Source organism: Bradyrhizobium amphicarpaeae, assembly GCF_002266435.3.
Classification (GTDB): domain Bacteria; phylum Pseudomonadota; class Alphaproteobacteria; order Rhizobiales; family Xanthobacteraceae; genus Bradyrhizobium; species Bradyrhizobium amphicarpaeae.
The window spans coordinates 6,569,028-6,680,595 of the sequence record NZ_CP029426.2; the positions used below are offsets into that span (position 1 = coordinate 6,569,028).

At 65.2% G+C, this 111,568-nt stretch carries 109 protein-coding genes, 1 tRNA gene and 1 other RNA gene (2 of these 111 only partly in view); 51 read left to right on the forward strand and 60 right to left on the reverse strand.

Features of this window, described 5'->3' with window-relative positions; genetic code table 11:
- Window positions 1-371, reverse strand: the 5' portion of a protein-coding gene (locus tag CIT40_RS30820) for a flavin reductase family protein (RefSeq protein ID WP_094893044.1). It extends 247 nt beyond the left edge of the window; only the first 371 of its 618 coding nucleotides appear in the window; the start codon lies at window positions 369-371; its stop codon lies off the left edge, out of view.
- Window positions 372-374: 3 nt separating this feature from the next.
- Entirely contained in the window at window positions 375-1,340 is a 966-nt protein-coding gene (locus CIT40_RS30825; protein ID WP_094893045.1) for a Bug family tripartite tricarboxylate transporter substrate binding protein, read from the reverse strand.
- A 126-nt stretch (window positions 1,341-1,466) separates the two neighbouring features.
- Between CIT40_RS30825 and CIT40_RS30830 the strand changes: the two genes are divergently transcribed.
- From CIT40_RS30830 to CIT40_RS30845, 4 genes are all read left to right on the forward strand, one after another.
- Window positions 1,467-2,258 (forward strand): IclR family transcriptional regulator, encoded by a 792-nt coding sequence (locus tag CIT40_RS30830; RefSeq protein WP_094893046.1) that lies wholly within the window; start codon window positions 1,467-1,469, stop codon window positions 2,256-2,258.
- 194 nt (window positions 2,259-2,452) lie between these two features.
- Window positions 2,453-3,748 (forward strand): O-acetylhomoserine aminocarboxypropyltransferase, encoded by a 1,296-nt coding sequence (locus CIT40_RS30835; protein WP_094893047.1) that lies wholly within the window; start codon window positions 2,453-2,455, stop codon window positions 3,746-3,748.
- A 4-nt stretch (window positions 3,749-3,752) separates the two neighbouring features.
- Complete coding sequence (locus CIT40_RS30840) at window positions 3,753-4,535, forward strand: alpha/beta fold hydrolase (protein ID WP_094893048.1); 783 nt, start codon at window positions 3,753-3,755, stop codon at window positions 4,533-4,535.
- A 30-nt stretch (window positions 4,536-4,565) separates the two neighbouring features.
- On the forward strand, window positions 4,566-5,300 hold the full coding sequence (locus CIT40_RS30845) for an SDR family NAD(P)-dependent oxidoreductase (protein WP_414645380.1): 735 nt from the start codon (window positions 4,566-4,568) through the stop codon (window positions 5,298-5,300).
- A gap of 191 nt (window positions 5,301-5,491) precedes the next feature.
- On the opposite strand, the gene CIT40_RS30850 is transcribed toward CIT40_RS30845, so the two are convergent.
- The 9 genes from CIT40_RS30850 to phnG are packed head-to-tail and all read right to left on the reverse strand — an operon-like array spanning window position 5,492 to window position 12,476.
- Entirely contained in the window at window positions 5,492-6,103 is a 612-nt protein-coding gene (locus CIT40_RS30850) for a pyridoxamine 5'-phosphate oxidase family protein (protein WP_094893049.1), read from the reverse strand.
- Between the two features lie 22 nt (window positions 6,104-6,125).
- A complete protein-coding gene (gene phnN, locus CIT40_RS30855; RefSeq protein WP_094893050.1) occupies window positions 6,126-6,722 on the reverse strand; it encodes a phosphonate metabolism protein/1,5-bisphosphokinase (PRPP-forming) PhnN in 597 nt (198 codons plus the stop codon).
- Complete coding sequence (locus CIT40_RS30860) at window positions 6,719-7,876, reverse strand: alpha-D-ribose 1-methylphosphonate 5-triphosphate diphosphatase (protein ID WP_094893051.1); 1,158 nt, start codon at window positions 7,874-7,876, stop codon at window positions 6,719-6,721. Before CIT40_RS30860 ends, phnN begins: the two co-directional genes overlap by 4 nt.
- Window positions 7,877-7,887: 11 nt before the next feature.
- Entirely contained in the window at window positions 7,888-8,586 is a 699-nt protein-coding gene (gene phnL / locus CIT40_RS30865; protein ID WP_094893052.1) for a phosphonate C-P lyase system protein PhnL, read from the reverse strand.
- Window positions 8,587-8,608: 22 nt separating this feature from the next.
- Window positions 8,609-9,406 (reverse strand): phosphonate C-P lyase system protein PhnK, encoded by a 798-nt coding sequence (gene phnK, locus CIT40_RS30870; protein ID WP_094893053.1) that lies wholly within the window; start codon window positions 9,404-9,406, stop codon window positions 8,609-8,611.
- Window positions 9,399-10,295, reverse strand: coding sequence for an alpha-D-ribose 1-methylphosphonate 5-phosphate C-P-lyase PhnJ (locus CIT40_RS30875; RefSeq protein WP_094893054.1), 897 nt, complete (start codon window positions 10,293-10,295; stop codon window positions 9,399-9,401). The genes phnK and CIT40_RS30875 overlap by 8 nt, the downstream gene beginning before the upstream one ends.
- Complete coding sequence (locus CIT40_RS30880) at window positions 10,292-11,395, reverse strand: carbon-phosphorus lyase complex subunit (protein WP_094893055.1); 1,104 nt, start codon at window positions 11,393-11,395, stop codon at window positions 10,292-10,294. Before CIT40_RS30880 ends, CIT40_RS30875 begins: the two co-directional genes overlap by 4 nt.
- Window positions 11,396-11,398: 3 nt before the next feature.
- The gene (gene phnH / locus CIT40_RS30885; protein WP_162307754.1) at window positions 11,399-12,007 is read right to left on the reverse strand and encodes a phosphonate C-P lyase system protein PhnH; all 609 of its coding nucleotides are present in this window, start codon (window positions 12,005-12,007) and stop codon (window positions 11,399-11,401) included.
- Between the two features lie 4 nt (window positions 12,008-12,011).
- Window positions 12,012-12,476 (reverse strand): phosphonate C-P lyase system protein PhnG, encoded by a 465-nt coding sequence (gene phnG, locus CIT40_RS30890; protein ID WP_094893057.1) that lies wholly within the window; start codon window positions 12,474-12,476, stop codon window positions 12,012-12,014.
- A gap of 118 nt (window positions 12,477-12,594) precedes the next feature.
- Between phnG and phnF the strand changes: the two genes are divergently transcribed.
- Window positions 12,595-13,323: a phosphonate metabolism transcriptional regulator PhnF gene (phnF, locus tag CIT40_RS30895; protein ID WP_094893058.1), complete on the forward strand. Its 729-nt coding sequence runs from the start codon at window positions 12,595-12,597 to the stop codon at window positions 13,321-13,323.
- A gap of 134 nt (window positions 13,324-13,457) precedes the next feature.
- Here phnF and phnE (CIT40_RS30900) read toward each other — a convergent pair whose 3' ends face one another.
- The 4 genes from phnE (CIT40_RS30900) to phnC form a co-directional block, all read right to left on the reverse strand.
- The gene (gene phnE / locus CIT40_RS30900; protein WP_094893180.1) at window positions 13,458-14,306 is read right to left on the reverse strand and encodes a phosphonate ABC transporter, permease protein PhnE; all 849 of its coding nucleotides are present in this window, start codon (window positions 14,304-14,306) and stop codon (window positions 13,458-13,460) included.
- Window positions 14,303-15,187 (reverse strand): phosphonate ABC transporter, permease protein PhnE, encoded by an 885-nt coding sequence (gene phnE, locus CIT40_RS30905; RefSeq protein ID WP_094893059.1) that lies wholly within the window; start codon window positions 15,185-15,187, stop codon window positions 14,303-14,305. The genes phnE (CIT40_RS30900) and phnE (CIT40_RS30905) overlap by 4 nt, the downstream gene beginning before the upstream one ends.
- Window positions 15,188-15,260: 73 nt before the next feature.
- The gene (gene phnD / locus CIT40_RS30910) at window positions 15,261-16,196 is read right to left on the reverse strand and encodes a phosphonate ABC transporter substrate-binding protein (protein ID WP_094893060.1); all 936 of its coding nucleotides are present in this window, start codon (window positions 16,194-16,196) and stop codon (window positions 15,261-15,263) included.
- 61 nt (window positions 16,197-16,257) lie between these two features.
- Window positions 16,258-17,067 carry a phosphonate ABC transporter ATP-binding protein gene (gene phnC / locus CIT40_RS30915; protein ID WP_094893061.1) on the reverse strand — a complete coding sequence of 270 codons (810 nt, stop codon included), beginning with the start codon at window positions 17,065-17,067 and terminating at the stop codon, window positions 16,258-16,260.
- Between the two features lie 173 nt (window positions 17,068-17,240).
- Between phnC and CIT40_RS30920 the strand changes: the two genes are divergently transcribed.
- From CIT40_RS30920 to CIT40_RS30930, 3 genes are read left to right on the forward strand one after another with little or no spacing between them, the layout of a single operon-like run.
- Complete coding sequence (locus tag CIT40_RS30920; RefSeq protein ID WP_162307755.1) at window positions 17,241-17,900, forward strand: transferase hexapeptide repeat family protein; 660 nt, start codon at window positions 17,241-17,243, stop codon at window positions 17,898-17,900.
- Window positions 17,897-19,090, forward strand: a complete 1,194-nt coding sequence (locus CIT40_RS30925; RefSeq protein WP_094893063.1) for an alpha-D-ribose 1-methylphosphonate 5-triphosphate diphosphatase — start codon at window positions 17,897-17,899, stop codon at window positions 19,088-19,090. Before CIT40_RS30920 ends, CIT40_RS30925 begins: the two co-directional genes overlap by 4 nt.
- 18 nt (window positions 19,091-19,108) lie before the next feature.
- Entirely contained in the window at window positions 19,109-19,807 is a 699-nt protein-coding gene (locus CIT40_RS30930; RefSeq protein ID WP_094893064.1) for a DUF1045 domain-containing protein, read from the forward strand.
- Window positions 19,808-19,917: 110 nt separating this feature from the next.
- Here the strand turns inward: CIT40_RS30930 and CIT40_RS30935 are convergent, their stop codons facing one another.
- The 4 genes from CIT40_RS30935 to CIT40_RS30950 all read right to left on the reverse strand — a co-directional run bounded on the left by CIT40_RS30935 (window position 19,918) and on the right by CIT40_RS30950 (window position 24,470).
- On the reverse strand, window positions 19,918-20,856 hold the full coding sequence (locus tag CIT40_RS30935) for a dihydrodipicolinate synthase family protein (protein ID WP_094893065.1): 939 nt from the start codon (window positions 20,854-20,856) through the stop codon (window positions 19,918-19,920).
- A gap of 131 nt (window positions 20,857-20,987) precedes the next feature.
- Window positions 20,988-23,069, reverse strand: a complete 2,082-nt coding sequence (locus CIT40_RS30940) for a methyl-accepting chemotaxis protein (RefSeq protein WP_094893066.1) — start codon at window positions 23,067-23,069, stop codon at window positions 20,988-20,990.
- 138 nt (window positions 23,070-23,207) lie between these two features.
- Window positions 23,208-23,978 (reverse strand): enoyl-CoA hydratase, encoded by a 771-nt coding sequence (locus CIT40_RS30945; RefSeq protein ID WP_094893067.1) that lies wholly within the window; start codon window positions 23,976-23,978, stop codon window positions 23,208-23,210.
- A 12-nt stretch (window positions 23,979-23,990) separates the two neighbouring features.
- Window positions 23,991-24,470, reverse strand: coding sequence for a MarR family winged helix-turn-helix transcriptional regulator (locus CIT40_RS30950; RefSeq protein WP_094893068.1), 480 nt, complete (start codon window positions 24,468-24,470; stop codon window positions 23,991-23,993).
- A gap of 107 nt (window positions 24,471-24,577) precedes the next feature.
- Here CIT40_RS30950 and CIT40_RS30955 point away from each other — a divergent pair, with 107 nt between their 5' ends.
- Entirely contained in the window at window positions 24,578-25,957 is a 1,380-nt protein-coding gene (locus CIT40_RS30955) for an AAA family ATPase (protein ID WP_244611876.1), read from the forward strand.
- 31 nt (window positions 25,958-25,988) lie between these two features.
- Here CIT40_RS30955 and CIT40_RS30960 read toward each other — a convergent pair whose 3' ends face one another.
- The 6 genes from CIT40_RS30960 to CIT40_RS30985 form a co-directional block, all read right to left on the reverse strand.
- On the reverse strand, window positions 25,989-27,650 hold the full coding sequence (locus CIT40_RS30960; protein ID WP_162307756.1) for a tannase/feruloyl esterase family alpha/beta hydrolase: 1,662 nt from the start codon (window positions 27,648-27,650) through the stop codon (window positions 25,989-25,991).
- Window positions 27,651-27,728: 78 nt separating this feature from the next.
- Window positions 27,729-28,973: a phosphoglycerate dehydrogenase gene (serA, locus tag CIT40_RS30965; protein ID WP_094893070.1), complete on the reverse strand. Its 1,245-nt coding sequence runs from the start codon at window positions 28,971-28,973 to the stop codon at window positions 27,729-27,731.
- A gap of 241 nt (window positions 28,974-29,214) precedes the next feature.
- Window positions 29,215-30,447 carry a rhodanese-like domain-containing protein gene (locus tag CIT40_RS30970; protein WP_094893071.1) on the reverse strand — a complete coding sequence of 411 codons (1,233 nt, stop codon included), beginning with the start codon at window positions 30,445-30,447 and terminating at the stop codon, window positions 29,215-29,217.
- A gap of 71 nt (window positions 30,448-30,518) precedes the next feature.
- Window positions 30,519-31,703: a PepSY-associated TM helix domain-containing protein gene (locus CIT40_RS30975; RefSeq protein ID WP_094893072.1), complete on the reverse strand. Its 1,185-nt coding sequence runs from the start codon at window positions 31,701-31,703 to the stop codon at window positions 30,519-30,521.
- A 2-nt stretch (window positions 31,704-31,705) separates the two neighbouring features.
- Window positions 31,706-34,039: a TonB-dependent siderophore receptor gene (locus CIT40_RS30980; RefSeq protein WP_162307757.1), complete on the reverse strand. Its 2,334-nt coding sequence runs from the start codon at window positions 34,037-34,039 to the stop codon at window positions 31,706-31,708.
- Window positions 34,040-34,240: 201 nt separating this feature from the next.
- On the reverse strand, window positions 34,241-35,125 hold the full coding sequence (locus tag CIT40_RS30985; RefSeq protein WP_094893073.1) for a dihydrodipicolinate synthase family protein: 885 nt from the start codon (window positions 35,123-35,125) through the stop codon (window positions 34,241-34,243).
- A 178-nt stretch (window positions 35,126-35,303) separates the two neighbouring features.
- Here CIT40_RS30985 and CIT40_RS30990 point away from each other — a divergent pair, with 178 nt between their 5' ends.
- Both CIT40_RS30990 and CIT40_RS30995 read left to right on the forward strand, forming a co-directional pair.
- On the forward strand, window positions 35,304-36,716 hold the full coding sequence (locus CIT40_RS30990; protein ID WP_094893074.1) for an FAD-binding oxidoreductase: 1,413 nt from the start codon (window positions 35,304-35,306) through the stop codon (window positions 36,714-36,716).
- Window positions 36,717-36,724: 8 nt separating this feature from the next.
- The gene (locus tag CIT40_RS30995) at window positions 36,725-37,420 is read left to right on the forward strand and encodes a GntR family transcriptional regulator (RefSeq protein ID WP_094893075.1); all 696 of its coding nucleotides are present in this window, start codon (window positions 36,725-36,727) and stop codon (window positions 37,418-37,420) included.
- 6 nt (window positions 37,421-37,426) lie between these two features.
- Here the strand turns inward: CIT40_RS30995 and CIT40_RS31000 are convergent, their stop codons facing one another.
- The 3 genes from CIT40_RS31000 to CIT40_RS31010 form a co-directional block, all read right to left on the reverse strand.
- Entirely contained in the window at window positions 37,427-37,591 is a 165-nt protein-coding gene (locus tag CIT40_RS31000; protein ID WP_167443383.1) for a hypothetical protein, read from the reverse strand.
- Between the two features lie 119 nt (window positions 37,592-37,710).
- Entirely contained in the window at window positions 37,711-38,667 is a 957-nt protein-coding gene (locus tag CIT40_RS31005) for a DMT family transporter (RefSeq protein ID WP_244611877.1), read from the reverse strand.
- On the reverse strand, window positions 38,636-38,935 hold the full coding sequence (locus CIT40_RS31010; protein ID WP_094893184.1) for a hypothetical protein: 300 nt from the start codon (window positions 38,933-38,935) through the stop codon (window positions 38,636-38,638). Before CIT40_RS31010 ends, CIT40_RS31005 begins: the two co-directional genes overlap by 32 nt.
- A 219-nt stretch (window positions 38,936-39,154) precedes the next feature.
- Between CIT40_RS31010 and CIT40_RS31015 the strand changes: the two genes are divergently transcribed.
- Entirely contained in the window at window positions 39,155-41,176 is a 2,022-nt protein-coding gene (locus tag CIT40_RS31015) for a YgiQ family radical SAM protein (RefSeq protein ID WP_094893077.1), read from the forward strand.
- Between the two features lie 90 nt (window positions 41,177-41,266).
- On the opposite strand, the gene CIT40_RS31020 is transcribed toward CIT40_RS31015, so the two are convergent.
- Complete coding sequence (locus CIT40_RS31020) at window positions 41,267-41,506, reverse strand: hypothetical protein (RefSeq protein WP_148667243.1); 240 nt, start codon at window positions 41,504-41,506, stop codon at window positions 41,267-41,269.
- A 10-nt stretch (window positions 41,507-41,516) separates the two neighbouring features.
- On the opposite strand from CIT40_RS31020, the gene CIT40_RS31025 reads away from it, so the two are divergent.
- The 4 genes from CIT40_RS31025 (at window position 41,517) to CIT40_RS31040 (ending at window position 44,894) form a co-directional block, all read left to right on the forward strand.
- Window positions 41,517-41,975 (forward strand): Rrf2 family transcriptional regulator, encoded by a 459-nt coding sequence (locus tag CIT40_RS31025; protein ID WP_094893079.1) that lies wholly within the window; start codon window positions 41,517-41,519, stop codon window positions 41,973-41,975.
- A gap of 26 nt (window positions 41,976-42,001) precedes the next feature.
- Window positions 42,002-42,685, forward strand: a complete 684-nt coding sequence (locus CIT40_RS31030) for a class I SAM-dependent methyltransferase (protein WP_094893185.1) — start codon at window positions 42,002-42,004, stop codon at window positions 42,683-42,685.
- Between the two features lie 430 nt (window positions 42,686-43,115).
- On the forward strand, window positions 43,116-44,369 hold the full coding sequence (locus CIT40_RS31035) for a hypothetical protein (RefSeq protein ID WP_148667244.1): 1,254 nt from the start codon (window positions 43,116-43,118) through the stop codon (window positions 44,367-44,369).
- Between the two features lie 12 nt (window positions 44,370-44,381).
- Entirely contained in the window at window positions 44,382-44,894 is a 513-nt protein-coding gene (locus CIT40_RS31040) for a hypothetical protein (RefSeq protein ID WP_094893081.1), read from the forward strand.
- A 410-nt stretch (window positions 44,895-45,304) separates the two neighbouring features.
- Here CIT40_RS31040 and styB read toward each other — a convergent pair whose 3' ends face one another.
- Window positions 45,305-45,790, reverse strand: a complete 486-nt coding sequence (styB, locus tag CIT40_RS31045) for a styrene monooxygenase NADH-dependent flavin reductase subunit StyB (protein WP_094893186.1) — start codon at window positions 45,788-45,790, stop codon at window positions 45,305-45,307.
- A gap of 24 nt (window positions 45,791-45,814) precedes the next feature.
- Window positions 45,815-47,065 (reverse strand): styrene monooxygenase subunit StyA, encoded by a 1,251-nt coding sequence (styA, locus tag CIT40_RS31050; protein WP_094893082.1) that lies wholly within the window; start codon window positions 47,063-47,065, stop codon window positions 45,815-45,817.
- A gap of 106 nt (window positions 47,066-47,171) precedes the next feature.
- Between styA and CIT40_RS31055 the strand changes: the two genes are divergently transcribed.
- Together CIT40_RS31055 and CIT40_RS31060 are read left to right on the forward strand one after the other, a co-directional pair.
- A complete protein-coding gene (locus CIT40_RS31055; RefSeq protein ID WP_094893083.1) occupies window positions 47,172-48,101 on the forward strand; it encodes a LysR family transcriptional regulator in 930 nt (309 codons plus the stop codon).
- A 30-nt stretch (window positions 48,102-48,131) separates the two neighbouring features.
- A complete protein-coding gene (locus CIT40_RS31060) occupies window positions 48,132-49,154 on the forward strand; it encodes an LLM class flavin-dependent oxidoreductase (protein WP_094893187.1) in 1,023 nt (340 codons plus the stop codon).
- A 43-nt stretch (window positions 49,155-49,197) separates the two neighbouring features.
- Here the strand turns inward: CIT40_RS31060 and CIT40_RS31065 are convergent, their stop codons facing one another.
- The 6 genes from CIT40_RS31065 to CIT40_RS31090 form a co-directional block, all read right to left on the reverse strand.
- Complete coding sequence (locus CIT40_RS31065; protein ID WP_094893084.1) at window positions 49,198-49,653, reverse strand: hypothetical protein; 456 nt, start codon at window positions 49,651-49,653, stop codon at window positions 49,198-49,200.
- A gap of 10 nt (window positions 49,654-49,663) precedes the next feature.
- Window positions 49,664-49,882, reverse strand: coding sequence for a hypothetical protein (locus tag CIT40_RS31070; protein WP_094893085.1), 219 nt, complete (start codon window positions 49,880-49,882; stop codon window positions 49,664-49,666).
- Window positions 49,883-49,977: 95 nt separating this feature from the next.
- Window positions 49,978-51,522, reverse strand: coding sequence for a hypothetical protein (locus tag CIT40_RS31075; protein ID WP_244611878.1), 1,545 nt, complete (start codon window positions 51,520-51,522; stop codon window positions 49,978-49,980).
- Window positions 51,523-51,620: 98 nt separating this feature from the next.
- Window positions 51,621-52,763 (reverse strand): glycoside hydrolase family 5 protein, encoded by a 1,143-nt coding sequence (locus CIT40_RS31080; protein ID WP_094893086.1) that lies wholly within the window; start codon window positions 52,761-52,763, stop codon window positions 51,621-51,623.
- 2 nt (window positions 52,764-52,765) lie between these two features.
- Complete coding sequence (locus CIT40_RS31085; protein WP_094893087.1) at window positions 52,766-54,949, reverse strand: GumC family protein; 2,184 nt, start codon at window positions 54,947-54,949, stop codon at window positions 52,766-52,768.
- Between the two features lie 127 nt (window positions 54,950-55,076).
- Window positions 55,077-55,733 (reverse strand): LysR family transcriptional regulator, encoded by a 657-nt coding sequence (locus CIT40_RS31090; RefSeq protein WP_094893088.1) that lies wholly within the window; start codon window positions 55,731-55,733, stop codon window positions 55,077-55,079.
- Window positions 55,734-55,883: 150 nt separating this feature from the next.
- On the opposite strand from CIT40_RS31090, the gene CIT40_RS31095 reads away from it, so the two are divergent.
- A complete protein-coding gene (locus CIT40_RS31095) occupies window positions 55,884-57,101 on the forward strand; it encodes an MFS transporter (protein WP_162307759.1) in 1,218 nt (405 codons plus the stop codon).
- Here CIT40_RS31095 and CIT40_RS31100 read toward each other — a convergent pair.
- Both CIT40_RS31100 and CIT40_RS31105 read right to left on the reverse strand, forming a co-directional pair.
- Window positions 57,098-58,141, reverse strand: a complete 1,044-nt coding sequence (locus tag CIT40_RS31100; protein ID WP_094893090.1) for a zinc-binding dehydrogenase — start codon at window positions 58,139-58,141, stop codon at window positions 57,098-57,100. The genes CIT40_RS31095 and CIT40_RS31100 overlap by 4 nt on opposite strands.
- A gap of 12 nt (window positions 58,142-58,153) precedes the next feature.
- Window positions 58,154-58,819: a class I SAM-dependent methyltransferase gene (locus CIT40_RS31105; RefSeq protein ID WP_094893091.1), complete on the reverse strand. Its 666-nt coding sequence runs from the start codon at window positions 58,817-58,819 to the stop codon at window positions 58,154-58,156.
- Window positions 58,820-59,103: 284 nt separating this feature from the next.
- On the opposite strand from CIT40_RS31105, the gene CIT40_RS31110 reads away from it, so the two are divergent.
- Window positions 59,104-59,469: a BA14K family protein gene (locus CIT40_RS31110; RefSeq protein WP_094893189.1), complete on the forward strand. Its 366-nt coding sequence runs from the start codon at window positions 59,104-59,106 to the stop codon at window positions 59,467-59,469.
- 228 nt (window positions 59,470-59,697) lie between these two features.
- Window positions 59,698-60,498: a phytanoyl-CoA dioxygenase family protein gene (locus CIT40_RS31115; protein ID WP_094893092.1), complete on the forward strand. Its 801-nt coding sequence runs from the start codon at window positions 59,698-59,700 to the stop codon at window positions 60,496-60,498.
- Between the two features lie 55 nt (window positions 60,499-60,553).
- Here the strand turns inward: CIT40_RS31115 and CIT40_RS31120 are convergent, their stop codons facing one another.
- From CIT40_RS31120 to CIT40_RS31130, 3 genes are read right to left on the reverse strand one after another with little or no spacing between them, the layout of a single operon-like run.
- Window positions 60,554-61,579, reverse strand: coding sequence for a tripartite tricarboxylate transporter substrate binding protein (locus CIT40_RS31120; protein ID WP_094893190.1), 1,026 nt, complete (start codon window positions 61,577-61,579; stop codon window positions 60,554-60,556).
- Between the two features lie 22 nt (window positions 61,580-61,601).
- Window positions 61,602-63,689 carry an acetate--CoA ligase family protein gene (locus CIT40_RS31125; protein WP_094893093.1) on the reverse strand — a complete coding sequence of 696 codons (2,088 nt, stop codon included), beginning with the start codon at window positions 63,687-63,689 and terminating at the stop codon, window positions 61,602-61,604.
- 3 nt (window positions 63,690-63,692) lie between these two features.
- Window positions 63,693-64,484: an enoyl-CoA hydratase/isomerase family protein gene (locus CIT40_RS31130; protein WP_094893191.1), complete on the reverse strand. Its 792-nt coding sequence runs from the start codon at window positions 64,482-64,484 to the stop codon at window positions 63,693-63,695.
- A 205-nt stretch (window positions 64,485-64,689) separates the two neighbouring features.
- On the opposite strand from CIT40_RS31130, the gene CIT40_RS31135 reads away from it, so the two are divergent.
- Window positions 64,690-65,460: an IclR family transcriptional regulator gene (locus tag CIT40_RS31135; protein WP_094893094.1), complete on the forward strand. Its 771-nt coding sequence runs from the start codon at window positions 64,690-64,692 to the stop codon at window positions 65,458-65,460.
- Between the two features lie 15 nt (window positions 65,461-65,475).
- Here the strand turns inward: CIT40_RS31135 and CIT40_RS31140 are convergent, their stop codons facing one another.
- From CIT40_RS31140 to CIT40_RS31155, 4 genes are all read right to left on the reverse strand, one after another.
- Window positions 65,476-66,378: a hypothetical protein gene (locus CIT40_RS31140; protein WP_094893095.1), complete on the reverse strand. Its 903-nt coding sequence runs from the start codon at window positions 66,376-66,378 to the stop codon at window positions 65,476-65,478.
- 48 nt (window positions 66,379-66,426) lie between these two features.
- Entirely contained in the window at window positions 66,427-66,783 is a 357-nt protein-coding gene (gene queD, locus CIT40_RS31145; protein WP_094893096.1) for a 6-carboxytetrahydropterin synthase QueD, read from the reverse strand.
- Between the two features lie 84 nt (window positions 66,784-66,867).
- Window positions 66,868-66,944, reverse strand: a tRNA-Arg gene (locus CIT40_RS31150).
- 244 nt (window positions 66,945-67,188) lie between these two features.
- Window positions 67,189-68,688, reverse strand: coding sequence for an ATP-binding protein (locus tag CIT40_RS31155; RefSeq protein ID WP_094893097.1), 1,500 nt, complete (start codon window positions 68,686-68,688; stop codon window positions 67,189-67,191).
- Window positions 68,689-69,054: 366 nt separating this feature from the next.
- Between CIT40_RS31155 and rpmH the strand changes: the two genes are divergently transcribed.
- From rpmH to dapE, 11 genes are all read left to right on the forward strand, one after another.
- The gene (gene rpmH / locus CIT40_RS31160; protein ID WP_008542748.1) at window positions 69,055-69,189 is read left to right on the forward strand and encodes a 50S ribosomal protein L34; all 135 of its coding nucleotides are present in this window, start codon (window positions 69,055-69,057) and stop codon (window positions 69,187-69,189) included.
- A gap of 28 nt (window positions 69,190-69,217) precedes the next feature.
- A complete protein-coding gene (rnpA, locus tag CIT40_RS31165) occupies window positions 69,218-69,613 on the forward strand; it encodes a ribonuclease P protein component (protein WP_094893098.1) in 396 nt (131 codons plus the stop codon).
- A 16-nt stretch (window positions 69,614-69,629) separates the two neighbouring features.
- A complete protein-coding gene (gene yidC / locus CIT40_RS31170; RefSeq protein WP_162307760.1) occupies window positions 69,630-71,477 on the forward strand; it encodes a membrane protein insertase YidC in 1,848 nt (615 codons plus the stop codon).
- Window positions 71,478-71,591: 114 nt separating this feature from the next.
- Entirely contained in the window at window positions 71,592-72,245 is a 654-nt protein-coding gene (yihA, locus tag CIT40_RS31175; RefSeq protein WP_094893100.1) for a ribosome biogenesis GTP-binding protein YihA/YsxC, read from the forward strand.
- Window positions 72,245-72,610 carry a DUF423 domain-containing protein gene (locus CIT40_RS31180; RefSeq protein WP_162307910.1) on the forward strand — a complete coding sequence of 122 codons (366 nt, stop codon included), beginning with the start codon at window positions 72,245-72,247 and terminating at the stop codon, window positions 72,608-72,610. The genes yihA and CIT40_RS31180 overlap by 1 nt, the downstream gene beginning before the upstream one ends.
- A gap of 122 nt (window positions 72,611-72,732) precedes the next feature.
- Window positions 72,733-73,620: an acetylglutamate kinase gene (argB, locus tag CIT40_RS31185; protein WP_094893102.1), complete on the forward strand. Its 888-nt coding sequence runs from the start codon at window positions 72,733-72,735 to the stop codon at window positions 73,618-73,620.
- Between the two features lie 80 nt (window positions 73,621-73,700).
- Entirely contained in the window at window positions 73,701-74,687 is a 987-nt protein-coding gene (locus CIT40_RS31190) for a DUF1036 domain-containing protein (protein ID WP_094893192.1), read from the forward strand.
- A gap of 14 nt (window positions 74,688-74,701) precedes the next feature.
- Complete coding sequence (locus CIT40_RS31195; protein WP_094893103.1) at window positions 74,702-75,391, forward strand: pyrimidine 5'-nucleotidase; 690 nt, start codon at window positions 74,702-74,704, stop codon at window positions 75,389-75,391.
- A 186-nt stretch (window positions 75,392-75,577) separates the two neighbouring features.
- Window positions 75,578-76,423 (forward strand): 2,3,4,5-tetrahydropyridine-2,6-dicarboxylate N-succinyltransferase, encoded by an 846-nt coding sequence (gene dapD / locus CIT40_RS31200; RefSeq protein ID WP_094893104.1) that lies wholly within the window; start codon window positions 75,578-75,580, stop codon window positions 76,421-76,423.
- 273 nt (window positions 76,424-76,696) lie between these two features.
- Window positions 76,697-77,296, forward strand: coding sequence for a DUF805 domain-containing protein (locus tag CIT40_RS31205; protein WP_334265229.1), 600 nt, complete (start codon window positions 76,697-76,699; stop codon window positions 77,294-77,296).
- Window positions 77,293-78,471 carry a succinyl-diaminopimelate desuccinylase gene (dapE, locus tag CIT40_RS31210; protein ID WP_094893106.1) on the forward strand — a complete coding sequence of 393 codons (1,179 nt, stop codon included), beginning with the start codon at window positions 77,293-77,295 and terminating at the stop codon, window positions 78,469-78,471. The genes CIT40_RS31205 and dapE overlap by 4 nt, the downstream gene beginning before the upstream one ends.
- A gap of 164 nt (window positions 78,472-78,635) precedes the next feature.
- Here the strand turns inward: dapE and truA are convergent, their stop codons facing one another.
- The 3 genes from truA to def form a co-directional block, all read right to left on the reverse strand.
- Window positions 78,636-79,373, reverse strand: coding sequence for a tRNA pseudouridine(38-40) synthase TruA (truA, locus tag CIT40_RS31215; RefSeq protein WP_094893193.1), 738 nt, complete (start codon window positions 79,371-79,373; stop codon window positions 78,636-78,638).
- A 111-nt stretch (window positions 79,374-79,484) separates the two neighbouring features.
- Window positions 79,485-80,420 (reverse strand): methionyl-tRNA formyltransferase, encoded by a 936-nt coding sequence (fmt, locus tag CIT40_RS31220; protein ID WP_094893107.1) that lies wholly within the window; start codon window positions 80,418-80,420, stop codon window positions 79,485-79,487.
- A 206-nt stretch (window positions 80,421-80,626) separates the two neighbouring features.
- Window positions 80,627-81,151: a peptide deformylase gene (def, locus tag CIT40_RS31225; protein ID WP_094893108.1), complete on the reverse strand. Its 525-nt coding sequence runs from the start codon at window positions 81,149-81,151 to the stop codon at window positions 80,627-80,629.
- Window positions 81,152-81,322: 171 nt separating this feature from the next.
- On the opposite strand from def, the gene CIT40_RS31230 reads away from it, so the two are divergent.
- The 3 genes from CIT40_RS31230 (at window position 81,323) to CIT40_RS31240 (ending at window position 84,511) form a co-directional block, all read left to right on the forward strand.
- Window positions 81,323-82,519 carry a DNA recombination protein RmuC gene (locus CIT40_RS31230; RefSeq protein WP_094893109.1) on the forward strand — a complete coding sequence of 399 codons (1,197 nt, stop codon included), beginning with the start codon at window positions 81,323-81,325 and terminating at the stop codon, window positions 82,517-82,519.
- 132 nt (window positions 82,520-82,651) lie between these two features.
- Window positions 82,652-82,954 (forward strand): GIY-YIG nuclease family protein, encoded by a 303-nt coding sequence (locus tag CIT40_RS31235; protein ID WP_162307911.1) that lies wholly within the window; start codon window positions 82,652-82,654, stop codon window positions 82,952-82,954.
- A gap of 198 nt (window positions 82,955-83,152) precedes the next feature.
- A complete protein-coding gene (locus CIT40_RS31240) occupies window positions 83,153-84,511 on the forward strand; it encodes an AmpG family muropeptide MFS transporter (RefSeq protein ID WP_094893111.1) in 1,359 nt (452 codons plus the stop codon).
- A 132-nt stretch (window positions 84,512-84,643) separates the two neighbouring features.
- Here the strand turns inward: CIT40_RS31240 and CIT40_RS31245 are convergent, their stop codons facing one another.
- The 5 genes from CIT40_RS31245 to ffs form a co-directional block, all read right to left on the reverse strand.
- A complete protein-coding gene (locus CIT40_RS31245; RefSeq protein ID WP_094893112.1) occupies window positions 84,644-85,078 on the reverse strand; it encodes a hypothetical protein in 435 nt (144 codons plus the stop codon).
- Between the two features lie 31 nt (window positions 85,079-85,109).
- A complete protein-coding gene (recR, locus tag CIT40_RS31250; RefSeq protein ID WP_018320788.1) occupies window positions 85,110-85,712 on the reverse strand; it encodes a recombination mediator RecR in 603 nt (200 codons plus the stop codon).
- A 1-nt stretch (window position 85,713) separates the two neighbouring features.
- Window positions 85,714-86,034 (reverse strand): YbaB/EbfC family nucleoid-associated protein, encoded by a 321-nt coding sequence (locus tag CIT40_RS31255; protein WP_094893113.1) that lies wholly within the window; start codon window positions 86,032-86,034, stop codon window positions 85,714-85,716.
- 30 nt (window positions 86,035-86,064) lie between these two features.
- Window positions 86,065-87,900 (reverse strand): DNA polymerase III subunit gamma/tau, encoded by a 1,836-nt coding sequence (locus tag CIT40_RS31260; protein ID WP_094893114.1) that lies wholly within the window; start codon window positions 87,898-87,900, stop codon window positions 86,065-86,067.
- A 95-nt stretch (window positions 87,901-87,995) separates the two neighbouring features.
- Window positions 87,996-88,092, reverse strand: an RNA gene (gene ffs, locus CIT40_RS31265) — signal recognition particle sRNA small type.
- A 179-nt stretch (window positions 88,093-88,271) separates the two neighbouring features.
- Between ffs and CIT40_RS31270 the strand changes: the two genes are divergently transcribed.
- From CIT40_RS31270 to CIT40_RS31310, 9 genes are all read left to right on the forward strand, one after another.
- Entirely contained in the window at window positions 88,272-89,117 is an 846-nt protein-coding gene (locus tag CIT40_RS31270; protein WP_094893115.1) for a transporter substrate-binding domain-containing protein, read from the forward strand.
- A gap of 223 nt (window positions 89,118-89,340) precedes the next feature.
- Entirely contained in the window at window positions 89,341-90,003 is a 663-nt protein-coding gene (locus tag CIT40_RS31275; RefSeq protein ID WP_094893116.1) for an amino acid ABC transporter permease, read from the forward strand.
- Window positions 90,000-90,794: an amino acid ABC transporter ATP-binding protein gene (locus tag CIT40_RS31280; RefSeq protein WP_094893117.1), complete on the forward strand. Its 795-nt coding sequence runs from the start codon at window positions 90,000-90,002 to the stop codon at window positions 90,792-90,794. The genes CIT40_RS31275 and CIT40_RS31280 overlap by 4 nt, the downstream gene beginning before the upstream one ends.
- Window positions 90,794-91,549: an SDR family NAD(P)-dependent oxidoreductase gene (locus tag CIT40_RS31285; protein ID WP_094893118.1), complete on the forward strand. Its 756-nt coding sequence runs from the start codon at window positions 90,794-90,796 to the stop codon at window positions 91,547-91,549. The genes CIT40_RS31280 and CIT40_RS31285 overlap by 1 nt, the downstream gene beginning before the upstream one ends.
- Window positions 91,546-92,673 carry a muconate cycloisomerase family protein gene (locus CIT40_RS31290; RefSeq protein ID WP_094893119.1) on the forward strand — a complete coding sequence of 376 codons (1,128 nt, stop codon included), beginning with the start codon at window positions 91,546-91,548 and terminating at the stop codon, window positions 92,671-92,673. Before CIT40_RS31285 ends, CIT40_RS31290 begins: the two co-directional genes overlap by 4 nt.
- A gap of 127 nt (window positions 92,674-92,800) precedes the next feature.
- Window positions 92,801-93,220, forward strand: coding sequence for an HIT domain-containing protein (locus tag CIT40_RS31295; RefSeq protein WP_162307761.1), 420 nt, complete (start codon window positions 92,801-92,803; stop codon window positions 93,218-93,220).
- 9 nt (window positions 93,221-93,229) lie between these two features.
- A complete protein-coding gene (gene nudC, locus CIT40_RS31300) occupies window positions 93,230-94,168 on the forward strand; it encodes an NAD(+) diphosphatase (RefSeq protein ID WP_094893120.1) in 939 nt (312 codons plus the stop codon).
- 6 nt (window positions 94,169-94,174) lie between these two features.
- Window positions 94,175-95,098 carry a sugar kinase gene (locus CIT40_RS31305; RefSeq protein WP_094893121.1) on the forward strand — a complete coding sequence of 308 codons (924 nt, stop codon included), beginning with the start codon at window positions 94,175-94,177 and terminating at the stop codon, window positions 95,096-95,098.
- Between the two features lie 97 nt (window positions 95,099-95,195).
- A complete protein-coding gene (locus tag CIT40_RS31310) occupies window positions 95,196-95,705 on the forward strand; it encodes an Lrp/AsnC family transcriptional regulator (RefSeq protein WP_094893122.1) in 510 nt (169 codons plus the stop codon).
- Between the two features lie 65 nt (window positions 95,706-95,770).
- On the opposite strand, the gene CIT40_RS31315 is transcribed toward CIT40_RS31310, so the two are convergent.
- Together CIT40_RS31315 and CIT40_RS31320 are read right to left on the reverse strand one after the other, a co-directional pair.
- Window positions 95,771-97,120 (reverse strand): sensor histidine kinase, encoded by a 1,350-nt coding sequence (locus tag CIT40_RS31315; RefSeq protein WP_094893123.1) that lies wholly within the window; start codon window positions 97,118-97,120, stop codon window positions 95,771-95,773.
- Window positions 97,120-97,842: a response regulator gene (locus CIT40_RS31320; protein WP_094893124.1), complete on the reverse strand. Its 723-nt coding sequence runs from the start codon at window positions 97,840-97,842 to the stop codon at window positions 97,120-97,122. The genes CIT40_RS31315 and CIT40_RS31320 overlap by 1 nt, the downstream gene beginning before the upstream one ends.
- Before the next feature lie 182 nt (window positions 97,843-98,024).
- Between CIT40_RS31320 and CIT40_RS31325 the strand changes: the two genes are divergently transcribed.
- The 4 genes from CIT40_RS31325 (at window position 98,025) to CIT40_RS31340 (ending at window position 101,407) form a co-directional block, all read left to right on the forward strand.
- Complete coding sequence (locus CIT40_RS31325) at window positions 98,025-98,246, forward strand: hypothetical protein (RefSeq protein ID WP_094893195.1); 222 nt, start codon at window positions 98,025-98,027, stop codon at window positions 98,244-98,246.
- 72 nt (window positions 98,247-98,318) lie between these two features.
- Entirely contained in the window at window positions 98,319-98,630 is a 312-nt protein-coding gene (locus CIT40_RS31330; RefSeq protein ID WP_244611879.1) for a cysteine rich repeat-containing protein, read from the forward strand.
- A 9-nt stretch (window positions 98,631-98,639) separates the two neighbouring features.
- Window positions 98,640-99,524 (forward strand): sterol desaturase family protein, encoded by an 885-nt coding sequence (locus tag CIT40_RS31335; protein WP_094893125.1) that lies wholly within the window; start codon window positions 98,640-98,642, stop codon window positions 99,522-99,524.
- Window positions 99,525-99,937: 413 nt separating this feature from the next.
- A complete protein-coding gene (locus CIT40_RS31340; RefSeq protein ID WP_094893127.1) occupies window positions 99,938-101,407 on the forward strand; it encodes a methyl-accepting chemotaxis protein in 1,470 nt (489 codons plus the stop codon).
- Between the two features lie 152 nt (window positions 101,408-101,559).
- On the opposite strand, the gene CIT40_RS31345 is transcribed toward CIT40_RS31340, so the two are convergent.
- The 4 genes from CIT40_RS31345 to CIT40_RS31360 form a co-directional block, all read right to left on the reverse strand.
- A complete protein-coding gene (locus tag CIT40_RS31345) occupies window positions 101,560-103,059 on the reverse strand; it encodes a phosphomannomutase/phosphoglucomutase (protein ID WP_094893128.1) in 1,500 nt (499 codons plus the stop codon).
- Window positions 103,060-103,247: 188 nt separating this feature from the next.
- On the reverse strand, window positions 103,248-103,760 hold the full coding sequence (locus tag CIT40_RS31350) for a TIGR02281 family clan AA aspartic protease (RefSeq protein ID WP_162307762.1): 513 nt from the start codon (window positions 103,758-103,760) through the stop codon (window positions 103,248-103,250).
- A 119-nt stretch (window positions 103,761-103,879) separates the two neighbouring features.
- Window positions 103,880-106,354, reverse strand: coding sequence for an ATP-dependent helicase HrpB (hrpB, locus tag CIT40_RS31355; protein WP_162307763.1), 2,475 nt, complete (start codon window positions 106,352-106,354; stop codon window positions 103,880-103,882).
- A 129-nt stretch (window positions 106,355-106,483) separates the two neighbouring features.
- Window positions 106,484-107,800 carry a UDP-glucose dehydrogenase family protein gene (locus tag CIT40_RS31360; protein WP_094893130.1) on the reverse strand — a complete coding sequence of 439 codons (1,317 nt, stop codon included), beginning with the start codon at window positions 107,798-107,800 and terminating at the stop codon, window positions 106,484-106,486.
- Between the two features lie 203 nt (window positions 107,801-108,003).
- Between CIT40_RS31360 and CIT40_RS31365 the strand changes: the two genes are divergently transcribed.
- On the forward strand, window positions 108,004-109,071 hold the full coding sequence (locus CIT40_RS31365) for an acyltransferase family protein (protein WP_094893131.1): 1,068 nt from the start codon (window positions 108,004-108,006) through the stop codon (window positions 109,069-109,071).
- A 223-nt stretch (window positions 109,072-109,294) separates the two neighbouring features.
- Window positions 109,295-111,568: the 5' portion of a DNA polymerase I gene (polA, locus tag CIT40_RS31370; protein ID WP_094893132.1), read on the forward strand. Its footprint extends 783 nt past the window's final position; 2,274 of the gene's 3,057 nt are visible here — the first part of the coding sequence; its start codon is at window positions 109,295-109,297; its stop codon lies off the right edge, out of view.

The following is a 111,568-nucleotide window of genomic DNA, read 5'->3' on the forward strand; positions in this document are numbered from 1 at the left end:
CGCGGCACCTTGATGCGCTCGCTCGGAATCGTCTCCAGCCCGAGATGCTCGACTTCGCTGATTTCAGGCGGGTGCTCGACCGATGAGTCGTGCAAGGCCTGCATCAGCGGTGTATCGGCGATGTGGATCACATATTCCTCGGTATCGAGGATGTTGTGCGCAGTGTCCTTGTAGTCGGCGCCCTTGCGGCCGACGCTGATGGCCAGCATCGGCGGCTTCTGCGAGACGAAGGTGAAGGCGCTGAACGGGGCGAGGTTGAGCACGCCGCTTCGCGACAGGCTGGTCACCCAGGCGATCGGACGCGGCACCACGATGCCGGTCATCAGGCGATAGATGCGCTCGGCGCCGAGTTCGGTCGGATCGATCCGCATCGATCAATCCGCCCTGATGTTGGCCTTGCGCACCACCGGAATCCACTTGGCGTCCTCGCGCTCAAGATAGGCCTTGAATTCGTCCGGCGTCATCGCGACGGCCTCGCCGCCGAGCTTTTCGAACTTGTCGACCACGGAGGGGTCCTTCAGGATCGCAGCCAGCGTCTCGTGCAGCTTGTCGATGACGGGCGCCGGCGTGCCGGCCGGGGCGAACAGGCCGGTAAAGGTCTGGCCGTCAAAGTCCTTGTAGCCGAGTTCGGCAAAGGTCGGCACGTCGGGCAGCGACTTCAACCGGTGCGGGCTGGTGACGGCGAGCGCGCGGAACAGGCCGGCCTTGATGTGCTGGAGGCTGACGGTGAGCTGGTCGAACGCGAACTGCACCTGACCGCCGAGCAGATCGTTGATGGCAGGCGCGTTGCCGCGATAATGCGCGGTAACCCATTGCAGGCCGAGTTTCTCCTGCATCAGCTCGCTGAGCAGATGATTGGTCGTGCCGGGGCCGGGCGAGGCCATCGTCAGCTTGCCAGGCTCGCGCTTGGCGAGGTCGATGAATTCCTTGAAAGTATTGGCCTGCACCGACGGATGCACCTCGAGCACCAGCGGCGTCATCGAGATCGTGGAGATCGGCATGAAGTCCTTTTTCCAATTATAGGCTTCGCGCTTGTTGATCTCGGTCGCGAACAGCACCGGGCCGTTGGCGCCGACGAACAGCGTGTAGCCGTCGGGCGCCGACTTCGCGAACGCTTCGCCCGCGATCATGCCGCCGGCGCCGGCCTTGTTCTCGATGATGAAGGGCTGGCCGAGCTTTTCCTGAAGCTTGTCGGCGACGATGCGCGCCGCGCTGTCGACATTGCCGCCGGCCGGATAGGGCACGATCAGCTTGACGCTGCGCGCCGGCCATTGCTGGGCCGATGCGGGGCCCGCCAGAATCGCAGTTACAGCGGCTATGGCAATTGCGATTAATCTCATGTTAACCTCCCGGCAGCGCTTCCTACACACGTCGCGTGCGGCGATGCGCACGGCAACTCGATTGAGCCGCAATCTCCAGATGCGCGCTTGTCCTGTCGAGCGAATTGTGGCGTTCTTGTCCATATTATGGACAAGACGAGATTCGCCGGCAACGCGATGGCACCGCGGCAGGGCGCGCAGGCGATCCGGCGCGCGATCGCCGTGCTGCGCATTCTTGCCGCAGGCCGCGAGGACGGTGTGCCATTGGCCGAGGTGATCCAGGCAACCGGCCTCACGCGACCAACCGTGCATCGCATCGTCCACGTGCTGATCGAGGAAGGCATCGTCGAGCGGCACGAGCGGACCGGCCGCTACGCGATCGGCAACCAGGTGCCGGAGCTGGCGCTGGCACGGCCGCGGCCGTCGCGGCTGCTGATCGCCGCCAATCCGTCACTGCAACGTGCCTCCACCGAAATCGGTGACACGCTGTTCCTGACGGTGCGCACCGGCAACGACACGCTGTGCGTCGATCGCAGGATCGGAATCTATCCGATCCAGGTGCTGTCGATCGAGGTCGGCGCGCGGCGGCCTCTCGGCGTCTCCAGTGCCGGCGTCGCCATCCTCGCCGCGATGCCGGCGCCGGAAGCGCGAAAGATCGTTGCAGCGAACGAGAAGCGCTTCGAGGCCTACAAGACCGACGTGGCAACCGTCCTCGGCGAGGTCACCGCCGCGCGACGGCTGGGATACGGCCTGAGGGAGATCGGCCTCGTGCAGGGGACGAAATCGATCTCGACCTGGATCAAGACCCCGGACGGGCGACCGGCTGCAGCCATCACCGTCTCGGCGGTCAGGACGAGGCTTGGACCAAGGCGCGAGCAGGAGGTCGCGGAGATATTGCTGCGCGAGGCGCGGACCATCGAGCAGGCGATCGGGGGTTAGTTTTCGCCATGGGTATGGCAGCGTCATGGCCGGGCCTGTCCCGGCCATCCACGCCTCGCGCCGCGATGCAAAAGAACGTGGATGCCCGGGACAAGCCCGGGCATGACGACCTCTTGTGAGTGCTCAATGGGCTGACGTCCCCCGCATTTTTATGGCACAACGCCCCCTCCGCCGACCGACCAACGAGGCCATGCATGCCCGCGCCAAAGCCGCCCGCTTTCGAGACCCTGAGCCTGCATGCGGGCCAGCATCCGGATCCCGCGACCGGGGCACGCGCGGTGCCGATCTACCAGACCACGTCCTATGTGTTCCAGGATTCCGATCACGCCGCGGCGCTGTTCAACCTGGAGCGCGCCGGCCACATCTATACGCGCATCTCGAACCCGACCACCGGCGTGCTGGAGGAGCGGCTCGCTGCGCTCGAAGGCGGCGTCGGCGCGATCTGCACTGCGAGCGGCATGGCCGCGCTGCATCTGGCGATCGCGACACTGCTCAATGCCGGCGATCACATCGTGGCGTCGAGCTCGCTCTATGGCGGCACCATCAATTTGCTGGCACACACGCTGCCGCGCTTCGGCATCACCACGACTTTCGTCAAGCCGCGCGATTTCGACGCGTTCCGCTCGGCGATCAAGCCCAACACCAAGCTCGTGATCGGCGAGACCATCGGCAATCCCGGGCTGGAAGTGCTCGACATTCCCAAGGTCGCGGCGATCGCACATGAGGCGAAGATCCCGCTGCTGATCGACAACACCTTTGCCACGCCGTATCTCAGCCGCCCGATCGAGCTCGGCGCGGACATCGTCATGCATTCGGCGACCAAATGGATCGGCGGCCATGGCATCGCGATCGGCGGCGCGATCATCGACGGCGGCCGCTTCGACTGGCGCGCGTCAGGCAAGTTCGCCGTGTTGACCGAGCCCTATGGCGGCTATCACGGCATCGTCTTCGACGAGCAGTTCGGCACCGCGGCCTTCATCATGCGCGCACGCACCGAGGGCCTGCGCGATTTCGGCGCCTGCCTGTCGCCGACCAATGCGTTCCAGCTGCTGCAGGGCGTCGAGACGCTGGGCGTGCGGATGGATCGCCACATGCAGAACACGCACCTGGTGCTGGAAGCACTGCAGTCCAACAAGGCCGTGGACTGGGTGCTGCACCCCTCGCTGGAGACGCACACCGACTATCAGCTCGCCAAGCAGCTCTTGCCGCGCGGCGCCGGCTCGATCATCTCCTTCGGCATCAAGGGTGGGCGGCCGGCGGGCCGCAAGTTCATCGAAAGCCTGCGCATGATCAGCCATCTCGCCAATGTCGGCGACGCCAAGACGCTGGTGATCCACCCGGCATCGACGACGCATCAGCAAATGGATGCCGAACAGCTCAAGGCGGCCGGCATCGGCGAGGAGCTGGTGCGTCTGTCGGTCGGCATCGAGACGGCAAGCGACATCATCGACGATCTCGCGCAGGCGCTGCGCATCTCGCAGAAGGTCTGACACCATGAAGCTTTCCGTCAACGGCGCCGAGGTGTTCGTCGCAACCGGCGGCCGCGATTTCGACAAGTCGCTGCCTGCGGTCGTCTTCCTCCACGGCGCCGGCTTCGACCATTCGACCTGGGCGCTGCATACGCGCTGGTTCGCCCATCATGGGTTCGGCGTGCTGGCGCCGGATCTTCCCGGCCATGGCCACTCCAGCGGGCCTTCGCTCGGCAGCATTGCCGAGATGGCCGACTGGACCGCGGCGCTGCTCGATGCGGCGGGAGCCGCGAAGGCGCATCTGATCGGCCATTCCATGGGATCGCTGATCTCGCTGGAGACCGCCGCGCGACATCCGGACAAGGTTTCCGCACTCAGCCTGATCGGCACGGCCGCGACCATGACGGTCGGCCCCGATCTCTTGAAGGCCGCAGAAGCCAATTCGCAGGATGCCAACGACATGGTCTCGATCTGGGGCCTCGGCTTCAACGCCGAGCTCGGCGGCAGCCTCGCTCCGGGCCTGTGGATGCATGGCGGCGCGCAGGCGGTGCTGAAGGCTTGCGAGCCGAACGTGCTGTTCAGGGACCTGTCGGCCTGCAATGCCTACGCGAATGCGCTGACAGCCGCCGCGGGCGTGAAGGTGCCGACGACCCTCATCCTCGGCGAACGGGACATGATGACGCCGGCGAAGGCAGGCAAGGCGCTCGCCGCGGCGATCCCGCATGCGAAGACCGTCATCGTGCCGGGCGCGGGTCACATGATCATGGCCGAGCGCCCGGACGAGTTGCTGGCGGCGTTGAGAGGCTGAGCGGATCAACCAGGATCGATAGGAGTTCCCATGATCAGCGAGAGTTTGAACGGGCGCACGGCGCTCGTCACCGGCGGCTCGCGCGGGATCGGCGCAGCCGTCTGTCGTGCGCTCGCCGCATCAGGCGCGGCCGTCGCGATCAACTGCCGCGAGCAGCTCGGACAGGCCGAGCAGGTGGCGGGCGAGATCGTCAAGCAGGGCGGCCGTGCCAGCGTTGTCGCCGCCGACGTCTCGCAGCGCGAGGCCGTCGCTGATATGATCGAGCGCGTCACGGCCGGGCTCGGGCCGATCGACATCCTTGTCAACAATGCCGGCATCGCGATCACGCGCGGCGTCGACGATCTCACCGAGGAGGATTTCGACCGCACTATCCTGGTCAATCTGAAATCCGTCTTCCTGTGCACGCAGGCCGTGCTGCCCTCGATGCGCGCCAAAAAGTGGGGCCGCATCGTCAACATCTCCTCCGGTGCCGCGCGCGGCGCCGGGTCGATCGGCCCGCACTACAATGCGTCGAAGGCCGGCATGGAGGGTTTGACGCGAGGCTATGCGGCGCGGCTGGTGAAGGACGGCATCACCGTCAATGCGGTGGCGCCTTCGCTGATCGAAACCGACATGATGAGCGGGCAGCCCCAGCTGGTCAGCCGCATCCCGCTCGGTCGCTTCGGAACAGCGGATGAGGTGGCGAAGGCGGTGATGCTGCTGGTCGACAATGCCTACATGACCGGGCAGACCATCGCGTTGAGCGGGGGCATGGCGTTCAACTAGGCCAGCCTGACACCTACGGCGCACGCCCCTTCCAAACTCGGGACCGCCGTAGGGTGGGCAAAGCGGAGCGTGCCCACGATCTCTCTCGATGTTGGACAGGTGGTGGGCACGGCGCAAGTGCGCCTTTGCCCACCCTACGATTTCGGAGTCGTGGATAGGTTCCCCTCCCACAAGGGGAAGGGCAAGAAAGATCACCACATCGTCGCAGCCGCCCGTTCCGGCCAGATGCGATCGTACTCCGCGCCGCCGACCTTGTTGTCACTCATCTCGGCGAGGATCTGGCCGGGCGTCGGCAGCGTCCGCGGGTCGATGCGCTTGTCGGGATTCCAGAGGTCAGAGCGGACGATGGCGCGGGCGCACTGGAAGTAGATTTCGTCCACATTCATCACCATGACGCTGCGCGGTGCCTTGCCCTCGACCTTGAACGAGGCCAGCAGCTCCGGATCGACCGAGAGATGGGCGCGGCCGTTGGCGCGAACCGCGTTTCCGGAGCCGGGGATCAGGAACATCAAGGACACCCTGGGATCGCGCACGATGTTGCGCAGGGAATCGACCCGGTTGTTGCCGCGGCGGTCCGGCAGCATCAGCGTCCTGGGATCGTGGATCCGGACGAAGCCGGGCAAGTCCCCACGCGGCGAGCAGTCGATGCCTTCGGGCCCGATGGTGGCAAGCGCGGCAAAGGGCGCCTTCTCGATGAAGATGCGATAAAGCGGGGTGACGTGGTCGGCGACTTTCACGGTCGAGGCGTCGTTGGTGGCGCCGTAGATGGCCTCCAGCTGTTCGATCGTTTCAATCACCGACATTCCGTTCTCCCTGCTATCGCGGCTAATCCTGCCAGCCTTCGTTCCTGATCACACGCACCAGCTGGCGCGCGTGATACTCCGCGCTGCCGGCATTGAGGATGGTGACATCCGCCTGCGACGACCTGTCGTCGACGCTGCGGGTGAGGCGTTCGGCGATGTTGCCGTCGCTTTGCCGCGCCCGCGCGGCCAGCCGCGCGGCCAGCACATCCGGCGGCGCCGTGATCGCGACCACCACGACGTCGGCATAGGTCTGGCGCAACGTGCCGATCACCGTGCGCGAAACGTTGGCGACGACCGTGCGGCCGGCGCGGATATCGTCGTTGATATCGAGCGGCAGCGCATAGGAGTGCCCGTGCGCGTCCCAATGCACGGCGAAATCACCATGCTCGCACGCGCGGAGGAATTCGGCGGGACCGAGCGCGACATTGTCTTCGTCGGCGGAGGATTCGCGCGTCACGATCCGCCGCGGAAAAACGATGTCGTGATCGTCGCCGCAGGCCGCCTGCGCCAACCGCAGCAGCGTGTCCTTGCCCGCGCCGCTGGGACCGACCACCAGCACGAGCCGGCCGGGGCCGATCGCGCCGGCCTGCCCGTCCGCCATGGTCGTTGTCTCGCTCATGCGACACGGCTTCCTTCGCGCCAGACGCTGCGGACCACGGGAACGTCGCCTGCGACATGCACGCGAATCAGATCAGCGCGCTTGCCGATCGCGACCTCGCCGCGGTCGGTGAGGCCAACCGCCTCGGCGGGCGCCTTGGTCACGGTGCGGATCGCGGCCGGAAGGCCGATGGCGGGCACATGCTCGGGCAATTGCAGGGCCCCCATCAAGAGGCTCGACGGAATGTAGTCCGACGACAGGATATCGAGCAGGCCTTCACGGGCGAGATCGACCGCGGCGATGTTGCCGGAGTGCGAGCCGCCGCGCACCACGTTCGGCGCGCCCATCAGGATGTCGATGCCGGCCTCGTGCAAGCCGCGCGCGGCCTCCAGCGTGGTCGGGAATTCCGCCACCGAGACGCGATCGCGCACGGCGTCCGCGACGTTCTCCTCGGTGGTGTCGTCGTGGCTCGCCAGCGGAATATGATGCGAATGCGCCAGCGACACGATCTCGCGCATGTTGGCCGCTGCATATTTCTTCTGGTATTCGAACCGCTTCGCGAACAGCTCATCGAGTTCGGCGTCGGTCTTGCCGCCGCCCTTGCCGCGATAATAGTCGCGCAGCTTGACCTCGTCGCGGAACTGGCGCTGCCCCGGCGTGTGGTCCATCAGAGACATCAGCTTGACGTCGGGACGGTCGATCAGTTCCTTGGCCTCCTCGACCACGCTCGGCATCGGGATTTCGCAGCGCAGATGCAGGAAGTGATCGGCGCGCAGCAGGCTGGCGTCGCGGGCGGTCGTGATCGCGGCGGCGAGCACGCCGGCGCGGCCGTCCACTTCCTCGGCGCCGTCCTCGCGCCAGACCCGGAGCGAGTCGAACACGGTGGTGATGCCCGAGGTCGCAAGCTGGCCGTCATAGGAGATCACGGCGGCGACCGGATTCCAGAACACTTTTGGGCGTGGGACGTAATGGGCTTCGAGATGATCGGTGTGCAGCTCGATCAGGCCCGGCATGATGAGGTCGCCGCCGGCATCTTCGGCACCCGCAGGTGCCCTGCCCTCGCCGATCTCGGCGATGCGGCCATCAGCAAGAGCGAGCCAGCCCTGCTCGATCACCCGGTCGGCCAGCACGATCCTGGCGTTGGCGATCACAATGTCCTTCGGCTTGGCATTCATTTTCCTGTTCCTCAGGCCGCGGCGGCGAAGCTGGTGACGTCGACGATGCGGTCGGCAATCAGATGGCGGATTTCGTCGTCATGAACAATGGCGACCATGGCTGTGCCCTGACGCTTCTTCTCGGCGACCAGTTCGACCACGACGGCGCGGTTGGCGGCGTCGAGCGAGGCGGTCGGCTCGTCCAGCAGCAGGATCGGCAGGTCCGAGATGAAGCCGCGCGCGATGTTGACGCGTTGCTGCTCGCCGCCGGAGAAGGTCGCGGGCGGAAGCTGCCACAGGCGCTCAGGGATATTGAGGCGGTGCAGCAACTTGCCGGCACGGGCCTGTGCGTCAGCGCGGGCCATGCCGTTTACGATCAGCGGCTCGGCGACGACGTCGATGGTGGCCACCCGCGGCACGGCGCGCAGGAACTGGCTGACATAGCCGATGGTGGAACGGCGGACGTTGAGCACCTGCCGCGGCTCGGCGCTGGCGAGATCCATCAGCGCGCCGCGGTGGCGGATGCCGATGCGGCCGCTATCACAACGGTAATTGCCGAAGATCATCTTCAGGATCGACGATTTGCCCGCGCCTGACGGGCCCGACAGCACGACGCATTCGCCCGCGTCGACGTGAAAGGTCACGCCGCTGACGACAGGCAATTCGATGCCGCCTTGCAGGTGCATCGTGAAAGTCTTCTTGGCGGCAGTGATCTCGATCATGGCAGTCATTTGAAATCTCGTATTGTAAAGTTCATGGCGGCAGAATCGAGGAGACGAGGAGCTGCGTATAGGGCTCGCGCGGATCGTCGAGGACCTGGTCGGTGAGACCGGTCTCAATGACGCGGCCGCCCTTCATCACCATCACACGGTGCGACAACAAGCGCGCGACCGCGAGATCGTGGGTGACGATGATGACGGCGAGGTTCAGCTCGGCGACGAGGCTGCGCAGGAGGTCGAGCAGGCGCGCCTGCACTGACACATCGAGCCCGCCGGTCGGCTCGTCCATGAACACCAGCCGCGGCTCGGTGACGAGGTTGCGCGCGATCTGGAGCCGCTGGCGCATGCCGCCGGAATAAGTCCGCGGCGCATCATCGATGCGGGCCGTGTCGATCTCGACGCGAGTCAACCAGTCGGAGGCGGTCTCGCGGATCCGGCCATAGTGATTCCAGCCCACCGCCATCAGCCGTTCGCCGACATTGGCGCCGGCCGAGACCGCCATGCGCAGGCCCTGCGCGGGATCCTGATGCACGAAGCCCCAGTCGGTGCGGTACAGGAAGCGCCGCTCGGCTTCGCCGAGCGTGGCGAGATCGCGGGCGACACCGTCGCGCATGCGGTAGGAGACGTGGCCGGCACTGGCTGCGAGCTGGCCCGACAGGAGTTGCAGCAGCGTCGACTTGCCCGAACCGGATTCGCCGACGATCGCCAGCACCTCGCCCGGATAGAGCGCGAAGGAGACGTCGCGGCACGCAGCGATGCGACCGAAGGATTTGCTGAGGGAGGTCGCAACGAGCAGCGGCTGGTCGTTTTCGAGCCCGGCTTGATCAACCATGGGTGCCTCCTTGCGCCTTCTCCTTGTACGGCGCGGCGCTGAGGCTGCCGTGATGGCCGGCGGCCTGGCGGCTCTCGCAATAATCGGTGTCCGAGCACACGAACATCCGCCCGCCCTTGTCGTCGGTGACGATCTCGTCGAGATAGGAATTGTCCGCTCCGCACAGCGCGCAGGGCGCGTTGAAGCGGTATGGCTCGAACGGATGATCCTCGAAATCGAGCGACACCACGTTCGTGTAGGGCGGGATCGCATAGATACGCTTCTCGCGGCCGGCGCCGAACAGCTGCAGCGCCGGGCAATTGTCCATCTTGGGATTGTCGAATTTCGGCGTCGGCGACGGATCCATCACGTAGCGCGCGTTCACCTTCACCGGATAGGCGTAGGCCGTCGCGATGTGGCCGAAGCGGGCGATGTCCTCATAGAGCTTGACGTGCATCAGGCCGTATTCGGCCAGCGCATGCATGCGCCGCGTCTCGGTCTCACGCGGCTCGAGGAAACGCAGCGGCTCCGGGATCGGCACCTGATAGACCAGCACCTGATTCTCGCTCAACGCCGTCTCGGGGATGCGGTGACGGGTCTGGATCACGGTCGCATCTTCAGTCGCCGTGGTCGTGGCGACCCCGGCGGTCTTGGCGAAGAATTTGCGGATCGAGATCGCGTTGGTGGTGTCGTCGGAGCCTTGATCGATCACCTTCAGCACGTCGGCGGGACCGAGGATCGCGGCGGTGACCTGCACGCCGCCGGTGCCCCAGCCATAGGGCATCGGCATCTCGCGGCTGGCGAAGGGCACCTGATAGCCGGGAATCGCGATCGCCTTCAGGATGGCGCGGCGGATCATCCGCTTGGTCTGCTCGTCGAGATAGGCAAAATTATAGGTGGGCGCGTTCATTCCGCGGCCTCCTTCAGGACATCAGGTGCTTGGGCATCGGCGAACTCTTTCCGCAGCTTGCGGAGCAGGCCGAGCTCGGACTGGAAGTCGACATAATGCGGCAGCTTCAGATGCTCGACGAAACCGGTGGCCTGGACGTTGTCCGAATGCGACATCACGAATTCTTCATCCTGCGCCGGAGCCAGTGCCTCTTCGCCGAGTTCGCGGGCGCGCAGCGCGCGGTCGACCAGCGCCATTGACATGGTCTTGCGCTCGCTCTGGCCGAAGGCGAGGCCATAGCCGCGGGTGAAGCACGGCGCTTCGGTCGCCGAGCCCTTGAACTGGTTGACCATCTGGCACTCGGTGAGTTCGATCGAGCCGAGCGGCACGGCGAAGCCGACGTCCTCCGCCAAGAATTCCACCTCGACCTCGCCGAAGCGGATCTCGCCGGCGAAAGGATGGTTGCGGCCATAGCCCCGCTGGGTGGAATAGCCCATCGCCAGCAGGAAGCCCTCGTCGCCGCGCGCGAGGTTTTGCAGCCGCAAATCGCGATCCGCCGGAAAATTCAGCGGCTCGCGGGTGAGATCGCCGACGCTGGCGCCGTCCTCGGCCTGGGGCGAGGATTCGATCAAGCCATCGCGGCCCAGAATGTCGGTCACCCGCGGCGTCGGCGCCGTCGACGCCTCAGCCATTGCCGGCGCCTCCGGCACAGATCCTTGCGCGAGCGCGGGATCGAGCAGGCGATGGGTGTAGTCGAAGGTCGGCCCGAGGATCTGGCCGCCCGGAATGTCCTTGAAGGTCGAGGACACCCGCCGCTGCACCCGCATCGCACCGGTGTCGACTGGCTCGCTCGCACCGAAACGGGGCAAGGTGGCGCGGAAGGCACGAACCAAAAAGATCGCCTCGATCAGGTCGCCGCGCGCCTGCTTGATCGCCAGCGCCGCGAGCTCGCGGTCATAGAGCGATCCCTCGCTCATGACGCGGTCCACCGCGAGCCCGAGCTGCTCCGAAATCTGGTCGAGCGTGACCTCCGGAACGCTTTGGTCGCCGCGCCGCTTGTCTGCGAGCAGGCGATGGGCGTTCTCGATGGCGCGCTCGCCGCCTTTGACTGCGACATACATGCTTCAGCTTCCCTTGCTCACGATGCGCGTGGTGCGAGGGATCGCGACCAATGCGTCATCGGCGACCAGCACCACATCGATGCCGCGCGGAAACAGCGCCTCGTTGACATGCAGGCGCTCGAACAGATCGAACGGCTTGACCGACGCGTTGAGCATCGCGACGCCGTCGATGCCGGGGCCGCGCAGCTCGAAACTGCGGCCCGCGTCGAGGCTGTCGACCTGGAGGATCAATGTGGTGGACCGGTCCGGATATTCGCTGGTGCCGAGCGCGAAGCGTTCGAGCGGCGGCAGCGCACCGCCGTCGCTGATCAGCGCAAAACTCGCAATCGAGGAATCCTGCACCACCGGCGCGCCGGTGTGGAATTTCAGCCATTTCACCACGTCCGGCCTCTCCGCCATCCGCGCGTCGAGCCAGATCGGCGTGTCGTGGTCGAACAGCGTCAGTGCGATCGCGGCGGCGCCGCGCATCATCCTGTCGGGCGTCCCCGCCCCCGGCACGATGCGCTGGACCGAGCCCGGCCGCGCCATCGCATCCATCACCGAGCGAAAGGTCGATTGCGCCGACAGCACCTTGTCGACGAAACCCGGCGGCAGTTCCGCAATCGTGGTCATGATCTCAGCCCTCACCGCGCACCATGGTGTAGAAATCAACCTTCGTCGCGGCGGTCTCCGCCGCCGCCTGCTTGCGGCCAGTCATAAGCTGCTCACGCAACGGGGCGATAACGTCCCGCTCCACCGCCGCGCCAAAATCCCGGGACTGCACCAGGGCGTCGCACAGCGCGATCAGCCGCGCCTTCTCGCCGTCGCGCCCGAGCGTATAGCCGAACCCGACCTCGCCGCTCGCCAGCCGCACCGCGGCGCGCGACACCGTGGCTTCGCCGAGATTGAACGGCGAACCGTCGCCGCCGACCCGGCCGCGCAGCATCACGAGGCCGTTTTCGGGCGCGCGCAGATCCTGATGGGCCGGCAGGACGAAGTCGCGGAGGCGGGCGGCGATCTCGCCCGCCTCCGCGTGCGCCAGCACGGCCATTGCGGCCTGGCGCTGGGCTTGCTGGTTGTTGTGCTGGGTCACCTGATCCACCGAACTTTCCGACCGAACTTGCCGCATCGAAGTTGTCTATGATAATAGACAACTTCATACGGGAGCGCCATGACTGTTTCGTGACAAAGCTGTGATTTCTGGAGTAGGTTGCCGCGACATGAGCATGCAGGACACCGCCTCCTCGGGCGTCGCGCTATGGCGCCTCGTTGCCGACGGCATCGAGCGCGGCATCGCCGACGGCCGTTTCGCGGCCGGCGACAAATTGCCGGGCGAGATGGAGATCGCCGAAACCTACCGCGTCAACCGCCACACCGTGCGGCGCGCGCTGGCAGCCCTTGCCGAGCGCGGCCTGGTGCGCGCCGAGCGCGGCAGCGGAACCTATGTCGAGGCGCAGAAGCTCGCCTACCCCTTGCGCTCGCGCACCCGCTTCTCCGAGATCGTCGGCGCCGGCGGCCGCGAGCCGCGCGGGCAGTTGATCGAGGCAACCGACGATGTCGCGACCCGCGAGCTGGCGCGCGAACTGGGCTTGAAGACCGGCGCGCCGCTGGTGCGGATCGAGGCGATCCGCCTCGCCGATCGTACGCCGATCTGCGTCTCCACCACCTGGCTGTCGGCGGAATTGTTTCCAGGCGCTGGCGCGGTGTTCGCGGCGACGCGCTCGATGACGAAGCTGCTGGAACATTACGGCGTGCGCGACTATCGCCGCGGCGCGACCCGAATCACCGCCGGCATCGTCGACGCCACCGACGCCGCCCGGCTCGATCTGGCGCTGGGGCGGCCGATCCTGGTGGTCGATGCGACCGACCACGATCTCGACGGCAAGCCGCTGATGACCAAGCACTCGCGGTTCGCAGCGGAGCGGGTGGAATTTTTGGTGGAGTCGTAGGTTCTTCCCCTCTCCCCTTCTAGGCGAGACTCGTAGGGTGGGCAAAGCGAAGCGTGCCCACGACTTTGACCGTGTCGGAAAAAATTCGTGGGCACGGCGCTAACGCGCCTTTGCCCACCCTACGGCAGTACCGACTAGGCCACCGCCCTGCGCCCGATAATCGCGAACCGCAGCTTGCCCGAGATGAAGTCAATCGCGGCGACCGCGACCAGGATCATCAGGATCAGGAACGACACTTTCTGCCATTCCAGCACGCGGATCTGCTCGGCGAGCTGGAGGCCAATGCCGCCGGCGCCGACGATGCCGATGATGGTGGCCGAGCGCGTGTTGGATTCGATGAAATAGAGCACCTGGCCCGCGATCACCGGCAACACCTGCGGCATCAGGCCGAAGCGGATCTCGTGCAGCGCGCTGCCGCCTGAAGCACGGATGCCTTCGACCTGCTTCTGGTCGGCCCCCTCGATCGCCTCCGAGAACAGCTTGCCGAAGGCGCCGAAATCCGACACCGCGATGGCGAGCACGCCGGCGAACGGGCCAAGCCCGACGACGTTGATCCACACCAGCGCCCAGATCAGCGTATCGACGCCGCGGATCGAATCGAGGAAGCGCCGGACAGGAAACCGCAGCAGCTTCGACGGCACGATGTTGCGCGCTGCCAGCAGGCTGACCGGCAGCGCGAAGACAGCGGCCAGCGTGGTGCCGAGCAGGGCGATCGACAGCGTCTCGCCGAGCGCCTTCAGATAGACCGGCAGCGAGGAGCCGGGATCGGGCGGGATCATCATCAAGGTGATCCAGCCGAGCTGGTTCAGACCGGCGAAGAAGCGCGACGGCGAGAAGTCGAGATCGACCAGGCCGTAAACGAGGATCGCGAACGCCGCGACGATCATTGCCGGTGTGGCGAGCCGCGCCGAAGCCGGCCGGTCGAACACATCGGGGTAGCGCGCGCGAAGCTCTCGCGTGTCGACCGCTTGCTGCCTCGTCACGTCCGCGCCTCCCTGCCGAACAGGCGGCCGCGCAGCCAACCGGTGCTGATGTCGATGATGAAGACCGTGACGATGATGGTGAGCAGGATCGCGCTGACATCCGAATAGTAGAATTTCCGGATCGCGACGACCAGCTCCTGGCCGATGCCGCCGGCACCGACGAAGCCCATCACGGAAGCTTCGCGGACGTTGATCTCGAAGCGCAGCAGCGCGTAGCTGGCATAGCCCGCGGTCACCTGCGGCACGATCGCGAAGCGCATGCAGGACAGCCAGCTCGCGCCGGTCGAGCGGACACCTTCGACCGGCTTCATGTCGGCGTTCTCGACGATTTCCGAGAACAGCTTGCCGAGCGCGCCGGTGGAGTGGATCGCGATTGCGAGCACGCCCGCCATCGGTCCGAGCCCGAAGGCGATCACGAAGATCAGCGCGAAGACGATGCCCGGAACGGTGCGGGCGAATTCGAGCAGGCGCCGGACGACGAAGCGCAGCCAGGGCGCGGGCGAGGTATTCTCAGCGGCGAAAAAGTTCAGGCAAAATGCCAGGATCGCGCCGATCAGCGTGCCGACATAGGAAATCAGCAGCGTCTCGCCCAGCATCGTCAGCCATTTGCGCCAGCCCCATAGCCATTCGCCGGCATCGGTCCAGACGCGCTGGCCGCTATCCAGCGTGAAGATGCGGTCGAAATAGCTGAGGAAATTGCCGAAATGGGTGAAGAGCGTGCGCAGGTTCACTTCCGCGCCGACCGCGGCGAGAGCCAGCGCGGCGGCGAAGACCGCCATCCCCAGCAGCAGGCGGAGCCGCCTGCGCCCGACCGCCTGGCGATAGGCGGCATTGAGCACGGCGAGCTGCTGCTCGGGAAGGATCGAAACCGCTGTTGTCATCGGCCTGAGATGGGTTCCGTCAAAGAAAGAGCCGGGTCCATCGACCCGGCTCCAGGTGCCTCGTCCCCGAAACTCAGGACGCCTTCTTCTTACGCAACGCGTCGACGAACTTGATCAGCTCGATCGTGCCATCCCAGTCCTTGGTGGTGGCGGGATGAAAGCCCTTCTTCTGGCCGTCGGAGAGGCGGTCGAACGCGGCCTTGTCCTTGGCCGGGGCGTCGAAGAACGCCTTGGCGATCGCAGCCTTGGCCTCTTCCGGCAGGTCGGCATTGTAGGCATAGGGGCCGTTGATGATCGGCGCCGACTTGTGGATGATGCGGAAGTCGTCCTTCTTCATCGCCGAGCCGTCGGTATTCTTCAGCATGCCCTTGGTCAGCATCTGCGCCAGCGTGGAATCGTCCTCGCTGGTCCACTGGTTGGCGGCAACGTCGACCGTTCCCTGCGACAGCGCCAGCATCGCGTTCTCGTGGCTGCCGGTGAAGACGACCTTGCCGAAATAGCCCTCGGCATCGTGGATGCCCATCTTGTCGAGCTCGAAGCGCGGCACGTTGTTGCCGGAGGTCGAATTCGGGTCAACCAGGCCGAGGTTCTTGCCCTTGAGGTCGTCGACCTTCTTGTAGGCGCTGCTCGCCTTAACGAAGAACACCGAGTAATAGCCGGTCGAGCCGTCGGCGTTGATGTCGTTGGCGAAGGCGTCGGTCTTGACGCCGGTCAGGCGGGCGCGTGCGAACGAGGCCGAGCCGTAGCTGGCGATATGGATGTTGCCGGCACGCTGGCCCTCGATGACCGCGGCGTAGTCGTTGGCGATGCGCAGCGTGACCTTCACGCCCAGTTCCTTGGAGAGATAGCTCACGAACGGCGCCCAGCGCTCGGTGACGCCGGAGGCGTTCTCGGCCGGCACGACGGCGAACGTCAGCTCGGGATATTTCGTCTTCCAATCTTCGGCGAAAGCGGACGACGTGAACGCGAGCGCGGCAGCGCCGGCAAGAATTAATCTGCGAGTGATCATGATACCCTCTTCATCGGTTGGGGTCGGTTGACGCAAAACTGCAACTCAACAGGTGGCGGACTCAGGCGGCGGCCGCCGTTCCAAGCGCGGGAATGCCCTCGGGCGCCGGCACCGGCGCACCGCCCATGATTTCGGCGGCTTCGAGGTCGTAGAGCTCGCGCGCGACATGATCGGTCAACTCGGCCGGCGCGCCGTCGAACACCACGCGGCCCTGCGCCATGCCGATCAGGCGGTCGCAATAGCTGCGGGCGAGATCGAGCGAATGCAGGTTGCAAAGCACGGTGATGCCGAAATGCTTGTTGATGCGCAGCAGCGCATCCATCACGATCTTGGTGTTGCGCGGATCGAGCGATGCGATCGGCTCGTCCGCGAGGATGATGTCGGGCTGCTGTACCAGCGCACGCGCGATCGCGACGCGCTGCTGCTGGCCACCGGAGAGCTGATCGGCGCGCTGGGCCGCGAGCGATGCGATATCGAACTGTTCGAGCGCCGACATCGCCAGCGCCTTGTCCTGCTCGGGCCAGGCCTGCGACAGCGAGCGCCAGGCCGGCATCGTCGCAAGGCGCCCCATCAGGACGTTGGTGAGGACATCGAGCCGGCCGACCAGGTTGAACTGCTGGAAGATCATGGCCGAGCGCGCCCGCCACTGCCGCAACTGCTTGCCGCGCAGCGCGGTGACGTCGACGCCGTCGAACAGGATGCGGCCCTGCGTCGGCGTCGCGAGACGATTGATGGTTCGCAGCAGCGTCGACTTGCCGGCGCCGGACCGTCCGATCACACCGACGAAGCCGCCGGGGGAAACTTGAAACGAGGCGTCGTCCACCGCGGCTTTTGCGCCGAAGCGACACGTCAGACCTTCCACCACCAGCATGCAGGACTCCAGATTAGCTGGGGTTCACCGCTAACGCCCACGCTTGACACTTGTGTGACACCGGCGTTGCAGTGCGGCGATCCTACACACCTCATCCCCTGTCATCGTCATGTCATGACATCGTCATCAAGCCGCTCGAAGAGGAACGCCCGCCCTCGCGCCTCGGATGCAACATGGCCGCCAAAATTCTCTCGATCCAGCCGACCATCGACCCCTCCGCCAAGCTGCACGAGACCAGGCTCGGCGCCTATACCGAGGTCGGCGCCCGCACCATTCTGCAAGATGTCGCGATGGGCGATTACTCCTATGTCGTGAACGATTCCCAGATCACCTACACCACCATCGGCAAGTTCTGCTCGATCGCGGCGATGACGCGCATCAATCCCGGCAATCATCCGATGCACCGCGCCACCCAGGCGCATTTCACCTATCGCTCCAGCGCCTATTTCGAAGGCGAGAGCGACGACGCCGCGTTCTTCGACTGGCGGCGCCAGCATCACATCCATATCGGCCACGACGTCTGGATCGGGCACGGTGCGATCGTGCTGCCGGGCCGCAACATCGGCACCGGCGCAGTGATCGCGGCTGGCGCCATCGTCACCAAGGACGTGCCCGCCTACACCATCGTCGCCGGCAATCCGGCTCGCATCGTACGGCGGCGGTTCTCGGAAGAGATCGCCGGGCGGCTCGCGAAGCTCGCCTGGTGGGATTGGGATCACGACAAATTGCGCGAAGCGCTGCCCGATTTCCGTAAGCTCGGGATTGAAGATTTTCTTGCGACATACGAAGCACGGACAAATCCCTCAACCAGCAAACGAAGCGCGGTCGCGTGACAGACATTTTCCTGGAAGGCGGTCGGGCCCTGATCGGCGCCGAACTCGCCGAAACCTCGCTCCTCGTCTCCGGAACGGACATTGCAGAGATTGGTGGCTCTCGTGGCCGGTCGCGCCTCGCGATCGATGCCCGCGACCTGCTGGTGCTGCCCGGCATCGTCGATCTGCACGGCGATGCCTTCGAACGGCAGATGATGCCGCGCGCCGGCGTCGACTTCCCGATCGACGTCGCGCTCGCCGACAGCGACCGCCAGGCGATCAGCAACGGCATCACCACGGTATTTCACGCCACGACCTGTTCGTGGGAGCCGGGCCTGCGCAGCAGCGACAATGCGCGCGGCCTGATGGAAGCGATCGAGCGGCAGCGTCCGCAATTCGCCGCCGACACCCGCTTTCATCTGCGGCACGAGACCTACAATCTCGAGGCAGAAGACGAGATCAGCCTGTGGCTCTCGGAGGGCCGCGTCGACCTGTTCGCCTTCAACGATCATATGGACGGCACCGTCGCCGACATGGCCAAGCCGCGCAAGCGCAACCGCATGGTGGAGCGCACCGGGCTGTCAGCCGAGGCATTCGACCGGCTGGTCGAACGCGTGGTTGCGCGCGCCGACGAGGTGCCGGCTTCGGTTGCGCGGCTGGCCGCCGCGGCCCGCGCGGCCGAGGTGCGGATGCTCTCGCACGACGATGCGACGCCGGCGATGCGCCAGGAGTTTCGCGAGCTCGACGCCGACATCGCGGAGTTTCCGATCAACGAGGAGACGGCGCGGGCGGCAGCACACCACGGCGATGCGATCGTCTACGGCGCGCCGAACGTCGTGCGCGGCGGCAGCCACACCGGCTGGACCAAGGCCTCCGACATGATCGCCAAGGGGCTCTGCTCGGTGCTGGCGTCGGACTATTATTATCCGGCCCAGCTGCTTGCGGCGTTCCGGCTTGCCGCCGATGGCGTGCTGCCACTGACGGAAGCCTGGAATCTGGTCTCTGCCGGGCCTGCGCGCGCGACCGGCCTCGCCGATCGCGGCGTGCTCGCGGAAGGCCGCCGCGCCGACATTCTGCTGGTCGACGACAGCGCGCCGCTGCGGCCACGGCTGATCGCGGTGATATCAGGCGGCAAGCTCGTCCATCTCACCGATGCGACGCGACTGCTCGGTGCTGTGGCAGCGCCGCGCGAGGCTGTCATCGCGGCCTAAATTGGTTATGCTGAGGCGATGACAGGTTTCCCCCGCTACGCGATCTATTTTGCTGCCGGCCGCGACAACCCGCTCTCCCGCTTCGGCGCCGAGCTGCTCGGCTATGATGCTTCCACCGGCAACGAATTGCCGTTCCCGCATGATGCGCTACACGTCGCGCCGGACTGGCGCGACATCAGCGCCGATCCCCGCAAATACGGCTTTCATGCCACGCTGAAGGCGCCGATGGCTCTCGCACCAAGCAGGACCGAAGCGGAGCTGATAGCCGCCTGCGCGGCCTTCGCCGGCAAGGCGCGACCGCTTCCGCTGATCCGGCCGGTCGTCGATTCCATCAGCGGCTTCATCGCCGTCATTCCGGCCGAGCCGGTCGAGACGCTGCAACAGCTCGCTGCGGATTGCGTCCGCGATTTCGATTCGTTTCGCGCCGCACTGTCGGCGGAAGATCGTGTGCGACGCAGGCCCGAGAAGCTGAGCGAGCGGCAGCGCGACTATCTCGACCGCTGGGGCTACCCCTACGTGATGGAAGAATTCCGCTTCCACATGACGCTGACGGGGCGGCTGGATGCGGAGCGGCGCGGGCCGATCCTGGAGATGCTGCGCGGGAAGTTTGCCGCGCTGAAGCTCGCTACGCTCGAAATCAATCGGATCGCGCTGTTCAAGCAGGATGATGCGAAGGCGCGGTTTCGCATTATCGGCGAGTGGGTCTTGGCGGGATAGCCTCAACAAACTCCGTCATTGCGAGCGCAGCGAAGCAATCCAGAAATGGATCGGCAGACACAGCCTGGATTGCTTCGTCGCTTCGCTCCTCGCAATGACGGTGGAGAGAGCTACTTTCCCCACCGCAGCGCCAGCGCGTCGCGCTCTTTCGCCAGCTCCAGCAGGCCCGCGCGCGTTGCCGGATGCAGCGGCTGGAGCGGATGCCTCACCGCGTCCGACTTGATCACGCCGCCGGCCTGCATCATCGCCTTGCACGCGATCAGGCCGCATTGACGGTTCTCGTAGTTGATCAGCGGCAGCCAGCGCTCGTAGGCGGCCTTCGCTTTCTCGCGGTCACCGGCGAAATAGGGATCGACGATCTGGCGGATGCCGTCGGGATAGCCGCCGCCGGTCATCGCGCCGGTAGCGCCGGCATCGAGATCGGCCAGCAGCGTGATCGCCTCCTCGCCGTCCCAGGGGCCCTCGATGTCCTTGCCGCCTGCCTCAATCAGCCTGCGGAGCTTTGAGGCCGCGCCCGGCACCTCGATCTTGAAATAACGGATGTTGGCGAAGTCGCGTGCCAGCCGCGCCAGCAGCTCGACCGACAGCGGCGTGCCCGCGACCGGCGCATCCTGGATCATGATCGGAATGGTGATGGCGCCGGAGAGCACCTTGAAGAACTCGACGATGCCCTTCTCAGGAACCCGGAAGGTCGCGCCGTGATAGGGCGGCATCACCATCACCATGGCGGCGCCCGCGGCTTCGGCCTGCTTACTGCGCGCGGCGCAGACGGCCGAACTGAAATGCGTGGTGGTGACGATCACGGGAACCCGGCCCGCGACATGCTCCAGCACCGCGTGCATCACGGTTTCCCGCTCGGCATCAGTGAGCACGAACTGTTCGGAGAAATTGGCGAGAATGCAGAGGCCGTTCGATCCGGCGTCGATCATGAAATCGATGCAGCGGCGCTGGCCTTCGAGGTCGAGCTCGCCGCGCTCGTCGAAGATGGTGGGCGCGACCGGAAACACGCCGCGATAGGGGCGCTGGGCCTTGTGTGGGGTGACCGGCATCGAACTCTCCATCCCTGATACGGCTTGCGTCTGGCGCCGCGCTCACGGAGCGAGGCGGCACAGATGTAGCCGCCGCGCGGACCGGCGGCAATGCCGAACGCACGACGTCAGGATGGAGGAATGAAGTGAAACTACGCGGTCTTCACCGCGCCCAGGAAGCCCTCGACTGCGACGCGGAGACGATCGGCGTCGGCCGACATCTTCTTGACGGATTCCGACAACACCGTGCCGGCGTTGCCGGTCTCCTGATTGAGCCTGGCGACGCTGCCGATGGTGTCGGTGACTTCGCGGGTGCCCTGCGCGGCTTGCTGGAAATTGCGCGAGATCTCGGTGGTGGCCGCGCGCTGCTGCTCGACGGCGGCCGCAATCGCCGTCATCTTCTCGTCGATGCCACTGATCGAACCGCCGATCGTGCGGATGGCTGCAACCGCCTGGCCGGTCGCGCCCTGGATCTCCTCGACCTGGCGCGAGATTTCCTCCGTGGCGGTCGCCGTCTGCGCCGCAAGGCTCTTGACCTCGCCGGCGACCACGGCAAAGCCGCGACCGGCTTCGCCAGCGCGCGCGGCCTCGATGGTGGCGTTCAATGCGAGAAGATTGGTTTGACCGGCGATGGCATGAATCATCTTCACGACTTCGCTGATGCGGCCTGCGGTCTGGTCGAGGATCTCCACCGTCGCGTTGGTCTTTTCGGCCTGCGACACCGCCTCGCGCGCTTCGCGGGCGCTGGACTGCACCTGCGCGGAGATCTCGCCGACGGAAGCGGAGAGCTCTTCGGTCGCCGCCGCGATGGTCTCGAGATTGTTGGTGGCCTGTTCGGCTGCGGACGAGACCGCAGAGGTCTGGCTGCTCGATTGCGAGACCAGCGAGCGCACGCCGGTTGCGGTGGCATCGAGTTCCCGCGTCGAGGCCACGACACTCTGGATGACCGCCTGCACGGTGTCGTCAAAACGGCGGCAGGCTTCGTCGACGGTACCGGAGCGTGCCAACTGCGCGGCCTGCTGCGATTCGCGCTCCCGCCCCAGGCGCTCGGCGGTCGCCGCGCTCTCGCGCAGGCTTTCGAGCGCCGCGGCCATCGTGCCGAACTCGTCGGGATGCCGGGATTGCGGCACCGGGGTCGCATAGTCGCGCGCACTGATGCGGGCGATGGCGTCGAGAATGGCGCGAACCGGGCGCATCAGGCGGGTGCGCACCACGAACACGCCGGCCAGCGTCACAGCCAGCGCGAGCAGGAACGCGAACGATTGCACGATGAGGTTGGTGAGGGCCTTATGCTGGACGGCTTCGGCACGCGCAATCGACTGGTCGAGCGCCTTGTTGGCGACCGCGACAATGGACGCGAAGGGCGACTGGCACAGCGCGTTCCATTCCGCGGGGGGCATCGCCGGCTTGCCGCTGCCGTCGAAATTCCTCGTGAGTTCGTTGATCTGCTTGAGGACGCCGTCGGTCTTGGCCTTCGCGTCCGTCGCTGCCGTCACCAGTTCCGCCGGCGCGTCGGGCGCAGCCAGCAACTCGGCCATGCCGGCCCAGCCGGAGGTGATGGTGCCATCCCATTGCGCCACCGACCGCTTCTGGGCGTCGTCGAGCGGCTTGCTGCCGTTGACGTTCGAGCGGAGCGACGAGCAATGAATGCCGTAGCGATCGCGCACCTGCCAGGCGAAGCGGCGGACCTGAATCATGCGTGCGATATAGGGATCGTTCATCCAGGCACGGTTCGACACCGCGGTGGAGGCGAGGTTCGCGGTGTCGATGACCTTGGTGACGGCATCGTACCAGGAATTGGTCCGCTCGATCTTGCGCTCGGCGCGCGGACGCTTGGCCTCGTCGTAGAACAGCTGGAATTGCGGCGCAGCCTCGCCCCAGCGCTGCTTCAGCGTGCTGGCGAGCTCGTCGCGGCGGGCGAATTCGACGGTCGGGAGCGCTCCGGCGATGGAATCGTAGCCGGCCTGCTCGGCCTTCTCGGCGGCGCCGAGCTTGGCGCGTGGATCGTCCTCGCCGAGCAGCGCGCTCTGGGCGTCGCCGCGGTTGTTGCGCAGCGCGAGCACGCCGTGGAAGATCGCCTTGTCGGCGGCGGCAAGCCGCTCGGTCTCGAGGCTCTCTCCGTAGCGGCCGAAAGCCCCGGCCATCTGGAACGCCGTCGAGGCCAGCGCGCCGATGGCCAGCAGAGCCATCAGGGTCAGCAGAAGCGAGCTTACCGATTTCTTAAACATCGCCATTCTTGAACATTGCCGCGGGTCGGGAGCCTACTCTTCACGAGCGGCTACCTTGCATCGCGACATGCCAAGGTTTGGTTAAGACTCTAATCAAATACCTGCGTTTGGTGCGCGCCGCGCCTTCTGGCGCGCTGCGTCCCCTCACGCGACCTTGGTGAAATCGGGCGGACGGCGCTCGGCAAAGGCTGTAAACGCCTCACGCGCCTCGGCGGTGCGCAGGCGCTGCGCGAACTGCTCGCCCTCGGCCTGCATCTGGGCCAGCAGCGCCTCGCCGTTGCGCATCAGCTTCTTGGTTGCCGTGAGCGCCCCCGCCGGCTGGCGGGCAAGACGCTGCGCCAGCGCAAGCGCCTCGGCATCGAGCTTTTCGAGCGGCACCACGCGGTTGGCGAGCCCCCATTCCAGCGCGGCCTTCGCCGGCACTGTCTCACCCAGCGCGAACATCTCGTAGGCGCGGGCATGGCCGATGCGCGCCGGCATCAGCAGGCTCGATGCGGCCTCCGGCACCAGCGCCAGGCTGACGAAGGGCGTCGACAATTGCGCATTGTCGGCGAGCACGACGAGGTCGCAATGCAGCAGCATGGTGGTGCCGACGCCGACGGCGCGGCCCTGCACGGCGGCGACCAGCGGCCGGGTGCAGCGCGCCAGCGACTGGATGAAGCGCACGACATTGCGGCTGCCCTCGGACTTGCCGGCTGCGACCGCGGCGAATTCGCCGACGTCGTTGCCGGCGGTGAACATGTCACCCTCGCCGCGGATCAGGATCACGCGGGCCGACGGGTCGAACTCGACGGATTCGATGCTGTCGGCGAGCTTGCCGTACATCGCGTCGGTCAGCGCGTTCTTCTTGTCGGGGCGCGCGAGTGTGAGGGTGAGGATTCCGCCATTGTTCTCGATCCGGACGTGCTCGGTCATCGGTCTCTCCTTTTATTCGTCTGAATGTCTTGCTTCCGAAGGCCTCGTATCTGAAGCTCTTGGAAACTTGTCCTGAATGCTGGTCAGCCAGCGCGCGACGATGTCAATCTCCGCAGCCGTGAATCCGTCGGTCAGCGCGGCGTTGACCTCTGCCGCGCCGGCCTTCGCCCGCGCTAGCACGGTCCGCCCTTTCGGCGTCAGCCAGATGCGCCAGGCGCGTCCGTCCTCGCGATCGGCCCGCCGCTCGATCAGCTTCGCGGCCTCGGTGCGGTCGACGAGACCGGAAATGCCGGCCGGCCCGAGATCGAGCGCCGCGCCCGCCTCACCCATCAGGACGCCGTCCTGCCTGCCGAGGATGAACAACAACCCCGCCTGCGCCGGCATGACCTCGTTCTCCGGCCGCGCCGCCATCCAGCGTTGCAAGCGGCGCTGGGCGACGCTCAGCAGGTAGATCAGCCGGTGGTGGCCCGCGTCGGCCGGTTTATTTCGCATGCGAAGCAAATAGCGCCTGTCGGGTTCCTTGTCAAAGCGCTTGACGCGATCTCGCGCGTATGTTCCTTATCTGTTCCATACTCGTTCCAGTTGTAGAAGGGGGCGTCGTGACGCAGGGGCAGGAGCAAGTGGAGGAGCGGGATTCCGAGAATGCGGCAGATAGTGAGCCCGCCTATGCATTCGAAGTCTTGGATGCGTACTTCGAGGACGTTCCGCTCAGCAAGCTCGTGACGACCACCCGGCAGTTTCCCCTCCACATGCGAGTGGACGTCCAGGCCGCGCTGGACCGGCTGCTGGGAGCGCATGTCGACTTGTTCGGACTTCCCGAGGAACACTACGAAACGCTGTCGTTTGCGCGCCTGCTCCGCGACGATCGGAGCGCCGTGGCGATCGCACCGCTGCAATATTCCGACGTCGATGTCGGCGAGAGCAGTCCGTCGCGGTGCCTCGACAACGGGTTATGGCTCTGCGAGCTGGACGGCTTGCGCCATGCGGTCCTGCTCTGCGTCAGCCGCGAATCCCGTCGCGAGCCCGGCATCCGAATCGAAATCATGGTGTCTGCGGGAAGTGCGGGGGCGGCTGTGGTGCAGCGTTGCTTCGGCGCGCTCGAAGTCGCCGTGCAGGCCGCGCGCACCTATCGCGGCAAGATCCTGTCGCTCGAGGCGTCTTCCGACTACCGCGGCCTGTCCGGCGGCATCAATGTGCACCGACTGCCGACCGTCGGACGCGACGAGGTGATTTTGCCGGAGCGGACTCTGCAGCTGCTCGATCGCAACGTGTTGAATTTCGTCGGCACCCGCGAGCATTTGAGGCGACTCGGTCAATCGACGCGCAAAGGCATCCTGCTTTATGGACCGCCCGGTACGGGCAAGACCCATACGATCCGCTATCTCGCAACGCACCTGCCTGGACACACGACCCTGATCATCACGGCCGAGCAGATCGGCCTGCTCAGCGCCTATATGAGCCTGGCACGGCTGCTGCAGCCCTCGATGGTGGTGATCGAGGACGTCGACCTGATCGCGCGCGACCGCCGCAACATGGGGCCGTGCGAAGAATCCATGCTCAACAGGCTGCTCAACGAGATGGACGGACTGAAGCAGGATGCCGACATACTTTTCGTCCTCACCACCAATCGACCGCAGGACCTGGAAGCCGCCCTGGCCGGTCGCCCTGGCCGCATCGACCAGGCCATCGAAGTGCCGCTCCCGGACGAGAATGGCCGCAGCAAGCTGGTGCGCCTCTATGGCAAGGAATTGCCGCTCGAAGACGCGATCGTCATCGAGGCTGCCCGCCGCAGCGAGGGGACGAGTTGTGCCTTCATCAAGGAACTGATGCGGAGGCTGGCGCAAGCCAGCCTGGCGCGCGACGGCGGCAACTCGATCGTCTCGGCCGATATCGACGAAGCCCTCGACGATATGCTGTTCTCCGGCGGTCGGCTCAATGCGCGTCTGCTCGGGGGAGCCCAGGCGATGGCAGCGCAGTGACCTTCGCTGTCATCCATCCGCCCGCCGCGCCTCACGGCGCGCAGTTGAAGCTGGCCGCCTCCGTCACCGCGCCCGACTTGTAATGCGGCCAGGCCGGCCAGCGGCACAGCGGCAGCGCGCGCAGCGTCGCGAACGAGGGCGCCTCGAGCTTCTGCTCGCTGACTTCGAGATCGCCGGGCGCCTTGCCCTTCTCGACCCAATCGACCAGCACGCTCAGCATGTCGACATTGGCGGGCGCGCCGGAGCCGACATGATCGACGCCGGGCGCGGTGTAGAGCCGCGCGAACTCCGCCGTCTCGGCCTTGCCGAGCTTGCGCTCGACGCTCTCGAAATAGCGGATGCCGGCATAGGGGCTCTGGGCGTAATCGGCCATGTGCTCGAGCATGATCAGACGGCCGCCGCGGGCGCGGAAGCGGCCGAGATCGGGATCGGTCGAATCCATCAGCTTCGACACTTCGAGCAGCCGCGCCTTGTGCTCCTCCACCTTGTAGGTGGTGACATCGAGCTTGGGATCGCGCGCAAAGACATATTGAATGCCGCCGGCGCCGTAGATCCAGGCGATGCCGTTGTTGGGCGCAGGCGGCTGCGCCGGCGGCGCGGTGCCGAGCCACCACGCCGTCCAGCCGCCGGTCGGGCCCATCGCCGGCGTATCCTCACCCGACACGCCCCAGCCTGGATAGTCGTCGAGGCCATTGGCAAGCGCGAACGGGAATTTGTAGGTGGCGTGAAGCGTCTCGATCGCCTTCACTTGCGCCTCGGTCAGACACTGATCGCCGCTCTGGCCAGCCGCGCAGCGCAGCGTCTCGACCTTGAATGCCGCCTTGCAGCCGACGGGATCCTGCACAACCGCGTCGTCGGAGCCATCCGCCTTGTCACAGGCCGCCCGCACGGCCTCGCCGACGAGCTTCACTTGCGCCGGATTGATCCAGCCCGCACCCATGGTGACGAGACCGGAGCGCAAGCCGGCGTGCTGCAGGCCAACCCAGTTGATCACGGGGACCCGCGCGAAGATGCCGTCGAAATCATCGGGGTAGCGCTGCGCCATGGTCAGGCCTTCACGGCCGCCTTCGGACGAACCCATGAAATACATCTTCTCGGGTTTCTTGCCGTAGGCGCGCTCCATCAACCCGACGGCGGCATCGCGCACCTTCTTGTAGGCGCGATGAGCAAAATTCTCGAAGGCTTCGTCATTCAGTGCAAAGACCTGCGGCGGCTCGCCTTGCTTGGTCTCGTGGCCCGAGTCGGTGCCGTAGGTGACAAAACCGCGCGCCAGCGGCGACGGCTTGTCGAAGGGGTAGGCCGGCGGCAGCCCAAGACCCGTGATCAGCACGCCGTTGAAGCCGCCGCCGCCATATTGCAGCGAGCGGCCGTTCCATTCGACGGGAAGGTTGACCTGGAATTTGATCGGCGGCGCCTTGGGATCGACGGGGTCGATGTGGCCGAGCACCTTGCAGAAGCCGGGATTGGCCGGCGTGATACGCCCCGATGGCGTCGGCCCGCGTTCGGCAACGGCGATTGGCGAGGGGGCCTGCAACGTCGCGGCATCGATCTTCACCGCATCTGTCCCACCGACGAGACCGTTGCAGACCGTCTCCGCGTCCTCCGCCAGGGTGAGCGCCAAGGCGGAATTCGCGCTCAGCACGGCCGCAGTCCCCACGAGCCATGCGCACAGCTTCGCTCTCGTCAGAGTCATCGTTTCCACCCGGTTTTGTTCGTTCTATCTGTCGGAAGGTCGCATTGAATGCGACCTGCTGCCGGCCGTCAATGCGCGTTAGTGCTCGAACACCAGCCGCGCGCCGATCGTGCCGTCGAGGCTGCGGATCTGCTGGAGCAGCGCCGCGGAATCCTGCCCGCCGAGATCGGCATCGAGCACGACGTAGCCGAGATCGCCTGACGTCTCCAGATATTGCGCGGCGATGTTGATGTCGCGCTGGAGGAAGACCTCGTTGAGCCGCCGCAGCATGCCCGGCACGTTGCGATGGACGTGGCTGAAGCGCGCGCCGGAGGGGCGCAGATGCAGCTGCACTTCCGGGAAGTTCACCGCGCCCATGGTCGAGCCCGTGATGAAATAATCGACCAGCTTGCGCGCGACCTCGCCGCCGATGCGCTCCTGCGCCTCCTCGGTCGAGCCGCCGATATGCGGGGTGAGGATGACGTTCTCGAGGCCCTGCATGGGGCTCTTGAAGCGATCCGAATTCGACGACGGTTCGACCGGAAACACGTCGACGGCCGCACCAGCGAGATGGCCGTCGCGCAACGCGCGCGCGAGCGCATCGAGATCGACCACGGTGCCGCGGCTGTTGTTGATCAGGAACGAGCCCGGCTTCATCGCCCGGAGTTCCTTCTCGCCGATCATGCCCGCGGTCTCCGGCGTCTCCGGCACGTGCAGGCTGACGACGTCGCTCTGCGCCAGTAGCTCGTCCAGCCGCTCGACCGGCTCGGTGTTGCCGTGGCGGAGCTTGTCGGTGCGGTCGAAATAGATCACGCGCATGCCGATCGCTTCAGCCAGCGTCGAGAGTTGCGAGCCGATGTTGCCATAGCCGACGATGCCGAGCGTGCGGCCGCGCACCTCGCGGCTGCCGGTCGCGGATTTGTCCCAGCCGCCCTCATGGGCCGAGACCGAGCGCGGGAAGATGCGCCGCAACAGCATCACGATCTCGCCGATCACGAGTTCGGCGACGCTGCGCGTGTTGGAGAACGGCGCATTGAAGACGGGAATGCCGCGCTTGCGCGCCGCCGCAAGATCGACCTGGTTGGTGCCGACGCTGAAGCAGCCGACCGCGAGAAGCTGGTCCGCGGCCGCAAGTACATCGTCGGTGACCTGGGTGCGCGAGCGGATGCCGAGCAATGACACGCCCTTGAGCGCGCGGCGCAGATCCTCGCCATCCAGTGCCTTGGTCAGCCGCTCGACATTGGTAAAGCCCGCGCCCTTGAAAAGGTCGACAGCGCTGTCGTTGACGCCTTCGAGCAGCAGCGCCTTGGCGCTCCGCTCAGGGCTCTGGCCTGGGGCTGACATGGAATCTCCTAAACTGACGGCTTTGCCCGAGCACATAGACCGCGAGGCAGCCCCAGCACAATAGGGGGCGGGTACGGGACAAAGATGGCGGTCCCGTCATCCTGAGGTGCGAGTGGCGCGATGCCTAGCATCGCGCCGGGAGCCTCGAAGGATGAGCGGCCCGGATACAGTGGCCGAGAGAGCCGGGCCGTCGCCCTTCGAGGGCCGCTTCGCGGCCACCTCAGGGTGACGGATAACAGAATCAAATCACATAAAATCCGTGCGTGCCGTCGCGGCGAAGCTGCTCGACCAGCCCGTATTCCCAATCGAGATAGGCCTGCATCGCCTTTTCCGCGATGTCGGTACCTTCATACGGCCGGCGGTAGCGGTGAGCCGGATCGGGCTTGGGCAGCGCACGCGGCGGACCGACATCGAGCGCGGCGTCATAACCGCCTTCCAGCACATAGACCTCCCAGCCCATCTGGGCGAGCCACGACGCTGTCATGTCGGCACGCACGCCCTTGTCGTCGGTTAGCACAATGCGCGCGCCGCGCACCGGCGCTGCCATGTCGGTCTCCTGCACGAGCTGGCCGCCGGCATAGTGCCGGAAGCCCGGGAGATGACCGGCCGCAAATTCTTCGGAGTCGCGCACGTCGAAGCGATAGAGCGTGCGATCAGTCTGCGCGACGAGCGCTGCCATCTCGCTTGCGCCGATATGGCGAACACCGGCGCGATAGGCGACGTCGCGCGCATTGGCAGGACCGCCCTCGAACGGCCCAATCGCGCCGCGCCTCTCCGCGCCGTGACCGAGCGTGTGCCGCGCCAGCGTCCAGCCGATCGTGCCGTTGCGCAGCGCGCGGACCTTGTTGGGCACGCCGGCATTGATCAGCGACTGGGTGCCGATGATCGAGCGGGTGCGGCCGGCGCAATTGACGATGATGGTGGTGTCAGGGTCGGGCGCGGCCTGCCCTGCCCGCAGCACCAGCTCCGCGCCGGGCACGCTGACCGAGCCCGGAATGTTCATGGTCGCATATTCATCGAAGCGGCGGACGTCGAGGATGGCGATGTTGGCCTTGTCCGCGATGAGCTTGGCCACCTCGTCGGCGCTGAACGAGGGCGTGTGCCTGCGCGATTCGACCAGCTCGCCGAACGCCTTGGAATAGGAATTGACGTCCTCGAAGACCTCATAGCCCGCCGCGCGCCAGGCCTTCAGGCCGCCGTCGAGCGCGCTTATATCGGTGTAGCCGAGCGCGGCAAGACGCTCCGCGGCGGTCGCGACAAGTCCCTCGCCGTCATCATAGAGAGCGATCGGCACGTTCTTGCGCGGCAGCCTCGTCTCGACCTCGACCGAGATCCGGTCGACGGCCATGTTGGCGGCGAACAGCGGATGCCCCGTCGCGAAGCTGGCCTCGTGTCTGAGATCGAGCAGCGCGATTTCCTCGCGCAGCAGTAGCGCGCGGCGGACATCGGCGGGGGTGATGGTGGCGATCATCATGGTACGGGCCTTGGCGAGGACGAGCCAGGGGCTTTTGACCGATTGGAAGCGAGTTGGCTAGCCTTGTCGGCTCACTCGCCGGGGACGAGCCGGCCGAGCGGCCGCTGCGCCGGACGCCGCAGCCTGCGGCGCGACAGATAGAGCAGGATGCCGGTGACCGAGAACAACGGCATCAGGATCGCGGCGATCATGAAGGCGAGCTTGCCTGGCCAGCCCAAGATCTCGCCGCGATGGATGTCGTAGATGGCCGCGATGATGGTCTCGCCGAACGTCTTGTCAGCATAGCGCTCCGCGGAGACTAACTGGCCGGTGACGGCGTCGATGCGGAATTCGTCGCGCGTGGTCTCCAGCGACGACTCCTTGCCCCACGACCGGATCCGGATCACCGCGCCCCGGCCGCCCGGCAGCGTCAGCAAGGCCCTGGAGAACCGACCGCCCTCCTCGCGCTGGAACGTCGTCCATGCCCGATCGAATCCGATCGGCGAAGCGGGCTCGCCGCGTCCGGCCGCACGCGGCGACTTTGCGGGCATCTTCGCCGCAGCGACGTGAGGCCGCGCCAGCAGCCATGTGACGCTGTCCTTGTACCATGCGAAGGAGAAGAACAGCCCGGTGAGCGTCATCGTCAGATAGACCGGCAGCACCCAGGTGCCGATCACGGTGTGCAGCGACCGGTGTAGTCCACGGCCGCTAAGCCCGAGATTCGGCTTCAACCACAGCTTCACGCTGCCGGCACGGCGCGGCCAGCGCAGCACGAGTCCCGACACCAGCATGACGATCAGGCCGAGCGCGATCGTGCCGGTGATTGGGCGCCCCCAGCCCTTGCCGTCACCGGGAATGAGCAGCCAGCGATGCAGCCGGCGCACGGTCGCGAAGAACGCCTCGGCGCGCGGCGCGCCGAGCACGCGGGCGTCATAGGGATCGACATAAAGCGAAATCGGCCGGCCGCCCTGCTCGTCGCGCGCAAAGCGGACATGAACCGCCGCCGAAGGATCGCTCGACAGCGTGACGGCGGCGACCTTGCCGAGGTCCTGGGCTGTCTTCAGCCGCGCCACCAACTCGTCCGGCATCAGTGCCGGCGCCTGACGCGGCGCGACCTGCATGATGCCGGCGTTGAGGTGATCGACGATCTCGTCCTCGAAGCTCATGGTCGCGCCGGTCAGCGCGATCAGGGACACCAGCAGCGCAAGGACCAGGCCCGCGATGGAATGGACCTGGAACAGGACCGCCTTGATGGTGTGTCCCAGCCGCGCGGCCATGGCTAGAACTTCACCGTGGCTGATAGCGAGACGCGCCGTGCATCGCCGATGGCGACGTTGAGATTGTTGACGGCGGAAGGATAGTAGACGGTGTCAAACAGGTTCTTGACGTTGAACTGGTAGACCACGGGCGTGGACTGGTACTTCGTTTCATAGGTCGCAAAGATATCGGCGACCACATAGGACGGCAGGAAGAAGGAATTGATGGAATCGCCAGGACGGTCGCCGACATAACGGGCCCCGCCGCCGACGCGCAACTGACCCGGCAATGCGGTACCGAAGTCGTAGACCAGATAAAGCGAAGCCGTGTTCAAGGCGACGTTTTGCAACTTCTTGCCCAACAAGGTCAGGTCCTCGGACGCCGTCACGCGCGCATCCGTATAGCCATAGCTGCCAATCAGGGCCCAGCTGTCGGTGAGCCTGCCGGTGACGTCCAGCTCCACGCCGCGCGAATGGGCGCGGCCGACGGTGTGAAGCTCCACGATGCCTGCACTGTTCGTCTTCGTCGTCTGCACGTTCTTCTTGTCGAGGTCGTAGAACGCCAGCGTGCCGGAGATGCGCTTGTTCAGATCGAACTTCACGCCGGTCTCGTATGACACGCCCTCTTCCGGCGCGACGTTGGAATCGATCACGACGCCGATCGGCGCAATGGTCGAGTTCGGCTTCAGCGATTGGGTATAGCTCGCATAGAGCGAAACCTGATCCGTGAGCTTGAAGATGGCGCCGCCGAGCGGAAGCACCTTGTCCTGCGACACGTTGGTGTTGGTGACGAACGGTTTTCCGCGCCCCGCGATCTGGTCGTAGTCCATGTAGCGCACGCCGCCGACCAGCGCGAAACGCTCGGTCAGATGCAGCGTGTCCTGGACGAACAGCGACCACTGGCCGAGCTTGTCGGTCTGGGCGCTGTCGCTGTTGGACACCGCCGTACCGGGCCCGATCAGGCCATAGACCGGATCGTAGATGTTGATGGCGGGCGTCGCCTGCCGGATCAGATTGTCGCGGTAGATGGTGCGATATTGGCCATCACCGCCGAACACCAATTCGTTGCGCATGTTGCCGAGCCAGAAGCCGCCCGAGATGTAGGACGTTCCGTAGCTGACATTGCTGAGCGATCCCTGCGTGCCGTCGTTGCTGCGCGTCTCCCTGCCGGTCGTGAAGTCAATACCGGTGATGCGAAGCTGGTTGGCGCTGAAGGTTTCGGTGTTGTAGCTGTAGCCGGCGTAGAGCTTCCAATCCTGGTTGAAGCGGTGCTCGACCGAGGCCTGAATCAGGTCCGACGTACCCCAGGTGTTGTTGAAGGGCTCATCCAACCGGCGCGTGGTGGGCACCGCGAGCGGCGCCTTGGTCACCGGGTTGAACGCCGTGCCGCGATCGAACGGGTAGATGAACTCGCGGTGTTCGTAGTTGAGCTGCACCGTGGTGTCCTGGCCGTACCAGGCCAGCGACGGCGCCACCAGCATCTCGCGGTGCCGGCCGAAATTGCGCCAATAATCCTCGCTGACGCCGTAGCCAATGAAGCGATAGGCGAGGCCCTGGTCGCCGATCGGGCCGGTGACGTCGAGCAGTCCGTCGGCGCCGGTCTTTGAGGCGCTGAAGGCCGAGCCGAGCAGCGTGACCGAGCCGTGCTGGTAGAGCTCCGGGCGCTTGCTGATGGTGTTGACGATGCCGCCGGGATCCATGATGCCGTAGAGCAACGAGGCCGGTCCTTTCAGCACCTCGACGCTCTCGACCGCGGGATTGAAGCTGCGGCCCTGCACCAGCGGCATGCCGTTGCGCATGATCGAGCCGTCGCGATTGTCGCCGAAGCCGCGGCGGATCACGGCGTCCTGGCTGCCGGCGAGCGTGTTGGTCTGGGTGACACCGGAGACGTTGATGAGCGCATCGTCGATGTTGCGCGGGAGCTGGTCCTTCAGCACCTGCTCCGGCACGACGTTGACGGCCTGCGAGGTGTCGAGCGGGGATGCGCCGCTGCGCAGCGTGGTCGCGCTCGGCATCGCGCGATAGCCGAGCTTGGCGGCCTGCTGTGCGGCGGCGTCTGCGGCGGCACGCTCCGAAAGGGTCGGCGGTGTGGGGGCAGGATTGCGGGCGGATTGGCGACGAGCCGCGGCCTGCGTGCGGCGTGACGATTGCTCCGATGCGCGTGCTGGCCTGGACCGCTGCGCCGGGGCCTCCACCGTCACCGGCGGCAGCGCCGACTGCGCCCGCGCGCAAGTCATGTGGGACGAAAATTCGGTGAGCAGCACGACTGCACCGATGAGGAGACCTGCGCGGCTCTCGCCGGCACGATGACGATGGCTGCCGTTACGCAGACCATCCACGGAAGCACGCACTTTCAATCCACTTCAAGTCACGAACATTGAAGTGTGCGCGTTTAACAGGCGGCGAGATCGGGGAGAACCGTAACGGAGCTTGAATCGCTCTAGTGTTGAATCGTTCTAAGAGCAGACCGGCATTTAACGGCAATCTCTAATTGGCGGCGCGTCGGCCGCGACACGCAACGCGCGAATCGCGGCGGCGTATCGCGATGTCGTACGGTCTCACGCGATGGCAGGAGCCATCAACTCGTCGAGCTTCCGCTTGAACGCGGAGCCGTCCGACAATGCGCGGAGCGGCGGGCGCACGCGCAGCCACGCGGGGTCGCCGGTCTGCGCGGCGATGATGGCCTTCAGGGTCGCGAGGAACGACGGCGTCTTCAGCACGATTTCCGCCGCAGCCTGCATGCGCGGTTCGACATCCTTGCCGTCGATCATCGCCTTGACCAGCTCCGGCGCGATGTTGGCCATGCCGCAGATGGTGCCGGCGCCACCGGCGGCGATCGCGCGGGCGATGTCGGTTTCGTTCCCGACGGTGATGGCCAGATCGGGAGCAGCAGTGCGGAACGCCTGGAACTGCTTGAAGTCGCCGCTGGAATCCTTGAGGCCCGCGACCACCCTGCCGTAACGGTTGCGCAGGTTCGCAGCGACGCCGGTCGGGATCGCAACGCCCGAGATCTGCGGGATGTGATAGAGATAGGCGCGCAGCCGATCGTCGGCGACGCCGTCGATGATCGCGGCAAAGGCATCCTCGATGCCTTCAGGTGTGACGCTGCGATCGAAATAGGGCGGCAGTACCAGCACGTGACGCAGGCCGAGACCGAGCGCGGCGCGCGAGAGCGCGATGCTGTCGGCAATGGCGGGGAAGCCGCCGCCGACGCCGATGCGTTCCGGCGCAACACCAGCCTTGAGCACGGCTTCGATGGTCGCAATGCGCTCGGTGACATTAAACGAGGTGCCCTCGCCGGTGGTGCCGAACAGCACGACGCCGTCGACACCCTTGCCGAAGAGCTGCTTGGCGTGAACCGCAAGCTTTGCGGAATCCACGCTGCCGTCGGCCGCCAGCGGCGTCGCCGAAGCCACCCAGAACCCGCGAATTGCCTCAGTCATCTCACCACCCTCTCAGCTGAGATCTCGGATCAAGCGCTGATCTCCTCATGGAGCCCAGCGGCTTTCCGAGCCCTGTTTTTGCTTTACTTTCTACCTTGTACCTTACATACAAGAAAGAGGCAAATCCTTTCCACCGTCACGGCGCGCATGGGCGCAGCCAGATTTAGGAAGGTCTCGCATGAACATGGTGACCCCGATGAAGCGGCCCGACCAGTTGCTCGGCGCCCTGCGCGACAAGCTTGGCGCAGCCGCCGTCCTGATCGGCACCGACGTGCCCGCCCGCAATTGCAACGACTGGAGCGCGAGCCTGCCGCAGACGCCGCTTGCGGTGATCCGTCCGGTCGATGCGCAAGGCGTGGCCGATGCGATCGCGACCTGCCGGCAGGCGCATCTGCCGTTCGTACCGCAGGGCGGGCTGACCGGGCTGTGCCGTGGCGCATCGCCCGAAGCCGGCTGGGTCGCGATCTCGCTGGAGCGCATGAGCGGCATCGAGGAGATCGACCGCGCCTCGATGACGATGACCGTGAAATCCGGCACGCCGCTGGAGACGATTCAGAAGGCCGCGGACGAGGCCGGCTGCTTCTTTCCGCTCGATCTCGGCTCGCGCGGCTCCTGCGCGATCGGCGGCAATCTCTCGACCAATGCCGGCGGCAACCGCGTGATCCGCTACGGCATGACGCGCGAGCTGGTGCTTGGTCTCGAAGTCGTGCTGCCCGACGGCACCGTCATCACGAGCCTCAACAAGCTGATGAAGAACAATGCCGGCTACGATCTGAAACATCTCTTCATCGGCTCGGAAGGCACGCTCGGCATCATCACCCGCGTGGTGCTGAAGCTGTTTCCGAAGCCGCGCTCGACCATGGCCGCGCTCTGCGCGCTGAACGACTATGCAGCGGTGATCGCGCTGCTCGATGCGGCGCGCAGCGGGCTCGGACCGCTGCTGTCGGCCTTCGAGGTGATGTGGCCGGACTATTGGGATGTGATCACGTCCCGCGCCGGCGTGAAGCCGCCGGTCGCCGCAGGGCACGGCCTCTACGTGCTGGTCGAGGCGCAAGGCACCGACGAAAGCCTGGACGCACCGCGCTTCCAGGCCTGGCTCGAGGAGCTGATGGAGCGCGGGCTGCTGGCCGATGCGGCGGTGGCGCAATCGCTGGCGCAGACGCAAAGCTTCTGGCGGGTGCGCGACATCTGCGCCGAATTCGGCCAGGTACTGGGCCCGCACATTTCCTACGACATCGGCCTTGCGGTGGCGCGGATGGACGAATTCGTCACGCGCTGCAAGGCGGCGCTGGCCTCCGGCATCAAAGGCTGCGAGAGCGTCTATTACGGCCATATCGGCGACGGCAATCTCCACCTGGTCTCCTGGGTCACCGGCCTTTCCGTCGAGCAGCAGCCGAAGGAAGAGATGGACACGATCATCTATGGTCTCGTCCGCGAGCTCGGCGGCAGCATCTCGGCCGAGCACGGCATCGGCACGCTGAAGAAGATGTGGCTGGGCCATGCCAGAAGCGAGGCCGAGATCGCGCTGATGCGGACGCTGAAGGCCGCGCTCGATCCCGACAATCTGCTCAATCCAGGCAAGGTGGTCTGAGAGCACCGATGCGATCGCTCAAGCTCGATACGCCCAAATCCCTGTCGCAGCGGGTGATGCAGCGGCTGCGCCAGGCGATCATCGACGGCGAGTTCGCGCTGGGCGCGGCCATCTCCGAGGAGATGGTGGCGAATTCCTTCGGCGTCAGCCGCACGCCGGTGCGCGAGGCGATGAACCAGTTGCAGGCGCAAGGCCTCGTGGTGATCCGCCCGCAGGTCGGCAGTTTTGTCTTTACGCCAAGCGCGGACGACATCAACGCGCTCTGCACCTTCCGCATCGCGCTGGAGCCCAAAGCGGCGGAGCTTGCCTATCGTCACGATCGCGACGGTGCGGTCGCAGCGATCAGCGAGGCCATCGCGGCGATGGAGCCGGCGGTCACGGCCAAGGACAACATCGCCTATGGCCGCGCCGATGCGGCCTTTCACGAGGCGCTTTTCACCCATTGCGGCAACCGCTATCTCGCCGAATCCTATCAGCTGGTCTCCGGCCGCGTCGCCGCGCTGCGGACCAATCTGACCTCGCCGATCGACGTTCGCACACGCAGCTCGTTCGACGAGCACCGCAGGCTGCGCGATCTGTTCGCGCGCGGCGAGTTCGCCGCCTTCGAGCAATTGATGACCACGCATATCACCAATTCGGGCGTGGTCTATGCCAAAGCCCTGAAGGTGGAGGCCTTGAAAGTCGAGGCGCTGAAGCTGGATTGAGCGCTTCTAGCGCCCTTCCCTCGGTCCCGGCCTGTCCAGAAAATCCAGCGCGGTGTTGATCTGTTCGAGCTGGTGCTCGATCCTGTCGCGGTCCTCGACCGACGGCGCCTTTTCGAGCTGCTCCACGAGCTTCTGCTTCCGCAACAGCAGGTTCTCAATGACTGTACTCACAGCTCCCCCATCGCCAGAGGCGAACATTTGAGAGCGCGCGCGAGTTGGGCTCGCGGCAATCCCTCCATCAGAATGTCTGCGCATGCGGATGGTTCCTGCAGGCGCGCATGCGAATGGAACTAGCGGCGCAGGCTGGCCCAGACGCCACCCAGGATCAGCAAGCCGCCGAGAAGGTGGATCAGCTTCGGCGGTTCGCCGAGGATGGCGAAAGACAGCAGCGCGCTTGCGATCGGCCCGAGATAGAGCACGAGCGAGGTTCGCACCGAGCCGAACTTGCCGCCGAGCCAGGCGAAGCCGGCATAAGCGAGCAGGCCGGGCACGATCCCGGCAAACACGTAGGCCGACAGCGCCTTGGTGCTGAAGACTTGCTCGGGCATCGCCCACATCTCCCTGACCGCGAGCGGCAGCGAGAACAGCGCGCCTGCCGCCGAGAACAGGCTGATGCGTGCCAGCAGCGAGGCCTTCGGTGCGGCGCGCGATTGCAGCAGCGTGTAGCCGGACCAGCCGAGCATCGCGATCACGACGAGGCCGTCGCCCGCCGCGGTCTGCAGTTCGATCAGCGTCCGCGGATGGCCGCCGGAGATGATGAGCAGCGCACCGGCGAGCGCCAGCGCCGTGCCGAGCCATTGCAGCGGACCGACATGCTCCATGCCGCGCATGGCCGAGATCAACAGCACCGTGATCGGCGACAGCGCCATGATCAGCGCGATGTGGATCGCCGTCGTCGAGACGCCGGCAGCGTAGACCGGGCCGCCGCACAGGAACATGCCCATGAAGCCGGCGGCGAGGATCGGCCAGATGTTTCGGCCGAGCGCCACGCGGCCATTGCCGATCTCCCTGAGCGCGATCGGCGCGAGCCCGATGGCGACGATGCTCCAGCGGAAGAAGGCGAGCGCGAACGGCGGGACGGTGCCCGCGAGTCCCCGCGCCAGGACCTGATTGGAAGCCTGCGCGGTCGCCACCAGGACGAAGCCGACCAACGCAATGACGCCGAGCCACGCGGCCGAGGACGGCGATACGCCGGCCAGCGCTGCGTGACCGCCGTCAGAGGTTTCCTTGCCCAGTTCCCTGCCCATGGATCAATCGGATAACCGATGTCGGCCGCGGTGAGAACCCCGAGGAGGGCTCACCGATATGCATATGCGGCACGCGCGCCATTCCGGGGGGCGCGGAGACGCTCGCGAGTAGCACCGGCACGATGGGCGTGCGGGTGATCGAAACCGAGAACACCGCCAGAAGCGCGCACAGCATGCAGATTCTCATTCTCACCGTCCTGCGGTCGGAGATCGGCAGGAACAGAAAAAACAACATCGCCAGGATCAGCAGCGCGTCGATCAGAAACATGGGACTCTCCTTCAAGATGGGAGAGAGCATCACGCGATGGCGCCGGCCGGACTGTGGAAGGCGTCACACACCTGGCGGCACCGAGCCCAGCCACGCCGGAAGATGACGACACGGCACGCGCTCGTGACCGGTTAACGTGCCCGATCGCGGCCCGGGAACCTCGATCTTTCACGCGTCCGTCGGTTGTATTCGGGGACGCGGAGTCCTATGCGTAGGCGCATGGACACCCAGATGATCACCGCCGCGAAGCCCCTGATGGCCCAGGCGCAGCCGCGCAAGCCGGCCCCGTTCCTCCCGATGAGCCGCGCCGAGATGGATGCGCTCGGCTGGGACGCTTGCGACATCGTGCTGGTGACGGGCGATGCCTATGTCGACCATCCGAGCTTCGGCATGGCCATCATCGGCCGGCTGCTGGAGGCGCAGGGTTTTCGGGTCGGCATCATCTCGCAGCCCGACTGGCACTCGGCCGAGCCTTTCAAGGCGCTGGGCAAGCCGAAAGTGTTCTTCGGCGTCACCGGCGGCAACATGGACTCCATGGTGAACCGCTACACCGCGGACCGGCGCATCCGCAGCGACGATGCCTATACGGCCGGCGGCGAAGGCGGCAAGCGGCCGGACCGCTGCACCGTCGTCTACGCCCAGCGCTGCCGCGAGGCGTTCAAGGATGTGCCGATCGTGCTCGGCGGCATCGAGGCCTCGCTGCGCCGGATCGCGCATTACGACTACTGGTCCGACAAGGTGCGCCGCTCGGTGCTGGCCGACGCCAAGGCCGACCTGCTGCTGTACGGCAATGCCGAGCGCGCCGTCGTCGAGGTGGCGAACCGCATCGCGGCCGGCGAGACCGCGCGCGCGCTCGACGACATCAGGGGCGTCGCGCTGTTCCGGAAAGTACCCGAGGACTACACCGAGCTGCACGCCGACGATCTCGATTCCGCCGACGAAGGCGCAACGCGCCAGAAGGGCTTGACCGTGATCCGCCTGCCGGCGCTGGAGCAAGTCGAGCGGGACAAGGAAGCCTATGCGCGCGCTTCACGCGTGCTGCATCGTGAGAGCAATCCCGGAAACGCGCGGCCGCTGGTGCAGCGTCACGGCGACCGCGACCTCTGGCTCAACCCGCCGCCGATCCCGCTGACCAGCGAAGAGATGGACGCGGTCTACGATTTGCCTTACGCGCGCGCGCCGCATCCGTCCTATGGTGAAGCCAAGATCCCGGCGTGGGACATGATCAAGTTCTCGGTGACGATCATGCGCGGCTGCTTCGGCGGCTGCACCTTCTGCTCGATCACCGAGCACGAAGGCCGCATCATCCAGAACCGTTCCGAGGGTTCTATTCTCCGCGAGATCGAAAAGATCCGCGACAGGACGCCGGGCTTCACCGGCGTGATCTCCGACATCGGCGGCCCCACCGCCAACATGTACCGGATGGCGTGCAAGGACCCGAAGGTCGAGGCCGCGTGCCGGCGGCCGTCCTGCGTCTTCCCCGAGATCTGCCCGAACCTCAACACCTCGCATGACGATCTCATCCGGCTCTATCGCAAGGTGCGCGAGACCAAGGGGATCAAGAAAGTGATGGTCGCCTCTGGCGTGCGCTACGACCTCGCGGTCGAGAGCCCGGAATACATCAAGGAGCTCGTCACCCATCACGTCGGCGGCTATCTCAAGATCGCACCTGAACATACCGAGCGCGGCCCGCTCGACAAGATGATGAAGCCGGGCATCGGCGCCTACGACAAGTTCAAGCGCATGTTCGACGCCGCGGCCGAGCAGGCCGGCAAGAAGTATTACCTGATCCCCTATTTCATCGCGGCACATCCCGGCACGACCGACGAGGACATGATGAACCTCGCGCTGTGGCTGAAGAAGAACCGCTATCGCGCCGACCAGGTGCAGACCTTCCTGCCCTCGCCGATGGCGACGGCGACCGCGATGTACCACACCGGCGTCAATCCCCTGCGCGGCGTGCGCCACGGCGGCAGCGACAAGGTCGAGGCGATCAAGGGCCTGCGCCAGCGCCGCCTGCACAAGGCCTTCCTGCGCTATCACGACCCCGACAATTGGCCAGTGCTGCGCGAAGCCTTGATCGAGATGGGCCGTCGCGACCTGATCGGCTCGCAGCCGCACCAGCTCGTGCCCGCGCACCAGCCGCCGGGCACCGGCAAGGCCGCGGGGACGCGGCGGCCGGTTCGGCCGGGCGAGAAGTCGCTGCGGTTCACGACCAAGGGCTTGCGGGTGATGAAGTAGCCGGACACATCCGGCTCGGCCCCGCAGGTCACGTCTCCGAACACAAAATGTCGAAAACAACCCCATGCACAGTAGACGGGGTTAGCGAGATCAATGGCTTAACACCCGTGCAAACGGGCTGGTCAATCGCTCGAGGAAGCGTTGCTCCGTCGGGCAAAACACGAGCAGAATGCCATCATCGGGTGGTGGGATGGATTTCCCGTCCCAACGCTGCTCAGCACCAACGTCCTCGATCTTGTCACCACAAAGCGCCTTTTGGCGCACCCGCTTGTCGCCACGCCTCTGCGCAAGACCGCGAACCTGGTTGACTTCGGCGTCATCATGTAACATATAAAGTTACATGAAACGAGATTCCCGACTTTCCGGCGTGCTCCACGTCCTCTTGCACATGGCGCAGCAGCTTGGACCGCTCACGTCCGAGACGCTGGCCAAGGCCATGGACACCAACCCCGTGGTGATCCGCCGCATCATGGCGGGTCTGCGGGAGATCGGTTACGTGCGCTCCGAGAAGGGGCATGGCGGCGGCTGGACTATCGCCTGCGACCTGTCGAAGGTAACGCTGCGCGACGTCTATGCCGCGCTCGGCAATCCCCCGCTCCTGGCCATGGGCAACCGGACCGAGGCGCCCGGCTGTCTGGTCGAGCAAGCCGTCAATGCGGCCCTCGATCAAGCCTTTGCCGATGCGGAGACGCTGCTGCTGGCGCGGCTCGGCGAGGTGACGCTGGCGATGCTGGGCGAGGATCTTCGCAAACGGCTCGGGTCTCGAAAGATCCACGACATCAGCGCGCATCGCGCGTGAACAGCTCCATTCACGGGGACGACATCATGACCGACATTCAAGCCGCATTCTCCGATCCGCAATTCGTGGCGAGATACACCGAGGGGCCGCGGCGCTTCGTGCCGGGCTATGACGCCATGCAGTCCATGACGGCGATTCTGCTCGCCGAAAGCGTCCCCAGCGACGGGCAGGTGCTCGTCCTCGGCGCGGGCGGCGGCCTGGAGCTAAAAGCGTTTGCGCAAGCGCATCCCGGTTGGCGCTTCGACGGCGTCGATCCGTCCGCGGCGATGCTGGCGCTGGCCGGGCAAACCCTGGGATCGCTTGCACCGCGTGCGCGCCTTCATCAAGGCTATATCGATGATGCGCCGGAAGGGCCATTCGACGGTGCCACCTGCCTGCTGACCCTGCACTTCGTCGATGTCACGGAGCGACGCCGGATCGCCTCGGAGGTGCGCCGCCGGCTCAAGCCGCGCGCACCGTTCGTGGTCGCGCATCTGAGCGCACCCGATGGCGAAGAGGAGCGCCCACGGTGGCTGTCACGCTACTCGGCGTTCCTGGCCGCCTCCGGTGTCGAGCCCGAGCAGGCGGCGGCCGCGCGGAACGCCGTCACCAACCATCTTGAAATTCTCGCGCCCGCGCAGGACGAGGTGATCCTGCGCGAAGCCGGCTTCTCCGACCCCACGCTGTTCTACACCGGCTTCGCCTTCCGCGGCTGGGTGGCCTACGCGTGAGGCGTCGCTTTACCAACATTCACGCCAGAGCCAGAGGCGCAAGGGTGGATACATGTTACTCCGCGAATGAGGCGGGGTCCGTCTTGCCTTTAAAACCGGACATGGCCAGCTGCCCCTTTGCGAGGCAACAAAAGACTATGCCTCTCCGAAAAAGGATCCGGCCACCGCTCCCGGGCGGACCCTCCTTGCGCAGTTTCGGAGGGCGGCGCGCAAGATCAGGATTTCATTGAAATCCGCCAAGCCACAATCTAAAGTTTAGCCGGAGCTTGGATTGGGGGGCAAGACTCATGACAGTCAATTTGGGCGGATATCATCTGATTGAAAACTCGGTTGTGTGGCGGGGCCATTAGTCATCATGGGAGAACCCATACGCCCCGCAGAACCTTCGAAATCCCTCAACTCCCCCTTCAGCATTTTCGTGAGCGGCCTCTTGGTCGCATTCACTCTCCTCGTCGGCATCGCGTGCATCATCGCTCTCGCCTCGACGCTGACGCAATCACGCATCCTCAGCCTGAACTTCGACGGAGTTCAGGCCAGCATATGGAAGCTGGATTCCGTGCGCCGCGACTGGAGTGAGTTGCGTGGCCGAAACCTCAAACAAACAGGGGCCCTCCAGGCGGCAACGACGGAGAAGCTCGAACTGAATGATCAGCAAGCTGCCGCGAGCCAGCGCCTAAATCAGTATAAAGAACAGCTCTTTGTAAGATTGGCTGAAATCGCGGCACGCATCAAAGAGACCGATGGTCCGCTGCATGACGCTATCGGCGGAGACGCCGATCTGAAAACGCGCGCGGCCGCCCTCGCCGCGGCCGAATCGCGTCTGCGGACGAACCTACCAGACCTGGGCCCTATTCTAGACAATTTCGGTAAGGAGCGGCAGCAGTATAGCGAGGCGCTAACGAAAATGAGCGACTTGGACTCGCAATCTTCCAGCTTGGCGCAGAAGCAGAAATATCTAGCCCAGGGCCTCCTCGAGATCGGCAAAAATATAGACGTAGTGTTCTCGCAAATAACGAAGAACGTCGACGCGCCGACGCACGCGAAGATCGAGAACGCGCTGTATGAGTTGGACCCATCTTCTGGTTGGTTCAGCCTGATCATCAATCGGTTCGTTATCTTGCAGCCAGACGTGCTCGCGCTAGTTCTAGTGGTCCTTATGGGACTACTCGGAAGCTCTCTCCAGATCTTGCACTCGTTGTTCAGAGCTCACAGGATTGAAAGCCCCGGCGACTACATCCTTCAACTCAGCGTCGGCGCAATTACCGCGCTAGTGATCTTCATCGTTGCGAAGGCCGGCGTGCCGATCATTGCTGATGCGTCGCGCCTTTCAGGTGATGCACCGATCAATCCCTACTTTGTATCTTTCCTGGCAATCATCTCCGGCTTGTTATCCGAGCAGGCGATCATTACGGTCCAGAATCAAGGTCGGCGGATCTTTGCCACAGGGAAAGCGGAGCCCGACCGTTGGGTTAGGGTCAGCTTGGATCCAACCCTGAATGACCAGAACCTTACGGTTGAACAGCTCGCCTCCTATCTCTCGGTGCCCACTGATGCCGCAAATTCCATCATTAAGGGAGAGAGTAAAGCGGATGCGGAACAGCAGAAAGCGATTGCCATCTTTCTTCGAAAGTCCGTTCGGGATCTTTTCACTGATATGCCGCCAGCGAATGTTTCAGATAGCTAGGCTCGACTTTCAATGATTATGCGCACGGCTTTTCTCACCGCTATGTTTTTGCTATCCGGCCAGGCGGCTTTTACCGCTGACCTCGGAAACCGCTTTGAGTCGTTCGAAGCCATGCACGCGACTCCCTTCGGTTCACTATTTTTCGTCGAAGGCGTGGTTCATGATTGGGACATCCCGTCACAGCCGCGGTTCGTGCTCATTCAAGGCGAGGGCCAGATCAATCTGCCCGTTCAACAGGGAGGGTACTGCTTCGCCTTCAACCATTATCTTTCAACGGGCACTTTGAGTGTCTCTCGCACTTACCGAGCTCGCATACGCAAAACCCCCGCTAAAGGGAGCACGAGGCTTGATCTGTTTTCAGGTGAATACATCCCCACACCTGATATCGCTTCTTCGGCAGTTCCCAGTCTTTGCATCAACGGAATCGCAGATGTCAGACTTATTGAGATTCTGTTCAATTCGGAACGCACCAAAGATTTCAATAGGGCTATTTCATTCCAAATTGGAAGCACCACGCCTCCATAAGAAGAGCCCCTTCAGGCTTGTTGCGCCGAGCTGCACATTGCCTCCTCACCGCTCTCATGAGGCCGCGCCCTACGGAGGCAGAGGGCTAATCTGCGCACGGTGAGAATGGCGGTAACGTAACCATCTGCGGGTCGATGCTCGCACTCTATATGACACGGTCTTCCCGGCAGGGTGACGTGAAAGGGATCGGCGGCTGATTTCAGGTGATTTAGCTCCTCTCTTATTCGGATTATTTGGGAGCAAATTGCTGTTACGACGCTTCGGTCAAAGGCAGCGCCGGTCCATTTGCCAGGCGGAGTCTAGCTTCCCTCAAGCGGCAGAGCTGATGATGGCTCTCCCAGTATTCAATTCTAGACCGCCTGTTGAGTGCAGGAGTGCTGTCGGCAATGGAACTGAGCACGGCGCGCCCCTCACCTCTCCACCGGCGCCCCCGCCCCTCGATGATACCTGCTGGAAAAGAACACCAGCGGCGTGGTGTCGCCGTGGTCGCACGCGGAGACTTCGGCGATGATCAGCGTGTGGTCGCTGACATCGACGTGACGCGTGACCTCGCAGGCGAACCACGCGACGCATCCCGACAGCCGCGGCAGACCGTCCACGATGTCGTAATCCGGGCTGGCGCCTGTGTTCGGCTGGCTGGCGAAATGCCGCGAGAGGTCGCGGCCATGATCAGGCAGGACATTGACGCAATAACGGCCGGTGGCCGTGATCGCGCGGTGCATGCGGCCGGGCATCACGGACACCAGCACGGTCGGCGGCGACAGGCTGACGGTGACGAAGCTGTTCACGGTCATGCCGCAGGCGCGGCCATGCTCGTCCAGCGCGGTCAGCACTGCGACGCCGGTCGCAAAGCGCGACGCGGCCTCGCGGAACGCCGCCGGGTTGGCGCGTGACATCTCGGTTTCCGCTCGCATCTGAAATCACGCAATCGCCCTGACCGGCTCTGGCGGCGCCGCCATGCGCTCGATCCAGGCCTGGATGCGCGAGGGCGTCGAGATGCGGTCCCATTGCCGGTCCGGATAGTTGAAATTCTCGGTGAACTCGTTCGCCAGCGCCGGGTTCTGGCTCATCGCGCCGATCAGCATGCCCAACGCTTCCGTCGGCGGCTGCAGCATCACATTGGTCCAGCGCGAGGCCGCCAGCACGCGGTCCTGCCGCTTCAAGTCGATCTTCTCGCACAGACGCGCATCACACGCCTCGGCATTGACGATCTCCTCGCCGAGCACAAAGGCCGCATAGGAGGCGACATTGGCGCCCTGCCCCATCATGGGATCGACGATCGCATGAACGTCGCCGAGCGCGATCGCGCATTTACCGCCGTCGAATTCGACCATGGTGTTCCGCACCGTCGGGACGACGCCGCCCTGCAAGAGATCCTGCGGCTGCGCCAGGTCGAAGCGCGCGGTGTCGATGCGGTCGTAGGTCGTCGGGTGATGCTTCTCCAGCTTGCCCAGCAGCACCTTCAGGAAGTGCTTCGGGTTGTCGTCGTAGCTGAGCGTCGCCAGTTCCTCCAAGTCGCCGCCCGGCACGTTCTCCATCAGCAGCGCATTGGCGATGCCGCCGAAGGTGACGGTGGGAATCACGATCATCTCACCATGCCCCGGCGAGACCGACAGCGTGACGTTCATGGGATCGGGCTGCCGTACACCGGTGTAAAGCCCCACGCACAGCCGCCGCTGCGGCTGCGAATAGGGCGTATGCTCCGGACGGTAGGTGAAGAGCTGGCCCAGCGGCCCCTTGCCGGTCGACACGACCAGGAGATCGAAGCGGGCGACCAGCGGACGGATGTCGCGCTCTTCGATGCGGCGGTATTCGATCCTGCCGCCGCGGCTCGCGAAGTCGTTCATCAACGCAGGCAGATAGATCCGGTAGTCGACGGCGCGGCTCGGCTTCGAGAAGTCGCCGCGAAAGCTCAGCGGCTGCGGGAAATTGAAGACGTGATCATGGTAATAATAATGGTCCTTCGGATCGGTCCAGTGATTGACGCCGAGATAGTCCTCACGCGCGATTGTCACATGGTGATGTGCGACCGTGTTGATGAGCCTGATGTCGCGGTAATCCTCGGGCGGCCGGTCGGTGATGACAGTGGCGTCCACGCCGTGCTTTTGCAGATAAAGCGCGAGATGCAGCCCGGCGATGCCGGCGCCGACGATTCCGATGTTGTGTGCCAATGTCGTCTCCTCCCCTGATGGCTTGTTTTGAGGAAGCCTAACGGTCGGCCGTGTTGCACACTACGGAATAACCGGGATATGATTTATTCCGGATCGGAATAAGATCATGGACCGGATCGACTGCCTGCGCGCCTTCGTTCGCACCCTCGAGGGCGGCAGCTTCTCGGCGGCGGCCAAGGAGCTCGGAATCGGCCAGCCCGCGATCAGCAAGCGCATCGCGATGCTGGAGAGCGAGTTCGGCACGCAGCTGTTCTTGCGCACGACCCGCACGCTCAAGCCGACGGCCGAGGCGCAGCGGATCTACGAGCTCGCGCGCCAGATCCTCGGCAGCTTCGACATGGCGCGGTCGAGTATCGAAGAAGCCGCGCCCCGTCCCACGGGCACGCTCCGGATCGGCGTGCCGTCGTCGTTCGGACGGCGCTACATGATGCCCATCATCGCAGAATATGTGCGGAATTATCCGGAGGTGAGGGTCGACATCCGCTTCAGCGAGCGGTTCGTGAACCTGGTGGAAGAAGGCATCGAACTGGCCTTGCGGATCGGACATCTGGAGGCGAGCACGCTGGTCGCCCGCCGGCTCGGCACCGTGCAGCGCCATTTGGTTGCGACACCCACCTATCTGCACGGCCGCCCGCTGCCGCGGACGCCTGACGATCTCGCCTCGCATCAATGCATCGTCTATTCCAGGATGTCGCCGGCGCACCAATGGGCGTTCGAATCCGAACACGGCCGTCACGTCGCATCGATCAACGGCCCCATCCATGTCGACGATGCCGATGCGATGCAGGAGGCGACGATGCATCATCTCGGCATCGCCATCCTGCCCGAATGGAATGCCGCGGACGGCCTTCGCAGCGGCGAGCTCGAGCATGTGCTTGCGGACTACAGCATCGCCGCGCTGCCGCTGCACGCGGTCTATCCGGAGACGCACTGGATGTCGCCACGGGCGCGAAGCTTTCTGAACCTGCTGGTCGAGCGCGCCGAGTGTTTTACGGGTGCCTCGTCAGAAGGCACGGGCCTCCGTGCCGGTGGTTGACGCCGCCCCTCCCGGTATTAAATGACGTCCATGAAGAAAATCGGATTTCTATCCTTCGGACACTGGACCCCCTCGCCGCAATCGCAGACCCGCTCGGCGGCCGACACGTTGCTGCAATCGATCGAGCTCGCGGTCGCGGCCGAGCAGCTGGGCGCGGACGGCGCCTATTTCCGCGTGCACCATTTCGCGCGACAGCTGGCCTCGCCGTTCCCGCTGCTCGCGGCCGTCGGCGCCAGGACCAGCAAGATCGAGATCGGCACCGCCGTGATCGACATGCGCTACGAGAACCCGCTCTACATGGCGGAGGACGCCGGCAGCGCCGATCTCATTGCCGGCGGCCGGCTGCAGCTCGGCATCAGCCGCGGCTCGCCCGAGCAGGTGATCGACGGCTGGCGCTATTTCGGCTACCAGCCGGCCGAGGGCGAGAGCGATGCCGACATGGGCCGGCGCCACGCCGAGGTGTTTCTCGACATCCTGCGCGGCGAAGGTTTTGCGAAACCCAATCCGCAGCCGATGTTTCCGAACCCGCCGGGACTGTTGCGCCTCGAGCCGCATGCGCAGGGGCTGCGCGAGCGGATCTGGTGGGGCGCCGGCTCGAACGCCACCGCGGTGTGGGCGGCGAAGCTCGGCATGAATTTGCAGAGCTCGACGCTGAAGAACGACGAGACCGGCGAAGCCTTTCACGTGCAGCAGGCCGCGCAGATCCGCGCCTATCGCGCGGCGTGGAAGGAAGCCGGCCACGGCCGCGAGCCCCGCGTCTCCGTCAGCCGCAGCATCTTCGCGCTGGTCGACGATCGCGACCGCGCCTATTTCGGCCGGGAGCGCGGGGGCGAGGACCAGATCGGCTTCATTGATCCGCAGACCCGGGCGATCTTCGGCCGGAGCTATGCCGCCGAGCCCGATGCGCTGATCGAGCAGTTGCGACAGGATGAGGCGATTGCGGAAGCCGACACGCTGTTGCTGACGATCCCGAACCAGCTCGGGGTCGATTACTGCGCGCATGCGATCGAGGCGATCCTGAAGCACGTCGCGCCGGCGCTGGGATGGCGGTGAGATAAAGCGGCCGTTTCGCGCAGCTCCACCTTCCCGATTCGATTCAGCCGCCGCCCAGGCTGTGGCTGATGCGCGTCACGACGCGGTCCCATTGCCGCTTTTCGGCCGCCGGGTAATTGATCAACACGCAGTGCACATAGCTGCGCGAGAAATTGCAGCGGTCGTACCATATCTTGTCGCGCTTGATGCTGGAGACGACGAAGAACTTCGGGGTCACACGCTTGTAGATGATGCCGGACGGCGGCCCCTTCCTGGCCAGGAACGCGGCCGGCGAGAGACCTTCGCCGTTGGAAACGGCCTGTACGGTGAGATCGGCCCGTCCGTCGGCGGTGCGGAACTGCTGACCGTACCCGTCGGGCTTGCCGGCCGTCTCGGTAAAGAGCGAGGCGGGAATGTCCACCGATGTTCCGGCCTCGGGGATGCGGTAGGTCGTCCAGCTTTCTGCCTGAGCGGCAACCGACGTGGCCAGCATCGTGACAATGGCAGCGAAGGTCCTCATGTCCGCCTCATCACTCGCGCGGCATCAGTTGAAGCTCCAGAAGGGCGATCCGCTTCATGTCGACGATGTTCCGCTCACCCTCACCGGCGGTGCGCAGGATGGATTCGGCGAGCACATTGACGTGCGAGGCATGCACGGGCTCCGGCAGGCTCGCAACCGCAACTTTCAGAGCGCCCGTCATGATCTCAATGACCTCGGGGGAGAATGCCGCGTTGGAAAAATTCTTCATCACGAAAACCCGGCTGCCGTGCGCCCTGCAGCATCAACGCCCGGCAAAACCGGGGGTTCCCGCGACGGTGGGACGGATCGGCGCGACGGGCGCGGTTAGGCTGCGGAGGGGTAGTGCGTGAGCTGCTCGAAATCCGTCTCCTCGCTCGCAACGGCCTGCATTCTCACGTGATTGCCGATGACGAGGCCGGTGAGCGAGAGCATGAGCCCCAACGCGAGCGGCGCGAACAAGGCCTCTTCCTGGAACAATCCGTTGAGCAGCACGACCATGACGCCGAAGCCGGCGAGACCCTGCGTCAGATAGCCTGACGACGCGTAGAGGCGCCAGGCCTTGAGGGCCATCGCGAAATAGAAGGCCAGCGGGACGAAGGCGCCGACGCCCATCTGATACAGGAGAACGCCGATCGCGCTCTCGACCGCGCCGTCGATCGTCCCCGCGGCCTGCGCGGCGCTCCAGTCGATGGAGAAATAGCTATCCGCCAGATTGCCGCCGATGCCGAGACCGCGGCCGAAGGGGTTCTGCACGAATCCGTCCAGACCACCCATCAGCCCGATCACGTGATAATCGCCGATCTGCAGTCCGAGGCGGATCGCCAGAATCGCAAAGGCGATCATGCCGAGGAAGCCGAGCAACAACGTCACCACGGCGCCGATCAGGCGTGTCCCGATCCAGGCTGCGACCACGAAGATGACCGTGATGAGCGCGCCCTTCACACTGCAGAAGACCAGCAGCGGCAACGCCGCGAGAGCCAGCAGCGGCCGCCCGACCGAAAACAGGAACAAGGTGAGAAAGCCGAGCCCGTAGGCGAAGCTGATCGGGTGCATGTTCGGGCCGTTGATGCGCAGCATCTTCGACAGGCCGAATCCTTCGAGCAGCGGCGTGTTCAGGAAGTCGAAGCTGAAGCGGTCCTTGAGGTCGACAGGCACGTTGCCGGTCTTGCGCATCTGCGCTTCCCACGTGCCCGAATGGGTGGCCTTTAGCTCGTCGAATCCCCAGAAGGTATAACTGTTGGTGATGGCCAGCCAGAAATCGCGGAAGACGAGTTCGACATAGCCGCACAGCAGAATGATGACCGCGAGCGTCACCAGGAACGGCGTGATGCGCACCTCGTAGGTTGCGGCAGTCAGAAGCGAGAGCTGGAACAGGAACAGCGGCAGCACGATATTGCGCAGATAGACCGCCGCCGGCTGTCCGTCCTGGACGAAGCCGATCGCGAAATACAGCGACACCACGGCGAGGGTGACGACACCCCAGCGCATGATCCGGTTCACCTCAGCCGATTGTTTTCGCTGGCCCACCACGTAGAGGCCGAACGTCGCCAGCCACATCACCGAGCAAACGAGGAAATTGTAGCCCTTGATGAAGTCGAGATCGGACGGCAGCGGCACCAGCGGCGACAGGATCGAGACGAACAGGTTCTGGAAGAACAGCACGAAGATCGCGATGGCCGGTGCGTAGGTCGGCACCGCCAGCACGATGGCGATGCCGACGAGGACCTCGACGACGATGCCGAGAGCCGGATGGGCCAGATGCAGGACAGGCGCAAAGCCGATCGTTGCCACGGCGATGCAGAACGTCGTGGCCAGCTCGCGCCAGGCCGGCGAAGATGTCCCCGCCTGCACACACTGATCCTGGGTCAAGTCCCCGGCGCTCATCGATCGTCCTTTGGCATCGCGCGGCGATCACGATAGCGGGCCGCTGTGTAAGGATGCGTTAACGATCGCGAACCGGCGCGACGTCAGCGCCGGCCGGACCGGGTCGCGCCGCCGAGCAGCGCCCGCATCACGTCGGGATCTGGTCTGCCGGTGCTGCGGTCGACGAGGCCAAAACCCTGCGCCAGCTCCCAATGCGTCCAGCCCCAGCAATGGTCGCGGGCGTAGGCGGTGACCTCAGCCAGCCACCGCAACCGGCTTTGTCTCGGTGCGCCGGCTTTCAGCACGCCGAATTCGTTGACGATGATCGGGCGCTTGAACTGCTCCTGCCATTGCAGCGCGGGCGCGAGCCAGCGATCGGCGCCCGGCCTGTCCCTGGCGGCGGCAATTGCAGTGTCGAGCATCCCGAGCGCCTTGGTCGCGCCCCTCGCTTGCAAATCCTGACGGATCGCCCGAACCTTGGGATCGCCGGCGTCGATCGGATAAGGCAGGTCCATGATGTCGTGCAGCGGATCTTGCGCGTCCCAATGGGCCTGATGGGTGAACACCATGGGATCGTAGAAGTGGATGGCATAGACGACGTCGGGGTCATCCAGCGGACGAAACCGCGGCAGCGAGTCCGCCCGCTGCCAGTTGACCGGACCGACGATGAGAGCCGTGGCAGGCAGCAATTTGCGCACGAAGCCGGCGAGCGTCTCGACCTGCTTTTGCCATGTGTCGGCGTCGACATCGGGCTCGTTGAGCAGCTCGGCGAAGATGCGATCTGCGGGATAGGCGCGCATGATTGCTGCGAGGCCGCTCCAGGCCTCCTGCATCTCACGCAGCGCCGCGTCCGGATCCTCCTTGTGCAGGCGGTTGAAGCGCTCGCCGGGATGAAGATCGACGGAGATGGCGTAGCCGAGCGCGGTGAGCTGCTTCAGCGCCTTGTCGAGCACGGCCAGCGTCTCGTCGCGCTCGACCTTCGAGGCGAAACGCGGCATCACGCGCTCGGCCGGCACCGGCAGCCGGACGTGACTCATTCCAGCGCGGCGCAGCTGCTGCAGCAATTCGCGGCTCGGCACCTCGCCGTTGATCCAGCCGTCCGCATTGAAGCCGCGGGACAGTGCGGCAAGCCTGGCGGGCGCGACCGTCTGCGGAACGGGTACGCAAGCGTCGGCGAAGGCCGGCGGAGCGAGCGAGATCGACAGGAGCGTCGCAGCAACCAGCAGACGACGCAGCGATGCTGTCATCGTCAAACCGCGAGGCCCAATGCGCCGCCCTCGGGATGCGGCGCCTGCGAACCCGCCGGCGCATGATTGACCACGAGCCCCGTCGGCACGGCCTCATACCGCGATAGCGCCGCGGTCACCCGGCGCATCGCCGCCGAACCATGCTCGCCGGCGCGCACCACCAGCACGATCAGATCCGCATGCGCAGCCAGAGCGATGGCGTCGGGCTGCAAGGCGAGATTGCCAGCATGGACGATGATCAGGTCGAACTCCGAACGAATATCATCCTCGGGCCTCGCATCGGCCTTTCGGCCGGCGCTGAGGAGCTCGTCGATCGACTGAAGTCCCGCCGTGGTCGAGCCGTCGTTCCATTCGGTCACGGGAGGCTCGTGACCTGCGAACTCCCCCTGCAGCCGGATCAATACGCTCATCATGCCCCTGTTCACGGCGGCACGATTCAGCGAGCGCGCAACGGTGTTGCCGCCGGCGCTCTTGCCGACCGACAGCACGAGAGCGACCTTGCAACCGCGCACGGGCACGCGATCGATCCGCTCGAGCAGCGGCCGCAGATAAGGACCGAGATCGAGCTCGGCCGGGGTGGCGATCGGGCGTTGCCAGACGGTGCCGGTCGCGGACGGGGTCGTGGACGCCAGATCGGGAATACGGGCCCAGACAGGAAGCCGCGGCATCGCTTCGGGCCGGGCAGCCGCGGCGACCGCAGGTTGGACTTGAGGCTGGACTTGAGGCTGGACCTGCTGCTGGACTCGCGCCTGGACCTGCCGGTCCTCAGCCGCGTGCACAACCGCCTCGGCAGGCGCAGGCTCGCCGGACATGCTCGCCATCACCGCGACCGCAGCGGTCGATGTCAGCAGCGAGCCGATCACCAGCGCCGCAAGCAGCAGAGCGAGCGGCGGACGGGTCGAGCGCAGCGGCGGAATGGCGGGCGAGGCGATCTTGGTCTGGGAGTTCTGCAGCTGACGCTGCTCGTTGGTCGTCTTGAACCGCGACAGGAACTGCTCGTAGATGTTCTTGTTGGCATCGGCGTCGCGCTGCAGCTCCTGCAGCTTCACCAGCGCCTGACCGTCGACCAGCATCTTGGTCTCGACCTCTTTCAGCTGCTTTTCCAGCGCCTTCTGCTGCTCCAGCTGGGCTTCATATTCGGACTTGGCGGTGTCGATGTTCTTCTTCCGCTCGACCTCGATCTGCCGGTTGATATCGGCCAGCTGGCTGTAGGAGATCGCGAGATCGGGATGGCGGTCGCCGTACACCGCCTTCTTCTGCGCGATCTGGTCGTTCAGGGTCGAGCGCTGCGCGCGCAGCATGCTCAAAAGGTCCTGCTTCACCGGGCCTTCGACATTGGCCTTGAGATCGCGTTGCACCTGCTCGTAGCGCGCCTTGGCTTCCTCGGTGCGCAGGCGTGCGGCGGAGACCTGCTGATTGATGTCGGTCACGCGCAATTGCTGCGTGGTGGAATCCTTGCCGGCGTTGAGGATCTTGTGCTCGAGCCTGAAGGCGGCGACGGCGTCTTCCGATGCGCGCAGCCGCTCGTTCAACGCCTTCAGCCGATCCTTGAGCCAGTCGGCGGCCTCGTCGGTGGCCTCGGTACGGACACGGCCCTGGCTGGCGACGAACGCTGCGGCGATGGCGTTGGCGTAGTAGGCGGCCCGCTCAGGGCGATTCGAGATGAACGAAATCGCGATGACGTAAGTCAGCCCGCGCCGCGTGATCTCGAGGCGGCTGCGGAACTTCTCGAGCAGGCGCGTCATGTCGGTATGACCGCCGGCGATGTCATCGTCATCGGCGATCTTGAGCTGCTCGATCAGGGGGCGGAGAAAGCCGTCCGATTTGGCGATCTCGATCTGGCTCTGAAGCGCCGCCGCGTCCTGGCCGATGCCCGGCAAGACGTCCTGCTCCGTGGTGACCCGCAGCTCCCGGGGATCGAGCACGACCAGGGCCGTTGCGGCGTAGCGGACCGGCAGAACCATCAGGGCGATGATGCCGAGGGCGAACAACGCCAGCGCCAGCGTCAGAATCCGCCGGCCGTTCTCGCGCAGGAAAGCGAGTGCTCCGGAGACGGTCAACGATCCCTTGATCAGCGCCGGCGCGGCGCCGTCGGGCTTGGTCCGCGCAGCCCGCGGCGCTTCCCACGAAGCCGCTGGCTCCGTCGGGGCGATGCTTCGCGGAGATGCGCGGCTACCGAACGCCATTGGCTCGACTCGAAATCAACTGACGGACACAATTCAGAGGCTTGAGACACCGTAAATATCCATGGTTAACCGCCGGTTACGGCCGGCGTGCGAAGCCGTCATGGCAAAGCCCGAAGGACAGGCCCGTTCACGCGGAAAGGAACGGCTTGGACGGTCTGCGTGCCGGGCCTGCCGCCCCGGCGGCCAGCGGCGGGTTCGGCGTGGTCGGGTGCTCACGCTCGACATGATCAAGCAGGCAGGACCGCAAGGTTTCGATCTCCGGGCAATCGGCGGTGCCGAGCGGACCGATCAGGAAGCCGCTCGCCAGGGGCTCGCATCTGTAGCCGGGACAGCGCTGCACCCTGTCGGCGATCACGACGTCGACCTTGCCTTCGCGCAGTTCGTGCAGCCCCGCCGGCTGGCTGATGCGAATGGCGAGTTGGGGATGGGCGCCGCGGATCTTCGCCAGTCGCGCCCGCAATCCATCGACCGCAAAGCTCGCGTGGAGCCCGATATGCAGCAGGCTTGTGACGCCCTCGGGCTTGAGTTCGGCGGTGGCCTCGGCAAGGCGACGAAACGCCTTTCGGACCTGCGCCAGATAGGTTTCGCCGGCAGAGGTCAGGATGATCTGCCGCGTGCGCCGCTCGAACAGCTGCACGCCGAGCCGCTCTTCCAGCAGGCGGACCTGCTGGCTGATCGCACCGGCCGTGACGTGCAGTTCGTGGGCTGCCTGCTTGAAGCTGAGATGACGGGCAGCGGCCTCGAAGGCGCGCAGGGCATTGAGTGGTGGCAGCAGATACGTCATGGCCGGCTCCGGGCGATGCGGGGAGACCGGGAGGATGCATGAGTTTTCCTCGCCCGACAAAAGAGAAATCCTGCTTTGTCGCCGGTGACGGCGAGCGATACCCCAGGGCCGATCTCCATAAGCCCCGGGAAACCCGCCGCAGTGCCTGCCATGCCGTCGATCGAAAATTCCTATTCCTGGATTCGCCTCACCGCCTCCATCGCACTCAGCGCCTTGGGCTGCGTCGGCATGTGGTCGCTGATCGTGGCGCTGCCGGCGGTGCAGGCCGATTTCAACGCGCCGCGCGCCGAGGCGACCCTGCCCTACACGCTCGCCATCATCGGCTTCATGATCGGCGGCATCATTGTCGGGCGCCTCGCGGATCGCTTCGGCATCCTGCCGCCGCTAGCCGGCGGCACGATGCTGATGAGCCTCGGCTATGTCCTCACCGCCTTTGCCCCCAGCCTGTCGGTGTTCGCGATGATCTGCGGCGTGACGATCGGGCTCGGAGGCGCGGCGAGCTTCGCGCCCCTGGTGGCCGACGCCTCGCTGTGGTTCGACAGACACCGAGGCCTTGCCATTTCCCTGGCGACGGCCGGCGGTTCGCTTGCCGGCGTGATCTGGCCACCCATCGTCCAGCATGCCATCGCCGCACATGGCTGGCGACAGACCCATATCGGCATCGGCCTGTTCTGCCTGGTGACGATGCTGCCGCTCTGCCTGGTTCTGCGGCGGCGGCCGCCATTGCACATTGCTGCGCGCGAGGCCGCGCATGGCGGCGGCACGATGCAGACCATCGGCCTGTCACCGGCCAGCACCCAGGGACTGCTCGCTTTGGCCGGCATGTGCTGCTGCGTCGCCATGGCGATGCCGCAGGTCCATCTGGTCGCCTATTGCGGCGATCTCGGCTACGGCTCCGCGCGCGGCGCCGAGATGCTGGCGGTTATGCTCGGCTTTGGGGTGGCGAGCCGTCTGATCTTCGGCTGGGTGTTGAACCGCATCGGCGGCCTGCCGACCTTGCTGCTGGGCTCGGGGATGCAGGCCATGGCACTTGCGCTCTACCTGCCGTTCAACGGGCTGGTCTCACTCTACGTCGTGTCCGCCATCTTCGGGCTGGCGCAGGGCGGCATCGTGCCGAGTTATGCCGTGATCATCCGCGAGCTGTTCCCGGCGCGGGAGGCCGGCTTTCGGGTCAGCCTCGCCATCTCGGTCACGCTTGCCGGCATGGCGCTGGGTGGCTGGATGGCCGGCGCGATCTACGACCGGACCGGCTCCTACGCATCGGCGCTGCTCAACGGCATCGCCTGGAATCTTGTGAACATGGCGATCACAGCCTGGCTGCTGCAGCGCCGGCGCCAATGTGCCGTCGGCGCCCTCGCTCCGCCCTAACTGATGTTCAGCAGGATCCGCCCCGAGGTGCCGCTGCGCATCAGGTCGAGCGCGTCGTTGACGTCGTCGAGCGCGAACTCGTGAGTCACGATTCCGCGGTAGCTCACCTTGCCGGCGTCGCTCAGCCGAACGAGGCGTGGAATGTCGCGCGCCGGCTGGCACTGGCCGCCTTCGGAGCCTTTCAGAACCTTCTCGAAGTGGAGCGGCAGCGTGTAGATCTCGGCCTTCTCGCGGGGAACGCCGACGAGGATGCAGCGGCCCTTCTTCGCCGTGATCTCGTAGGCGAGCTCGATCAGATTCTTGACGCCGGTGGTCTCGACGACCTTGTCGGGTCCGTCGGCTCCCGTGATGGACCGAATCGCGGCAGCGACATCCTTGACCGCTTCAGAGTTGATGGTGTGGGTGGCGCCAAAGTCCTTCGCCATCGCCAGCTTGTTGTCGAGGCGGTCGATCGCGATGACGGGATAGGCGCCGACCATCGCGGCAAACTGCACGATGTTCAACCCGACGCCGCCGACGCCGAACACGACGACGGCTTCGCCGATGGCGATCTGCGCGTCGTTGTTGACGACGCCGAGCGCGGTCGTCACCGCGCAGCCGAGCAGCGGCGCGCTGGTGCGGTCGATCGTGGCGGGAACGGGCGTGACGCGGTTCTCCGACACCACGGCATATTCGTTGAAGGTCGTGACCCAACCGGCATTGAGGCGTTTGCCGCGCCAGTTATAGACCGGCGTGTTGGACTGGATGCCCTTGCCCGGCCGCCAATGCATGACGACGGTGTCGCCCTGCTTGCAGGAGACGACGCCGGGCCCGGTTTCGACGATCGTTGCCAGCGCTTCGTGCCCCAACAGATGCGGCAGGAACTTGTCGACGCCCTTGACCGCGTCGATCTCGTTGATCTGCGCGCCGCAGATGCTGGAAGTGTGCACGTGCGCGAGCACCTGGCCATGCTCGAGCCTGTCGGGCAAATCAAACTCGTCGACGATCAGCGGCTTGCCGGATTCGACGAGAATGGCCGCCTTGGCAGTCTTGATGTCCATGAGGCGCGCCGATCACTCGAAATAGATGAATTCGTAATCGCCGGTGTAGCCGAGCTTGCCGTAAAGCCAGATCCATTCCGACGTGTGCAGGATGGACTCCGCAGTCAGCGCCCAGCATTCGAGGTTGTGCAACTCGGCGACGGTCCGATAGCCCTCGACCATGACGTATTTGTTCTTGCCGACGCGCTCGATCTCGTTCAGCGCGGCATTGAGCTCGTAGAGACGGAGATTGTGCAGCGTGCCGAGCGAGATCACGAGATCGAAGCTTTGATCGCCGTAGGGATAGATATCCTGGGCGCGATAGCTGAACAGATACGGCTTCACCTGCTCGTGCGCGTTGGCAAGGCCGTGCTTGGAGATATCGAAGCCTGTGACCTTCAGGCCCGGCAGGATCTTCTGCATCTCGTACAGCAGGAAGCCCTTGCCGCAGCCGACGTCGAGCACGCTGGAGCCGTCCTTCAGGCCATAGGTCTCGATCAGCGCCTTGGCGACCGGCGCCCAGCGGCCCTCGATGAAGCGGTAGCCGCCATAGCCGAAGCGACGGTCGCCATCCCAATAATCGGCCTCGTATTCCCGCGCCTTCAGCGAGCAACCGATCTTGTCGTCGTTCATGCGCCCCATGTAGTCGCGCTTAGTCGCCGTATGCAGCGGCGTCACGATATTCAGCAGTCGTCCCATTCAGCCCTCGCATTCCACCGCGCGTTGCGATTGTCGCGACCGGCCGGGAGCCGTGAGTCGCGACTTGCGAATCCTTCTAGCATTGGTGGTCGGGATCATCATTGTTTCAGATCAATGATGGGGAACCCCGACGACCGTCCCGGGCAAGGCGCCGGCGAAGCCAGCCGGTCGGCACCTTACGAACATTTCATTTTCTGCGACGCTGTGACGCTTGCCGGGCATCGAAGGGAACGGAGCGGGTGAGCAACCGTTGCTCCTGCATCCCCAACAGCATGGAGCCCGATATGACAATGCGCAGAACTTTCGTCGCCCTTGCGACCGCCGGAGCGATGTTCTCGACGGCGGCATCACCGGTGCTTGCGGCGCCGCTGCCGATCGCAAATCCCGGCCCGGACCAAGGCCTGCAGCAGGTTCAGTACCGGCATTGGCACGGAGGACATCGGCACGGCTATTACGGGCATCGTCGCGGTTACGGTGGCGGCGCAGCCGTTCTGGGCGGCCTCGCCGCCGGCGCGATCATCGGCGGCGCAATCGCCAACAGCCAGGCTCAATCCAACGCTGCCTCCTATTGCGCGCAACGCTATCGGTCCTACGATCCAGGCTCAGGGACCTATCTCGGCAATGACGGTCTGCGTCACTCCTGCCCCTGACGCGCAGTGAGCATGCGGCAGCCTCTCACACCGTGAGGGGCTGCCGACACTCGACCTGCGGAAAGCAGCAAGCGTGTCTTGATTCCGGGCTTCGCTGCGATATACAGTTCCCATCATGATGTTCGCGTCCACATTCTCCCCGCTGATCTGAACGGCTGACGTCGTTTCCGGCGCATCCGCGCCAATCAGATCAAACCGGCTGCGCTCGATGCGGCAGCCGAACGGAGAATGTGCAATGCCCAAGACACCGAACAGGTCGGCCTGACGCCCCGTCAGGTCCAGAACTTCATCGACGACGGTTTCGTCAAAATCGAGAATGCCTTCAGCACCCAGCTTGCGAAGCGATGCAGGGACGAGCTGTGGGCGGATATTGGTCTGTCGCCAGACCACCCCGAACACTGGACTCAACCCGTTGTCAGGGTAGGGTCGAAGGCTTCCCCCCCTTTCATTGAAGCCGCGAACGCGCCACCCCTGAACAAGGCCTACGATCAACTCGTCGGCGAAGGGCGCTGGCTTGCGCCGACATGCCTCGGAACCTTTCCGATCCGCTTCCCGTCAACGGAAACCTCCGGTGATGATGGCTGGCATGTGGACATGAGCTTTGGCATCGCCAATCCGGATTTCATGGAGTGGCGCGTCAATGTGAAGAGCAGCGGTCGCGCGCTGCTGATGCTCTTCCTGTTCTCGGATGTCGGTGCCGACGATGCGCCCACGCGGATCCGAAAAGGCTCGCATGCCACGATAGCGCGGGAGCTGCTGCCCTATGGCGATGCCGGTGCGACGCTCCGGCAGCTCTCGGCCGAGGGCTACGCCTCGACAATGAATTGCGAGATGACACTGGCGACCGGTGCGGCGGGCAGCGCTTATCTGTGCCATCCGTTTCTCGTTCATACCGCGCAATCCCACCGAGGGACACAGCCGCGCTTCATGGCACAGCCTCCGCTGCTGCCGAAGGGCGAGTTTGATCCGGCGCTGCCCCCTTCGCCGGTTCAGATTGCCATCCGGCAGGCTTGCGGACTGAGATTCTAGTCGGACGATATCCGGGACCGTGGAGCGGCCCCGGATATGCCCGGTTTCGCCAGGCCTATTGCACCTCGATATTGGCGTCCTTGACCAGCTTGCGCCAGCGCTCTTCCTCCCGGGCGACATAGCGATCAAGCTCTTCCGGAGCGCTGCCGACCATGATGAGGCCTTCGTTCGCCTCGAGCTTCTTGAAAGCACCGGACTGGACGGCTTTTGCAATCGCCTGATTGAGGCGTGCAATCACCGGCGCCGGCGTCTTGGTCGGAGCGTACAATCCGTACCAGGACTCAGCCGCGTAGCCGGGAACCCCGGCCTCGGCGACGGTCGGCAATTGCGGAAACGCCGCCGAACGCTCGGCGGATGTGACGGCCAGCGCCCGGAGTTGCCCGGCTGACACCAGCGAGGCCGCGCTTGCCACGGTGGTGAACATCACGTCGATCTGTCCCCCCAGGAGATCGCTGATCGCGGGTGCCGCGCCCTTGTAGGGCACCGCCGTCATCTTGACCTTCGCCATCGCGTTGAACAGCTCGCCGGCGAGATGGGCCGAGGTGCCGGTCCCGAACGTGCCAAAGTTGAGCTTGCCCGGATTGGCCTTGGCCTCGGTGATCAGGTCGGAGATCGAGTTGATCTTGGACGCGGGGTTGACGACGACGATGTTGAAGGACCGCGCGATCAGGGAAACCGCCGCGAAATCCTGGTGCGGATCGAACGGCAGCTTCTTGTACAGGCTCGGGTTGACCGCGTGCGCGAAGGTCGCCATCAGCAGCGAATAGCCGTCGGGCTCGCTGGTGGCCACCGTTTGGGTCCCGATGATGGTCCCGGCGCCCGGCTTGTTCTCGATGATGACGGGCTTGCCGAGATCGGTCTGGATTTCCTGAGCTGTCGTTCGCGCCATGATGTCGGTCCCGCCGCCGGCTGCGAAGGGCACCACGATCTTGATGATCTTGTCGGGATATTCGGCGCGCGCCGGCGTCAGTCCGAGGCCCGCGACGACCGCACAGGCGAGGATGGCAAGACCTCGCTTGCGCCGGGCAGCAAAGCCCTTCCCGCGAACGCCGCCGTCATTGATGATTCCGCCACTGGCCATCTGGAGCTCCATCCCATTTTGTTCAGACATTGAGAACGACCAATCCGTCAGCCGCCTTCACGCCGCGGCCCGCCGGCAAGACGAACACCGGATTGATCTCCGCCTCGGAAAGTCGATCGCCGAGCTGCGCAACCATGCGCGAGAAGGCTACGACAGCTTCCGCGAGCGCTTCGACATCGCATTTCGGGCGGCCGCGAAAGCCATCCAGCAACGGCCAGGAGACGAGTTCGCGCGCCATCGCTCTCGCCTCGGACAGACCGAGACCGCCTTCCGGTGGGAGAAGACGCATCGTGGTGTCCTTGAACAGTTCGGCGGTGACCCCGCCCATTCCGAGGAGGATGGCGGTTCCCAGAGGATCGCGATGCATTCCGAGAATGATCTCGACGCCACCTGAAATCATCTCCTGCACCAGGAATTGGTCGGGCCGCCTCCCGGCCCTTGCTTCGACCTCATCTGCCATTGCCGTCAGGCGGCTGCCGACCGTCTCGGCGGTCAGGTTGACCGCGACGCCGCCGACGTCGCTCTTGTGCGCGATCTCGCGCGAGAGAATCTTGAGCACGACGCGGCCGCCGAAGTCGCGCGCCGCCTGTTCGGCTTCGGCTACCGTTGCGACCACTTTCTCTGCGGCGACCGGAACACCAAAGCGAGCGAACAACGCTTTCGCCTGTGCCTCATCGAGCGAACCAGTCGGGACGTCGCCGATATCGACTGACGCCTCGATCGCGCCTGATGTCTGGACCTGCTGCGGCATCCCGGCCCGCAACAGCCCGTCGAGCGCGGCCGTACAGCTCTCGGCCGACGTGTAAGCCGGGACGCCGCGCCGGGTGAGGACGGAAACCACCTCGGGCGCGTAGGGGCTGACATAGGCAATGACCGGCTTGTCGCTGAGCGGCAGGCAGTCGCGGATGGCATCAGCCATCAGGGCTGGCGATCCCACGGCCGACGAGCCGGCAATGACGACCAGCGCGTCGTAGGAGGGACTGGCGAGCAGGATGCGGATGGCGGCACGAAGCAGATCGGGCTCCAGGCCGGCGAGGGTCACGTCGATCGGATTGCGATCGAGATTGGCCTGCGGTCCCGACTGGAGGCTGCGCAATTGCGCCGCCGTCTCGGTGTCGGGGGCCGGCGTCGCAAAGCCGGCGACGCCGAGACTGTCCGACACGATCGTGCCGGCGCCGCCGGTCGATGTGAGGATCGCAACACGCCGGCCGGAGAGCTTGCGTCCGGCGGCAAGGACTGCGGGAATGTCGAGCAGGTCTTCGAACGTTTTTGCCCGGATCACGCCGAGTTGCCTGAACAAGGCGTCATACATGCGGTCGGAGCCAGCGAGTGCGCCGGTGTGCGAGACCGCCGCTTGCGCGCCGGCCTCCGATCGACCGATCTTGAAGGCGACAATGGGCTTGCCGGCGCGGCGTGCTTTCAGCACCGCCTCGCGAAAGCGAGACGGATTTCGGATCGCCTCGACATAGAGGGCAATGACGCGCGTTGCGCTGTCGTCGGCGAGGAAGTCGATGAAATCGGCGAGCTCGAGATCGGCTTCGTTGCTGGTCGACACCAGCTTGGACAGGCCGACCCCGCGCGCCGCGGCGCGCGACAGCAAGGCACCGAGAATGCCGCCGCTTTGCGAGATCAATCCGACCGGCCCCGCCGGGAAGTCATCCATCGCCAGCGCGCCCGACGCCGACAGCACGATATTGTCGGTGAGATTGACGAGGCCGATCGTGTTCGGCCCGAGGATCCGCATGGAGCCGGCGGCTTGCATGAGCTGCTTCTGGCGCTCCGCGCCTTCCGCCCCCGTTTCGGTGAAGCCGCTGGCAAGCACGATCGCCGCGGCAGCCCCTCGCTCGGACAATTCGCGCACCGCGACGTGCGCGCGCTCGGCGCCGAGCAGGACGAGGCCGACGTCAGGCACATCGGGCAGCGAGGCGATGTCGGGGTAGCAGGCCAGACCGCCGATATCAGCGACCTTCGGATTGACGGGATAGATCGCGCCGGCGAAGCCAAGCTTCCGGAGATAGGACACCGGCCGCCCCGAGGTCTTGCCCGGGTCCGCCGATGCACCGATGATGGCGACACTGCGCGGCCGGATCAGGCGTTCGATGGCGTCCATGGCTCAATCCTTCGAGGCGGATTGCGCAAGGAACGCGGTCACAGCATCGCGATGCTCCGCGCTGGTGTAGCAGATGGCCTGCGCCTGGCTGCCGAGACTGAAAATGTCGTGCGCCGAATGCTCGAAGGTCTCGTTCAGGATCTTCTTGCCCAGCGCCAGCGCAGTGGGAGATCCCTGAGCCAGTTCGAACGCCCAGGCCTGCGCTGCCGACAGCAGCTCGCTCGAGGCCACCTTGCGATCGACGATGCCGAGCGCGAGCGCTTCGTCAGCCTCGACGACGCGCCCGGTGAAGATCAGCTCCTTGGCCCTGGAAAGCCCGACCCGGCGCGGCAGGAAATACAGGCCGCCGCCGTCGGGGATCAAGCCTCGCTTGATGTAGGACCAGGTGAACTTCGACCGCTCCGTGCCCATCACGAAGTCGCAGGCCAGCGCGGTGTCGGCGCCGAGGCCCGCTGCGGCGCCGTTGACGGCGGCAATGGTCGGCTTCGGCAGGCCGAGCAGGAACGACTGCACGTGATGCACGCCCTGCTGGCGGCTCCATCCGTTGAAGGCGACTTCGCCCTGCGGCGCCGCGAGCCGTCGCTTCATTCCGCTGATGTCGCCGCCGGCGCAAAACGCACTGCCGCGCCCCGTCAGCACCAGGGCCTTGATCGCCTTGTCGCGGGCCACGGCTTCGAGCGCAGCGACGAACTCGGTGCGCATGTCGTCGCTCATGGCGTTGCGCCGGTCCGGCCGGTTGAATGCAATCGTCGCGACACCGGCCTCGACGGAAAATTCGATGAGCTGATAAGACATGAGCTGATAAGACATGGCAGGCTCCCTGGCTGGCGTCGGACCGATCGCCGCGACGCATTGCGGAGGCCAAATGCCGATTTCGGCCGTGCCGTTTCCTCGTCGAGCCCCAGCGCGGCCGGGGCATTTTCTTCCCTGCGCTGATAGCGGCTTGCACTGCCCGAAACATCCCCATATTTCCACTTAGTGGAAATGTCAGGAAGAGCAGATGGCGCGCATTTATGCGGGTGGAGTTGATGGCAATCGCTCGCTCGAGCGGGGCATCGAGATCCTCCGGGCATTCCGGCCCGGCGTCGACACGCTCGGCAACGGCGAGATCGCGGAGCGAACAGGCTTGCCGCGATCGACGGTCAGCCGTCTGACGCGAACGCTGGTCAATTCCGGGATGCTCGACGAAGTCCGGAACCAGCGGAGCTACCGCCTTGCCGCGTCCGTCATCAGCATCGGCCACGCGATGCGGACGGGATCACCCGTGCTGAACGCGATCGGACCGATGATGCGGGCCGAATCGGCCAGGCGGCGGCTGAACGTGGGGCTCGCGACCGCGGATCGAACCATGATGGTCTATCTGGAATCGATCCGCTACAGCCCGCGCGCGGCGCTGCGCAACGTGGTCGCCGGACAGCAGGTGCCCATGGAATTGACGTCGCTCGGCCGCGCCTACCTCGCCGGCATCGCAGAGACCGAGCGCGAGCGGTTGCTGAAACAATTCGAACGGCGCAGCGCTGCGGCCACCAAGGCACTGCTCGCAGACGTCAGGCGATCGATCAGCGCCATCGCGCGCGACGGCTATTGTGCCGTCTCCTGGCAGCCCGCCGTTCTCGCCGTCGCCACGCCGATCGTGCTGGACGGACTTCCGGTCTACGCGCTCAACATGAGCCTGCAGAACGTCGAACGCTCCGAGGCGCTGGCGGGCGAGATGGGCGCCTACCTCAACGCGTTTGCGGCGAAGTGCAAGGAGGTGCTGACGGGCGGCTGACGGGAATTTGCGCCGTCAAAGCTTTCCATACACCCGCCCCGCCACCGCCTTCAGGCGCTCGACAGAGCCGGACTCGGCATGCGGCTTGACCGGCGCGAACAGGATCGAGGCCTGCCTGCCGTTCTTCCAGACGAAGATGTTGACGGCGTTGCCGTTGCCCTTGGTACAGGAATGCTCGCCGAAGGCTTCGCTGCCGAATTCGGGGATCGCCACGTGCTTGCAGGGACCTGCGCGCTTCATCATGCCGATGGCGGTGTCGCGCGAGGTCGCGATCACCGCGACGGTCATGGTGTTGGCCTCGCGATCGAACATCATGCAGCTGCCCGCGCCAGTCCGCTGCACCGTCAGCGTGCCCGTGTCGAGAAAGCCGTCGGCATCCGCAGCCGTGAGCCACTCGCAAGTGCCGAACCGCTCGCTGCTCCTGCTGACGCTACCGATGGCCACGCGCGCAGCTTCGGTGATCGGCCCGAGCAGCGCATCGTCGGCGCGCCGGCCGATCGGGTAGACGCTGATCTGCAGAATGTAATCGCCCGACAAGGCGACGACCGAGGCCTCCTGGCGCTCGGCGCCGGCTGCGCTCGTTCCGCCCTGGCCTTCGTCACCGATCCCGGACACCGCGTTGAGCGGCATGCGCTCGGCAAGCGTCTTGACGAAGGTCAAGTACAATTCCCTGGCGCGGTCCTTGTCGGGATTGCGGAACACGGTGAGCATCATCGTGTCGCCGCGCCCGGCCTGATAGATGCAGCCGCGACCATCCTGATTTGAGATCAGCGACCATTTGAGCGCCGGCATCGCAGCGGCAAGCTCCTTCGCGCTGATGAACGGGCAGGTTTCAGCCGCGCGTGCGGGAAGCACCGGGGCGGCTGCAATCGCAAGAAATAGAGTGAGGCCGGAGAACAGACGTTCGATGGTGCGCATGGGGGACCTTTACTATCGAAATGGCGCACCCGAAACGATTAGACGTCGTCACCGCCCGTCAAATTCGGCCCAGCAATCCGCGGTTTCGTAGACCCGCACGGCCGACAATTGCGGAAGGCTCGGCTTCAGCCGGTCCCAGATCCAAATCGCGATATTCTCGGCGGTCGGGTTCTCGAGGCCTTTGACCTCGTTCAGGCAGTGGTGATCCAGCGCGCCCAGGATGTCGGCGAAGCTTTTCTCGATGTCGAAGAAATCAGCGACGAAGCCGGTGTGCGGATCGACCGGTCCGTCCAGCAGGACCTCCACCCGGTAGGAATGACCATGCAGCCGGCGGCATCGATGGGTCTCGGGCACGTTCGGCAGCCGATGCGCCGCCTCGAACTTGAACGCCTGCGATATCCTCATCCAACTCCTCACACGGCGTGGCCATCCGGCCTCGGGCCCGTCTGGCGACCGGATGCTGCTTGGTTCCAACCTTTCGGCGAAGAATGGCGCGCCCGGAACGATTCGAACGTCCGACCCTCAGATTCGTAGTCTGATGCTCTATCCAGCTGAGCTACGGGCGCGTTTTTCGCGAACGATGCGGGCCTAAGCCCGCAGGCAGCCTCCGGACAGCGCCGGAGGGGTGCGAAAGAGCGCTCTGACTAACCGCTCTTGCCCCGGTTGGCAAGGTCCGGGATGGGGAGATTTTCGCGTACCTCCACCTCATCATCGTCATTCCGGGATGGCCCGCAGGGCCAGACCCGGAATGACGGGTCAGATGGCTGTGCACGGCCGCGCGTAGAGATCGCCAACTCGGCCGCTGGCCGACTACGCCCTCTGCCGCTCGTTGCGGATGGAGAGCAGTTCCACGGGGCGATCGGGGATGACGATGCGGAAGGTGGCGCCGATGGTGCCTTCGACGAGGTGGATGTCGCCGCCATGGGCGCGGACCAGCTCGGCGGCGATGGCAAGGCCGAGGCCGCTGCCGCCGGGACGGCCGGAGGTCTGGAACGCCTCGAACAGGTGCTGCCTGGTTTTCGGGGGCACGCCGGGGCCGGTGTCGGAGACCTCGAGAATCGCGACGGCGCCCTCGCGTTTTCCCGTGATCCGGATCTGCTGCACCCCGCCCTCGCCCGAAGAATGACTCTCCAGCGCCTGGGCGGCGTTGCGGACGAGGTTGAGCAGCACCCGGAACAGCTGATCGGGATCGGCATCGACCGCAAGCCCGCGATCGATCGCGGCGACCCAGGCGATCGAGGCATCGCTGGCGAGACCCGCCGTCTCGCGCACCTCCAACACCACGGGCTCGATCAGGATCATGCGCCGGTCCGGCGCGGCTTCCTGGGCACGGCCGTAGGACAGCGTCGACTGGCAGAAGGCGATGGCGCGCTCGAGCGAGCGCACGAGCTTCGGCGCAAAGCGCTGCACCCGCGGATCCGGCACGCTGGCGAGCTGATCCGACAGCAGCTGGGCCGAGGCCAGCAGATTGCGCAGATCGTGGTTGATCTTGGACACGGCAAGGCCGAGGGCGGCGAGCCGGCTCTTCTGATGCAGCATCGACATCAAATCGCGCTGCATGTCCGACAATTCCCGCTCGGCGACGCCGATTTCGTCGCTGCGCTGGCTCGGCACGATGATCCGCGCCGAGCTTTCGGGGTTTTCGTGGAAGCCGACCAGGCTCGCGGTCAGCCGCCGCATCGGGCGCACGAAGAGATAATGAAGCGCGAGATAGACGAGGCCCGCGGTCAGCGCCGCGATGATCAGCGCGACCACCACGACATTGCGGGAGAACCGGTACATCTGCTGCCGCAGCGGCAGCTCGTCGGTGACGATCTCCATGAACTGGGCATTGCCGACGCCGGGCCCGACGATGCGAATGGCCTGGTTGCCGGTCTCCAGCATCATCCGGAACGAGCCGGTGATCGCCTCCCACGCCGTCATGTCGCGCAGGTCGATGTCGTGCTCGATGGCGGTCGGCAGATTGTCGCTGGCGAGCAGCCGGCGCTGCTGGCCCATCTTGATGGCGACCGCGCGGGCATTGATGCTCTTCAGGATCTGACGCGACAGCGAATCGGGAACCATGCCGAGCGGCGCCGCATCGAGCACCAGCGCCGCCGTGTTGGCGGCGGCGACGCGGTCATTCAGCCGGTTGACCCAGAAGTTGGCGATGGCGGGCACATAAAGCAGGCTGGCCGCGATCATCACCAGGGGAATGGTGAGCAGCAGCAGCTTGCCAGACAGCCCGAGCCCCCGCGTCCCGCGGCAGCGCGTCGCCGGCTGGTCCTGCTGATCCTGATCCTGGACCGGCTGGAGGTCTGTCGCTGCCACGAAATGCGCCCTCGCTGCCTCTGGCGGGTGAAGGATCGGCGGGTATGAAGATGCGGTCCGGCCCCGGTCGGGTCAAATTACGGATCGCTAATCTGCCAAGGTGGGATGTAATCGCTGATATGACGAGTCGCCACCTCAAGGATTAAAAACCCCGCACAAACAGCGATATTCACCGGAACCGTGCGCTTGTGCGGCGTTGACGAAAACAAGGCGCTCCCTTATAAGCCGGCCAAATTGTCCGCGATGACCCGGTGTGACGCCGGGAGCGGCTCTCTTAGGGGCCGAAAAAGGCCCGTTTGGGGCCGCATCTTCCGGGCTTTACCTTCAATTCTACAGGCAAATTGCCCGGTCAGCGGAGAAAAACCCGTGAAGCGGACTTATCAACCCAGCAAACTGGTGCGCAAGCGCCGTCACGGCTTCCGTGCCCGTCTCGCCACTGCCGGCGGTCGCAAGGTTCTCGCCGCCCGCCGCGCCCGCGGCCGCAAGCGTCTGAGCGCCTGAGCCGGACCCTCTTTTCCGGGATTTCATCATGGATCGGCTGAGGCAGCGGGCGGATTTCCTCGCCGTTGCCAATGGCGCGCGGGTGAATAGTCCTGCGTTCGTCCTGCAAAGCCGCCTCCGTGACGACGGCGGTCCGATCCGGATCGGCTTCACCGTTACCAAAAAGAACGGCAACGCCCCCGTGCGCAATCGTATCCGGCGACGGCTTCGCGAACTGGTGAAGCGGGTCGATCCGGTGTCGATGCAGCCCCATCATGATTATGTCCTGGTCGGCCGAAGGGACGCGCTCTCGCGCGACTTCGCCACCATGCTCGACGATCTGCGCATAGCGTTCACGAAGCCCGCGCGGCATACGCACAGGGATCGCGGCCCAAGACACCCAGGGCCCGGCCCCGTCCCAGCTGCCAGCCGCAAACCGGATTGATGACGAGACAATAGTGATGACCGACAATCGCAACACCATCCTCGCCGTCATTCTGTCGGGCCTCGTCCTGATCGCCTGGCAATATTTCTACAACGTGCCGGCGATGGAGAAGCAGCGCGCCCAGCAGCAGGCGCAGACCGAGCTTCAGAAGACCACGCCGCAGCCGACCGCATCGGCAACGCCGGGCGCCACGCCGGCCGCCGGCGCCGCGCAGCCGTCGACCCCGGGCGTGAACCAGCAGGCCCAGCCGGTCGTCGCCCGCGACACCGCGATTGCCGCCAGCCCGCGCGTGAAGATCGACACGCCGCGCATCGTCGGCAGCCTCTCGCTGAAGGGCGGCCGCATCGACGACATCGCGCTGGTGCAATTCCGCGAAACGGTCGACCCGAAGTCGCCGCCGATCATCCTCTATTCGCCCTCTGGCACCGCGGAGCCCTATTACGCCGAGTTCGGCTGGGTGGCGGCAACGGGCGTGACCGCGAAAATGCCCGATGCCCAGACCGTCTGGCAGCAGGAGGGCAGCGGCAGCCTGACGCCGACGACGCCGGTTGTCCTGAAGTGGGAAAACGGCGATGGCCTGACCTTCCGCCGCACCGTCGCGGTCGACGACCATTATCTCTTCACCATCAAGGACGAGGTGAGCAATGTCGGCAACGCGCCGGTCACGCTCTATCCGTTCGCGCTGATCTCGCGCCACGGCGCGCCGCAGGTCTCCGGCTACTACATCCTGCATGAAGGCCTGATCGGCTATCTCGGCGATCAGGGCCTGCAGGAATATGCCTACAAGAAGATCGACGAAGCCAAGAAGGTGGACTTCAAGGCCACCAACGGCTGGCTCGGCATCACCGACAAGTACTGGGCCTCGGCGCTGCTGCCCGACACCAATGCCCCGCTGCAGGCGCGCTTCTCCTCGAACCCGGTCGGCAACGTCCACACCTACCAGACCGACTACCTGCTCGACCCCGTCACCGTCGCGATCGGCGGCACTGCGACCGCGAACGCGCGGCTGTTCGCGGGCGCCAAGGAAGCCGGCGTGGTCGGCGTGTTCCCGTTCGCCGGCCTCGGCGGCTACAACAAGGCGCTGGGGCTGAACCACTTCGATCTCCTGATCGACTGGGGCTGGTTCTACTTCATCACCAAGCCGATGTTCCTCGGCCTCGACTTCTTCTATCGCTTCTTCGGCAATTTCGGCATCTCGATCCTGCTCGTGACGGTGATCGTGAAGCTGTTGTTCTTCCCGCTGGCGAACAAGTCCTACGCCTCGATGGCGAAGATGAAGTCGGTCCAGCCGCAGCTTGCGGCGCTGAAGGAGCGCTACCCCGACGACAAGGTGAAACAGCAGCAGGAGATGATGGAGATCTACCGCAAGGAGAAGATCAATCCGGTCGCCGGTTGTCTTCCCGTTGTGATCCAGATCCCGGTGTTCTTCTCGCTCTACAAGGTGCTGTTCGTCACCATCGAGATGCGGCACGCGCCGTTCTTCGGCTGGATCAAGGACCTCTCCGCGCCCGATCCGACCAATTTGTTCACGCTGTTCGGCCTGATTCCGTTCGATCCGACCACGCTGCCGGTGTTCGGCCATTACCTCGCGCTCGGCATCTGGCCGATCATCATGGGCATCACGATGTGGTTCCAGATGAAGCTGAACCCGACGCCGCCGGATCCGACGCAGCAGCTGATCTTCAACTGGATGCCGCTGATCTTCACCTTCATGCTGGCGGGCTTCCCGGCGGGTCTCGTGATCTACTGGGCCTGGAACAACACGCTCTCGGTGCTCCAGCAGAGCTACATCATGCGCCGCAACGGCGTGAAGGTGGAGCTGTTCGACAATCTCAAGGCGACGTTCGCGAGGAAAGCGACGTAGCTTCCCGTCATTGCGAGGAGCGAAGCGACGAAGCATCCAGACTGTTTCCATGGACGCATTCTGGATTGCTTCGCTTCGCTCGCAATGACGAGGTAGACAATTGAAAGCCTTCGCATGACCGACGACGAAGATGCGAAGCTGATCGAGGCCGGACGGAAGCTGTTCGCGCGCGACTGGCAGTTCATCTGGGCCTCGCCTTCGATCCAGACGCTGCCGCCGATGGCGGGGCTGGAGGTGGCCTTTGCCGGCCGCTCCAATGTCGGCAAGTCGAGCTTGATCAACGCGCTCACGGGGCGCAACGCGCTGGCGCGCACCTCGCATACGCCGGGCCGCACCCAGGAGCTGATCTTCTTCGAGGTCCCCGGCAAGACCGATCTGCGGCTCGTCGACATGCCCGGCTATGGCTACGCCAAGGCGCCAAAGAGCCAGGTCGCGTCCTGGACCGAGCTGATCCACAAATTCCTGCTGGGGCGCGCTTCGCTCGCGCGCGTCTATGTGCTGATCGACGCGCGCCATGGCCTCAAGGACGTCGACCTCGAGGTGCTCAAGACGCTCGACCGCTCCGCCGTCAGCTACCAGGTCGTGCTGACCAAGGCCGATCAGGTGAAGGCCTCCGAGCTGCAATCGCGCATCGCGGAGACCGAGGCCGCGCTCGCCAAGCATCCGGCCGCGTTCCCGAACGTGCTCGCGACCTCGTCGCGCAGCTCGACCGGCATGGAAAGCCTGCGCGCCGCGATGGCGAAGCTGCTGGAAGAGCGGGCCTCGTGATGGTGGCACAGCGCCTGCTGATCGGGCTGGCCGGCTTGATGGGCGCCGCCGGCGTCGCGCTGGCCGCGGCTGCCGCCCATGGCGCCGATGCAAGCCGGCTGGCTTCCGCCAGCGCGATGCTGCTGTTTCACGCAACTGCCATACTTGCCGCGACGGCGCTGCTCGCGCGCGGCCTTCTGCACGGCGGAATTGGCCTCATCGGCGCGTTCGGCTTCGTGATCGGCGCGGCGCTGTTCGCGGGCGACCTGACCTTGCGGCAATATGCGGGGCACGCGCTGTTTCCGATGGCGGCCCCGACGGGTGGGACGGTGATGATCGCGAGCTGGCTGGCGGTGACGCTGGCGGCGATGGTGGCGAAGCGCTGACCGTAGCCCGGATGGAGCGAAGCGCAATCCGGGCTACGCAGCGGCATGTCTGCCACACTTTGCGCCGCGCCCGCCAATCGGATAGAACGCGCACCGACCGACCCGCCAGCGAGATCCGCCTCATGACCGAAATCTCCCCGCTCGACCAGGCCCGCATCCTGTCCGAAGCGCTGCCGCACATGCAGCAGTATGACGAGGAAACCATCGTCATCAAATATGGCGGCCATGCCATGGGCGACGAGGAGACCGCCAAGAACTTCGCGCGCGACATCGTGCTGCTGGAGCAGACCGCGATCAATCCGGTCGTGGTGCATGGCGGCGGGCCGCAGATCGCGACCATGCTCAAGCGCCTCGGCATCGTCTCGGAATTCGCAGCCGGCCTGCGCATCACCGATGCGGCGACTATCGAGATCGTCGAGATGGTGCTGGCCGGCTCCGTCAACAAGCAGATCGTCGGCTACATCAACGAGGCCGGCGGCAAGGCCGTGGGGCTGTCCGGCAAGGACGCCAACATGGTGAAGGCGACGAAGACGACGCGCACCATCATCGACCCGGGCTCGCATATCGAGAAGGCGGTCGATCTCGGCTTCGTCGGCGACCCCGAGAAGGTCGACCTCACGCTGCTCAACCAGCTGATCGGCTACGAGCTGATCCCGGTGCTGGCGCCGCTCGCGACCTCGAAGGACGGCCAGACGCTGAACGTCAACGCCGACACCTTTGCAGGGGCCGTCGCCGGCGCGCTGAAGGCCAAGCGGCTGCTGCTGCTCACCGACGTGCCCGGCGTGCTCGACAAGTCGAAGAAGCTGATCCCGCAGCTCTCTGTGAAGGACGCGCGCAAGCTGATTGCCGACGGCACCATTTCCGGCGGCATGATCCCGAAGGTCGAGACCTGCATCTATGCGCTGGAGCAGGGCGTCGAGGGCGTCGTCATCATCGACGGCAAGATGCAGCATGCCGTGCTGCTCGAGCTCTTCACCAACACCGGCACGGGAACGCTGATCCACAAGTGAGGGACGAGCGGACAAAGAACGGCGTCATGGTTGGGCTGGGGCAGGGACGCCCCCGCCGCTCGTCCATGACCCGCTTCCTGATGGCGCTGCCGGCCGCGGCCGTCTCGTTCGTGTTCTCCTCGGTGCCGGCCTTCGCCGATCTGAAGATCTGCAACCGGATGTCCTATGTCGTCGAGGCCGCTATCGGCATCGACGACAAGGCGGCGACGGCGACACGGGGCTGGTTCAGGGTCGATCCCGCCACCTGCCGCGTGGTGGTGCAGGGCACGCTGACGGCCGACCGCATCCTGCTCAACGCCCGCGCGCTCGGCGTCTATGGCGCCTCCCCGATTCCGCAGAACGGCAGCGACATGCTGTGCGTGGCGCAGGACAATTTCGTCATCGCCGCGGCCCGGCAATGCCGCAGCGGCCAGACCCAGGCCGCCTTTACGCAAGTGACGCCGGCGCAAGGCGCCGACGGCAACCTGATTGCCTATCTCGCCGAGGATTCCGAATATGACGACGAGCAGGCTCGCCTCGCCGGGATCCAGCGGCTGCTGGTGATCGCGGGCTACGATGCCGCGCCGATCGACGGCGTCGACGGGCCGAAGACCCAAGCGGCCCTGGCCGCGTTCCTGAAGAGCCGCGGCTTGTCCGCGGACATCGTGGGCTCGCCGAATTTCTTCAAGACCATGGTCGATGCGGTGCAGACGCCGTCCGCGACCGGCCTCACCTGGTGCAACGACACGCCGCACAAGGTGATGGCGGCGATCGCAACCGACGACGGCAAGTCCGTCACCAGCCGCGGCTGGTATCGCATCGATCCCAAGACGTGCCTGCATCCTGATGTCACCGGCCAGCCGAAGCAGATCTTCAGCTTCGCGGAGGCCGTCGACGCCGACAACCGCGCCGTCAAGCTGAAGGACAAGCCGCTGAACTGGGGCGGTGACAGGCAGCTCTGCACGCGCGAGACCAAGTTCGAAACCAATGAGCAGGCCGACTGCAGCGCGCGTGGTTTCGCGGCAACCGGCTTTGGCCCCGTGGACATGTCGAGCGGCGGCAAGACGCTGCGCTTTACAGCGCCGTGAATGAAAGAGTTGCGATGAACCAACCCCGCGGCTTCACTCATGTCGACACCTGGGTGTTCGACCTCGACAACACGCTGTATCCGCATCACGTCAATCTGTGGCAGCAGGTCGATGTGCGGATCACCGAGTTCGTGTCGAGCTGGCTGCAGGTGACGCCGGCGGAAGCGCGAAAACTCCAGAAGGATTATTACCTGCGCTTCGGCACTACCATGCGCGGCATGATGACCCTGCATGGCGTGTCCGCCGACGACTATCTCGCCTACGTCCACAAGATCGACCATTCGCCGCTGGAGCCGAACCCGGCGCTCGGTGAAGCGATCGCAAGATTGTCGGGGCGCAAGCTGATCCTGACCAACGGCTCGGTCGACCATGTCGATGCAGTGCTGGCGCGGCTCGGCCTGGCAACGCATTTCGACGGCGTGTTCGACATCATCGCCGCGGAATTCGAGCCGAAGCCGGCGGCGCAGACCTATCGAAAATTCCTCGCCGACCACGCGGTCGATCCGACCAAAGCCGCGATGTTCGAGGACCTCGCCCGCAACCTCACCGTCCCGCACCAGCTCGGCATGACCACGGTGCTGGTGGTGCCGGATGGGACCAAGGAGGTCGTGCGCGAGGACTGGGAGCTGGAAGGCCGGAATGCCGCCCATGTCGATTACGTCACGGATGATCTGACAGGGTTCTTGGACAGGCTGCCGCGATAGTCCCGTAGCCCGGATGAGCGAAGCGACATCCGGGAAATTGGCCCGAGCGGTCCCGCATATCGCTACGCTCATGCGGGCTACGGATCTTCGCGGGTGACGATGGCGAAGCCAAGCTTGACTCCGCCCCTCCAAATCCCGAAAAAGCGCCCCAATCCGTCAAAATTCCCTTCCCACGAGGAAATCCCGATGTCCCTTGCAGCCCTCGAATCCACCATCAACAGCGCCTTCGACGCGCGCGACGGCATCTCGACCTCGACCAAGGGCGAAGTACGCGAGGCCGTGGATCAGGCGCTGGAGACCCTGGACAAGGGTGAGGCCCGCGTCGCCGAGCGCGGCGCCGACGGCAAGTGGAAGGTCAATCAATGGCTGAAGAAGGCCGTGCTGCTGTCGTTCCGCCTCAACGACATGGGCGTCATCAACGGCGGCCCGGGCCAGGCGAACTGGTGGGACAAGGTGCCCTCGAAGTTCGAAGGCTGGGGCGAGAACCGTTTTCGCGATGCCGGTTTTCGCGCCGTGCCGGGCGCGGTGGTGCGCCGCTCGGCCTTCATCGCCAAGAACGTCGTGCTGATGCCGTCCTTCGTCAATCTCGGCGCCTATGTCGATGAGAGCACCATGGTGGACACCTGGGCCACCGTCGGCTCCTGCGCGCAGATCGGCAAGCGCGTGCACATCTCCGGCGGCGCCGGCATCGGCGGCGTGCTCGAGCCGCTGCAGGCCGAGCCCGTGATCGTCGAGGACGACTGCTTCATCGGCGCCCGCTCGGAAGTTGCCGAAGGCGTGATCGTGCGCAAGGGCGCGGTGCTGGCGATGGGCGTGTTCCTGGGCGCCTCCACCAAGATCGTCGACCGCGAGACCGGCGAGATCTTCATCGGCGAAGTGCCTGAGTATTCGGTGGTGGTACCCGGCGCGCTGCCCGGGAAGCCGATGAAGAACGGCCAGATCGGCCCCAGCACCGCCTGCGCCGTGATCGTCAAGCGCGTCGACGAGCGCACGCGCTCCAAGACCAGCATCAACGAGCTGCTGCGGGATTGAGGCCGCATCTGAAAAGTAAACCGTCACCCTGAGGCGGCCGCCCCTTCGGCGGCCCTCGAAGGGCGGCGGCCGGGCTCGGCCACGCATCCCTCGCGGCTTACCATGCGCCGCTTCGCGACGCGTGGCGCGCACCGAGGATGACGGACCCGACAGCGCATCGAACCCACCCTTCCCCCGTCGCGACCAATTCTCGGGCGGCTCCTCCCGCCCGGAGCCGTTCGCATGGACTGGACCTGGTATCTTTTCCGCTTCGACGGCCGCATCAGCCGCGCCTTGCTGTGGCAGGCGCTTCTGATCGTCGCGCTGCTGGCGGGCTTGCTCTGGCTGATCGGTCAGGTCATTCACATCCTCAATGCCGAAGGATCGTCAAAGCTATCCATCAAACTCGATTTCGACTTCGGCCTCGACGACATCTTCAAGCTGGTCGATCCCCGGGCCTATCGTTCACTGGCCTCTCTCGACCGCACGGATCTGATCCTGAAGTCGTCCCGCCTGGCGATGTTCGCATGGATTTTCCTGGCAACGGCCATCAAGCGCCTGCACGATCGCGACAGGAGCGGCTGGTGGATGATTCCGTTCTTCCTCATGCCCGGCCTGTTCAGCCAGTTCTCGGACCTTTTGCCCGACGGCAACTGGACGCTTGCGCTCAGCCTCACCGCCTCCACCCTGTGGCTGTGGGGCCTCGTCGAAATGTTCATCGTGCCGGGCACCTCGGGCGAAAACCGGTTCGGGCCCGATCCGCTCGCCGAGGTCGAGGACGGCTCCGCATCCGCCTCGTCCCCTGCAAAAAGCTGGGACCAGCAAAGCGAGCTCGAATTGGTGCCGCCCAGCGCTAGCCCACCCGGCGGCATGCATGTTAATCGGGGTGCATGACCGATGCTCTCTCCATTGCCCGCGATCTGATCCGCTGCCCCTCCGTGACCCCTGAAGATGCCGGTGCGCTCGGGGTGCTCGAAAAGGCCCTCAACGCCGCAGGCTTCACTTGCCACCGCGTGACCTTCAGCGAACCCGGCACCGCCGACGTCGACAATCTCTATGCGCGGATCGGCAGCGAGGGTCCGCACATCACCTTCGCCGGCCATACCGACGTGGTACCGCCCGGTGACGAGAGCGCCTGGAGCGTCGGCGCGTTCTCCGGAGAGGTCAAGGACGGCGTGCTGCACGGCCGCGGCGCTGTCGATATGAAGGGCGGCATCGCCTGCTCGGTGGCCGCGGTGCTGGAGCATCTCGCCGCCAATGGCGGCAAGCCGCGCGCCGACGGCCAAGAATCCGGCTCGGGCTCGATCTCGTTCCTGATCACCGGCGACGAGGAAGACGTCTCGATCAACGGCACCATCAAACTCTTGAAATGGGCCGCCGAGCGCGGCGAGAAGTTCGACCATTGCGTGCTGGGCGAGCCCTCCAATGTCGAGACCCTCGGCGACACCATCAAGGTCGGCCGACGCGGCTCGCAATCCGGCACGCTGTACGTGGACGGCGTGCAGGGCCACGTCGCCTATCCGCATCGCGCGGCCAATCCGGTGCCTGACATTTCGCGCCTGATCGTCGCGATCTCCGACGAACCGCTCGACCATGGCAGCGCGCAATTCCAGGCGTCCAATCTCGAATTCGTCTCGGTCGATGTCGGCAACAAGGCCTTCAACGTGATCCCCGGCGAGGCCCGCGCCAGGTTCAACATCCGCTACAACGACAACCACACCCAGGCGTCATTGCGCGAGCTGGTCGAAACGCGCCTGGCAAAAGCCTGCGGCAACCGCGTCAAGGCCCGCATCGTCTGGGAGCCTTCGAACTCCAACGTGTTCGTGACCAAGCCGGGCTTGTTCACCGATCTCGCGGTGTCCGCGATCGAGGAGGTGACGGGGCGCAAGCCGGAGCTGTCGACCAGCGGAGGCACGTCGGATGCGCGGTTCATCTCCAGCTATTGCCCGGTGATCGAGTTCGGGCTGGTCGGCCAGACCATGCATCAGGTCGACGAGCGCGTGCCGGTGAAGGATCTGGAGACGTTGACGAAGGTGTATCGCGGGATCCTGACGCGGTATTTTGGGTAGGGGTCGCGCTGCCACAGAACCCACAGCTGTCATCGTCCGCGAAAGCGGACGATCCAGTATTCCATCACCGTCAGTGATTGAATCGAGAGGCCGCGGCGTACTGGATTCCCCGCCTTCGCGGGGAATGACAGCGGTGAACGTGGCAAAGGGCGTCTATCCTTCGCCTAATAATCCACCTTCATCAGATACAGCCCGTCCGGCGGGGCGACGATGCCGCATGCTGTGCGGTTGCGCGCCTCTAACGCCGCGGAGAGATCGTCGGCGGTCCAGCGGCCTTCGCCGACCCAGACCAGCGAGCCTACCATCGATCTGACCTGGCTGTGCAGGAACGAGCGCGCGGAGGTGACGATGATGATCTCGCGGCCATCGCGCTCGACGTCGAGCTGGTCGAGCGTCTTCTCCGGAGATCTGGCCTGGCACTCGGTGTCGCGGAACGTGGTGAAATCGTGCTTGCCGAGCAGACGCTGCGCGGCCGCATGCATCGCCTCCGCATCGAGCTTGCGCGGCACGCGCCAGGCGTGGCCGATGTCGAGCGCGAGATTGGCTCGGGTGTTGATGACGCGATAGCGATAATGGCGCTTCACCGCCGAGAAGCGCGCCTCGAAGCTGTCGGGCACGACCTCCGCTTCCAGCACCGCGACCGGATGCGGGCGAAGATGCGCGTTGAGCCCGTCGCGAAAGCGGCCGGGTGGAAATGGCTTGTCGATGTCGACATGCGCGACCTGGCCCCGCGCGTGCACGCCGGCATCGGTGCGGCCGGCGCCATGCACCCGCAAATCCGCGCCGGTCATCGCCTTCACGGCCGCCTCCAGCGCGCCCTGCACCGACGGCAGCGTGTCCTGCACCTGCCAGCCGAAGAACGGCGCGCCGTCATATTCGATGGTGAGCTTGTAGCGGGGCATTTGTCCGATTTGTCCGGTGTCATTGCCGGGCTCGACCCGGCAATCCATCGCCTGGGAAGGAGTTTTGTTAGAAGATGGATACGCGGGTCAAGCCCGCGTATGACGAGTCGGCTAGCTGAACCTCGCTCCCGCCTTCAAAGGCACGCCCCGCAAAAAGTCCGCAGCTTGCATCCGGCCCTTGCCCTCGCGCTGGAGCTCGATGATGCGGATGGCGCCCTCGCCGCAGGCGATGGTGAGCTTGTCATCGAGCACCCCGCCCGGCGCGCCCGATCCTTTCGCCAGCTCGCACCGCAGGATTTTGACGCGCGCGTTCTCGCTGACGCCGGCAAGTTCGGCCCATGCACCGGGGAACGGCGACAGGCCGTGGATGTGGCGCAGCACGGCGCGCGCCGGCTTGCTCCAGTCGATCCGCGCCTCGGCCTTGTCGATCTTGGCGGCGTAAGTCACGCCGTCCTCGCCCTGCTTCTTGAGCTGGAGCCCGCCGCGATCGAGCGCAGCCATCGCGCGCACCATCAGGTCGGCACCGAGGCGCGAGAGACGGTCGTGCAGGTCGACAGCCGTCATATTGTCGGTGATTGCGAGGCGCTCGGCCATGGCGACGTCGCCGGTGTCGAGGCCGACATCCATCTTCATCACCATCACGCCGCTCTCGGCATCGCCTTCCATGATCGCACGGTTGATCGGCGCCGCGCCGCGCCAGCGCGGCAATAGTGAAGCGTGCAGATTGTAGCAGCCGAGTTTCGGCGCATCGAGGATCGCCTGCGGCAGGATCATGCCGTAGGCGACGACGACGGCGGCATCGGCATCGAACGCGCTGAACTCGTCGAGCGCTTCCTGGGTTTTCAGCGTCTTCGGCGTCAGCACGGGAATGCCGAGCTTTCGCGCGGCCTCCTCGACCGGCGTCGGCTGCAATTGCAGGCCGCGCCGCCCGCCCGGCTTCGGCGCACGGGTGTAGACGGCGACGATCTCGTGGCCGTGCGCGACCAGCTCGAGCAGCGTCGGCACGGAGAAATCGGGCGTGCCCATGAAGATGAGGCGAAGGGGCATGACAAGCACTCGGTATGTTCCCTCCCCCCTTGTGGGGGAGGGCTAGGGAGAGGGGTGCCACACGACGCGCTCTCGCAATCGAGCACGGACTGGTTTCTTGGCCCCGGTTAGACCACTTGCTGGGCTACCCCTCTCCCCTGCCCTCCCCCACAAGGGGGGAGGGAGCGCAGGTTACCGTGGGGCAGCGCCGGTCGCTTACGTCGTCATCACTCCGCGCGCTTGGCGGCTTTCTCGAACTTTTTCATCACGCGGTCGCGCTTGAGCTTCGACAGATAGTCGACGAACAGCACGCCGTTGAGATGGTCGATCTCGTGCTGGATGCAGGTGGCGTAGAGCCCTTCGGCGTCCTCTTCGTGCACCTTGCCGTCGAGATCGGTGAAGCGCACGCGCACCTTGGCGGGGCGCTCGACCTCTTCGTAATATTCGGGGATCGAGAGGCAGCCTTCCTCGTAGACCGACAGCTCCTCGGACGAGCCGATGATCTCGGGGTTGATGAAGACGCGCGGCAGCGGATTGGTCTCGCCGTTCTCGTCGCGCTTGGCGAGGTCCATGGTGATCAGGCGCAGCGGTTGCGCGATCTGGATCGCGGCCAGGCCAATGCCGGGCGCGTCGTACATGGTCTCGAACATGTCGTCGGCAAGCTTGCGGATCTCGGCCGTGACCTTCTCGATCGGCTTGGAGACCAGACGCAGCTGCTTGTCGGGCAGGATGATGATTTCTCTGAGGGCCATGGCCGCGATTTAAGCCCCGCGCCGGGTGCGGTCAATGCGGGCGGGAACCCCGTTAACCCTTCGCTAACCATAAATTTTCAGGTTTCGTTAACCATAAAAATTAGGGGGCGGTTAACCATAAGCGTTCGCTATTCGTTCGCGGCCACTGGCGAATCGGCTAGAACGGTCGGCATGAACGAGATCATTTTCATGCTCGGCGACTGGCCGGTGCGCACGATCGATGCGCTGATCGGCTTCGGCGCCCTCGTCCTCATCCTCCTGGTGGCGATTGCCGTCGTGATCGCCCGTTCGGGCCGGCGCGGCGCGGAACTCGCGATGGCGCATGCGATCCGGGCCGACGAGCTCGAGGAGCGCCTGAGCGAGGTGCTGCGCGCCCAGAGCGAATCCTCAGGAAGGGTCGACGCCATGACCCAGGCGCTGGCGGGACGCCAGGCCGAGATGGCGCGGGCGGTCAACGAGCGGCTGGACTCGGTCACCCACCGCGTCGGCCAGTCCATGGAGCATTCGACCCGCAACACCATGGAAAGCCTGCGCGCGCTGCACGAGCGACTCGGCATCATCGACAGCGCCCACAAGAACCTCACCGATCTCACCACCCAGGTGACGACCTTGCGCGACGTGCTCGCCAACAAGCAGTCGCGCGGCGCGTTCGGCCAGGCGCGGATGGAGGCGATCGTCCAGGACGGTCTTCCAAAGGGCGCCTACGAGTTCCAGTTCACGCTCTCGACCGGCAAGCGGCCGGACTGCGTCGTGTTCCTGCCCGACCAGCGCCCGCTCTGCATCGACGCGAAATTTCCGCTGGAGGCGATGACGGCGCTGCACGACGCCCGTACCGACGAGGAAAAGCGCATCGCCACGCAGCGGCTGCGCGGCGACGTGATGAAGCATGTCAGCGACATCGCCGAAAAATACCTCGTCACCGGCGAGACCCAGGAGATGGCGCTGATGTTCGTGCCGTCGGAATCGGTCTACGCCGAGATCCATGACGGCTTCGACGACGTGATCCAGAAGGCCTATCGCGCCAAAGTCGTGCTGGTGTCCCCCTCGCTGCTGATGCTGGCGATCCAGGTGATGCAGCAGATCATGAAGGACGCGCGCATGCGCGACGCCGCCGACCAGATCCAGACCGAAGTCGTCAAGCTCGGCGACGATCTGGGCCGCCTGCGCGACCGCGTCGTCAAGTTGCAGAAGCATTTCTCCGACGCGAACGAGGACGTCCGCCAGATCCTGATCTCCGCCGACAAGATCGAGAAGCGCGCGGGCCGCATCGAGGAGCTCGATTTCAGCAAGACCGATGCACCGGAAGGACCGCGGTTGGTGGCGGGGGCCGGCGAGCTGTTTCCGAGGAAGCTCCAGGCGGGGGAGTGAGATTCAGGGCACGCTGTCATGCCCCGCGAAGGCGGGGCATCCAGTATTCCGTGACAGTCGTAATTTACCGAGGTGCTGATGTTTACTGGATCGTCCGCCTTCGCGGACGATGACGGCGGTCGGGGCGGTCAGGTGGGTGCACGCCATTACTACGTCTACATTCTCGCGAGTAAGATTGGCGGCACTCTCTACATCGGGGTGACGAACGACCTGATCCGCCGCGTGGCACAGCACAAATTGAAGCTCATCGAGAGCTTCACCGAGAAGTACAACGTCGCACGGCTAGTCTACTTCGAGCAGTTCGACGACCCTGAGAATGCGATCAAACGGGAGAAGCGGCTCAAGAAGTGGAACAGGGCCTGGAAGGTTCGGTTGATCGAGCAGCACAACCCGAATTGGGATGATCTCTATCACGAGTTAGCCGGCCCACCATGACTCCGTCTCGCTCCGGCACACTGTCATGCCCCGCGAAGGCGGGGCATCCAGTACGCCCCGGCGGTTGTGATTGAATCGAGGCGCTGATGTTTACTGGATCGTCCGCCTTCGCGGACGATGACACCGGGGGTGTTGCGGCCTCTCCGGCTTCACCGGCGACCGCGAGTGTTTTCTCCCAGAATCTGCTAACAGCACCCCATGACCTTACCCGACGCGACCTCCTCCGCCGCCGCGCCTGCGACCTCTTGGCGCGACAGTCTTGCCATGTACCTGCAACCGCGGGTGCTGATTGTGCTGTTCCTGGGTTTCTCTTCGGGGCTACCGCTGGCACTGTCGGGGTCGACGCTGAGATTTTGGCTCCGTGAATCGCAGATCGATCTGGAAACCATTGGACTGTTCGCGCTGGTCGGAACGCCGTACACCATCAAGTTTCTATGGGCGCCGCTCGTTGACGCTCTCAGCGTACCGCTGCTTTCCAAAATCCTAGGTCGACGACGGGGTTGGTTGGTCGTGTCGCAGATCATGCTTGTGTTGGCGATCCTGCTGCTTGGCTTTTGCAACCCCGCCTCGACTCCTTGGTATGTACCGTTCGGTGCGGCGCTGCTGGTGGCGACCGCCTCGGCGACACAAGATATCGTCGTCGATGCATTCCGGATCGAAAGTTTGCCCAAAGACGAGCAGGCGGCGGGCATGGCGTCCTACGTTGCCGCCTACCGCATCAGCACTCTGGTCTCTACGGCCGGTGCTCTCTTTTTGATCGATGCATTCGAAAAATCGGGCTTTGGCCGGGCGGACGCCTGGAAACTTGGATATGCCGCAATGGCGGCGCTCATTCTCATCGGCATGGTCACTGCGTTTGTAGCCGCCGAGCCAGATCAGTCGCAGCTCGCAACCGCCAAAAACGTAGGCGATCCGATGAAGCGTGTCTTTGAAACCACAAAGAGCGCCCTGCTCGACTTCTTGTCTCTGGATATGGTCGCCGCCGTTCTTCTCTTCGTCATCCTGTTCAAGTTCACGGACGCGTTTTCAGGCATCATGACGGAAGCCTTTGTGGTCGACATCGGCTTCAGCAAGACCGATTACGCGGCCATCGTTAAGGGCGTTGGCCTGGCCGCAACGCTGGTTGGAGGCTTCGCCGGCGGTTTCGTCGCAAGGCGTTATTCACTAGCAAAAAGTTTGTGGATCGGCGGCGTATTGCAGGCTGTCGCGAACCTCTCCTTCTCTTGGCTAGCCTTGATCGGCACCAGCCAATGGGCGCTCGCCTTTGCCATCACCTGTGAGAATTTCACGAGCGCGATTGGCACGGTGATCTTCGTCGCCTACCTCTCGGCACTGTGCCGGAATCCAATGCATACGGCGACGCAGTACGCGCTGCTCACCGCGCTCGCGGCGGTCGGACGAACTTATCTTTCGTCAGTGTCCGGCTATGTCGCCAAGGCCAGCGGCTGGCCCATGTTCTTCGTGATCTGTGTGCTGGTGGCGATCCCGAGCCTTGTGCTGCTGACCTGGCTGCAAAAGCGCGGGCATTTCGAGGCGCTAGGGTCGGTGCGGGTTTGACGGTCGCATTATCTCCTCGTCATTGCGAGGAGCTCTTGCGACGAAGCAATCCAGACTGTTTGCAAGCCGACCGTTTGGATTGCTTCGCTGCGCTCGCAATGACAACGGAGAGAGTGGCGCGAACCCTTCCCCCTACTGCTTCCTGATCAAACTCCACTTCGTGATCACGGCTTCGCTCATCTGGCCGGGATCGCTGGCGCAGGCGATTTCGTCGACCTTGACCGAGATTTCCTTGCCGACGAACGATTTCAACTGCGTGGCCTGCGCGTCGCTGGAGGTGACGAGCTGGAAGGTCTCGGGCCCGGTCTCGAGGTTGCACAGCCCGTTCGGCGCCGGCAGGCGACGCGGCTCGGAGGTGATCTGATACATCGGAACCCGCTTGCCGTTCTTGACGTCGCGCACCTTCATCGCGTTCAACGCGCCCGACAGCACCTCGCCGGCGTTGATCGGCTTGCCGGGCTTCGACGGCGGAGGCGCGCCGTCGTCCTGCTGCGCTGACATGGCCGGGGTCACCATCATGGCCATCGTCGCGAGCAAAGCCAATCGTTTGGCGAAACATTTCGTCATGTCGTTCCGTTCCGTGAGATTTATTGGATAGCTAGAACAGGGTGCGCTGCCGCATCGCAGCCGATAGCGTACCTTCATCGAGATAATCAAGCTCGCCGCCGACGGGAACTCCGTGGGCGAGCCGCGTCACCTTCACATTGGCGTCCTGCAAGAGGTCGGTGATGTAATGCGCCGTGGTCTGGCCGTCCACCGTCGCATTCAGAGCCAGAATGATTTCGTGCACCCGAGAATCATGCGCGCGCGCGACCAGCGCGTCGATGGTCAGATCCTGCGGGCCGACGCCGTCGAGCGGCGACAACGTCGCGCCCAGCACGTGATAGCGCCCCTGGGTCGCATTGGCGCGCTCCAGCGCCCAGAGATCGGCGACGTCGGCGACGACGACGATGATGGCGTCGTCGCGCTTCGGATCGGTGCAGACGGTGCAGGGATTTTGCGTGTCGATGTTGCCGCAGGTCTTGCAGACCTGGACCTTGTCGAGCGCGACCTGCATGGCCGAAGCCAGCGGCATCATCAGCGCCTCACGCTTCTTGATCAGATGCAGCGCCGCGCGCCGCGCCGAGCGCGGACCGAGGCCCGGCAGCCGCGCGAGAAGCTGCACCAGCCGCTCGATTTCGGGACCTGCAACCGCGCCCATATTATTGGCCGAACAACCCCGGCGGCAGGCCGAGCCCTCCGGTCAGCGACTGCATCTTCTCCTGCATCGCGGCCTCGGCCTTGCGGCGCGCATCACCGAGCGCGGTGACGAGAAGGTCTTCCAACACTTCGCGCTCTTCCGCCTTCATCAGCGAGGGATCGATCTTGATGCCCTTGACGTCCATCTTGGCGGTCATGCGCACGGCGACGAGGCCGCCGCCGGAGATGCCCTCGACTTCCACGTTGGCCAGCTGCTCCTGCATCTCCTGCATCTTGGATTGCAGTTGCGCCGCCTGCTTCATCATGCCGAGAAAATCAGCCATAGGTCGCGTGTCCTTGGAAAGAAGTTAGGCTCACAGATCGTCGCCGTCGGAACCGTCGGGCGGATCGTCGCTGCCATAGTCCGCATTTATATTGGCCTCCGGCGTCTCCGGGGCAAGCCTGCGGACCTCGACAACCTTGGCGCCGGGAAAACGCGACAGCACCTCCCGCACGCGCGGATCCGCCTCCGCGGTGCGGGCATGTTCCTGCTTCGCCGCATGGTTCACCGAGCGCAGCGTCGGCTGGCCCTGTTCGTTCGATACGATCACCGTCCAGCGCCGGCCGGTCCACAGCTCGAATTTTCGCGCCAGTTCGGTGATCATGGTCTTGGAGGCGTTCGGCTCGAGCGCGATTTCGAGCCGGCCCTCCTCGAAACGGACGAGGCGCATGTCGCCTTCGAGCGCGCTCTTGGTCATGATGTCGCGCTTCTGCCCAGCCAGCGCGACGAGCTGGGTGAAGCTCGTGATGCGCAACTGCGGCACGGCGCTTTGCGGATCCGGCGCGGGCGCCACCATCTGCGGCCGGGCGCCGCCGCCAAACGCTGATGGCGATGATGTCGGCATGCGAACGGGCGCTGCAGACACGGACGATGCGGATGCAACCGGCGCGGACGGCGCGCTGCTGCGTCCGGCACCGCCGCCGCTCGCGACCGGCGAACCGCCGCCGTTCTGCTCCAGCATCCTGATCGCTTCGTCCGGCGTCGGCAAATCGGCGACATAGGCGATCCGCACCAGCACCATCTCGGCGGCCGCAGCCGGCCGCGTCGCCGCCTGTACCTCGGTGATGCCCTTCAGCAGCATCTGCCACATCCGCGACAGCACGCGCATCGAGATCTTCGAGGCGAAATCCCTCGCGCGCACCCGCTCGGTCTCGCCATAGGCGACGTTGTCGGCAGTCGCGGGAACGATCTTCACGCGGGTGACGAAATTGACGAATTCGGCGAGGTCCGAGAGCACGACGATCGGATCGGCGCCGACATCGTACTGGTCGCGGAACTCCTTGAAGGCGGCCGCGATATCGCCGCGCGCCAGCGAATCGAACAGGTCGATGACGCGGGTGCGGTCGGCGAGCCCCAGCATCTGCCTGACGGCGTCGGCCTTCACCGTGCCGGCCGCATGCGCGATGGCCTGGTCGAGCAGCGACAGCGAATCACGCACCGAGCCTTCTGCGGCGCGCGCGATGATGCCGAGCGCCTCGGGCTCAATCTCGACATTTTCTTTGGCCGCGATGTTGGCGAGGTGCTTCATCAGCACGTCGGCCTCGACCCGGCGCAGGTCGAAACGCTGGCAGCGCGACAGCACCGTGACCGGAACCTTGCGGATCTCGGTCGTCGCGAACACGAATTTGGCGTGCTCCGGCGGCTCCTCCAGCGTCTTCAGGAAGGCGTTGAACGCCGCCGTCGACAGCATGTGGACTTCGTCGATGATGTAGACCTTGTAGCGCGCGCTGGCCGGCGCGTAGCGCACGCTGTCATTGATCTGGCGGACGTCGTCGACGCCGGTATGCGATGCCGCGTCCATCTCCAGCACGTCCATGTGCCGGCTTTCCATGATCGCCTGGCAATGCACGCCGAGCGTCGGCATGTGGATGGTCGGGCCCTTCACCGAACCATCCGGCATCTCGTAGTTGAGTGCCCGGGCCAGGATGCGCGCGGTGGTGGTCTTGCCGACGCCGCGGACGCCGGTGAGGATCCAGGCCTGCGGAATCCGTCCGGTTTCGAACGCATTGGAGACGGTGCGGACCACGGCCTCCTGGCCGATCAGATCGTCGAAACTGGAGGGACGGTATTTGCGCGCCAGCACCCGGTAAGGCGCGTTGCCGGCCGCGCCGGCGCTATCGGGATTGGAAGGGGCGCCAGCGTCGGTCATCGGTCGATCCGCAATGATATGTCTCGTGGCCGGCTTTTGCGGAAAGGAGCGCGCTGGCGGCTGGTGCCGCCGGCGCTGGTTCGCTCGAAAAACAGGTAGGAGACTGACGAGCGACCCGATCCGGACCTCGTTAGGGCTGCTTCCTTCCGGACCTGACCCGGTTGGCGAGTGGCTCGTCCACCGCCAATCTCCCGGTCCCTATTTGGGGCCAAAAGGGGCGGAAAGCAAGCGGCTATCGCCCTTCGACGGCGCCTGCCCAGCATCCGGGCAATTCCAGATCTGCTCAGCCGATAGGCTGTGCTTTCACTGATAGTGCTGCCTTGGTATGAACCTGCCGAAACCTATCCCAACCAGAAAAGCGATTGATCCCAATGGTTACACGTCGTGATGTTGCATCGATTGTCGGGCTTGGCGCCATGACCGCGGCCGCGCTGGCTTCGCCGGCCGTGGCCCAGACCGCTGATCAGAACGAATCGACCTTCGCCCGCATCCGCCGGACCAAGAAGATGCGGATCGGCGCGGTCGGCGGCGGCGCGCCCTATTACATGAAGGATCTCGCCAGCGGCCAGTGGAAGGGCTTTTACGTCGACATCGCCAAGGCACTCGCCGACGACATGGAGGCCGAGCTCGAGATCACCGAGACCACCTGGGGCAATTCGGTGCTCGACCTGCAGGCCAACAAGATCGACATCTTCTTCGGCCTCAACCCGACCCCGAAGCGCGCGCTGGTGGTCGATTTCTCGGTGCCCGTGTTCAACAACGCGTTCGGCATCCTTTGCAAGAAGGACTTCAAGCCGAAGAGCTGGGCCGAGCTGAACTCGCCCGACATCAAGATCGCGGTCGACCAGGGCTCCTCGCACGACCAGGTCGTCAGCCGCCTGACGCCGAAGGCGCAGATCACGCGGCTCAAGACCGCCGACGATGCCACCGCCGCACTGCAGACCGGCCGCGTCGACGCGCAGTGCCTGATCACCATGCTGTCGCTGACCGTGCTGAAGAAGAACCCCTCGCTCGGCCAGCTCGTGCTGCCGACGCCGATCTTCGCGACGACCTCGAATGCCGGCTTCCGCCGCGAGACCGACAAGACCTGGCGCGACTACGTCAACACCTGGATCGACTTCAACAAAGGCCTCGGATTCATCCGCAACGCGATCATCACCAATATGGAGCTGGTGGGCGTAACGGAAGCGGACATTCCGCCGGGCGTTTCGCTGTAGGGTCTCGCAAACTTGGGGCAGTCTCGATCCGCGCACGCCGCTGCACCCCCTCCCCCGCTTGCGGGGGAGGGTCGGGGAGAGGGTGTTTCCGCCAGGAAGACTCCCCCAGAGGATAGAACCCTCACCCGGCGCTACGCGCCGACCTCTCCCGCAAGCGGGAGAGGTGCACCGAGACCGCGGCTCGAGTTTTCCGTGCCATTTCGCGACTGAGGTCCAAAAAAATATGTATCAGTGGGACTTCGGCATCCTCTGGAGCTATCGCTGGCTCTTTCTCAACGGGCTCGGCGTCACCGTCGGCTTCACGATCGTCATCGTGGTGTGCGGGCTGCTGTTCGGCCTGCTTGGTGCCTTCGGTACGCTCTCGCGCTTCAAGGCGTTGCGTCTTCTCGCGCTCACCTTCATCGAGGCGTTCCGCTGCACGCCGATCCTGGTGCAGCTGATCTGGTTCTATTACGCGCTGCCGATCCTCGCCGGCGTCGAGATGACGCCGATCACCGCCTCGGCCCTGGCGCTCTCGCTCTATGGCGGCTCGTTCTATTCCGAGATCATCCGCGGCGGCATCATCTCGATCGACAAGGGCCAGGCGGAAGCCGGCGCCGCACTCGGCATGACGCCCGGCCAGAGCATGCGGCGCATCGTGCTGCCGCAGGCGATCAAGCGCATGATCCCTGCGCTGATGAACCAGTCGATCATCCAGTTCAAGAACACCTCGCTGGTCTCTGTGCTTGCGGTACCCGATCTGGTCTATCAAAGTCAGGTCGCCGCCCATGACAGCTACCGGCCGCTGGAAACCTACACCGCCGTCGCGGTTGCCTATGCGGCGATCCTGATCCCGCTCACCATCCTGGTCCGGCGCGGCGAGAAGCGACTGGCGGTAGCCGAATGAGCCAGACGCAAAAGATCGAGATCCGCAGCCTTCGCAAGAGTTTCGGCAGCAACGAGGTCCTGAAGAACATCAATCTCGACGTCGCCAAGGGCGGCGTTGTCGCGCTGATCGGCCCGTCGGGCTCCGGCAAGTCGACGCTGCTCCGCTGCATCAATCTGCTGGTCGTGCCCGATGGCGGCAGCGTCCGCGTCGGCGACACAAGCTTCGCGTTCGGCGATGGCTCAAAGCTACCCGACGTGAAGACGCTGGCAAAATTCCGTGCCACCACCGGCATGGTGTTCCAGCATTTCAACCTGTTCCCGCACATGACGACGCTGCAGAATGTGATGGAGGGACCGGTCACGGTGCGCCGCATGGCCAAGCCCAACGCCGAGACGCTCGCCCGGGCGCAGCTCGCCAAGGTCGGCCTCGCCGAGAAGGCGGACCAATATCCGGCAACGCTCTCCGGCGGCCAGAAGCAGCGCGTCGCGATCGCGCGTGCGCTCGCGATGGAGCCGGACGTGATGCTGTTCGACGAGGCGACCTCCGCACTCGATCCCGAACTCGTCGGCGAGGTGCTGAACGTGATCCAGCAACTGGCCTCCGAAGGCATGACCATGGTGATCGTGACGCATGAGATCGCCTTTGCCCGCGAGGTCGCCGACCGCCTCATCTTCATGCGCGACGGAATCGTGGTCGAGGAAGGGCCGGCGCGGCAGGTGGTCGACAACCCAAAAGAAGCCGCCACACGCGCCTTCCTCAGCCATTTCCACCGCACCGGCGCGCTGCCGCCGGCCACAACGGCTTCGTGATGTCCAATATCAATCGCGTCTATCTCGTCACCGGTGCCGCCAGCGGCATCGGCCGCGCCACCGCTAGACTGCTCGCCGCGCCGGGCGTCGGTCTGCTGCTCCATACGCGCGCCAACGCAGAAGGGCTTCAAGCCACCGCCGCGGATGTCGAAGCGAAAGGCGCCGCGGCGGCAAGCTGCCTTGCCGATCTCGCGGAGGAGAGCGCGGCCACCGACGCCGTCGCCGCCGCGAAAGCCGCGTTCGGCCGGCTCGACGGATTGATCCTGGTCGGCGGCCATGCCCGCCGCGGCAGTGCGATCGGCACGCCGGCGGATCAGTTCCGGCAGGCGATGGACGAGTCCGCGCTGGCCTTCACGCGAATGGTCGCTGCCGCGCTTCCGCAGTTGCGCGCAGGGCAAGATGCACGGATCGTCGCCGTGTCCTCCTTCGTCGCGCACGCGATCCGGCCCGAATTCGCGCCCTTTGCCGCAACGGCCGCAAGCCGCGCCGCGCTGGAAGCGTTGGTGCGGCTGATCGCGATCGAGCTCGCGGGCGACGGCATCACCGTCAACGCGGTTGCGCCTGGCCTCATCGTCAAGGACAAACCGAGCGAGAGCCGGCTGTCGCCCGAACAGATCGCCTCGACCGAGGCGCTGATCCCGATGCGCCGCCGCGGACGGCCGGAGGAGGTTGCCGAGATCATCGCCTTCCTGGCATCCCCGAAGGCGTCTTACGTCACTGGCCAGGTCTGGCACGTCAATGGAGGCCTGACATGAGCGAAGCGACCGTCGAACGCCTCAGGCTGTTCCTGATCGAGAGCCCGATCAAGATGGCGCGCCTGCAGGGCGTCGGCAACGTCAAGGGCACGGTGAAACGCGTGCTGATCGAGCTCACCGCGAGCGACGGCGTGGTCGGCTGGGGCGAAGCGGCACCGTGGGAGGTCTTTACGGGGACGCCGGAAGCCGCTTTCTCCGCGCTCGATATCTATTTAAGGCCCATCGTGCTCGGCAAGCCGGTGCGCCGCGTCCGCGCGCTGATGGCCGAACTCGATCGCGCGCTGGTCGGCCATGCCGAAGCGAAAGTCGCGATCGAAATGGCGCTGCTGGACATCGTCGGCAAATCGTCGGGACTCTCGGTCGCCGACCTGCTCGGCGGCCGGGTGCGCGACACCATTCCCCTCTCCTTCTCGATCGCCGATCCCGATTTCGCCGCCGATCTCGAACGCATGCGGAAAATGGTTCCGGACGGGAACGTGATCTACAAGGTCAAGACCGGCGTGAAGCCGCATCGCGAGGACCTCGAGCATCTCGAGGCGATCCGCAACGAGTTCGGCGACAAGGTCGACCTTCGCGTCGACTACAACCAGGCGCTGGCGACGTTCGGGGCCATCAAGATCCTGCGCGACGTCGAGCAGTTCGCACCGACCTTCATCGAGCAGCCGGTGCCGCGCAAATATCTCGACGTGATGACGCAGCTCACCGCGGCGCTGGAAACGCCCGTGCTTGCCGACGAAAGCTGCTTCGACCGCCGCGACATAATGGAAGTGGTGCGCCGCGAGGCAGCCGATGCCGTCTCGATCAAGCTGATGAAGGCCGGCGGCCTGTTCGAGGCACAGGCGATCATGGCCATCGCCGACATCGCCGGCCTGCCCGGCTATGGCGGCACGCTGTGGGAGGGCGGCATTGGGCTGGCCGCCGGCACGCAGCTGATCGCGGCGACGCCGGGCATCTCGCTCGGCTGCGAATTCTACATGCCGCATCACGTGCTGACCGAGGACGTGCTGGAGGAACGCGTCGCCAACCGCGGCGGCCATGTCGTTGTGCCCGATGGACCCGGCCTCGGTATTCGCGTCAGCGAAGCCTCTGTCCGCGGCAATGCGCGGGTGCTGGCGGAGGGGTAGTTTCCGTCATTCCGGGACGCGCAGCGGAGCATGCCGCCCCCGCGGCCCCGATCCTTCCCCTCAGGGAATCGGTATCGTATGGTCCGGCCAATCAAGCCCGAACCCACCGGGCCATCCGGAAACGCATATGTCTGATCCCGCCTGGTCGCTGCACTCCCGCCTGAAAGAGGACACCATCGACATCGGCGATCTGCCGCTGTCGAAGGTGCTGGTCATCAAGGACGCGCATTATCCCTGGCTGCTGCTGGTGCCGCGCCGCGCCGATGCGGTCGAGATCATCGATCTCGACGAGGTGCAGCAGGCGCAACTGATGACGGAGATCTCCCGCGTCTCGCGCGCGCTGAAGGAGATCACCAGATGCGACAAGCTCAATATCGCGGCGCTCGGCAACCTCGTGCCGCAGCTTCACGTTCATATCATCGCGCGCCGCACCAGTGACGCGGCCTGGCCGCGGCCGGTCTGGGGCGTGATGCAGCCCTTGGCGCATGACGCCGCCGAAGTTCAGAATTTCATCAGCGCACTTCGCCGCAAGATCTGGTTGGGTTGAAAGAAAATAATGTCAGCATTCGACGCCTTTCCGCTGGGACAGCCGGCCTTCGTCACCAACATCCTCGATCGCGCCGCGCATCTGCGCCGCGACGACCAAAAGCTGTTCGCGATGGAGCAGAAGCCTTCCTCGCGCGCCTATGTCGTTTACCGCGACTCTCTGCTGGTAAAGCGCGAGGGCGACAAGATTCGCGCGCTACTCGGGATCGACGAGGCCCTGAAGTGCGGCGCCAATCCAGGCACGATCTTCCTGGGCTTGCGCGACGACGCCGCGATGTTCGGCATGGGCCTGTCGCAGGCGGCCGCCGAGAAGCTGGTGGGCCGCGAGGACTACACCGTGACCGAGCTGCGCGGCATGGCGATGCAGGGTGCGATCCCGCCCGAGGAGCTGTCGGCGATCGCGATGGCCAAGTCGATGGTCGGCTGGCACCAGCGCCACGGCTATTGCGCCAATTGCGGCACGCGCAGCGCGATGAAGGAAGGCGGCTGGAAGCGCGAGTGTCCTTCCTGCAAGGCCGAGCATTTTCCGCGCACCGATCCGGTCGTGATCATGCATGTCGCCTCCGGTGACAAGTGCCTGCTCGGCCGCCAGAAGCAGTTTCCGGCAGGGATGTATTCGTGCCTTGCCGGCTTCGTCGAGGCCGCCGAGACCATCGAGGACGCGGTCCGCCGCGAGATCCTGGAAGAATCCGGCATTCGCTGCACCGACGTGCAGTATTACATGACCCAGCCCTGGCCCTATCCGTCGTCGCTGATGATCGGTTGCAGCGCGCGGGCCGTGAGCGAGGACATCGTCGTCGATCACTCGGAGCTGGAGGATGCGCGCTGGTTCACGCGCGAGGAGGCGGCGCTGATGCTGACGCGGACGCATCCGGACGGACTCGCAGGCCCGCATCCCTTCGCCATCGCCCATCATTTGCTCGGCCGCTGGGTACACGACAAGAGCTGACCGCCGATGGCCGCATCCGGGATCGCGCCGCGCATCCTCTGCATCGGCATTCCCGTGCGCGACCTCACCTTTCGGGTCGAGGCCGTGCCCGCGCGCGGCAGCAAGGCCAACGCCAGCCATTTCGCAGAGATCTGCGGCGGCAACGCGCTCAATGCCGCGATCGCGATTGCGCGGCTCGGCGGCCGCGTCTCGTTTGCAGGCCCCATGGGCGATGCGCGGGAGATGTCGAGCGGCTTCCTCCTCGCGCAGATGGCGCAGGAGGGCATCGACACCAGCCACATCGTGCGCATGCCTGATATGGCCACGCCGGTTTCGGCGATCATGATCGAACCCTCGGGCGAACGGACGCTCACGATCTATCGCGATCCCGGCCTGTGGAGCGTGAGGCTACCCAATGCCGACGAATTGCTGGCCGATTGCCGCGCCGTCCTCGTCGAAAGCCGTTGTGCCTCATTCTGCACGGATCTCTGCGCCGAGGCTCGGCGACGCGGCATTGCCGTCATCGTCGGCGTCGATCGCGCGATGTCCTTGCAGGACGGCCTGCTGACCTCCGCCTCGTATCTGCTGTTCGCCAGCGAGCAGGTGCGGGAGACCGCCGACATCGCCGATGACGGCATGGCGCTGCAACGCCTGGCCAGGCTGACGCCCGCCTTCCTTGCCGCGACCCGCGGTCCACTCGGTACCATCTGGCTGAACGAGGCGGGCGAGCTGGAGGAGACAGCGGCCTTCCCGGTCCAGGCGGTCGATACGCTCGGCGCCGGCGACGTCTTTCATGGCGCCTTCGCGCTTGGCCTCGCTGAGGGCGACAACCTGCGGCGGGCGCTGCGCTTCGCCACGGCCGCCGCGGCCCTGAAATGCACCCGCCATGGCGGCGGCATGGCTGCACCCCAACGCATTGAAGTTGAAGAGTTTTTGCGCGAAAGGCCCTAGAGCAGATCCAGGGATGCGCCGAGACTATGGGCTTGCCGGGGAAAGATTTTCTCTATATGAGGGAAATCAGCCCGCTAAATGGAACAGAATTCTTCAAATGACCGACGTCACCGTTCAGATCACCGAAACCAGCCGCCGCCTCGACGCCATCGACCGCAAGATCCTCATGGTGCTCCAGGAGGACGCCTCCCTGTCCGTCGCGGAGATCGGCGACCGCGTCGGCCTGTCCTCGACCCCCTGCTGGAAGCGCATCCAGCGGCTGGAGGCCGACGGCGTGATCATCAAGCGGGTGGCCCTCGTCGACCAGAACAAGATCGGGCTCGGCATCTCCGTGTTCGTCTCGGTGGAAAGCTCCGATCATTCCGACGCCTGGCTGAAGAAATTCGCCGAAGCCGTCAGCGCGATGCCAGAAGTGATGGAGTTCTATCGCATGGCCGGCGACGTCGACTACATGCTGCGCGTCGTGGTCGCCGACATGCAGGCCTATGACGTGTTCTACAAGAAGCTGATCAGCGCCGTGCCGCTGAAGAACGTCACCTCGCGCTTTGCGATGGAGAAGATCAAGTCCGTGACCACGCTGCCGATCCCGGCGGTGGTGGCGGCCTGATACACGATTATTGTTTTGACGCGTTTTCTTCACGCGAACCGGCATCCACTTCGCTCGAAAACGCTTCAAGCCGGTTGAAACACCGGCAGCGTGACGTTGACGCGCGTACCTCCGCCGGAGGCCGCGGCAATCTCGATGGTTCCGCCATGCGCCTCGACCAGGCTGCGCACCACCGCGAGGCCAAGGCCCGCGCCGCCGGTCGCGCGGTTGCGGGACTTCTCCAGGCGAAGAAACGGCTCCAGCACGGCTTGGCGATGATCGTCGGGAATGCCCGGCCCCTCGTCGTCGATCGACACGACGACGGCACCGTCCTTCAACGCGGTCCCGACATGCGCGGCATGGCCATAGGCGAGCGCGTTGTCGATAATGTTGGCGAGGATGCGCCGCAACGCCAGCCGGTCGCCGAGCACGACGGCATTCCGCGCGTGCGCATCCGTGACAAGATCGACCGGCGCGCCCTGAGCGCGACGGTCGTGCACCTCGACGGCAACCAGCGCGGCAAGCTCGATCATTTCCTGTGACAGGCCGCCGGCGCCGGCACGCGTCGACAACAGCGCGTCGTCGAGCAGCCGGATCATGTCGTCGATATCGGCAACCGCCCGCTGCCGCTCGGCATCATCAGGGATGTGCTCGACCCGCAACCGCAGCCGTGTCGCGAAGGTCCTGACATCATGGGCGATGCCGCCCACCAACGTCATGCGTGCGCGCAGCATCTCGGCGAGCCGCCCCTGCAGGCGGTTGAACGCGGCGACGACGGCGCGGATTTCCGGCGCACTGCGCCGTGCGTCCGGAAGCGGCGGAGGATCGGCCGACAAGTCGACGCGATCGACCGCCGCAGCGAGTTGCGCCAGCGGTCGCGTCTCGCGCTGCATGACCAGCAATGCCAGCAGCGCCACGATCGAGCCGAACAGGCCGGCACCGAAGCCGACCGGCAGGCCGAACGGAGTGACCGGCAGGCGGGTATAGGCATCGACGATCAGCATCTCGCCGCTGCGCAGGCCGATGCGGAATTCAATCGCGTTGGCCATCAGCCGCGCGATACGGGGAAACCAGCGGCTGGCGCGATGGTCCGGCGGCGACACGATCTCGACCGGGCGCCCCGCGAGACCCGCGGCATAGGTCTCACGCAATTCTTGCTGCTGCGGCGGCGTCTCGCCGCCGACCGGCGCACCGCCCGGTGCAATTCGAACTTTGAATTGCGGCGACGACACGGCATCAAGCACGGACTGCCGCTCGCCGGCGGCCGTGCGCTCGACCAGTGTCGCGAGCGCATCGAGGCGCGCGGGCGAAGGCCGCGTCAGCTGGTTCTCCTGCACTGTGGTCCGGTAGAAGATCGCCAGGATCGCAGTCATCACCACCGTGAATCCGATCAACCCGATCAGGGCCAGCCGCGCGGCAAGCGTCACCCGCAGCATCACGACACCTGCCTGACCGGAGCGGTGAACAGATAGCCGCCGTTGCGCACCGTCGTGATCAGGTTGGAGCCCGGGCTTGCGGCGTCGAGCTTGCGACGCAACCGCGAAATCAGCATGTCCACGGTGCGATCGAACGGCTCGGCCGAACGGCCACGGGTCCAATCGAGGATCTGGTCGCGCGTGAGCACCCGGCGCGGGCGTTGCACGAAACAGCCGAGCAGGTCGAATTCCGCGCTCGTCAGTTGCGGCGCCGCCGTCTCGGCCTCGGGCGTCTCCACGCTGCGGGAGTCGAGATCGATCACGAAACGGTCGAACGCGAAGCGCCGGACCAGAGGCTTTGCAGGCGTGCCATTGGCGCGGCGAAGGATGGCGCGCACCCGCGCCAGCAGTTCGCGTGGGCCGAACGGCTTTGCAAGGTAGTCGTCGGCGCCCATCTCGAGGCCGACCACGCGATCGATCTCGTCGCTCTTGGCCGTGAGCATCAGGATCGGGACGGAATCGTCGGCGCGCAAGCGGCGGCAGATCGACAACCCGTCCTCACCCGGCAGCATCAGATCGAGGATCACGAGATCGGGCCGGAGGCGCTGGAGCATCGCATCCATCGCCTTGCCGTCGCCGACGCAAGCGACCTCGAAGCCCTCGCGCCGCATGAAGTCGGCGACGAGGCGGCTGATCTCGGGATCGTCCTCCACCATGAGAATCGTGGCTGCTTGCGTCATCATGGCCGCATTGTGGGCAATGGCCCGCGCCAAGCAAGGGCGCAGGCCGCCTTGTTACACAGTGTTACATCGCGCCGACAAAGCCATAACAATCGTTTCGTCCCGGCAATGCGTCGCAGACGCGGCCCGACCAGTCTCCTCCCGTGGCTCCCGCTTACGGCAGCCCCCACAAGGAGACGACGACCATGACCAAGTTCTTCCTGACCTCCCTCGTGATCGGCGGCCTCTCGGTTGCCGCGGCAGCCGATGCCAATGCCTGGACCCGGTCGGCGACGGCGAACGGGCCGCGCGGCACCTCCAGCGTCACCGCGACGGGAGGCTGCGCCAACGGCAGCTGCACGCGCAACGTCACCCGCACCGGCCCGGCCGGCAACACCTACACCCGCACCGGCACGGTCTCGCGCTGAGCGGGCGGACCGTCGCCGCATCTGCCCAGGGCGGCGACGGTCTATCGAAACAGATCAGAAAGGATCAGCACCGTGACATCAGTTTTCCGTGCCGTGCCGCAAGCTGCGGCCATCGTCGCCCTCGTCGCCTCGACCTCCGCATGGGCGCAGAGCCAGCTGCAAACGCAGATCACGCCGCAGATGCGCAACGAGGCGCGTACCGTCATGCAGGCCTGCCGTACCGACTATGAGAGCCTTTGCAGCAACGTCGCGCCGGGTGGCGGACGCATCCTGGCCTGCCTGCAATCCCATGCCGGCCAGCTCACCTCGTCCTGCGCACAGGCGCTGCCTCGCGCGCAGGCGCTGAGGGACAGCGCCGTCAGCGCCGGCGTCGCACCGAAATAGGGGGAAGCCATGGGCTACGCCGCACTTCTGCTCGATCCGACGCTCCGGGGCGTCATCCTGGCGACGGCGATCGGCCTGATGCTGCTCGAATACGGCATCGGCCACCTTGCGCATCGCGAGACTCACGACTGGCGTGAGAGCATGGCCTCGTTCGGCGTGGCGCTCGGCCAGAATATCCTGCGTGCGGTCGAGGCGGGACTTCTCGCGGTGCCGTTCGCCTTCCTCTACGAGCATCGCCTGCTCGACTTCGCGCAGACGAGCCCGCTAGCGCTCGCGGGATTATTCCTGGGCAGCGAGTTCCTGTACTATTGGCAGCATCGCGCCTCGCACCGCATTCGCTGGATGTGGGCGACCCATGCGGTGCATCACTCGACGACGCGGCTGAACCTGACGGCGGCGATCCGGCTCGGCTGGACCGGCAACATCTCCGGCAACTTCCTGTTCTTCCTGCCGCTTGCGCTGATCGGCTTTCATCCCCTTGCGATCGTCGCGATGCTCGGGATCAACCTGCTCTACCAGTTCTTCATCCACAGCGGCTTCGCGCCACGGCTCGGCGTTCTGGAATGGGTGCTCAACACACCGAGCCATCATCGCGTACATCATGCCTGCAACGCGCCGTGCCTCGACAAGAACTACGGCGGCATCCTGATCGTGTTCGACCGCCTGTTCGGCACCTTTGCTGAACGGCCGTCGGATCAGCCGCTTCGCTTCGGCCTTGTCGGCCGCACCCCGTCCTTCAATCCGGTGCGGATTGCGCTCGGCGAATGGGGCGCGATGCTGGGCGATGCCTGGAGGGCGCGCGGTGCGGGCGCGAAGCTTCGCGCCCTGTTCGGCCCGCCCGGGGGCCCGGTAACCGATTGCCGCCACGCCGCCGGACGCACGCGGGGGCGGTAATTTTACGTGCCGGCCCTAACCGGTTGTTTACCGAGAGTTAGCCCGGTGCGCCTAGATTTCCGGCATGGAGGGGAGAACGGCGATTCCGTCCCGGCGATGGCCTGCCTGGGCGAATGCGACTGCGCTACTGGTCGCAGGCTGGATCGCGCTCGCAATCCTCACCTTACAGGTTCGTCCGGGCGCGACAGTCGTCGCAGTTGCATTTCCGCCCTGGTGGAGCACGCAGCAGGTGTTTCAGGCTGCGGCATCGGCGCAAGCGGCGGTCGTCAGGGCCACCGCCCTCCCCACCCTTCTCGTCGTCCGCCCGGATGACCATGACGGACTGACCCGCCTGCAAGACGCCGGCGCCTGGTTCGTTATGGACGCGCAAGCGGTTTCAGCATGTTTTGGCAAATAGCCCCGGGGATGACGAAATGATTGTCGAGAATGACGAACTGGAATCGCTGCGCCAGACCACCAGCAAGGTCCTTGCCGCGGTCCTCTGGGTGCACGTGCCAATCAGCGCGATCATCGGAGTCATGCTGGGGAAGGCCTGGCTCGTCCCCGCACTCTTCATGGCAGTCTTCGCCCTCGCCGCAACCCTGTCGTGGCGCCTGTCGGGCAACGGCCTTTCCACGCGTCTGGTGTTCACTGTTGCTCTGATGAGCGGCGTGTCGATGTTCACCTATCAGTTGGAAGGACATCCCTGGCAGATCGACATGCACATGTACTTCTTCGCGGCGCTGGCCTGCATCGTCGCCTATTGCGACTACCGTCCGATCGTCGCCGCGACGGTCGCTGTCGCGCTGCATCATATCGCGTTGAACTTCCTGCTGCCCGCGGCGATCTATCCCGGCGGTTCCAATTTCGGCCGCGTCGTGTTGCATGCCGTGATCCTGCTGATCGAAGCCGGCGTGCTGATCGCGCTCGCGCTCAAGCTCCAGGAGCTGTTCGAGACCACCGCCGTCAAGACGGCCGAAGCTCAGACGGCGATGGCCGCGGAAGCGCGGGCCAACAGCGAGCGACACGACATCGAGCAGCGCGCCAAGGAAGAACGCGAGGCGGCCAAGCAGCGGCTCGCCAGCAATTTCGAGCGCAGCATCGGCGGCATCGTGCAGGCCGTGGCGGTCGCCGCCGACGAAGTGCAGCAATTGTCGTCGGCGATGAGCAACAACAGCGCGGACACCGCTCGTCAAACCGCCGCCGCGGCCTCGGCATCGAACCAGGCCTCCAGCAATGTCGAGACGGTTGCGGCTGCGACCGAAGAGCTCACCGCGTCGGTCAGCAGCATCACCCAGCAGGTTTCCCGCTCCGCCGAGATCGCGGCCAAGGCCGCGAGCGAGGCCCGCCGCACCAACGAGGTGGTCGAGGGCCTTGCCAGCGGCACGCAGAAGATCGGCGAAGTCGTCACGCTGATCCAGACCATCGCGAGCCAGACCAATCTGCTGGCGCTCAATGCCACCATCGAAGCTGCGCGTGCCGGCGAGCACGGCAGGGGTTTTGCCGTCGTCGCGAGCGAAGTGAAGGCGCTGGCAAACCAGACCGCGAAAGCCACTGAAGAGATATCGGCACAGGTCCAGAGTATCCAGAGCGCAACCAGCGATGCCGTCAACGCGATCCAGGCGATCGGCGCGACCATCGCGGAGATTGATCAGATCTCCGGCCAGATTTCCTCCGCGGTCGACCAGCAGGGCCTGGCGACGCGCGAGATCGCGGGCAGCCTGCAGCAGGCCGCCACCGGCACGCGCGAGGTGAACAACAATATCGTCGGCGTCAGCAAGGCTTCCGAGCAGGCGGGCCTGGCCGCATCGAAGATGCACCAGGCTGCCGCCGGACTGTCATCGCAGTCCGAGCGGCTCAAGGCGGAGGTCGATGGTTTCCTGGGCTCGCTCCGGACGGCGTGATCGCCGCGCAGACTCCGTCATCGCCCGGCCTGACCGGGCGATCCGGTATTCCAGGGACAGCGATGGGATACGGAGAAGCCGCGGCGTACTGGATGCCCCGCCTTCGCGGGGCATGACAACGGTGGGTACGGCGGTCAGACGTTGAAGCGAACTCAGATCTTCTGATTGTACTCGCCGACCTCGGGATGCGTGCGCAGGACGCTGTTCACCATCTCGAACATGTCGTGCATGCGCTGCTCGGAGACCGGGCTCTCGACCACGACGACGAGCTCGGGCTTGTTCGAGGAGGCGCGCACCAGGCCCCAGCTGCCGTCCTCGACCGTGACGCGCACGCCATTGACGGTGACGAGATCGCGGATCGATTGTCCCCCGATCTTCGCGCCTTTCGCCTGCAGGCCCTCGAAGTGCTTCACCACCTGGTCGATGACGCCGTATTTGGTCTCGTCGGCGCAATGCGGCGACATGGTCGGCGAAGACCAGGTCTTCGGCAGCGCGTTCTTCAGGTCGGCCATCGACTTGCCGGGGGCGCGGTCGAGCATGTCGCAGATCGCGAGCGCCGACACCAGGCCGTCGTCATAACCGCGTCCATACGGCTTGTTGAAGAAGAAATGGCCGGATTTCTCGAAGCCCGCCAGCGCGCCGGTCTCGTTGGTGCGGCGCTTCATGTAGGAATGGCCGGTCTTCCAATAGTCGGTCCTGGCGCCCTGCTTCTGCAGCACGGGATCGGTGACGAACAGGCCGGTCGATTTCACGTCGACGATGAAATGGGCGTCCTTGTGGATCGCCGACATGTCGCGCGCCAGCATCACGCCGACCTTGTCGGCAAAGATCTCCTCGCCGGTGTTGTCGACGACGCCGCAGCGGTCGCCGTCACCGTCGAAACCGAGGCCGACATCGGCCTTGTGCTGCAGCACCACGTCGCGGATCGCGTGCAGCATCTCCATGTCTTCGGGGTTCGGATTGTATTTCGGGAAGGTGTGGTCGAGCTCGGTGTCGAGCGGGATCACCTCGCAGCCGATCGCCTCGAGCACCTGCGGCGCGAACGCGCCGGCGGTGCCGTTGCCGCAGGCCGCGACGACCTTGAGCTTGCGCTTCAGCTTCGGACGATTGGTGAGGTCGGCGATGTAGCGCGCCGGGTAGTTCTCGTGAAACTGGTAGGAGCCGCCCGCCTTGTTCTTGAAATCGGCATTGAGCACGATCTCCTTCAGCCGCGTCATCTCATCGGGCCCGAAGGTCAGCGGACGGTTGGCGCCCATCTTGACGCCGGTCCAGCCATTGTCGTTGTGCGAGGCCGTGACCATCGCAACAGCAGGCACATCGAGGTCGAACTGCGCGAAATAGGCCATCGGCGTCACCGCGAGGCCGATGTCGTGCACCTTGCAGCCCGCCGCCATCAGGCCGGAGATCAGCGCGTATTTGATCGAGGCCGAATAGCCGCGGAAGTCGTGCCCCGTGACGATCTCCTGGCTGACGCCGAGTTCGGCGATCAGCGCGCCCAGCCCCATGCCTAGCGCCTGCACACCCATCAGGTTGATTTCCTTCTGGAACAACCAGCGCGCGTCGTACTCGCGAAAGCCCGTCGGCTTCACCATCGGCTCGGATTCGAAGGCGTAGGTGTTGGGCAGCAATACGGATTTCGGCTTGGGGAACATTGAGGCGGTCTCGCGAAATGGCGGGAGTTGAGGCAGCCTTAGCGAATGCCGGGCCGCAGCGGAAGGCGGGAATGCAGGCTTATGGACGATAATTGCGGCAGTTTGGTAACGAAGAAACGTTACCGCGAGGGCGGTCGAGGCCAATTGCTATCCTGAAATAGGCGGCGTTTGATCGCGAAGGATCTTACCTATTGCTCCAGCACCATCTGGCCGTTGGCGTACTCGAAGCGCTTCAGGCGGGAGAGGAAGGAGAGGCCGAGCAGGTTCTCCGACAGCGCCTCGTCGGGTAGCACCATGGCATCGACGTCGCGCACGACCAGGCCCCCGACCTCGAGCATCGCAATGCGGGTGCGCGCAGCCTTGATGGTGCCGTTGGCGGTAGAGACGGTGGCGTTGTAGTCGCTGCGCGAGGGACGCAGGCCGAAGCGGGCCGCCGAGGTCTCATTCAGCGCAACCACGGAGGCGCCGGTGTCGAGCATGAAGCCGATGCGCTGGCCGTCGATCCGGCCCTCGGTCTGGAAATGACCGCGGCCATCGCGGGAAATGGCGACGCTGCGGCCCCCGGCAGGCGTAGTCGCCGCAACGGCGACCGTGGTGCGCGGCACCGAGGTTGCGGAAGCCGAGCTCATCTTGTCCGCCATCTGCGCCATGAAGGTGCCGAGGCCGATCATGACGGCTGCGATGATCAGAATGTTACGCATCACACCACTTCCGAGCCGCAAAGCTCGATTTCACCACGCGACACGCCAGGCCGCGAGCTTTGCTGCGGCCAGAGCGACGCTATTTTGACGAAAAGGATGAGCGAACGGTTAATGCGGCTTCAGGTGCCGCGCGGCTTGGCACGTCGGGTCGGCACTGCACTGGCCGGATCGTCCGGCCAGGGATGGCGGGGATAGCGGCCGCGCAGGTCGGAACGGACGGCTGCGTAGCTGCCGCGCCAGAAGCCGGGAAGATCGCGCGTCACCTGCACCGGGCGCTGCGCCGGCGACAGCAATTCCAGCACCAGAGGTACCTTGCCGGCGGCGATCGAGGGATGGGTGTTGAGACCGAACAATTCCTGCAGCCGCACCGCGATGGTCGGCCCCTGCTCGGCCTCGTAGTCGATCGCGAGCACGCTTCCGGTCGGCGCCTCGAAATGCGTCGGCGCCTCGCGCTCGAGCCGCGCGCGCATCTCCCACGGCAGCAGCGCCATCAGTGCATCCGAGAGATCCCCGGGCGAAATGTCCTTCAGCGCGATCTTGTCGTAGAGCGCCGGCACCAGCCAGTCGTCGCGCCGCGCGATCAATCCGTCGTCCGTGAGATCGGGCCAGCTGTCGCCCTCGGCCTTGCGCAGGAACATCACCCGGTCGCGCCATTGTTTGGCGGCCTTCGACCAGGGCAGCCGATCGAGGCCGGCGGCGATCAATCCGTCGGCGAGAATGCGCGCGGTGTCCTCCGAAGGCGACAGGGCCATCGTCGCTTCGGACAGCGTGATCGCATGCAGCACGCGCTTGCGCCGCGCGCGCAGCGCCATCGCGCCGCGATCGAACGAAATCTCGTCGGCGCTCTCGATGTGCTCGGCGAAATGCTGCTCGATCTCGTCTTCGCTGATCTGCGCCGCGAGCAGGATACGTCCGCTCGCCGCCGTGCCCGTCATCTCGCCGATCGCGATATAGGGCGCGCGGGCAAGCGAGGAGGTCTGCTCGACCGCGGCGCCGCGGCCGTTGGCAAGCACGAAACTGCCGTTACCGCGATTGCGCGCGACGCGGTCCGGGAACGCATAGGCGAGCATCAAACCGGTCGAGAGATTCTCCTGCGACCCAGCCTTCTCGGAGGCCGCGACCTGCGAGGCCCAACGCCGCGCCAGATCGCGCGCGCTGGCGGCGCGCGGCGAGCGGTCGCGGCGGAACTGGTCGCGCCGGTGCTCGAGATCGACGCTGTCGCCGCCAAGCCCGCGCTCGGTGATGATGGCTGCGATCTCGGCGGCGGCTTCGCCCTCGCCTGCGCGATGCGAATCCACGATCATGCGCGCCAGCCGCGGCGGCAGCGCCAGCGCACGCAGGCTTTTTCCCTCTGCGGTGATGCGGCCGTCGCCATCGAGTGCGTTGAGCTCTTCGAGCAGGCTTTTTGCCTCTTTCCACGCGGGCCCCGGCGGCGGATCGAGGAACGACAGCGCGGCGGGATCACTGACGCCCCATTGCGCGAGATCGAGCACCAGCGAGGACAGGTCGGCGCTGAGGATTTCCGGCTGAGTATAAGGCGCGAGCGAAGCCGTCTGCGGCTCGTCCCAGAGCCTGTAGCAGACACCCGGCTCGGTGCGGCCGGCACGGCCGCGACGCTGGTCCACCGCCGCGCGCGAGGCCCGCACGGTCTCGAGCCGCGTCAGGCCGATGTCAGGCTCGTAGCGCGGCACGCGGGCAAGACCGGAATCGACCACGATGCGCACACCTTCGATGGTGAGCGAGGTCTCCGCGATCGAGGTCGCCAGCACCACCTTGCGCATGCCTTTGGGGGCGGGCGAAATCGCACGGTCCTGCACGGCGGCGTCGAGCGCGCCGAACAGCGGCACGATCTCGATCGAGGCATCCCGCACGCGCTCGCTGAGGAAATTCTGGGTGCGGCGGATTTCGGCGGCGCCCGGCAGGAACGCCAGCACCGAGCCGCCGTCGGCGCGCAGGGCCGAGGCAATCGCATCCGCCATCTGCCGCTCGATCGGCGCATCGGCCTTGCGGCCGAGATAGCGCGTCTCGACGGGGAAGGCGCGACCTTCGCTCTCGACGACGGGTGCGTCACCCAGCAGCTTTGCGACGCGCGCACCATCGAGCGTTGCCGACATCACGAGAATGCGGAGATCCTCGCGCAGCCCGGTTTGGGCGTCACGGGCCAGCGCCAGGCCCATGTCCGCATCGAGCGAGCGCTCGTGGAATTCGTCGAACAGGACGGCGGCAACGCCTGACAGCTCAGGATCGTCGAGGATCTGGCGGGTGAAGATGCCCTCCGTTACCACCTCGATGCGGGTCGCGCGCGAGATCTTCGAGCCGAACCGGACGCGGTAGCCGACGGTCTCGCCGGCGCGTTCACCCAGCGATTTGGCCATGCGGTCGGCGCTGGCGCGCGCCGCAATACGCCGCGGCTCCAGCACGATGATCCTCTTGCCCTTCGCCCAGGGCACATCGAGCAACGCGAGCGGCACGCGCGTGGTCTTGCCGGCCCCGGGCGGCGCCACCAGCACGGCGGCGTTATGCGTCTCCATCGTGCGCGACAAATCGTCGAGCACGGCATCGATCGGGAGGGGCGTGTCGAAACTGCGGGGCAAGACATGATCCCGTCGTCATGCCCGACCTTGTGCCGGGCATCCACGTTCTTTCATCCGGCAGTGAACAAGACGTGGATGGCCGGGACAAGCCCGGCCATGACGGCTGTTCAAGGAGAATGTGTGTAACTGTCAGCCCTGCACCGGCGGCCGGCCAATGCTGTCATAGGTGAAGCCGGCGGCTTCCATCTCCTCGGGGCGATAGATGTTGCGCAAATCGACGACTACGGGCTGCGCCATGACGGTCTTCAGCCGGTCGAGATCGAGCGCGCGGAACTGCACCCATTCGGTGACGATGACGAGCGCATCGGCACCTTGCGCGCAGGAATAGGCGTCCTCGCAATAGGTGATGTCCGGCAACTCGCTCTTGGCCTGCTCCATGCCGACGGGATCGAACGCCTTGACCTTCGCACCCATGTCGATCAGGCCCGTCACCAGCGGGATCGACGGCGCATCGCGCATGTCGTCGGTGTCGGGCTTGAACGTAAGGCCGAGCACGGCGACGGTCTTGCCGCGCAGATTGCCGCCGAGCGCCTGGCTCACTTTCCGCGCCATCGCGCGCTTGCGGTTCTCGTTGACCGCCAGCACGGATTCTACGATGCGCAGGGAGACGTCGTAATCCTGCGCAATCTTGATCAGCGCCTTGGTGTCCTTCGGGAAGCACGAGCCGCCGAAGCCCGGACCGGCATGCAGGAACTTGGTGCCGATGCGATTGTCCAGCCCGATGCCGCGCGCGACCTCCTGCACGTTGGCGCCGGCCTTTTCGGAGAGATCGGCGATCTCGTTGATGAAGGTGATCTTGGTGGCGAGAAACGCGTTGGCGGCGTATTTGATCATCTCGGCGGTGCGGCGTTCGGTGAACATCAGCGGCGCCTGGTTCAGCGACAGCGGGCGGTAGATGTCGCCCATCACCTTGCGGCCGCGCTCGTCGGAGGTGCCGACCACGACGCGATCGGGGAACTTGAAGTCGCGGATCGCCGCGCCCTCGCGCAAGAATTCCGGATTGGAGGCAACCACGACGTCGGCGTTGGGATTGGTCTCGCGGATGATGCGCTCGACCTCGTCGCCGGTGCCGACAGGCACGGTCGACTTCGTCACCACGACGGTGAAGCCGGACAGCGACCGCGCGATCTCTTTCGCTGCGGCGTAAACATAGGACAGATCGGCGTGGCCGTCGCCACGGCGAGACGGCGTGCCGACAGCGATGAACACGGCATCGGCATCCGCGACCGGTTTGGAGAGGTCAGTGGTGAAGTCGAGCCGCTTGGCCTTGACGTTGGTCGCAACCAGCTCGTCGAGGCCCGGCTCATAGATCGGGATCTCGCCGCGATGAAGCGCCGCGATCTTCTTCTCGTCCTTGTCGACGCAGGTGACGTCGTGACCGAAATCCGCAAAGCAGGCCCCGGACACCAGTCCCACATAGCCCGTGCCGATCATCGCGATGCGCATGAAAATCCCTGTTGCAGATTGGTTAACGAAAATGAAACCCCGACGCGGGGGCGGTTTAGCATTTTCCCGAGGGGAAGGAACAGTCCGCATCGAAAAAAGCGGCACGGGAAGTGAATCGGTAAAGAAGTGGGAAACCGTGCAGGCCCCACACTGCCCCACACCCGAACAGGGCGGGCGGAACATGCCTCGAAAAGAGACACGACATGACACCATCAGGCACAATCGCAGGCAGCGGAGGCGTCAACGCCACGGCTGACGCGCGTGTCGACTGGGTCGACTACGCCAAGGGCATTTGCATCATCATGGTCGTGATGATGCATTCGGTGCTGGGGGTCGAGCTCGCCGCCGGCCAAACTGGCTTCATGCATGTTCTCGTGGCCTTCGCAAAGCCGTTCCGGATGCCGGATTTCTTCCTGATCTCGGGCCTGTTCCTGCCGCTGGTGATCGACCGTGACTGGCGAACCTATCTCGACCGCAAGGTGGTGCATTTCGCCTATTTCTATGTCGTCTGGGTGACAATCCAGTTCGGCTTCAAGGCGCCCGCCTTCGCGGCGGAGACGGGCTGGCAGCACGTTGGCCTCCTGTATCTGGAATCCTTCGTCGAGCCGTTCGGCACGCTGTGGTTCATCTATCTGCTGCCGGTCTTCTTCGTCGTCACAAAACTGACACGCAAATTCCCGCCGCTCGTGATCTGGCTCGTCGCCGCCGCACTGGAGACGGCCCGCATCTCGACCGGCTGGACCGCGATCGACGAGTTCTGCTCGCGCTTCGTCTATTTCTATTCGGGCTATCTGTTCGCGCCTTACGTGTTCGCGGTGTCGGATCGCGCGCGGAAACATCCCGCCCTTGCACTTGCAGCGCTCGCGACCTGGGCGCTGGTCAATGCCGGCCTGGTCGCATCGGGGGCCAGCGAGTGGAAGATCATCTCGCTCGTGCTCGGTTTTGCCGGCGCCTGCGCCATCATCACGATGGGCACGCTGCTCGCGCGCGCGCAGTGGCTGAACTTTTTCCGCTTCTGCGGCGAGCATTCGATCGTGATCTATCTCGCCTTCTTCCTGCCGATGGCCGCGACACGGACGCTGCTGCTGCGCACCGGCATCATTCCCGACATCGGCACGGTGTCGCTGATCGTCACCGTCGCCGGCGTGCTCGGCGCGCTCGCGATCTGGCAGGTGGCGCTGCGGCTCGGCGGCAATTTCCTGTTCGAGCGCCCGGATACGTTCTGGATCGCGCCGAAGAAAGCCGGCGCCATGTTGCAGGCGGCGGAGTAGCTGTCGTCCCTGCGAACGCAGGGACCCATACCGCGTGATTTATCGATAGATTGCGGTCTCCGTAACTAGCCTAGTCACTGCCAGTCCTCGCCAAACTCCTCCCCGTGGTTATGGGTCCCGGATCTGCGCTCCGCTTGTCCGGGACGACATTGCGTGTGGGAATCCGCCCAAAAATCCCCCTCACGAGGCTGTCAAAGCCCGCAAAAATTCATACATTGCGGCCATGCCCAAAAGCTCCCCGAAGACCTCCGCCAAGGCTGATACCAAGGCCTCCGTTGACACCAAATCCGCCGCGCCAGCTGCTGCCAAACCGGTTGCGGCCAAGGCGGCGGGCAAGGGCGACCACATCTTCCTGGTCGACGGTTCCGGCTACATCTTCCGCGCCTACCACGCGCTGCCGCCGCTCAACCGCAAGTCCGACGGGCTGCAGGTCAACGCCGTGCTCGGCTTCTGCAACATGCTGTGGAAGCTGCTCCGCGACATGCCCGCCGACAACCGGCCGACGCATCTGGCCATCGTGTTCGACAAGTCCGAGGTCACCTTTCGCAACAACATCTATCCCGAGTACAAGGCGCACCGGCCGCCGGCGCCTGACGATCTGATCCCGCAATTCGCACTGATCCGCGAAGCGGTGCGCGCCTTCGACCTGCCCTGCCTGGAACAAGGCGGCTTCGAGGCCGACGACCTGATCGCGACCTATGCGCGGCAAGCCAGCGAACGCGGCGCCACCACGACCATCGTGTCCTCCGACAAGGATCTGATGCAGCTCGTGAACGACAAGATCATGATGTACGACACCATGAAGGATCGCCGCATCGGCATCCCCGAGGTGATCGAGAAGTTCGGCGTGCCCCCGGAGAAGGTGGTCGAGGTGCAGGCGCTGGCCGGCGACTCCACCGACAACGTGCCCGGCGTGCCGGGCATCGGCATCAAGACCGCCGCGCAGCTGATCACCGAATATGGCGACCTCGAGCAATTGCTGTTCCGCGCCACCGAAATCAAGCAACCGAAGCGGCGCGAGGCGCTGATCGAGAATGCCGAGAAGGCGCGAATCTCGCGCAAGCTGGTGCTGCTCGACGACAAGGTGAAGCTGGACGTGCCGCTGGACGATCTCGCCGTCCACGAGCCCGACGCGCGCAAGCTGATTGCCTTCCTAAAGGCGATGGAATTCACCACGCTGACGCGCCGTGTCGCCGACTACTCCCAGATCGACCCCGCCAACGTCGATGCCGATGCGAGCAACAGCAGCGGCGCCAGGGCCGGCGACGGCGCCGCCAAGGCGAAATCGTCCGAGGCTTCCGGCGATCTCTTCGCCGCGCCTGCGGCCACCGCAACAGGCGGCGACAAGGGCGACAAGGGGGCGAGCCTGAAGGGCGCGCCGATCTCCCTGGCCGCCGCGCGCGAAGAGGCGCTGCGCAAGCTTCCAGTCGATCGCGACAAATATCAAACGATCAAGTCGCTCAAGGAGCTCAACGGCTTCATTGCGCGCATCCACGATGCCGGTCATGTCGCAGTCGAGATCCGCGGAAATTCGATCGATCCGATGCAGGCCGACCTCTGCGGCATCGCGCTGTCGCTGGCGCCGAACGAGGCCTGCTATGTGCCGCTGGCGCACAAGCAAGCTGGCGGCGGCGCCGGCCTGTTCGACGCCGGCCTCGCGCCCGATCAGGTCAAGCATGCCGATGCGATCGAGGCGCTGCGGCCGGTGCTGGAATCGGCGGGCATTCTCAAGATCGGCTTCGATCTCAAATTCACCGCCGTCATGCTGGCGCAGCACGGCATCACCTTGCGCAACACCGACGATGCGCAGCTGATCTCCTATGTGCTCGATGCCGGCCGCGGCTCGCATGCGATCGAATCACTGTCCGAGCGCTGGTTCGGCCACGCCATGCTGAAGGAGAGCGAACTGCTCGGTAGCGGCAAGGGCAAGATCACCTTCGACCAGGTGCCGATCGACAAGGCCGCGGCGCTGTCGGCCGAAGGCGCCGACATGGCCTTGCGTGCCTGGCGCGTGCTGAAGCCGCGCCTGGTCGCCGAGCATATGACCACGGTCTACGAGACGCTGGAGCGGCCGCTGGTGTCGGTGCTTGCGCGCATGGAACGGCGCGGCATCTCGATCGACCGCCAGGTGCTGTCGCGGCTCTCCGGTGACTTCGCCCAGACGGCGGCACGCGTCGAGGCCGAGATCCAGGAGATCGCAGGCGAGCCGGTCAATGTCGGCAGCCCCAAGCAGATCGGCGACATCCTGTTCGGCAAGATGGGCTTATCGGGCGGCACCAAGACCAAGACCGGCGCGTGGTCCACCACCGCCCAGGTGCTCGACGAGCTCGCCGAGCAGGGCCACGATTTTCCGCGCAAGATCCTGGAGTGGCGCCAGGTCTCGAAACTGAAATCGACCTATACCGACGCGCTGCCGACCTATGTCAATCCGCAGACCCATCGCGTGCACACGACCTACGCGCTGGCCGCGACCACGACGGGCCGGCTGTCGTCGAAC

What these genes read in the sequence shown, in the direction of transcription:
- yihA (WP_094893100.1), top strand. Translation starts at nt 71,592, where the DNA reads ATGACCGACGACGAAGATGCGAAGCTGATCGAGGCCGGACGGAAGCTG.
- argB (WP_094893102.1), top strand. Translation starts at nt 72,733, where the DNA reads ATGACCGAAATCTCCCCGCTCGACCAGGCCCGCATCCTGTCCGAAGCG.
- CIT40_RS31310 (WP_094893122.1), top strand. Translation starts at nt 95,196, where the DNA reads ATGACCGACGTCACCGTTCAGATCACCGAAACCAGCCGCCGCCTCGAC.
- CIT40_RS31240 (WP_094893111.1), top strand. Translation starts at nt 83,153, where the DNA reads ATGACCTTACCCGACGCGACCTCCTCCGCCGCCGCGCCTGCGACCTCT.
- CIT40_RS31335 (WP_094893125.1), top strand. Translation starts at nt 98,640, where the DNA reads ATGGGCTACGCCGCACTTCTGCTCGATCCGACGCTCCGGGGCGTCATC.
- CIT40_RS31255 (WP_094893113.1), bottom strand. Translation starts at nt 86,034, where the DNA reads ATGGCTGATTTTCTCGGCATGATGAAGCAGGCGGCGCAACTGCAATCC.
- CIT40_RS30840 (WP_094893048.1), top strand. Translation starts at nt 3,753, where the DNA reads ATGAAGCTTTCCGTCAACGGCGCCGAGGTGTTCGTCGCAACCGGCGGC.
- CIT40_RS31320 (WP_094893124.1), bottom strand. Translation starts at nt 97,842, where the DNA reads ATGATGACGCAAGCAGCCACGATTCTCATGGTGGAGGACGATCCCGAG.
- CIT40_RS30935 (WP_094893065.1), bottom strand. Translation starts at nt 20,856, where the DNA reads ATGCCGGTCACCCCACACAAGGCCCAGCGCCCCTATCGCGGCGTGTTT.
- CIT40_RS30990 (WP_094893074.1), top strand. Translation starts at nt 35,304, where the DNA reads ATGAACATGGTGACCCCGATGAAGCGGCCCGACCAGTTGCTCGGCGCC.
- CIT40_RS31080 (WP_094893086.1), bottom strand. Translation starts at nt 52,763, where the DNA reads ATGACAGCATCGCTGCGTCGTCTGCTGGTTGCTGCGACGCTCCTGTCG.
- CIT40_RS31365 (WP_094893131.1), top strand. Translation starts at nt 108,004, where the DNA reads ATGACACCATCAGGCACAATCGCAGGCAGCGGAGGCGTCAACGCCACG.
- CIT40_RS31095 (WP_162307759.1), top strand. Translation starts at nt 55,884, where the DNA reads ATGCCGTCGATCGAAAATTCCTATTCCTGGATTCGCCTCACCGCCTCC.
- CIT40_RS30940 (WP_094893066.1), bottom strand. Translation starts at nt 23,069, where the DNA reads ATGGCGATGTTTAAGAAATCGGTAAGCTCGCTTCTGCTGACCCTGATG.
- CIT40_RS30920 (WP_162307755.1), top strand. Translation starts at nt 17,241, where the DNA reads ATGGCCGCCAAAATTCTCTCGATCCAGCCGACCATCGACCCCTCCGCC.
- CIT40_RS31195 (WP_094893103.1), top strand. Translation starts at nt 74,702, where the DNA reads ATGAACCAACCCCGCGGCTTCACTCATGTCGACACCTGGGTGTTCGAC.
- CIT40_RS31260 (WP_094893114.1), bottom strand. Translation starts at nt 87,900, where the DNA reads ATGACCGACGCTGGCGCCCCTTCCAATCCCGATAGCGCCGGCGCGGCC.
- CIT40_RS31290 (WP_094893119.1), top strand. Translation starts at nt 91,546, where the DNA reads ATGAGCGAAGCGACCGTCGAACGCCTCAGGCTGTTCCTGATCGAGAGC.
- dapD (WP_094893104.1), top strand. Translation starts at nt 75,578, where the DNA reads ATGTCCCTTGCAGCCCTCGAATCCACCATCAACAGCGCCTTCGACGCG.
- CIT40_RS30830 (WP_094893046.1), top strand. Translation starts at nt 1,467, where the DNA reads ATGGACAAGACGAGATTCGCCGGCAACGCGATGGCACCGCGGCAGGGC.
- CIT40_RS31085 (WP_094893087.1), bottom strand. Translation starts at nt 54,949, where the DNA reads ATGGCGTTCGGTAGCCGCGCATCTCCGCGAAGCATCGCCCCGACGGAG.
- CIT40_RS31105 (WP_094893091.1), bottom strand. Translation starts at nt 58,819, where the DNA reads ATGGGACGACTGCTGAATATCGTGACGCCGCTGCATACGGCGACTAAG.
- CIT40_RS30975 (WP_094893072.1), bottom strand. Translation starts at nt 31,703, where the DNA reads ATGGCCGCGCGGCTGGGACACACCATCAAGGCGGTCCTGTTCCAGGTC.
- CIT40_RS31295 (WP_162307761.1), top strand. Translation starts at nt 92,801, where the DNA reads ATGTCTGATCCCGCCTGGTCGCTGCACTCCCGCCTGAAAGAGGACACC.
- phnE (WP_094893059.1), bottom strand. Translation starts at nt 15,187, where the DNA reads ATGACAACAGCGGTTTCGATCCTTCCCGAGCAGCAGCTCGCCGTGCTC.
- phnD (WP_094893060.1), bottom strand. Translation starts at nt 16,196, where the DNA reads ATGATCACTCGCAGATTAATTCTTGCCGGCGCTGCCGCGCTCGCGTTC.
- fmt (WP_094893107.1), bottom strand. Translation starts at nt 80,420, where the DNA reads ATGCCCCTTCGCCTCATCTTCATGGGCACGCCCGATTTCTCCGTGCCG.
- phnH (WP_162307754.1), bottom strand. Translation starts at nt 12,007, where the DNA reads ATGACCACGATTGCGGAACTGCCGCCGGGTTTCGTCGACAAGGTGCTG.
- CIT40_RS31180 (WP_162307910.1), top strand. Translation starts at nt 72,245, where the DNA reads ATGGTGGCACAGCGCCTGCTGATCGGGCTGGCCGGCTTGATGGGCGCC.
- CIT40_RS31070 (WP_094893085.1), bottom strand. Translation starts at nt 49,882, where the DNA reads ATGAAGAATTTTTCCAACGCGGCATTCTCCCCCGAGGTCATTGAGATC.
- CIT40_RS31120 (WP_094893190.1), bottom strand. Translation starts at nt 61,579, where the DNA reads ATGGCCAGTGGCGGAATCATCAATGACGGCGGCGTTCGCGGGAAGGGC.
- CIT40_RS31350 (WP_162307762.1), bottom strand. Translation starts at nt 103,760, where the DNA reads ATGCGTAACATTCTGATCATCGCAGCCGTCATGATCGGCCTCGGCACC.
- CIT40_RS30985 (WP_094893073.1), bottom strand. Translation starts at nt 35,125, where the DNA reads ATGACTGAGGCAATTCGCGGGTTCTGGGTGGCTTCGGCGACGCCGCTG.
- CIT40_RS31275 (WP_094893116.1), top strand. Translation starts at nt 89,341, where the DNA reads ATGTATCAGTGGGACTTCGGCATCCTCTGGAGCTATCGCTGGCTCTTT.
- phnF (WP_094893058.1), top strand. Translation starts at nt 12,595, where the DNA reads ATGAGCATGCAGGACACCGCCTCCTCGGGCGTCGCGCTATGGCGCCTC.
- CIT40_RS30845 (WP_414645380.1), top strand. Translation starts at nt 4,566, where the DNA reads ATGATCAGCGAGAGTTTGAACGGGCGCACGGCGCTCGTCACCGGCGGC.
- CIT40_RS30945 (WP_094893067.1), bottom strand. Translation starts at nt 23,978, where the DNA reads ATGACCGAGCACGTCCGGATCGAGAACAATGGCGGAATCCTCACCCTC.
- CIT40_RS31270 (WP_094893115.1), top strand. Translation starts at nt 88,272, where the DNA reads ATGGTTACACGTCGTGATGTTGCATCGATTGTCGGGCTTGGCGCCATG.
- CIT40_RS31360 (WP_094893130.1), bottom strand. Translation starts at nt 107,800, where the DNA reads ATGCGCATCGCGATGATCGGCACGGGCTATGTGGGACTGGTGTCCGGG.
- dapE (WP_094893106.1), top strand. Translation starts at nt 77,293, where the DNA reads ATGACCGATGCTCTCTCCATTGCCCGCGATCTGATCCGCTGCCCCTCC.
- CIT40_RS31340 (WP_094893127.1), top strand. Translation starts at nt 99,938, where the DNA reads ATGATTGTCGAGAATGACGAACTGGAATCGCTGCGCCAGACCACCAGC.
- rnpA (WP_094893098.1), top strand. Translation starts at nt 69,218, where the DNA reads ATGGATCGGCTGAGGCAGCGGGCGGATTTCCTCGCCGTTGCCAATGGC.
- CIT40_RS31090 (WP_094893088.1), bottom strand. Translation starts at nt 55,733, where the DNA reads ATGACGTATCTGCTGCCACCACTCAATGCCCTGCGCGCCTTCGAGGCC.
- CIT40_RS31020 (WP_148667243.1), bottom strand. Translation starts at nt 41,506, where the DNA reads ATGTTACATGATGACGCCGAAGTCAACCAGGTTCGCGGTCTTGCGCAG.
- CIT40_RS31025 (WP_094893079.1), top strand. Translation starts at nt 41,517, where the DNA reads ATGAAACGAGATTCCCGACTTTCCGGCGTGCTCCACGTCCTCTTGCAC.
- CIT40_RS30930 (WP_094893064.1), top strand. Translation starts at nt 19,109, where the DNA reads ATGACAGGTTTCCCCCGCTACGCGATCTATTTTGCTGCCGGCCGCGAC.
- phnN (WP_094893050.1), bottom strand. Translation starts at nt 6,722, where the DNA reads ATGAGCGAGACAACGACCATGGCGGACGGGCAGGCCGGCGCGATCGGC.
- CIT40_RS31130 (WP_094893191.1), bottom strand. Translation starts at nt 64,484, where the DNA reads ATGTCTTATCAGCTCATCGAATTTTCCGTCGAGGCCGGTGTCGCGACG.
- CIT40_RS30835 (WP_094893047.1), top strand. Translation starts at nt 2,453, where the DNA reads ATGCCCGCGCCAAAGCCGCCCGCTTTCGAGACCCTGAGCCTGCATGCG.
- CIT40_RS31015 (WP_094893077.1), top strand. Translation starts at nt 39,155, where the DNA reads ATGGACACCCAGATGATCACCGCCGCGAAGCCCCTGATGGCCCAGGCG.
- phnL (WP_094893052.1), bottom strand. Translation starts at nt 8,586, where the DNA reads ATGACTGCCATGATCGAGATCACTGCCGCCAAGAAGACTTTCACGATG.
- CIT40_RS31115 (WP_094893092.1), top strand. Translation starts at nt 59,698, where the DNA reads ATGTGCAATGCCCAAGACACCGAACAGGTCGGCCTGACGCCCCGTCAG.
- CIT40_RS31140 (WP_094893095.1), bottom strand. Translation starts at nt 66,378, where the DNA reads ATGCGCACCATCGAACGTCTGTTCTCCGGCCTCACTCTATTTCTTGCG.
- CIT40_RS31345 (WP_094893128.1), bottom strand. Translation starts at nt 103,059, where the DNA reads ATGTTCCCCAAGCCGAAATCCGTATTGCTGCCCAACACCTACGCCTTC.
- styB (WP_094893186.1), bottom strand. Translation starts at nt 45,790, where the DNA reads ATGTCACGCGCCAACCCGGCGGCGTTCCGCGAGGCCGCGTCGCGCTTT.
- CIT40_RS30950 (WP_094893068.1), bottom strand. Translation starts at nt 24,470, where the DNA reads ATGCGAAATAAACCGGCCGACGCGGGCCACCACCGGCTGATCTACCTG.
- CIT40_RS31040 (WP_094893081.1), top strand. Translation starts at nt 44,382, where the DNA reads ATGATTATGCGCACGGCTTTTCTCACCGCTATGTTTTTGCTATCCGGC.
- CIT40_RS30880 (WP_094893055.1), bottom strand. Translation starts at nt 11,395, where the DNA reads ATGTATGTCGCAGTCAAAGGCGGCGAGCGCGCCATCGAGAACGCCCAT.
- CIT40_RS31110 (WP_094893189.1), top strand. Translation starts at nt 59,104, where the DNA reads ATGACAATGCGCAGAACTTTCGTCGCCCTTGCGACCGCCGGAGCGATG.
- queD (WP_094893096.1), bottom strand. Translation starts at nt 66,783, where the DNA reads ATGAGGATATCGCAGGCGTTCAAGTTCGAGGCGGCGCATCGGCTGCCG.
- CIT40_RS31055 (WP_094893083.1), top strand. Translation starts at nt 47,172, where the DNA reads ATGGACCGGATCGACTGCCTGCGCGCCTTCGTTCGCACCCTCGAGGGC.
- CIT40_RS30850 (WP_094893049.1), bottom strand. Translation starts at nt 6,103, where the DNA reads ATGTCGGTGATTGAAACGATCGAACAGCTGGAGGCCATCTACGGCGCC.
- CIT40_RS31230 (WP_094893109.1), top strand. Translation starts at nt 81,323, where the DNA reads ATGAACGAGATCATTTTCATGCTCGGCGACTGGCCGGTGCGCACGATC.
- CIT40_RS31005 (WP_244611877.1), bottom strand. Translation starts at nt 38,667, where the DNA reads ATGGGCAGGGAACTGGGCAAGGAAACCTCTGACGGCGGTCACGCAGCG.
- CIT40_RS31135 (WP_094893094.1), top strand. Translation starts at nt 64,690, where the DNA reads ATGGCGCGCATTTATGCGGGTGGAGTTGATGGCAATCGCTCGCTCGAG.
- CIT40_RS31010 (WP_094893184.1), bottom strand. Translation starts at nt 38,935, where the DNA reads ATGTTTCTGATCGACGCGCTGCTGATCCTGGCGATGTTGTTTTTTCTG.
- CIT40_RS31060 (WP_094893187.1), top strand. Translation starts at nt 48,132, where the DNA reads ATGAAGAAAATCGGATTTCTATCCTTCGGACACTGGACCCCCTCGCCG.
- nudC (WP_094893120.1), top strand. Translation starts at nt 93,230, where the DNA reads ATGTCAGCATTCGACGCCTTTCCGCTGGGACAGCCGGCCTTCGTCACC.
- phnC (WP_094893061.1), bottom strand. Translation starts at nt 17,067, where the DNA reads ATGCTGGTGGTGGAAGGTCTGACGTGTCGCTTCGGCGCAAAAGCCGCG.
- CIT40_RS30970 (WP_094893071.1), bottom strand. Translation starts at nt 30,447, where the DNA reads ATGATGATCGCCACCATCACCCCCGCCGATGTCCGCCGCGCGCTACTG.
- yidC (WP_162307760.1), top strand. Translation starts at nt 69,630, where the DNA reads ATGACCGACAATCGCAACACCATCCTCGCCGTCATTCTGTCGGGCCTC.
- serA (WP_094893070.1), bottom strand. Translation starts at nt 28,973, where the DNA reads ATGTCAGCCCCAGGCCAGAGCCCTGAGCGGAGCGCCAAGGCGCTGCTG.
- def (WP_094893108.1), bottom strand. Translation starts at nt 81,151, where the DNA reads ATGGCCCTCAGAGAAATCATCATCCTGCCCGACAAGCAGCTGCGTCTG.
- CIT40_RS30860 (WP_094893051.1), bottom strand. Translation starts at nt 7,876, where the DNA reads ATGAATGCCAAGCCGAAGGACATTGTGATCGCCAACGCCAGGATCGTG.
- CIT40_RS30960 (WP_162307756.1), bottom strand. Translation starts at nt 27,650, where the DNA reads ATGACTCTGACGAGAGCGAAGCTGTGCGCATGGCTCGTGGGGACTGCG.
- CIT40_RS30825 (WP_094893045.1), bottom strand. Translation starts at nt 1,340, where the DNA reads ATGAGATTAATCGCAATTGCCATAGCCGCTGTAACTGCGATTCTGGCG.
- CIT40_RS30995 (WP_094893075.1), top strand. Translation starts at nt 36,725, where the DNA reads ATGCGATCGCTCAAGCTCGATACGCCCAAATCCCTGTCGCAGCGGGTG.
- CIT40_RS31190 (WP_094893192.1), top strand. Translation starts at nt 73,701, where the DNA reads ATGGCGCTGCCGGCCGCGGCCGTCTCGTTCGTGTTCTCCTCGGTGCCG.
- CIT40_RS31325 (WP_094893195.1), top strand. Translation starts at nt 98,025, where the DNA reads ATGACCAAGTTCTTCCTGACCTCCCTCGTGATCGGCGGCCTCTCGGTT.
- truA (WP_094893193.1), bottom strand. Translation starts at nt 79,373, where the DNA reads ATGCCCCGCTACAAGCTCACCATCGAATATGACGGCGCGCCGTTCTTC.
- CIT40_RS31030 (WP_094893185.1), top strand. Translation starts at nt 42,002, where the DNA reads ATGACCGACATTCAAGCCGCATTCTCCGATCCGCAATTCGTGGCGAGA.
- CIT40_RS31280 (WP_094893117.1), top strand. Translation starts at nt 90,000, where the DNA reads ATGAGCCAGACGCAAAAGATCGAGATCCGCAGCCTTCGCAAGAGTTTC.
- CIT40_RS31305 (WP_094893121.1), top strand. Translation starts at nt 94,175, where the DNA reads ATGGCCGCATCCGGGATCGCGCCGCGCATCCTCTGCATCGGCATTCCC.
- CIT40_RS31065 (WP_094893084.1), bottom strand. Translation starts at nt 49,653, where the DNA reads ATGAGGACCTTCGCTGCCATTGTCACGATGCTGGCCACGTCGGTTGCC.
- CIT40_RS31245 (WP_094893112.1), bottom strand. Translation starts at nt 85,078, where the DNA reads ATGACGAAATGTTTCGCCAAACGATTGGCTTTGCTCGCGACGATGGCC.
- CIT40_RS31125 (WP_094893093.1), bottom strand. Translation starts at nt 63,689, where the DNA reads ATGGACGCCATCGAACGCCTGATCCGGCCGCGCAGTGTCGCCATCATC.
- CIT40_RS30875 (WP_094893054.1), bottom strand. Translation starts at nt 10,295, where the DNA reads ATGAACGCGCCCACCTATAATTTTGCCTATCTCGACGAGCAGACCAAG.
- phnK (WP_094893053.1), bottom strand. Translation starts at nt 9,406, where the DNA reads ATGGTTGATCAAGCCGGGCTCGAAAACGACCAGCCGCTGCTCGTTGCG.
- CIT40_RS31315 (WP_094893123.1), bottom strand. Translation starts at nt 97,120, where the DNA reads ATGCTGCGGGTGACGCTTGCCGCGCGGCTGGCCCTGATCGGGTTGATC.
- CIT40_RS31100 (WP_094893090.1), bottom strand. Translation starts at nt 58,141, where the DNA reads ATGGACATCAAGACTGCCAAGGCGGCCATTCTCGTCGAATCCGGCAAG.
- recR (WP_018320788.1), bottom strand. Translation starts at nt 85,712, where the DNA reads ATGGGCGCGGTTGCAGGTCCCGAAATCGAGCGGCTGGTGCAGCTTCTC.
- CIT40_RS31285 (WP_094893118.1), top strand. Translation starts at nt 90,794, where the DNA reads ATGTCCAATATCAATCGCGTCTATCTCGTCACCGGTGCCGCCAGCGGC.